Source organism: Salinibacterium sp. TMP30, assembly GCF_038397785.1.
Taxonomy (GTDB): domain Bacteria; phylum Actinomycetota; class Actinomycetes; order Actinomycetales; family Microbacteriaceae; genus Rhodoglobus.
Genome location: NZ_CP151642.1, coordinates 747,589 through 862,269 on the forward strand (window position 1 = coordinate 747,589; position 114,681 = coordinate 862,269).

The window sequence follows — 114,681 nt, forward strand, 5'->3', positions numbered from 1 at the left end:
ACTGGCAGCGCACTCTTGCACCGCTCATCAACTTCGTTGCGCATCCGCACCATGCTGCCGATCATGAGGCAACTCGTCGCCGTGGCGTCATGCTGGGCCGAAAAGTGCGCAAACCGTACGGTCTTCGGCACGACCTGCGCATGGCATGGCACCACCTTCGGCACACTGGTGTGAAGGCGACAGTAGACAAAGCGTTCGCCCGGTTACGTCGCTAGGGCGTGCTCACAGGCTTTTATGGGATTGCTCGCGTTAGCTTTGTCTCATGTTGACTGGCGTGCGCTCCGTGTTGTCACGCTCAGACCGTCGAATCGGTCTGGTTGTGGCGCCCTTTCTGGTGTTCGCTGCGCTTGCAGCGTGGGCGCTCTCGTCGCCCGTCGGCTCAAGCCCCGATGATGACTTTCACCTGACTAGCATCTGGTGTGCGACCGGCGATTCTGACTATTGTGCGCCCAGTGGCGACCCCGGCACGAGGCTCGTCCCGCCAGCGGTTGCCGACCCTGCTTGCTTCGCCTACGACGCCGAAAAGAGCGCCGAATGCCAAGATCAACTCGATTTCACCGCACCCCCCACAGAAGAGACCGAACGAGGCAACTTCGCGGGAGGCTATCCCGTCGTCTACTACGGGACCATGAGCGTGTTTGTTGGACCTGATGTCCACGCCTCCGTTCTCGTGATGCGCCTCGTTAACATCGCCCTGTTTGTGGGGCTGGGCGTTGCTCTCTACCTCCTGCTTCCTGTTAACCGTCGCCAGATCCTTGTTTGGCAGTGGGCACTCACTACGGTGCCGCTCGGGCTGTTCGTGCTCTCATCGAACAACCCCAGCGCATGGGCTCTTATGGGCGTCGGCTACGGCTGGCTTGCCCTGCTCGGCTTTTATGAGGCGCGCGGTCGAAAGCGTGTCGCGCTTGGCGCACTTTTCTTACTGAGCGCAGTGATGGCATCCGGCTCTCGCAGCGATGCAACGATTCTGTTTGTGGTCGCAGTCTTTGCCGCCGTAGTGCTGTCAGCACGCCGCACGCGGCGCTTCTGGCTTTCGTCGCTCTTGCCGGTGGCAGGCTTTGTCATTTGTGCATTGCTGTTCCGCGCTTCGCGCTCTGCGGAGACCGTCGCGGGGGGCGTAGATGATCAGCTCGGCTTGGGCGTCATCATTTCTCGAGTCGCCTACAACCTCACCGAAGTACCGTCGATTTGGACGGGAATCTTCGGCCAGTCGTGGGGCCTCGGCTGGCTAGATACTTCGATGCCTGCCATCGTATGGGTGAGCGGCCTTGCTGCGCTTATCGGCGGAGGGTTCGTTGCTGCGCGTGCAGGCTCTGCCAGAAAAACACTCGTTGTGGTTTTGGGAGCTACGGCGCTTGCGGCGATTCCGGTGACACTTCTGGTGCTCGCCGGAAAAGATGTCGGCGACGACTTTCAGCCGCGATACTTGCTACCGCTAATCGTTGTCTTTGTCGGCGCGGTGTTCTTCACAGCGAGCGGCCAGCGCGTGCGCTTCGCGCGCGCGCAAGTGTGGCTGATCGTTGTTGCGCTATCCGGAGCTCACTTTGTTGCCCTGCATCTCAACATCCGGCGGTACGTCACCGGAATTGATGCCCTGAGTCCCAACCTTGATGCGGGTCGAGAGTGGTGGTGGGCGCTAATCGCCACACCTAACGTTGCGTGGTTGGTCGGCTCGCTGTGTTTCACGGCGGCGCTGGCGCTTCTGCTTCCCGCACACCGGGCTACGGCTCTGGCCAAATCTGAGGAGGACCCAATAGACCTCTCCACACAGCCGCACGGCGCTCGTGGTCTCTGAGATAGCCTGTACGAATGGTACCCGGCCGCTCTGGACATGTTTCTGCGTCCGCGCGCACCCGTTTTCTCGGACGATTCCGGCTGATCTATCTGGCGCCGGTGCTTGCTTTGCTCGCCCTCTCGGCCTGGGCGCTGGCTTCACCGATGGGTGCCGCACCCGATGATGACTACCATTTGGTAAGCATTTGGTGCTCGACAGGGGATTCCGATCTGTGTCAGCCCGGAGAGTCGCCCAAAACTCGGATGGTTCCTCAAACCGTCCTGCAGTCACCTTGCTATGCATTCTTCAGTGATGAGAGCGCCGCATGCCAGTCACGACTCGACTACGACAGCGACAAGCTTGTCGAGACAAACCGTGGCAATTTTGTGGGCGCCTATCCACCCCTCTACTACTCGGTGATGAGCAACTTTGTCGGAGAAGACATCCTCGCGTCGGTCATGGCTATGAGGCTGTTCAATGTTGCACTGTTCGTCGCAATCACGGCGGCACTGTATCTGCTCTTGCCCACGGGTAGGCGGCCGGCACTTGTGTGGGGGTGGCTCATCTCCACGGTCCCGCTCGGCATGTTCTTGCTGGCATCGAACAATCCGAGCGGTTGGGCGGTCGCCGGCGTCGGCACAGCTTGGCTTGCGCTATTGGGCTATTTCGAAACGCCAACGTCTGCGAAGAGGATCGCGTTAGGCGGACTATTTGTTGTCGCGGTATTTATGGCAGCAGGGTCCCGGGGAGATTCGGCGCTTTACGTCGTGGGGGGCATTGGCGTCGCCGCGATCATTGCCTTCGAGAATTCTCGACGTTTCTGGAGTTTGGCGGTACTGCCTGTGCTGATGATCGTGGTTTCAGCGGCTTTCTTCCTCACGTCGCGCCAAACCGCGAGTGGGATCAGTGGGTTCAGTAGTCAAGACACTGTTGTCGCTGGAACCGAACAAGCTGCGGGCGCTGCGGCAAACCTGGCAGGTTTTGGGCTCCTCGCCTACAACTTCCTTAACGTGCCCTCGCTTTGGGCGGGAGCATTCGGAGGCTGGGCGCTGGGTTGGCTTGACACCCCCATCCCTGAATCTGTGACATTTCTCGCGCTGGCCGCATTCATCGGCGTCGGGTTTGTCGGACTCTCGGTTCTGAATGGCCGAAAAGCGATTGTCATCGCCGGTGTTGGTTTCGTGCTGTGGGCTTTACCCACCTACGTTCTCACGCAGGGAGGAGACAAAGTGGGGGAGCAAGTACAGCCCCGCTACATCCTCCCGCTCATTGTGCTACTGGGCGGGCTCTTAGTATTACAGGCGGGACGCAAGCGTTTTGCGCTCGGTCGGACGCAAACAATCGCCGTCGTTATTGCTCTGAGTGCTGCCAATCTCGTGGCGCTTCACATGAATATGCGCCGCTACGTAACGGGCAATGACGTTCCTGGCTGGAACCTTGACGCAGGGGCAGAGTGGTTTTGGTCGGGCGCGCCAGCACCCATGGTGGTGTGGGGTATAGGCTCACTCGCGTTCGCTGGCTTGGTCGCGATCTTGGCCCGCGAAATGTCTATCGCGGCAGCGCGAGCAACCGAGATAGAGACCGACCGAAAGGTTATGCTGCCGGCTTCCCGATAACGCGGTAGCTCACTCCTGGCCACTGCTCGGCGCTGCTCACACGGCGTCCGTCAACGAACGTGCGGATCCCGGGGAGTTGCTCGGTACTCAGGGTGCGGTATTCCTTGTGATCGGCCTGCACTACAGCCGCGTCGATCGGTTCGCCGTAGTGGTACGGGACGAAGCCAAGTTTGGTGAGCTCTTCGTCGGTGTACAGCGGGTCATGGACGAGCACGGTCGCTCCACGGCTGGTCAGAGCATCCACGGCGGCGAAAACGCCTGAGAACGCGGTCTCTTTGACCTCTCCGCGGTAGGCGGCGCCGAGCACGACAACGCGGGCGCCTCTGACATCGCCATGTGCGCCTTCAAGGAGTCCGATGGTGTACTCGGGCATTCCTGCGTTTGCTTCGCGGGCGGCGCGCACGATAGAGGCGTCGGGGTCGTTCCAGAGGTAGAGGCGGGGGTAGACGGGAATGCAGTGACCGCCGACTGCGATTCCGGGCTGGTGGATGTGGCTGAATGGCTGCGAGTTCGTGGCCTGAATCACCGCGTAGATGTCGATACCGTTCCTGCCGGCGAAGCGTGCGAACTGATTGGCAAGCCCGATGTTGACGTCGCGGTAGGTAGTTTCTGCCAGCTTGGCGAGTTCGGAAGCTTCTGCTGAACCGAGATCCCAGACGCCGTTGTCTCGGGCCAAGTCTGGGCGCGCGTCGAAGTCCAGCACTGCGTTGTAGAAGTCTGTTGCGAGCTTCGCGCCCTCCTCCGAGAGCCCTCCAACGAGCTTGGGGTATTTGCGAAGATCTTCGAAGACGCGGCCGGTGAGTACGCGCTCGGGAGAGAAGACGAGGTGGAAGTCTTCGCCCTCGGTGAGTCCGGAGGCTTCTTCGAGAAGTGGCTTCCAGCGGTTGCGGGTCGTGCCGACCGGCAGCGTGGTCTCGTAAGAAACGAGAGTGCCAGGGGTGAGGTGCTCGCCGAGCGACCGGGTGGCAGCATCCATCCAACCGAAATCTGGTTTGGCATCGTCGTCGACGAAAAGTGGCACAACCAGCACCACGGCGTCGGCGTTCGGAATGGCGTCAGCGTAGTCGGTGGTCGCGCGCAGGTTGCCTGCGGGCACAAGCTCGCTGAGGTGCTCCTGCAGGTGTGCTTCACCCGGGAATGGTTCAATGCCTTTGTTAATGAGGTTGACGAACTCGGCGTTGATGTCAACGCCTACAACTTCGTGCCCCTTCGAGGCGAATTGAACGGCCAGAGGGAGGCCGATCTTACCGAGGGCAACAACTGCGATTTTCACTAGAGAACGAGTCCTTTTAATTAACGGTGGTGGGCGATCAGCGAACACCGAAGTGGTCAGATAATCGACTTTAGTCGTCGGGGTGGGAACCCCGTCGAGAGATTTCATCCTGCAAGTGTGCCTCCGCGAGCGTGAGCTTGCGTGCGAGTTGCGTGTTCGCGCGACTCAGCTGAGTAGAGCGCTTGAAATCTGTGACGACATAGAGGAGAAATGCGACGATGAATCCATACAGCAGCAGGTCAGTTCCTCGGCCGATACCCACCGCATTGGCGACCGAGGTGAGCAATCCCGGTGAGAGAATAACGACGATTCCACCGATGACTGCAAGGAAAACGAGCATGCGTCGCACGGCGAGGTGGCGGGCGCTCGGCGTTGCTCGAATCAAGTAGAAGGCGATTGCCACCAGGGCGACGATAAGAATTATTTGAATGAGCATTTGCGTACCTCTTAGTTCACTACGAGATCAAAAAGAATATTGATCGAGTTGAGCAGCGATTGGCCCTTTGCTTTCGAGTAGTCGGTGTAGAGCACTTCTACAGGACTTTCACCCCAAGGAAGCCCGGTGCGGCCAAGCTGCAAGACAATCTCAGTCGCGTGGGCCATGCGGTCTTGTTGAAGATTTAGTCGTGATGCTGCCTGCACACTCAGAACTCTGAGACCATTGTGCGCATCGGTTAGTTTCAAGCCGGTCGTGAGATTGGTTACGCCGACCGCTGTCTTTAACACGATGCGCTTGAGCACTCCGGGGTTGGTGCGATCATCCAGAAAACGAGAACCGAAGACGATGTCTAGTTTCTCGGTGCGAGCTCGCTCGAGCATGTGGATGGCATCGATGATTCTGTGTTGTCCATCGGCGTCGAAGGTAATGACGTACTCGCAGCCAGGCTGAGCTACTGCGTAGGAGATTGCCGTTTGCAGCGCCGCGCCCTGCCCAAGATTGAGCGGATGAGTGAGAACCCTTGCACCGGCGTCGAGGGCTGCTTGTGCTGAACCATCTGTACTGCCGTCGTCTACGCACACCACATTCGCGAACTGACCTAGCAGCTCCGAAACAACACCCGAGATGACGGAAGCTTCGTTATAGAGGGGAATAACGATCCAAGTCGAATAGTCGAGTCCTGGCGCCGCGGCCTCGCTGCTTGGTTCGGTATGCATAGCGTCCATTCTGTCAGAACGCGATAACCTTGCAGTTCGGCATTCCTGCCGCAATTTTTGGAGTCACATTTCCTGTGGATGAATTGTCAGATGCGAGGGTTGAGCCCTCGGCAGATGTAGCAGCGAGTGCACAAATCGGTAAGGGTAGCTCCGTGTGGCATCTCGCACAAGTGCGCGAAAACGCCGTTCTCGGCACGCAGTGCATCGTCGGCAGGGGCGCTTACATCGGTTCTGGTGTTGTCCTCGGCAATAACTGCAAAGTGCAGAACTACGCTCTTGTTTATGAACCCGCAGTTCTGGAAGCGGGTGTATTCATCGGCCCCGCTGTTATTCTGACCAACGACACATATCCGCGCGCTATATCCTCTGATGGCTCAGTGAAGAGCGCAGATGATTGGACTCCTGTGGGTGTCACCATCAAGACAGGCGCTTCTATTGGTGCTCGCGCTGTATGTGTAGCTCCCGTCGAAGTTGGGCGGTGGGCAACCGTTGCTGCCGGGGCCGTCGTGACCAGAGACGTTCCGGACTTTGCACTTGTTGCTGGTGTGCCCGCTCGAAGAATCGGGTGGGTCGGTAAGTCGGGAATGCGTCTCGTCCAATCAGAGAGCGCCTGGGTGTGCCCGCAGTCTGGTGACAAGTACATCGAGATCGATGGATTTTTGAGAGAGGAAGTGACCGCATGAGCCTGGAACTCATCCCCGCAGCGCGACCAATCATTGGCGACGACGAGCGAGCAGCCGTCGACAGAGTTCTGCGCAGCGGAATGGTAGCGCAAGGGCCAGAAGTTGCTGCTTTCGAGAAAGAGTTTGGTGAGCACTTCGTCGATGCTCGGGAGTGCGTTGCCGTGAATTCGGGAACTGCCGGACAACACCTCGGCCAGCTTGCCGCAGGTATCGGGCCAGGGGACGAAGTAATCGTTCCCTCATTCACGTTCGCGGCGACCGCGAATTCCGTCGCGCTCACGGGGGCCACCCCGGTGTTCGTGGACATCGAACCCGACTATTTCAGCATTGACCCGGCCGCAGTCGAAGCGGCGATTACTCCGCGTACCCGAGCAATCATGCCGGTTCACCTTTATGGGCATCCAGCGTTGATGACCGAACTCGTAGCCATTGCTCAGAAGCACGGTCTGATGATCTTCGAGGATGCGGCGCAAGCTCATGGTGCCTCGCTCGGCGGGCGCCAAGTAGGTACATTCGGAACGTTTGGAATGTTCAGCTTGTATCCCACTAAGAACATGACGAGTGGTGAGGGCGGAATGGTCGCGTGTGATTCAGCCGAGCTCGTTCGAGCCACCAAACTTCTGCGCAACCAGGGAATGGAACGCCAGTACGAAAACGAAGTCATCGGCTTCAACGCGCGAATGACGGACATCCACGCGGCGATCGGCCGCGTTCAGCTCACAAAGGTGGATGGATGGACGGCAACTCGTCAGTCGAATGCCACTTTCTTCAATGAGAATCTCAGCGGTGTGGTCGCGCCACCGGTCGCGGACGATGCGGTACATGTTTATCACCAGTACACGATTCGTGTAGAAGCTGACCGAGATGGTTTTGCCGCTGCGTTGCGCAATGAGTTCGCCGTGGCTTCAGGGATCTATTATCCGATTCCGAACCACCGCTTGCCCTCCCTCACTCGCTTCGCTCCTGATCTTGAACTGCCTCAGACAGAGAAAGCAGCCCAAGAGGTTCTCTCACTGCCCGTGCATCCTTCGCTCTCTCGCGCAGATCTCGAGCGAATCGTCAGCGCAGTCAATACGCTCGCTCAGGCGGGAAGCTAATGGCGGCGCTGCGGGCAGGGTTGCTCGGTGTAGGAATGATGGGCCGACATCATGCGCGTGTGCTTCGGGATATAGATGGTGTCGAACTAGTAGCAATCGCTGACCCGGGCGGCGACCCGCACGGAGTAGCAGGGGAGCTGACCGTGCTCTCCGATATCGAGTCACTCATTGCTGTCGGAATCGACATCGCCGTGGTCGCTGTGCCGACTCGGTTTCATGAGGATGCCGCGCTCAAGCTGGCCGCTGCTGGTGTTCACACTCTGGTGGAGAAGCCTATCGCTGAGACCGTCCACGCCGGTCAACGCATGGTGGATGCTTTTGAGTCCGCGGGACTCATTGGCGCTGTAGGGCACATTGAACGGTTCAATCCAGCGCTCCAGCAGCTGCGGCAACGAATTGCCGCAGGGGACTTGGGTGAAGTCTTCCAGATCGCTACCCGGAGACAGGGCCCCTTCCCCTCCCGCATCGCTGATGTCGGCGTGGGCAAAGATCTAGGTTCTCACGATATCGACCTTACGGCGTGGGTAGCACAGAGCACCTATTCGACTGTTTTTGCTCAGACCGCACTCAAGAGTGGGCGCGAGTACGAGGACATGATTATTGCGTCTGGTCGACTGGCAAACGGAATTATCGTCAACCATGTTGTTAACTGGTTGAGTCCTATGAAGGAACGAGTCACTATCGTGACTGGCGAGACTGGAACATTCGTTGCAGATACTTCGACTGGCGACTTGACGCTTTATGCCAACGGTACTTTCCCATTGGAATGGGAATCTGTCACGGCGTTTCGAGGTGTCAGCGAGGGAGATGTCACGCGCTTCGCGTTCCCGAAGCGCGAGCCGCTTCGCGTCGAACATGAGGCGTTCCGCGACGCAGTGCTCGGCCTTCCGAGCGAGATCGTGACGATGCAACAGGGGCAGCTCACGCTCGTTGTAGTTGAGGGCGTGATTGAGTCCGCTCGAACAGGACAGTCCGTGAGTTTTTGAGTCATGAGCGTGAACCCCACCGTGCGCTCTGACACCCCTGAGCCGAGCTTCATGGGTACCGTGGCAATCGTTTCACGGATATTCGCACCAGAGCCGGCGGCGGCGTCGTTCCGTCTCGCTGCCTTAGCCACTGCACTAGCGCGCTCCGGAGCGCGCACGGTCGTCGTTACCTCCACGTTTACGCCAGACGTGGGAGGCGCTAACGAGGCTGTTGACGACGACGTTATCGTTCGACGGTTCCCTGTACTACGCAATAAAGATGGTTACGTGCGCGGGTACCTGCAATATTTGAGTTTTGATGTGCCACTTGCCGCTCGCCTCCTTTTCGCGCGCGGGATCAAAGCGGTTGTCGTCGAGCCGCCCCCGACGACGGCAGCAGTCGTTCGCGGGGTGTGCGCAATTCGCCGCATCCCGTACTTCTACTACGCCGCCGATATCTGGTCAGATGCATCGACAACCGTGGCGAATAGCGTCGTCGTGAGGGCAGTTCGTGCGGTCGAGTTATGGGCCCTCCGAGGGGCTTCGGGAGTGCTTTCAGTCTCATCGACAGTAACTCAGCGGCTTGCCGAGCTGGGAATCTCTGAGCGAGTGCTGGAAGTTGGCAACGGAGTCGACACTGATCTTTTTGCTGAGCACGGCATCCAGCATCCACACGATTCGCCATACTTTTTGTACGCGGGAACTGCCTCTGAAGTGCATGGTGCAACAATTTTTGTGGATGCTTTGACTCTAGTGCGCGAGACCCATCCCAACGCCCGCATCATTTTTGTTGGGCAGGGCGCCGATCGTTCCGAGTTGGAGCGCCGTGGCAAAGAGCTTGGAGAGGGCGCGGTCGAGTTTTTGCCCCGTGTACCTCCCACCAAGGTCGCCGAAATGCTGCGCTCGGCGGTGGCCTCACTCGCGAGCGTGAAGCCCGGCGTGGGCTACGATCTTGCGTTCCCGACAAAACTCTACGCATCCGTGGCATGCGGGACACCAGCAGTTTTTGCGGGTGCAGGCCCTGGGGCAAAATTTGTCTCCGACCTCCATGCGGGATGGGTCGCTGACTACAGCCCCGACCATGTCGCTGAGGCGATGATTGCTGCGCTCAGTAGTGATCGTGACTCTGTGCAGCGCGGAGCGTTGGCTGAACGTGCGGCTCAGGTAGTTTCAATTACCGCAATCGCAAATGCAGGCGCGCAGTTCATCATTGACACTACGTTTGTCTCAGGCGCGAATGTGCGAGATGAGCCTCCAGCTAGGGACGAGAAACGATGAAATTGATACTGAGGACACTGCGGGAACTCGTCCCGTTACTTCCGGAACGCGCGCAGCGGTTCTTGTGGGGTTATATCGCGGCATCGACATCTCTGGCGATTCTCGATATTGCGGCGCTTGGACTTCTTGCGGTCTCGCTGAGCTCTATGGTCGCGAATCTCCCGGTGAAGCTTCCGATTGTCGGTGCAGTGCCCACGGAGAACTATGTATGGATCGTGCTGACGGTCTCTCTGCTGATCATCACTAAGTCGATTCTGAGCATCAGCCTTCAGTGGGTCGCGACTCGACGATTCGCCTCCTACGAGCTAGAGATTGGGGACAAGCTTTTCAATGCGTACATCAGGGCGCCCTGGTCCGACCGACTCAAGCGCAGCACAGCACAGCTTGTGCGTTTGGCTGACGTCGGAATCGCTAACACCATCTCTTCGTTCCTCTTGCCGGCGATGACAATGCCCACACTCGTGATCACTGCGGTGTCGATTTTCGCAGTCCTCGTGATTGCACAACCCGCAACCGCGCTGATCACCGTGCTCTACCTGGGGGCAATGGCAGTACTTCTCGCGGTGGTTGTATCTCGCAAGTCGGTCCAAGCAGGACGGGCTAACCGTGATTACTCGTTTGCGGTAGCTACTCTCATGACCGACATGGTCTCTGCTCTCAAAGAGATCACGCTCCGAAACAAGGCATCAGAAGTAGCAGAAGTTGTGCACGCCAACCGCATCTATACCACGCGAGCGCGGGCGAACATCAACTTCCTCTCGGCCGTCCCAAAATTCGTTTTGGATGCCGCACTCATCGGTGGATTCTTGTTGGTAGGTGGTTTCGCGTACGTCGAAGGCGGCCTCGCCGATGCACTCGCCGCTATCGCAATCTTCGGAGTTGCGGGTTTCCGGCTGGTCCCAGCGCTCACAGGTTTCCAGTCGGTTCTCACTGTCACACACGCGAGTTCGCCCCACGTGCAAGCTGTTATTGATGACATCTACCAGTCGCGCGTATACATCGAGCGGGCAGAGACCATTGGTCATGATCCCATCGGCGAGGCGCCGCGGTCGCTCGAGCTCGAGAATGTCAGCTTTACTTACGAGGGATCGTCGATGCCCGCAATCGACGACGTCAACTTGTCCATTCCTTTGGGAAGCACCCTGGGCCTTGTCGGATCGTCGGGGGCGGGAAAGAGCACTCTTGTTGACATCCTTCTCGGGCTTTTGGTTCCATCGGACGGCTCGATCGAACTCGATGGCGAGCCACTGGAGAACGTTCTCGCGTCGTGGAGAGCCCGCGTCGGTTACGTTCCTCAGGACGTGGCGATTTTTGAGGGATCGATCGCACAAAACGTCGCGCTCGTGTGGAACACAGACTTTGATGCGGAGCGAGTAGAGAGTGCGCTTCGACGTGCACAACTTTGGACGACTGTTGAGTCGCGCCCTGAGGGCATGAACTCGGCTGTGGGCGAGCGAGGAATGTCCCTCTCGGGTGGGCAACGTCAGCGGCTCGGAATTGCGCGCGCTCTCTATTCGGACCCCCTGATTCTCGTGCTCGATGAAGCAACGAGTGCGCTCGACACGAAGACCGAATCAGATGTCGCGGCAGCGATCCGCTCACTCCGTGGCGAGATCACGATCGTCTCGGTAGCTCACCGGCTCTCGACGATTCGCGATAATGATCAAGTGTGTTTCATGCAGGATGGTCGCGTTGTTGCTGTCGGTACCTTCGAAGAGTTGGTTGCGCAAGTCCCGGAATTCGCTGAGCAGGCTGCGCTCGCGGGGATTAGTTAGCGCGCGTAGTAGCGTCTAGTTGCTCTCGCGGAGGGTGGCAATGGCTGCCGCTTCCCCGAAGAACGCTGCCGTGGCCCTGTGGCGTCTGTTCAGTAGCCATGCTGTTCTGATCGCAGCAGTGTCGGAGGCAATCACTAGGTCGAAATGCCCGGCTAATTTTGCCGGTTTTCTGCTGTAGGCCCGTGCAAAAGTGCGGGAGGGGTCCGTTGCACTGAGGGAATTGATCAGTCGACCGACTGGGGACTTTGCTAGTGTGGGGCGCAATTTCTGCGCACCCACCGCCAACAGAAGTCGGTCGACGAGAGGCGCAGGATTTGCTAGCAGGGAGTGGATAATTGCGTTGCGGGCGTAAGTTTTCTCGGCGTGCTTCACGGGGTCGAGCGTCGCGATTGTGAGCACGACGTCGCATTCGGCGGCAGCGGCGATTACTTCGGCAAGGCCCGCGGTTGCGAACTGTGACTCGAGTCGCTCAACTGCCTCAGCATCATTGGCCACTAAGAGGAGAGCATTCAGAGTTGTCATTGACGGCCGCTCTCTGACATTGTCTGACGAGTCCATTCTGATATCCGTGGTTCGAGTTGTCTCAGTCGCTCGAAGCGAGCCGCTGACTTTCGTGCCTGAGCCTGCGCGTCTGCGTCTGAGTCGAGTGCCATCATGCCTAATGCAACGATCGACTCCGCGAAACTTTCTGCGGAAACCTCCGCCGCGGCGACCCATCGTGGATAGTCCTGCAGGACTGTTGTAGAGGCTGTCTCCGGGTGATGCAGCGAGGCAATGGGGAGTCCAGTTCCCGCATACTCGTAGACTTTCCCGCTTGAAATATATTCGCTCTGCCCAAGGACGAGAAGCAGCGCATCGAAACGGGAATAGACCTCGGCGACTTGTGTCTTGCTGACGATTCCCATGTAGCGCACGCCATCGACGGCGTAGCTCTCGATGAGTTCAAGCATCTGGGCGTTGGGCGCTGAGTAGTGTCCAAGACGACCATGGATTTCGAAAACTGCATTTGCCAAGACAGGGGAGTGCTTGCGCGCTTGCCGCCATCCTTCGAGGGTTTCGTGAACAGGCATCGGGCCATAAATCGTGCCGAGGTACCCGAATATGAGGCCGTCCCGCGAAGACACGCGATCGACTTGTCCCTGCAGGAATTCTGGATCAAAACCGTTGGTGACAACATGGAACTTGGGTGCGTCAGTGGGGAACTCCCGGGCGTGCCACTGGAGAATGGGCTTGTTGACGAACCAGACTTCGCTCGCGCTCTTGAGCAGCCTTTTCTCCCAGCGAGCTGACCGGGACGATCGCGATCCGATGCGCGAGCCGCGATACATGTCGAGATGCCATGTGTCGCGGTAGTCCATTACATAGGGGATGCCGTGGCTCTTATTGAGGTAGTAGCCGGGCAGGAAGTCGATGTTCGGGTTTGCCGTGCCAATGACGAGGTCGACTGGTGTGTTGCGGTGAACCTCGCGAGCGGCGGCAACCAACGGGCGACGCCAGGCACCGTATCGCGGCTCCGGAAATGCAGAGCTTTCGCCCAGCGACTTGAGAAAGCTCCACAGCAGGGGCGACGCGACGCGAAGGCGTGTCCACTGCGACAGATTGGTCTCTCCTCGTGAGAGGTCGAAGGGAACTCTCACAACCGTGATCGAGGACTGAATCTGCTGTTCAGCGAGTTCGTCCGTGCCGGTGAGCGAGGCGAACGTTTCCCGAGTGGCGGTAAGCACAGTAACGCGCCATCCTGCTTCAGCATAGGCATTTGCGCTAGCCAATGCTCGGTACATTCCTGCGCCGCGAGCGGGGGGATAGCCCCAGGCGACGTAGAGCAGGTGAGGTTTACGCATTGGAGTACTCAGTGAATTCCGGTCTGTAAAGTCTGCGAGCAACTGCTGCTGCAGTGTGCTGCGGATCATGGGCAGGCACTCATGAACCCTACTATTGAACTATGGCGCCGCTCCGGATTCTCTGCATTTCGTTTTCTCCAATTGAACGCGACGCGCGTGTCCTTCGACAGTTGGGAATTCTCGCGGAATTTGGTCACGTCACAACGGTTGGCTATGGTTCGCGACCGGCGCACGCTGCGGCGCACGTCGAGGTGCCGTCGAATCTCCCATCGCTGCCGCAAACGCTGGGTGGCGTAGCGCTGTTAGCTCTTCGTCAGTGGTCGCGCGCCGAACTCGCCGCGCCTGCGGTGCAGTTTGCGCTCACAGCGCTCGACGGTGAACGATTTGACCTAGTAGTTGCGAACGATGCGCGCGCGATTCCGGCCGCTCATGCGCTGGCTCACGGGGCCCCGGTGTGGTCAGATCTCCATGAGTGGGCACCCGAGGAGCGCACTCACGTGCTTTCTTGGCGACTATTGGTGGCGCCATTGATGCGACATATTTGCGCGAGATACCTTTCCCGATCCGCTGCGTCATCAACGGTGTGTGACTCAATCGCTGGGCTCTACGAGCGCGGCTACGGAGTTAGGCCGACCGTCGTGCGCAACTCAACACATTGGCGCCAATTAGAGCCGTCTACTGCGGACCCGTCAACAATAAGAATGGTGCATAGTGGTGCCGCTATACATGGCCGCAATCTTGAAGCGATGATCGATGCCACCCGAGAGTTGGGCGAGGGCTATTCGCTGGATCTTTTTCTTGTCGAAGGTGGTGATGGGGGCGCCTATCTTCGAAAGTTGAAGGCGCGAGCTGGCGAATTAGGCTCAATCCGATTTAACCCTCCTGTAACTCCGGCTGAGCTGCCCGGGGTGCTTAATCAGTTCGACATTGGCGTATTTTGGATACCGCCAACGCACACTAATGCGCGGTATACCCTCCCGAATAAGTTCTTTGATTATGTACAAGCGCGGCTTGCGATTGCGGTCGGGCCGAGCATCGAGATGCAGCAGCTCGTCGAGAGCAAGCAGCTCGGAGTCGTCAGCGATGGCTTCAGCGTTACCGAGTGCGTAGCCTCGATTCGGTCACTCACCCCCGCTGCGATCGCTCGCACAAAGTTGCGCGTTGACGCGGCGTCGCGAGAGCTTAGTTTCGAACGTGATGGCGAAGTAATGCGCTCCATTGTTCGGGGCGCGACCCTGGCAAACGCGGCGTCCGAATGAGCGCGGTCAAGCACTGGATGCTTCGAGTGGTTGTCCGAATCAAGAACGGCGTGAAGCGCCTTATCATTGGCCTCATTCTGTCGTTGCCGACTCAAGTTCAACTGCGCGTTTTACCGTCTTCGCAGTGGTACGACTCCTCGTTAGTTCCGGTGCCCGAAAACCTCAGCTCTCATTCACGGTCACGATTAATGATCGCGCCGGCAAACTCAGCAGGGCAAGGTTGGGCTTGGGCGCAAGCAGTGAATAGGTATTTCTCTGGCGCAACCGCAACGAATATGGCGGTCGTGGGCCCCCAAGACTTTGGATTCGGCTGCGGCGAGCCGGTTCCGCTCGGCGTGTATCGATGGTCAAGACGCTGGCACGAGGCGCAACGTGAAGCAGTGACGAGTCGATTCACTCATGTGCTCGTCGAGTCAGATCGGCCGCTGTTTGGCGATGCGCAGTTACGCACTGCTGAGGCAGACATCGACGAACTTGTGGCTGCAGGTCTTACTGTTGGATTGCTTTTTCATGGAAGCGACATCCGGTTGCCGAGTCGCCACGCGGAACGGATGCAGTGGTCTCCGTTCCATGGCGAACGATGGTCGTTGACACCGGCTTTAGAGCAACGTGCCGGTGAACTTCAGTCGCGGTTGGCTAACTCCGCTCTGCCGATCTTTTTTTCGACTCCCGACCTTACCCTCGACGTGCCTCAAGGCCACTGGCTGCCTGTTGTTGTTGACCCGTCGATCTGGGAGCTGGGGCCCCCTGTGTTCTCGCACGGCGGCGTTCCGGTTGTGGCGCATGCGCCGAGTAAGGCCGCGGTCAAGGGTTCGGATCTTGTCGACCCGGTGATGAAGAAGCTAGAAGATGAGGGCCTGATTCGTTACGTTCGTGTCGAGAACGTCCCGACAGGCGAGATGCCAGCGGTATATACCTCAGTCGATATCGTTCTCGACCAATTCAGTTTGGGTATCTACGGGGTTGCAGCATGTGAGGCGATGGCTGCTGGTCGCACTGTTGTCTCGTTCGTTTCTGATCAAGTTCGAGACTTCGTTTCAGAAGCGACCGGGCTCACATTGCCGATCATTGACCTGTCGCCTGACACAATCGAACAGGAGATGCGTGCTCTACTGAACGATCGTCAGCGAATGCTTGAGCACGCTTCGCGTGGACCTGAGTTCGTGCGGAGTGTCCATGACGGGAAGTTGAGTGCCGCAGTCTTATCGAAGTTTCTCGAATGTTAGCGCGGCGGGAATCTGTTGCGGGTGCGAGGCTCACGAGTAGTCTGGGCCGCAATGAAGTCGCGCGAGCCTAGTGTGCCGGGCAGCGGTGAGAACGTCGTTGAGATGGCGAAGGGAACTCGTGTGCTGCACTCCGTGAAAAGGGCCGTTGCCGCGGTGCTCGCGCGGCTGCCGGAACAGCTGAGCGCCGTACTCCGTGCGAAACGGTATCGATATCGACTGTCTGATGTTCCGGCCGCGCCTCAAGTGCGCGACACAGAAGTCCGCTTGTACATCGCGCCAGTCAACTTTGCTGGTCAAGGTTTTCGTTGGGCTCGGGCCGCAGAGCGGCTTCCCGATGTCTCTGCGGTAAGCATGCATTATGTAAAGCTGGGCGACTTTGGCTATCCAGTTGACAACTCGGTACCAGTCAACGTCACACGGTTTTCGCACGCCTGGCAGGAGCGACAATTTGAGACTGTGTGCCAAAATTTTTCACACGTCATTGTGGAAGCAAACCGCGCACTCTTCGGTACCCTCTTCGACTCAGACACCGAATCTGAGATTCGTGCTTTGCAAGCGCGTGGCTTGACAGTCGCCGCAGTGTGTCACGGCACAGAACTGCGACTGCCGAGTAGACACCAAAAGATCGACCGGTGGTCGCCGTTTAACGATTCCAGTTGGCCCTTGATTCCCGAGTTTGAGAGCAAGGCGTTGCTCACACGCCGTGTGCTCGGGGCAACTGGAGTGCCCGTGTTCGTCTCGACTCCAGAACTCCTTCTTGATTGGCCGCAGGCCCAGTGGCTTCCCATTGTCATAGACATCGAAAAGTGGTCGCGTGACGACTTGGCACTGCAGCAGCCTAGGCTTCGGGTGGTTCATGCCCCCTCAAAGGACATCGTTAAGGGAACACACCTCATTGACGAGAATATGCGGCGGCTTCACGATGAGGGCCTTATTGACTACCGTGTAGTTCGGGGCGTTCCGGCGGCCGAGATGCCGGAGGTGTACGGCAACTCGGACATCGTAATTGATCAATTTCGAATCGGAAATTACGGAACCGCAGCGATTGAGGCGATGGCTGCGGGACGCCTAGTTATCTCTCACTTGCATGATCAGGTACGGGATCACGTGCGAGAGAGTTCTTCGAAAGAGGTTCCGATAGTTGAAGCAACACCGGACACGCTTGAGCAGACGCTGAGAGAAATCGCGGCTGATCGTCAGCGTTATTCTACTTTTGCGAGTGCAGGTCCAGCGTTTGCGCGAGAGTTGCACGATGGCCGTCTCAGCTCGGAGGTACTCGCCACATTCCTTAGGTAGGTTCTCGCCTTGTCTCTTAGCCGAGCCGTTTGTTCCAGTGAGTGCTTCGCCGAAAAGTTGTCTCCTGTATCGCGGATTGCACTATTCGCTTACTCTTAACGGGATTGTAGTGTCCGAGGGGGGCGTAAATTGGTTGCGAAAATTGGCATTAGGCAGAGGGCTCTGCGTGTTCTCGGTATGGGGCTAGCGTCCGCTGTTCTCGCGGTGGGCATGGTCGCGCAGACTCCGCCGCAACCAGCCGCCGCCATCTCTGGAAGCGAGTTTGATCCAGGAACCATCATCAGCGACGCTGAGTTCTACAACGGCAACGCAATGACCGAAGCTCAGATTCAGTCATTCCTCAATTCTAAAACCGGCATCCTCAAAAGCTTGCGCCAGAACGTCGCCACTCGACCAAAAGAGGTCTCACAAACCACGGGAAATTTGATCTGCGAGCAGATCTTGGGCGGCACTAAGTTGCTCGCCTCGACGATGATCTACCGAGCTCAAGTTGCGTGCGGTATCAGCGCCAAAGTGATTTTGGTTACGCTTCAGAAGGAACAGGGCCTGATCACCAACTTCAGTCCCAGCTACCACAATATTAACTTCGCTCTCGGTTACGGCTGCCCCGACACCCCAGCGGGGTGCTCGGGCGCCTATGAGGGCTTCGGGTACCAGGTTTTCACGGGAACACGGCAATTCAAAGCCTACAAAGCGGCTAACTTCGCCAAGCAACCGGGTACTCATACGATTGCATATTTTCCCAACAACGTGGCGTGTGGAAGCAAGACAATCAAAGTCACGAACTACGCGACTGCGGCGCTCTACAACTACACTCCGTACGTTCCCAATGCGGCCGCTTTGGCTAACCTCGGTGGGCTCGGCAATAGCTGTTCATCCTACGGCAACCGCAACTTCTGGTACTACTACTACTCTTGGTTCGGCAACCCCACGGACATCAAGCCGACTGCGCCTGTCGAACGCATCGGTGGGGCGAATCGATACGAAACATCAGCAATGTTGGTCAAGAAGAGCTACCTCACGACTGGAGTCGAGCGGGTATACGTTGCGACAGGTGCAGGGTTTGCCGATGCGCTGAGTGCTTCAGGCGCCGCGGGGGCTGCCGGCGCTCCGCTTTTGCTCGTCGGGTCAAATTCAGTGCCGGCGAGCGTCAAGACTCAGCTGCAGCGGCTGGCCCCGCAGGAGATAATCGTGCTCGGTGGGCCCGCGATCGTTTCGGATGACGTTGTGAGCGTTCTTGGGACGCTGGCGGCTTCAGTTTCCCGCGTCTTTGGAGCGGATCGCTATGAGACGTCACGATTGGTAGCTGCAGCGTCGTTCCCAGCGGGCACGACGACGTCCGCCTTCATCGCGACTGGCAGCACGTTCCCTGACGCTTTGTCGGCAAGCTCCGCGGCGGCGACAGCCGGTGGACCGATGATCCTTGTTAAGGGTGGCGCCACCTCGGTTGATGCCGACACCCTCGATCTCCTAACAAACCTAGGAGTGACGAAGGTCTCGATCGCAGGCGGTACTGGCGCTGTTTCTGCCGGCATCGAGAGCCAGCTCGTGGCTGTTCTCGGCGCCGCAAACGTAGCTCGCTATGGAGGAGCCAATCGCATTGACACGTCTGTGGCGATCAACAATGCAAGCTTCGATGGAGCAGATACGGTCTATTTCGCAACAGGCAAGAACTTCCCAGATGCTCTCTCGGGCGCTGCAGTCGCTGGAGCGACAGGATCTCCCCTATATATTGTCAATTCCTCGTGCGTTCCTAAAGCAGTACTTCAAGCGGTCATAGATCTCGGGGCGACGAAAGTCGTAGTCCTTGGTGGCACCGGAGTGCTCACGTCAGACGTTGTTCACTATCGGAACTGCACGTAGGCACACGAGCTGAATGCGTCGCCCGGTTATCGCAAGGTAACGGGGTGACGCGGTTGCGCTCGTAGACTGATCGCATGAGAGTTTTGGTTACCGGCGGTGCGGGCTACATCGGAGCACACACCTCCCGACTCTTGGCAGAACGAGGCGACTACGTTCTCGTTGTCGACGACCTGGTTACGGGTTCTCGCGAACGCATCCCCGAGCTTCCCGTGGTGTCTTTCAATATTGCGAATGGCTCAGCTGCACAGCTCGAAAGTCTTCTGCGCGAGCACCGCATCGACGCGGTTATCCACTTTGCGGCTCAAAAACAGGTGGCCGAGTCTGGACAAAAGCCAGCTTGGTACTACGAGCAGAACGTGGGCAGTGTTGCCCAACTGCTGCTGGCGATGGAAGCTGCCGCGGTCCATAAGCTCGTGTTTTCTTCGTCGGCCGCCGTCTACGGCGAAGCCTCAGGGGCAATCGCCGAGGACGCACCCACCCACCCGATCAACCCCTATGGCGCCACCAAACTTGTGGGCGAGCAGCTCATCAGCGCGTCATCACTCGCGTGGCCGCTCCGAGCCGCAAGCCTCCGGTATTTCAACGTTGGCGGGGCAGGCAGCCCAGAACTCGGTGACACTCAAGCGCTCAACCTCATCCCAATCTGTTTCAAACAGATCGCAGCCAACATGCCGCCGTTGATCTACGGAGATGATTACGACACCGTCGATGGCACCTGCGTGCGCGATTACGTGCACGTTAGCGATGTAGCAGAAGCGCACTTGGCAGTGCTCAATGCGCTTCCGGAGCAGCCGGGCAATACCGTGCTCAATATCGGCACCGGTGTGGGAACGTCGGTGCGTCAGATGGTGGATGCGATCCTCCAGGTTTCTGGCAGCAACCTTACTGCTGCAGTTCTTGATCGCCGCGCGGGAGACCCCGCTGCAATTGTCGGCGTTGTGGACAGCATCCTGGAATTAACCGGCTGGAGCGCTCGCTACACCGTGAGCGACATTGTGGAGTCCGCCTGGGTGTCACGGCAGCACTTCGAATCGCTCTCCGTGCGGTCGTGGAGAGACGAACTGCGGTCGGAGTAACTCGAGCTATCCGGACGACTGAGGATTGGTGTCTAAGGCATTTCTCCAGCTGAGCTCCCGCGCAGCCTTCACGCAGCACACCACGAAGGTCAGCCATCCGAACTCGATCAATAGTGAGCTCTCACCCCAGGCGCTCACGACGAGAACGAGCAACACTAGGGCGGGCCACGCAAACACGATGCTGCGCCTGCGCGATGCCAGCAGCCACGAGCGCACAAATGCCAGCCCGAGAAGGCCAACAAAAATTAGGAAACCGACGAGACCCAGCTGAAACCAGACGTCGAGATACGCGTTGTGTGCAGAATCGGGAACCCGACCACCAAAGTTGCCGAACGCGGTAAACGGCGCAAGATCCGCATTCCACGGGCCGATCCAACCCCAGCCCTCAAGGCGGTGAGTTTCACCCAACGACCAGAGTTGGCGCCACACGCGAAGCCGGTAGGCCAAATCACCGCTTGCATCAAACGACGCCACGACTGCCGCACGCGAAAACCAAGAGATAACCCCCACCGCGGCAACGAACCCAATGAGCACGACCTGCCAATACCGGCGCCGACCTGACGGAACGCGCCGCAAGGCATAGAGCGCTGCGCTCGCAGCGAGAACCACAAGCGCAGTACCGAATGCGAGTGGAGACTGCGAGAGAACCAGCACAACGCCAGCGAGCACGAGCGACCCGATTGCGTAGCCCCGCTGAAGAGACTTGGTGCGGAGCTCGGTAGCAAAAGTGATGAGTGCAATCACCGCGACGATACCTAGTTGATTGCGGGCCCCGAAAAGGCCTTGAATGGGGTCGGTAGTGCCGAAGTTTCCTGCAATTGAGAGGGCCTTGAGCGAGGTGTCGAAGACGAGCCCCGTGAGAATCTCGAGGCCGATCGACACCACCAGCACAAATCGCATGACGTCGCCAAACGCTCGAACAATTTGGATGGTGTCGCGAACGAGCGCGATATAGATCCCCAGCACGGTGAAAACGAGCAGGTAGCTCAGCGCTGCGAGCGAAGCCCACTGGTACTGGCTCCAGAAGATTGTGAGCCACGCCCACAGGGTGAATGCCATCAGCGAGATAGGCACGAGAGCACGCCACCCAATGTTGCCCCACTGGGCAGCAAGCGATGCGGAAACCAGTACGACGAGCGCAATCAGAATTGCCAGTAGGCCAGGAGCACCGATTGTGTGGCGGAGAGCGAACGCACAAAGCGCAGTCGCGATCGTCACCGTCGACAGCACCGAAGATACCCGCGCGGAACCGAGAATTGTGGCACCCGTGTCGATCACGACACGGAAGCGGGGTGGAGGCTGAATCATGGGGTGCGCACCATCCAGTCCGGCCGTTTCGTCTTAACAGCAATAATGACCAGCATCGCGAGTGCGTACTCACCGAGCAGCCGGCTTTCGGGGATGCTCTGCACAATCAGTGCCACCATAACCAAGATCGGCAAAAACGTCAGCGGCGAGTACGCATCTGTCACACCGGGCGCTGAGCGCGGGCGATCTGCGGCAGCCAGCCATGCTCGCACCAGAGTAGAGGCCACGAGCGCGCCAAACACCACAACCCCGACGATGCCCAGTTGTAGCCAGAGATCGAGCCAGGTGTCGTGTGCCTGAACCTGCACAACACCGTTACGGATAACGAGTCCCTTGAATGGCTCGGCCCAAGGCATCCAGAAACTGATCCACCCCCACCCGAACGTCGGTCTCTGCTGGGCAAGCTCGATGACCGTATGCCAAATATCCCCGCGTCCCGTGAGATCACTGCTCTTGCCGAGCAACTCAAAAATGGTGCTGCGCAGTGCAAAGCTAATAGCGATACCGGCAGCGGCCAGAGCCACAAAGCCCGCGGCACTCCAACGGCGTGCAGCATCTGTGCGACGGCTTCGGATGACGAGTAATCCCACCGCAGTGAGAGCGACAGCCGCGAGCGCCACCGTCACCGTCGCGGAACGCGTGAAGAACAGCGTCAATGCAGCCAGCGCGATCCATGTAATCGACCACCTCCGGCTAACACTGCCTGTCGCCCACTGGATGGAGAAGGCGATCAGGGCAAGCAGTGCGAGAAATCCGAGGTGGTTTGCGTTGCCGACGATGCCTTGAATGCGTCCGTCGTCGAAGGTCTCGAATAGTTCGTTGCGCGACCAATAGAGCATCTTGGGGATGGTGTCGTAGCCGGGCACGGCAACTTCAGGCTGGGCTGTCCACGGCAGAATCGGGCCGCGAACAATGGTGGCAACGATGAGTTCGAAGAGTAGCGAGGCGGCAAGGAGGATGCGTAACACTCGCGCAAGCCCGTTGAACAACTCCTGCCACGTGAAGCTAATGGCGAGAGCGAGCGCGCCGAGCACGGTCAACCAAGTGGTCAGCAGCCCCAGTGCGCTTGCGGTTGGATACTGTGACCACGCCAGGGACACCGTCGCCAGCACCATGAACACCACGAACGGGTACGGTAGCCCGCCGATGCTCCAGCGCTGTCGAGACTGAACAAGAATTACCGAGGATGCTGCCGCGAGAGCAGCGGCAACAACGCCCCAGCCGACCCAACCAATCGAATACCGCCAGGCATCTCCACCAAACAGAATCAGTAGCGAGAGAACGAGAAACCAGGCGCGCGTCCTCGGGTGCTCAATCAGTCGCATTACGCAAGATTAGACGAATGCTGCCTTGCCTGTGATTGCGCGACCCACGATGAGGGTGTTCATTTCGCGTGTTCCCTCATACGAGTAGATCGCCTCAGCATCGGCAAAGTGTCGCATCACGCCGTAGTCGAGCACGATGCCGTTGCCGCCGAGCACTTCACGGCACCAGGCCACGGTCTCGCGCATGCGGCTGGACGCGTATTCTTTGGCGAGCGCTGCGTGTTCATCCTTTTGGGTGCCCTCATCGAGCATTTCGGAGACCCGAGTCACCATGCCGATCGATGCGGTGATGTTGCCGAGGCTCTTGGCGAGGTGTTCTTGAACGAGCTGGTGGCTGCTGATGGTCTTGCCGAATTGGATGCGCTCGCCCGTGTATTTGACAGCAGCTTCGTAGGCGCCGATAGAGTTTCCGACCGCGGCCCACGCGACTTCGGCGCGGGTGAGTCGCAGTACAGCGGCGGTGTCGCGGAACGACTGCGACTTCTGCAGGCGGTTGGTTTCCGGTACGACGACGTTCTCCAGAACGATATCGGCATTCTGCACGATGCGCAGCGCTTGTTTGTTTTCGATCCGCGTTGCTGAATAGCCGGGGGTGCTGGTGGGAACGATGAAACCCTTCACCTGGTTGTCGGCTTCGTCACGCGCCCAAATGATGGTGACGTCGCTGATGGAACCGTTACCGATCCAACGCTTCTCACCGTTGATGATCCAATTGTCGCCATCGCGCTTGGCGACGGTCTGCAGGCCCTGAGCGGTGTCGGAGCCCGAGAGCGGTTCTGTCAGACCGAAGGCACCGAGCAGTTCCCCCGAAGCAAATTTGGGCAGCCACTCATCGCGCTGCTCTTGTGAACCCGCAACGCCGATCGAGCCCATCACGAGACCGTTTTGCATGCCAACGAGGGTTGCGACGCTGGCGTCAACGCGAGCAAGCTCAAGCGCAACCCAGCCACGGAAGACGGCAGAGTTCTTATACTCTTGGGTCTCGGCCCAGGGGAGTCCGAAGAGTCCGAGGTCAGCGAGACCCTTGACGACAACATCGCGGTTGAAAAACTCGGCTTTGGCCCACAGATCGTTGGCGATCGGGCGAACTTCTTTATCGAGGAAGGCACGCAACTTCACGATCGTTTCTTTTTCTTGATCCGTGAGGGCGTTCTCGTAGCCATAGAAGTCGCTGCTGAGGGTCTCAAATGACATAGTCGTTGCTCCATTACTTGTCGAAATCATTGCGAGCTTAAAGCGTGCGTGCGTGTCGCTTCTAGACGGTTGGTACTTTGGTCTAACGCTTCGAGAAGAGTGGACTGAATGTTTGTAGGCATCACTAATTCCCCCCGCGATTATGCGTGGGGTTCTGCGGGGGAAATCTCGGCACTGTTGGGAACAGAGCCAACGGGGAAACCTGAGGCGGAACTCTGGCTTGGCGCGCATCCCGGCTGCCCGAGTGTGATCGCCGATCCGTTTCAGACGGGTGGCGCCGGTGACCTCAACGAGTGGATTCAGCGCTCCGGCGCGAAAATTTTGGGGGACGGCGTCACCCAGCTTCCCTTCTTGCTCAAGATTCTTGCGGCGGGGGCGCCGCTCTCACTTCAGGCTCACCCGACAACCAAACAGGCGGTTGAGGGCTATGCGCGCGAGAACGCGGCAGGCGTGCCGCTGACGGCATCGAATCGTAACTACAAGGACCCGTCGGCAAAGCCCGAACTCATCGTTGCGGTAAGTGAGACGTTTGAGGCGTTGTGCGGCTTTCGGGCGATGGCGGATACCCGGGAATCCATCGAACGACTTGCTGAGTTGGATGCCGCTAGCACCCGCCCTCAGCCGGCACTCTTCGCCGAGTGGTTGGGTTTCGCGCGCGACGACTCCAGTCTGCGGTCGATGTTCGAATGGCTGATTTCTGCCGAGCACCCGGTGCCAGAGCTTGTGGAACGAGTCACCGCGCTCGCCGAAGCTGCGGGCGACGAGTTTGCTCTCGTGCGCACCCTTGCTGGTCACTACGCGGGCGACCCCGGTGTGCTGATTGCACTCATGCTCAACCATGTGACGCTGGCCAAGGGGCAGGCGCTGTTCTTGCCGGCAGGCAACATCCACGCCTACCTTCGGGGTCTCGGGATTGAGCTCATGGCGGCCTCCGATAATGTGCTGCGCGGGGGGCTTACCCCGAAGCATGTCGACGTGCACGAACTGTTGAGTGTGCTCGATTTCTCGGCGAGCCCGGTGCCGTACCTGCGCCCAGTAGCGTTGGGAGTGGCAGTGCAAGTCTTTCGGCCCCCGGTGCGCGACTTTCAGCTCATGGTGGTGGAGGGTGACGGCTCGGTTGACATCTCGAGTGCCGCGATCGTGCTCTGCATTTCGGGCGAGTTCGCAGTGGAGGGCGCCGGTGGTTCTGCAACACTGGCGCGTGGTGGCTCGGTATTTGTTTCAGCCGATGAGCGCCACCTAGAGATTCGCGGAGCCGGTCAGCTGTTTGTGGCGGCAACGCAATAGTGTTGGCATCATGACCGCGCGAGGAAGCTTCGCCAAACGCATCCTCGGCTTTGCGGGGCTGCCGTTTTTGTCGCTCATCACCCCGTTTCTCTTCTTGCCGATTCTGGCACGAGTCGCCGGAGCTGATGCCTGGCTTGCTATTGCTGTGGGTCAATCCAGTGGTGGATTCTTTGCGCTCATCGTTGCGCTCGGCTTCAACACGGTCGGGCCTCCGCTGATCGCATTGGCTGAGCCGAGCATCCGTCCCCGCTTGCTGGCAACAAGCGTGCAGGCTCGACTTCTGGTGTGGCTACCGAGCGCAGTGCTTGCTGGTGCGATCGCCGCCGCAGTGTCGCCGAGCGACTATCGAGTGGATGCCGCAGTAATGGCGGTCGCGATGAGCCTGACCGGCCTATCGAGTGCCTGGTTCATGATCGGGCTCGGACGCGCCAGTCTGATCGCGATCTATGAGATATCTCCCCGAATTGTGGCAACCGTCATCGCCGCGGTGATCGTGTTGAACGCCGGTGACGTGCTCTGGTACCCCGTGCTATTAGTGGCAGCCTCGCTGCTGAGCGTTAGCCTGTTTGCGATTCGAACCGCCGGGGTTCGAGAACTGATGCGCCGTGACAGGTCCGCGATTCGTGAAGTCTTTCGGGCAAACCGCTCTGCCGTGACTACCGAGGTCGCTGGTGGTGCCTACAACTCCTTGGCGGTCACCTTCGTTGGGGCGACCGCAGCGACCGCGCAGGCCGCCGCCTACGTTTCGGGCGACAAGCTGTACCGCATCGGCCAGTACTCCGTGTCGGCACTGGGAAACGCCCTCCAGGGATGGGTCGTGGAGGCAGGGGATGCAGAGTTTGGTCACCGCATCCGTCGCTCCTTCATCGTGCACGCGGGCCTCGGCCTCGCCGGGCTCACCGCTTTCGCCGTGCTGGGTCCATGGCTCTCTGAAGTGCTCTTCGGCGCTGAAGTCGCCATCGATGAGGCCACCGCGTTGGGTCTCGGCGTCGCAACCTTGGGCATTGCGCTCGGCACTTCGCTGGGGCGCATCACCCTCGTCGGTATGGGCGCTCGCCGCCAGTTCATGCTGAGCGTCTTGCTCGCCGCCGCCGTCGGAGTACCCGCCATCCTGCTGCTCAGCGCAACCTATGGCGCTGCAGGCGGGGCGTGGGGGCTAGCAATTGGCGAAACCGTATCGGTGTGCACTCAAGCCTTGTTCGTGTGGCGCCTCCGGGCGAAAGCCGGCGCATTCATTGTCGCGACCACGAGAACGCATGAGGCCCCGACCGAAAACTAGTCGGCTGTGTCGCTGCGACCCTGCATGGCAGCGCAACTTCCAGTAGCGTGGCATCCGCCGAAGTATCGGTTCAGACCCGGGGAACAGCCGGCCGCAAGCAAGCAAGAAAGACGACTATGAAGCGCGCATTCATTACTGGTATCACCGGCCAAGACGGCCTCTACCTTGCAGAGTTGCTGCTGTCGAAGGGCTACAAGGTCTTCGGCCTCATGCGCGGGCAGAACAACCCGAAGCGTGAATTGCTCGAGCGGGAGCTTCCGGATGTCGAAATTCTGACCGGCGACCTCACCGACCTGTCGAGCCTGATGCGCGCCTTGAGCGTTGCGAAGCCCGACGAGTTCTACAACCTGGGGGCAATCTCCTTTGTGGCCTACTCCTGGGAGAACGCACACCTCACCAGTGAAGTCACCGGCATGGGAGTGCTCAACGCGCTCGAAGCCGTGCGCCTTCACATGGCAGCGACCGGCCAAGAGGTGCGGTTCTACCAAGCGTCAAGTTCGGAAATGTTTGGCAAGGTACAACAAGTACCGCAGAACGAAGACACTCTGCTGTGGCCCCGCTCGCCCTACGGTGTTGCCAAGGTCTATGGCCACTACATGACGATCAACTATCGAGAGTCGTACGGCATGCACGCCTCCTCGGGTGTGCTGTTCAACCACGAATCTCCGCGCCGCGGCCCCGAGTTCGTCACCCGCAAGGTCAGCCGGGCTGTTGCGCGCATTTCACTCGGCTTGCAAGACAAGATCACGCTCGGCAACCTTGACGCTCAGCGTGACTGGGGCTTCGCCGGCGACTATGTCGAAGCAATGTGGTTGATGTTGCAACAGGACGAGCCAGACGACTACGTCATTTCGACCGGCGAGACGCAGAGCATCCGCGTACTCCTGGATCATGCTTTCGCTGCGGTCGGCATTGACGACTGGACCGATTACGTCGAACTTGATGAACGATTCATGCGCCCCGCAGAAGTCGACCTCCTCGTTGGCGACTCGGCGAAGGCCAAGGCACGCCTCGGGTGGGAGCCGACCGTCAGATTCCCCGAACTGATCGCCATGATGGTCGAAGCTGACCTCGCCGAGCAGAAAGAGCTCGCCGGCATCAAATGAAGCGTGCACTGATTACCGGAGTTACCGGTCAAGATGGCTCGTACCTTGCCGAGCTCTTGCTTGCCAGGGGGTACGAAATCCACGGCGTGACACGCGATGCGGATGAGGTGGTCACCGACGGTGTGATCGCGCACGAACTTAACCTCGCCACCGATAGCGCGATCGCCGAGCTCATCTCCGAAGTTGAGCCGCACGAAATCTATAACCTTGCCGCGCTGAGCTCCGTCTACCAGTCGTGGCAAAATCCGGGCCTCACCGCGCGACTCAACGGTGCGGTGGTTGCGGAGATGTTGGCAGCGGTGAAAGTGATCCACGATCGGGGCACCACCGACATCCGTTTCATTCAGGCCTCAAGCGCTGAGATTTTTGGTGCACCGACCCAATCGCCACAAAACGAGCAGACCACTGTGCGCCCGACGAGCCCGTATGGTGCGGCGAAAGCGTACGCTCACGGTCTCGTGGGCGCCTACCGCACCGCAGGCGTTGCTGCCTCCTCGGTGATTCTGTACAACCATGAGTCGCCGCGACGCCCCGAGACTTTTGTGACCCGCAAGATTACGGCCGCCGCTGCCCGCATTTCTGCCGGCAAACAAGACACGCTTGAACTCGGAAACTTGGAAGCGCAACGCGATTGGGGTTGGGCTCCCGACTATGTTGATGCGCTCTTTAGAGCAGCGCAGCATTCCGAGCCCGACGACTTTGTGATTGCGACCGGTGTTTCGCACTCGGTCCGTGACTTTGTGGCGGCGGCATTTGCGCGAGCAGGCGTTGATGACTGGCCCGATCGCGTGCGCGTCTCCGAGACGCTCCTGCGCTCAGGGGATGCCCCTCTGCAGTTGGGCGATGCGAGCAAGGCCCGGCAGCTCCTCGGCTGGTCGCCAACCGTCGAGTTTGATGAAATTGTGTCGGCGATGGTCGACAACGATCTCGCTTTGCTGAGTTAACCGAAGACACGGCGCGCCATAACCCTTAAGTGTTGGTCGAGGCAATTATCATCTGCGACTTGACGTGGGGTAACTACAACGGTGTAATTATGTAACGCGATTTGATGCGAAGCATTGAAAGCGGAGGGGAGAGAGACCAGATGGGCAACAGCGGATACCGCTCAGGAGTTCCGGATGACTGGTTTGTTGATCCCGTACGACTCGGGGTCCCCGGTGTGCGGCAACCGCTCGCCGACGAAGACGGCAATGCGCTCTCGTGGCAGACAGACTCACTCTGTGCCCAAACTGATCCTGAAGCGTTCTTCCCCGAAAAGGGTGGGTCGACTCGGGATGCGAAGAAGATCTGTTCTTCGTGCGAAGTGCGCAGCCAGTGCCTTGAATACGCGCTGCACAACGATGAACGATTCGGCATTTGGGGCGGACTGTCAGAGCGCGAACGCCGCAAGCTACGCAAGCGCGCGAGCTAACCTTTCTGGCCTCGCGTTGAGGGCAACTCCCAGACTCGCCCGACCGCAGCGAGTCGAGTTCTCATGAGTGCCCGCGACGCTTAGTCTCAAACAAATGCAGCCGAGAGTCACAGCAGTCCTTGTTGCCCGAAATGGCGCCAAATATCTGCCACGCACGCTAGCCGCGATTGCGGCACAAACTCGGCGACCCGATTCAGTGATCGCCGTTGACGCAGACTCGAGCGACGAGTCGTTGGCGATCATGGTCGAGTCGGCACCAGCCCAAGTTGCAGAAGCTCACGGTCATCGAACCTTTGGCGGCGCAATTGCGCAAGCTGTGCAGTCGGCAGCCCCGCAAGCGACCGAGAACGAGTGGTTGTGGCTCTTGAGTCACGACAGCGCTCCGGATCCGAATGCACTTCGCGCCCTCCTCGGTGCGGTAGAAATCGCCCCTTCGGTAGCTGTTGCTGGCCCGAAACTTGTGCGGTGGGATGATCCCACTGTCATCTCGAACTTTGGCGAATCGCTGACACCGCTCGGGCGCTCGCTTGGACTCGTCAGTGACGAACTCGACCAGGCTCAGCACGATGTGCAGACAGACACTCTGGGTGTCACCGGTGCTGGCATGCTTGTGCGGCGGCAGGTGTGGGCCGCGCTGGGAGGGTTTGATCCCCAACTGACATCAGTGGATGCGGCACTCGACTTCTGCGTTCGGGTTCGACTGGCCGGTCACCGGGTTGTTGCCGTCGCCGATGCTCGCGTCGCAAGCGCCGGAGGCCCCGAACTATTCGGCAAGCGCTCCGTGTCGGCAGCAGCACACAACCGCCTTCAGCGGTTTGCTCAGCTGCACCGGCGTTTGGTTTATGCGCCGGCCTTTGCTGTGCCCCTGCATTGGCTCACGATTCTGCCACTGGCGATTGTTCGTTCTCTCGGCCATTTGGTTGCCAAACGACCCACGGCGGTTGCTGGCGAATTCGCCGCGGCTATCGCGGCGATTTTTGATGGCGGTGTGGTTGCCGCACGACGCAACCTCAAACGCAACAAGCGACTAGGTTTTGGTGCGGTCGATCCGCTTCGCGTGACCTGGGCGGAGCTTCGCGAGTTGCGTGCCCATGAACGCAGTGGTGATGCACCTGATGCGGTATTCGATGTTGCCCGTCCTCGTTTCTTCGGCAACGGCGGTGCATGGCTTGTGCTTCTCGCCGCGGTTGTCGGAGTGGTCAGTTTTTCCCGGTTTGGGGAAGCACGAGCGCTGACGGGGGGAGCGCTGCTACCCCTGTCGTCGAGTGTTTCTGAATTGTGGGCTCACGTTGGCTACGGCTGGAACGATTTGGCACAACAGGTGGTCGCGGCAGATCCCTTTGCTGTGGTGCTCGCTGTCATGGGTTCGGTGACCTTCTGGAATCCCTCTTTCAGCGTGGTCGTGTTGTATCTGGTGGCACTCCCCCTTGCGGCGCTGGCAGCGTGGCTCTGTGCGGCCTCCATCTCAGAGCGCACTTGGGCACCGACTCTGGCAGCGGCAGCGTGGACGCTGGCCCCCAGTTTCTTGGTTTCGCTCGGCGAGGGTCAATTGGGTGCGGTTCTCGTTCACATTCTGCTTCCCTGGCTTATTCTCACCGTGCTGCGGGCTGCTCACAATTGGGCGATGTCAGCGATCGCCGCGCTGCTCTTTGCCGCGATCGCGGCGTCAGCACCCAGCCTGATTCCCGCGCTGCTTATTGCGCTGGTGGCGTGGATCATTGCGCGACCCAAGGCTTCGCACCGCCTGCTGTGGATCGTTATCCCCGCTGCGGCGCTCTTTGCCCCCCTAGTCGTTCAGCAGGTAGCGCGTGGCACTGTCTGGGGAATTTTTGCTGATCCCGGACTGCCGGTCGCTCGCGTGGCATCCACGGGGTGGCAGCTGGCGATTGGCAGCGTTGTTCCCGGGTCAAACGGCTGGAGTGAGCTGCTGGCTACGCTCGATCTTAACGACCAGTACGGTTCCCTTCTGGTCGCACTCCTTCTCGCTCCCTTCGCTGCACTCGCACTAATGAGTCTCTTCGTTCCGGGCACTCGCCGAGCGATTCCTTCACTTTCGCTCGCTCTGCTGGGGTTTGTGACCGCCGTCGCCGCCACCCACCTGTCAGTGAGCTCCGCAGGAGAAACCTCGGTAGTGATCTGGGCGGGCGCTGCGCTGAGCCTGTACTGGTTGGGTCTTTGCGGTGCCGTTGTTGTGGCGGTCGAGAGTCTTGAACGCCACGCGGCACTACCGGCATTGGTTGCGCTTGTCGGGGTGCTGGTACTCGCCGCGGCTCCGTTGTGGTCGCTAGCATCCGGGGCATCCTCAGTGTCCGCCAGCAACGGCAGACTTCTTCCGGCGTTCGTCTCGGCCGAATCAACGCAGCGGAATGGCCTCGGAACGCTGCAACTCACTGTTACCTCAGACTCCACGATTGCTGTCGATGTGCATCGTGGTCGGGGCTCAGGGCTTGACGAGCAGTCGACGATTGCGGCGACGAGCACTGAACTTTTGGCCGCGGAGAAGCGCAACGCAACTCTTGCAGGAAACATCGCCTCACGCAGCGGCTTTGATGTCGCGAGCGAGCTCAAGGATCTCCAGATTGCCTTCATTGTGTTGACTCCAGAAGCTGAGCAGGATGCCGGGGAGACACGTCAACGGATTATTGAAGCGCTCGATGGCAACAGTTCGCTTAACCCGATTGGGGATACCGCCCAGGGATACCTCTGGCACTATCCCGACGTGAGTGAGACGACGACGCAGATCGGCCCGAGCAATACCGATACTCGGCTCGGACAGGCGATTCTTCTTGGCCAGGCAGTGGTTCTGGGGCTCACACTGTTGCTGGCGATCCCCACGACACGTCGTCGACGTCTGCGTGCGGCAAAGGCAGAAAGTGCCGTGACCGTAATTGAGGCGAGCGAATGACCGGTAGCGACCCAACACACGACGAGGCTGCGGCGCTGCCCGACGAGCCCTCGGGAACCGAATTCGATGATGATTCGGAGCTGACAGGTGCTGCCGAACCAACATCGAGCACTCGGCGCCCCGTGTCTGCGAAAGCGGCCGCACTCGTTGGTGCGCGAGTTATCGTCGGCGTTGTCGGGATCGGCACGGCAGCTGCGGCCGTATTGGGTGCGACTTTTGTCGACCTGCCATCGATTAGCGCGCGGCCGCCAAGCGCGATGGTTGTTCCGGTTCCCACGGCGCAGCAGTTGACGTGCCCGGGCCCCCTCCTGCGTTTGTCGGATGAGTCTGGCGCGGAAGCATCCTCGGTATTTACGCTCGGTGAAGCGATCACACGATTCTCGTCGAGCTCTGGTGCGGTCGAGCAATCACGCATTACTGCGTCGGATGCCGAAACTGGGGAAGCGGTTGCCGCACCCCTCGTGCTCAGCGCCGCCCCAGATGCTGCGTCACCAGAGGGTTTGGTGAGACTGAGTGGCGCCCAATCGCAGTCGGTCAGTCTGGGCGATTACGTCGGTTTCGCAGCAGCGGGGTGTCGTGCTGTCGGAGGAGATAGTTGGCTTGTCGGTGGGGCCACGACGACAGGCCGTACGACGCTGATTTCTTTGACTAACCCCACCGAGGTGGCCTCGATGGTCACCCTAGACATCTTTGATGAGCAGGGTGTGGTGTCTGCCGCTGGCACTGCGGGCATCGTCGTGCCGTCCAATGGTCAGCGAGTGTTGTCGCTGGCCGGTTTTGCTCCGGGTGTCACGTCACCCGTAGTTCATGTCACGAGCACGGGCGGGCAGATTACCACTGAACTGCAGCAGTCGATTGTGCGCGGTCTCGACCCGGGGGGAGTTGAGATTGTGGGGCCATCACAGCCGCCTTCTCGATCGGTAGTGATTCCAGGGATGGTCGTGACCAGCCTTGAGGCGGTGCAGGCGCTGCGGGGCACGGTCACGCAGACCGATGATCTGATCGCCGCACTGCGGGTGTTTGTTCCTGGTGAGAAAACAGCGACGATTTCGGTCACGCTGACACCGGCAGATGTTGCGCGCGATTCCATCACCTTCACGCTCGATATGAGCGCGGGCGTTGTTACAGACATTCCTGTGGAAGAACTGGACAGCGGCACGTACACGGTGCAGATCGAGTCTGATGTGCCGATTGTTGCTTCAGCACGAACAACTTCTGCCGTGCTTGCTGCTGGCACGGTGACCGCAACAGACTTCGCGTGGTTCGCGTCTAGTTCGGTACTGGATGACGATACGCAATTCACGGTTGCGGACGGTCTGAATGCGACGCTGAATGTGGTGAACGCCGACGATGCTGCGGTGGATGTCGTGCTGACTACCGCGGCGGGCGTTGTGGAGGAATTCACGATTGAGCCGGATGCAACGCTGCGAGCTCCGGTAGCGAATGGAACGACTTATACGCTCGCGCACGACAACCCCGTGTACGTCAGCGTCACGCACGCACAAGATGGTTTTATCGCGGCCTACGCTATCGACCCGCAAACTCCCGGGTCGTCGCCGCTGAAAGTCTTTCCTTAGCCCTTGTCGCTAGAAGTGTCGAAAACGATCCGGCGCTAGTTCCCAGGGATCTTTGCCGAGGTATTCGGCAACAGCACGGAAGACGCAACTTTCTATGAGCATCCGCCGGTGTAATTCGTCGTCGCGGTGGAGTCTAGCCATGCGTTCAATAGGCAGACGGAAGAGAATGATGCGGTGCTCGTCGGCAACAACTTTCCATCGCGCCACTTTTGTGCCTTCCGGGCTGCTGCCCGGCATGAGTCCAACTTCAAAACGCGCTTTGGCGAGTTCCTCTGGCCACATCTCTTTCAAGAATTGGGCGGCAGAGGCGACAGTGATTTCAAAGTTTCCGTGTCGGCTTCGCAAAAGCGGCAAGTGTGGTCCGGTAACGGCAGCACGAATGCCGCGGCCGTGACGATCCCGCCAGTTGCCGCGCACAGAGCGCGTCTGCACTCGCTTCGATGATCTCGCCACGAGACCATTCTACGGGCCGTAGTCGCCCGCCTGTGGGTGCACAGCCGTAGGCTAGGGATCACGATGAATCAACGCCCGTGTAGCAAGGTCTCCTGCAACGAAGAAGCCGAGTCCACTCTCACGTATGTCTACGCTGATTCGATGGCTGTTCTCGGCCCGCTGAGCTACACGGCAGAGCCCCACAGCTATGACCTGTGTGCCCGTCACGCTGAGCGACTCTCTGTGCCTCAAGGATGGCAGGTCGTTCGCCATGTAGTTTTGGGGCATGAGCAAAGCTAACCCCATCGATCTCACCCCGTTCATTAAGGCATACGACGTTCGCGGCCTTGTCGGTTCACAGCTCACTGACGACGTGGTCGAGGCGCTCGGCGCCGCGTTTGTCGACGAAGTGGATGCCGCGGGCCACGAAATTATTGTCGGTCACGACATGCGTGATTCGTCACCGGGTTTCGCCGCGGCGTTCTCGGCGGGTGCTCGCGCGCGTGGCGGCAACGTTGTACTGATTGGGCTTTGCTCGACCGATGAGACGTATTTTGCGTCCGGATCGATGAATGCGCCTGCAGCCATGTTTACAGCGAGCCACAACCCGGCGACGTATAACGGCATCAAATTCAGTCGCGCGGGTGCCCAGGGCATCAGTTTCAACACGGGTTTGAAAGCGATCCGTGACCGCGCGCAGACCTATCTCGAGTCGGGCGTTGAGGCTGTCGCGCAGCCTGGTTCGCAGCGGGAGGTTGATGTTCTTGCCGACTACGCCGGGTACTTGCGCAAACTCGTCGATCTCAGCGGCATCCGCCCCATGCGGGTCGTCGTAGATGCCGGTAACGGCATGGGTGGCATGACCGTGCCTGCCGTGCTCTCTACAGCGGCAGGGCTCCCGAAGCTGCCGATCGAGATCATCCCCCTGTATTTCGAGCTCGATGGTACGTTCCCCAATCACGAAGCGAACCCCCTCGAGCCGGCAAACATTGTTGACCTTCAAAAAGCGGTGATTGAACACGGTGCAGATGTCGGGCTTGCCTTCGATGGCGATGCTGACCGGTGTTTCGTGGTCGACGAGCGCGGAAACCCGATGACTCCCAGCGCAGTGGCTGCGGTCGTGGCGCTGCGAGAAATTCAGCGAGTGCGTGCGTTGCAGCCGGAGGGCGACATCCACGTCATCCACAACCTCATCACGTCGCGCATTGTTGAAGAAACGATTAAGAATGCGGGGGCGATTCCGGTGCGTACCCATGTAGGCCACTCGCTCATCAAAGATCAGATGGCGGCAACCGGTGCGATCTTTGGTGGCGAACACTCCGCGCACTACTACTTCCGCGATTTCTGGGGTGCCGACAATGGGATGCTTGCCGCGATGCACTTGCTGGCCGAGTTTGGTTCGCAGGCGGAACCGCTGTCGGTGATCTCGGAGCGCTATTCGCCCTACGCCAGTAGTGGGGAGATTAACTCCGTGGTCGAGGATGTCCCCGCGGCGACGGCTCGCATCCGCGAAGCTTTTGCGGACGAGGCAGAATTCGACGAACTTGACGGTCTCACGGTCACAGGAATCACGAGCGATGCGGAGCCGTTCTGGTGGTTCAACGTGCGACCGTCCAACACGGAGCCGTTGTTGCGATTGAACGCTGAAGCAGGTTCCGTTGATCAGCTTGAAAAGATTCGCGACCGCGTGCTTGCACTCATCCGCCGCTAACAAAGTCGGTTGGTAAGAGCGCCCGGCCCCGGAGCAGTGCGCCTAGCCGCGATCGCTCGGAAACCCGCGTGGAACGCTAGTAAGGGCAGGCTCCAGAGCGCCTCTCCGGCGTTTTTCACCCGTAAGTGCAACGGTCTCACGCTCTCGCCGCACAGCGCTGACCGCAGAAAGAAAGATCTCGGGCTCAACATGCGGTAGCGGTGACACGTAGGTGGAGGCCTCGTTGGCGAGGCTGGCCGCGTGCTGTCGACGCGTGACCGCGGTGTAGCCGGGTGCCGCAACTAAGAAATGTGAGATGCGCCGCGCTAGGGCATCCGGCATCTTGGCAACGTCAGCAGTGCGCGCCCATTCGGCCAACTGGCCGGGGAGTTGCACAACAGGGTTGGCAAACTTGGTGACGCGCTCGTACTGGCTGTAAGTTCCGGCAACGAGATCACCGAGGCGCTGAGCGCGAGTGTTGAGCAGTCCAACGATCGCCGCGAAACCGCCGACGGTCATGAAGATTTCGAGCACACCAAGAAGCGCGCGGATGAAGGCGTGACGAAATCCGATCGCGCCACCATCGTTGCGAACGATGCGCGCACCGATCGCGAGTTTGCCGAGCGATTTTCCCCGACTCAGCGTTTCAACAGCAGTGGGGATCACGACGAGGCAGATCACGAGAGAACTCACCGTCAGAGCCTGACCAATGGCGGTATCGAGGCCGGCATTGGTCGCGAATGCAAACGACCCGATGAGAAGCCCGACGAGAGCCGCACCGTAGACCAGAAAGTCGATGATCGAACCGGCCGCACGCAACACAAAACTTGCCGAACGAAGCTCCAACGCGACCGCTTCGCCGGTCACCAACTCGTCAGGTTCATCGTCGTACGTGAGAGTGTTGCTCAATTGTGGGCTCGGCATGACATCATTTAAGCAGATGGATCTCGACTCGTACTCAGCCGCGCACCGCGAAGACTGGGATCGCCTTGCCCAATTGGGGTCGCAACGCCGACTTTCCGGGGGTGAAGTCGATGAACTTATCGACCTCTATCAGTCGGGGGCAACCAATCTTTCGGCCATGAAAACCAGCGCCGGACAGTCAGCACAGGCTGATCGGTTGTCGTTGACACTCAGTCGTGCACGCTTGCGTTTCACTGGTGCATCCGCAAACGTGTTGAGCCAATTGCCGCAGTTCTTTGTGGCCCAGCTGCCAGCCGCGCTCTATCGGGTGCGATGGATGTCGTTGGTGCTGGCCGCCGTCACTTTCTTTGTTGGGTTCCTTTTTGCGTGGTGGGCGATCTCTAATCCGCAAGTGCTCGCCAATTTTGGTACCCCGGCTGAGCGCGAGGCTCTTGCCCGGGATGACTTCGTCGGCTACTACTCCGAGTTCTCGGGTGGGTCATTCACCGGTTTCGTCTGGACCAATAACGCGTGGATAGCAACTCAGTCGATCGCGTTCGGAATTGTCGGCGTCTACGTGCCCTACCTGCTGTTCAACACCGCTCAGCAACTCGGATTCACCGCGGCGATCATGAACGAATTTGATCGCCTCGATGTCTTTTTTCTCTACATCGCGCCACACGGTCAACTAGAGCTTTACGCGATTTTCGTCGCAGGTGCCGCCGGAATGATGATTTTCTGGTCGTGGGTCGCTCCCGGCGCTCGAACCCGCGCACAGGCGCTCGCCCAAGACGGTCGCGCGCTGTTTACGATCGTCGTGGGGTTGATTCTCGCACTGCTTGTTTCTGGCATCATCGAGGGCTACGTGACACGTCAAGATTGGCCGTGGCCCCTCAAGATCGGCATCGGCACTATCGCCCTCGCCGGCTTCTTGGGGTACCAGTGGATTCTGGGCGGGCGCAGTGCTCGCGCCGGTAATACGGGCGATCTCAGCGAATTTGATGCGGGCGCAATCCACATCGTCGCCGACTAGCTGAACTGAGTCATTACGCTGGCGACGCCCAGCTGACCGGGATGCCCGCGGAACTCCAGCGCGCCCAACTAGAGCTTGCCTGCTGCTTTCAGCGCGATGTAGTGGTCGGCGAGGGCGAGCGGCAACTCGGTGGGGCGCTTCGACACGACGGATGCTCCGAGCTGGTTGATTGCGGTAGCCACTCGAGACTGATCGAGCAGCGCGCGCTCGGCAGCGCCGGCGTGGTAAACCGCGTCACGGTTCGAACGGTCGTGGGTCGCATCCACAATCGATGGGTCAGCGACCGACGCCACCACAACAGTGTGTTTGGCAGTCAGTTGAGGAAGCATGGCGAGCAGGCCGCGACTCGCGCCCGGCGATTCCGCTGTGGTGGCGAGCACAACGAGCGCACGCTGTGAGGTGGCTTGGCGCACAAGGCCAGGCACTGAGTTCCAGTCCATCTCGATGAGTTCTGGTTGCACCGGTGCCATACTATTGACCATTTTTGAGAGCAAATCGGGGCCGCTGGCTCCTTGCACACGGGCCCGAACGCGGCGGTCATAGATGAGGAAGTCCACGTGGTCGCCGGCGCTGGAGGCAAGCGCAGCTAGCAGCAGCGCCGACTCGAACGCCGTATCGATGCGCGGCTCGTCGTCGATGCGGGCGGCAGAAGTACGGCCGCTGTCGACAACAATTACTACCCGTCGGTCGCGTTCAGGGCGCCAGGTGCGAACGACAAGTTCCGAACGTCGTGCCGTTGCCCGCCAGTCGATGGACCGCACATCGTCGCCTCGAACGTAATCACGCAGGCTGTCGAATTCTGTTCCTTGACCGCGAATCATGACGCTGGTGGCGCCATCCAGTTCACGCAGCCTAGCCAGGCGAGAGGGGAGATGTTTGCGCGAATTGAACGGCGGGAGCACGGTGAACGACCCGGGAACGACGACGGTGGTCTGTCGAGCGATGAGCCGGAGCGGCCCATAGGAACGCACGGTGATATGTGCGGCCTCACGTGTTCCTCGACGGAGCGGGGTGAGCACTGTGGTGAGCTCACGCCGTTCCCGCGCGGGCACAGTCAGTGGTGCCCGGTTGGTGTGTGCACCCGCGGAGGGTTGCCATCCATCGCGCACGATTGCGCGCAAACGCCGACCCGAGGGGTTGGTAATGCGCAACTGTGCGCTCGTTGTTTCGCCGAGGCGCAGACGATCGGGGGAGGTGCGCTCGAAGCGCAGCGAACGCACTGACACCGCGAATGCCATGTCGATGAGCCCCAGCGCGACCGCAAAAAGGATCCACAAGACCAGCACTACGGGTTCGCCTGTGATGACGATCGGAACAACACCGATCGCCACAAGAGCTACGAACCATCCGGAAAGCGCCATTGTTAGATCGGTACCTGCACTTGCTGCACAATCGACCGCAGGATGACATCCGAAGAGACACCTTCAAGTTCGGCTTCTGGCCGAAGCTGGATGCGGTGGCGAAGCACCGGCAACACCATGCTCTGAATGTGGTCGGGAGTGATTGCGTCTGCACCGGTGAGCCAGGCCCACGCCTTTGCGGCCGAAATGAGTGCAATCGCACCACGGGGACTCACGCCAAGTTTGACCGACGGGCTCTGGCGGGTGGCGCGCGCGAGGTCGACCGCGTAGGCGATGACATCCGGACTCGAGCCGACACGGGCGACCGCGGCCTGTGCCTGGGCGAGCATTGCCGCATCAAGCACCGGAGTGACACCTGCTGCCGCCAAATCGCGGGGGTTGAAGCCCGCAGCGTGGCGAGTGAGAACTTCAATCTCGGCATCGCGTTCGGGCAGATCGAGCACGAGCTTGAGAAGAAAACGGTCGAGTTGAGCCTCGGGCAGCGTGTAGGTGCCTTCGTATTCGATGGGGTTCATTGTTGCGGCGACCATGAACGGTGCCGGCAACTTCAGAGACTTGCCATCGACTGAGACTTGCCGTTCTTCCATTGCCTCGAGCAGCGACGATTGTGTCTTGGGCGGTGTGCGGTTGATCTCGTCGGCGAGCAAAATATTGGTGAACACTGGCCCGTTGCGAAACTCAAATTCGCCAGCCTGGGAATCGTAGACAAGTGAACCAGTGACATCGCCGGGCATGAGATCGGGCGTGAACTGTATGCGCTTGGTGTCGAGCTGCAGTGCTCGGCTGAGGGTGCGAACCAGTAGCGTTTTAGCGACACCGGGAACGCCTTCAAGAAGCACGTGCCCACCGGTCAGTAGGGCGATCGTGAGTCCGGTGACCGCAGCATCCTGACCGACAACGGCCTTGCCTACTTCGGTGCGGAGTTGAGTGAATGCGTGCCGCAGTTGCTCGTCAGTCATATCTCGATTCTTCTCTATCTCTGGCTTGGTGGTGCTCTGAATGGGGATGGCGCTGAGTGTTTAGGTGGGGCGGATTGCAGACGCTACTCGTTGCTCTAGCGCGAGCAGTTCATCCGAAAGAGAAAGCAGCTCGCTGTCGTTGGCAGGGTCCGCGTCAACGAGCAGTATCCGCAGCTGCACGACGGGCTGGTCGATGAGCGTGGCGATTCGGTTAATGACGTCATCAACGGATGCTGTGCTCGCCATGCCACACAGCACGGCCAGTCGCCGGATTGATCCAATCCGCAGCGCGTCTAGGGTGTGAAGTCGCGCTGCGGTCTTTTCGTACAGTCGCGCGCGGCCCTGCATTGTTTCACTCGAGTGCACAGTCACTGGCAGTTTTTCGATGACGAGAGGCCCGAATCTGCGGCCACGCCAGAGTGCGGCGGTCACCAACGTAAGCGCAGTCAGCCAGACAACGGGCAGCACCCAGTCGGGAGCGAGCTCATCGTAGGTTTTTACTCCACCGTTGTCTGCCACATCCGCAAAGCTGGGGGTATACCAGACGACGGTGTCATGTTGGCCAAGCAATTGCAGGGAAAAGGCAGCGTTGTCTGCGGAGATGATGTCGCCGTTGGTGAGGGCATCGGTTGCGCCGAGCAGCAGTAGTTCGGTGTCGCCTCGGTCGAGAGAGATGAAGCCATAGCCGTCGTCCTCGTTTCCGTAGCACTCGGTGGCACCAGCATCACTGTCGATTACTCGCAGGCTGGAAGGGCCAGCAGTGATTTCGGGTGCTGTCGCTGCCAGGGTTGCCGTGCATGACGCGGGCACGGTGCCACTGCCCGCGCCAGCCTGAGCAACTTCGGGGGCAATAGCGAGAAGTGCAGCGAGGTTGGGCTGAGCGAAGATAACGGTGCGGGCAAGAGCCGAAGCTTCTCTGGTCTGATCGTCAGTGAGATAGCCGTCAAAGTTGGTGAAGAAGAGAGTGCTGTTGCCTGCCGCTGTCAGCTCGTCACGAGTATCACTGAGGCTAGTTGTGACAACCACGTCGACACCCTGTTGCCGCAGAACCTCAGCGAGCGCGAGTGTTCCCGATTCGCGAGGGCTTGTGGGGTCGAGGGGAGGCCCTTCGACCGCAGTTCCTGCGAGGTTCAGGCTGGCAAGTGCCACGCCCAAGAGGAAGGCTGCGGCGATGACCCAGAACAGTGTCCGCTTGAGAGTCGTGCGGATGCGCGGGGTGACTACCGTTGGCGCGCTCACAGTGGAACCTCTGCGAGGTTGGGCTTGGCTGCTCGAATACGAGACTCCAGGGCCCGAAGCTGCTCATATTGAGCGCGGGTAGCAGGCTTGCGCATATAGCGGACGAGGTCGAAGATGTCGGCGCTGTGGGTAAGTTCGTCGCCACACTCCGGGAGAACGCGAGCTGCGCGCACAGCAAAGCCGCGGGCGGTAGTGCCGGGAGTCGTGGTGACCAGGGTGCGTTCGGAGAGCCCGCGAGCGATTGCGCGGAACATATCGGCAACGGCACTGTCACAATCGTCGCGGGCTGCGGCCTGTTCTGCGGCATCCCGCAGCTGGGCGGAAGTTCGGGCATCAGCCTCACCGAACAGAATCGCATCGTGGCGACTCTTACGGTTGAGGCGGGGGATGCCGTAAAGGACGACGGCGGCGATGATCGCGATCGCCACAAGCGCGATGAGAACGACGAGCACAATGGTGGGGATGGCGTTTCCATCGCCAATGGTCAGCGACGCAAGCCAGTCGCTGAATGCTTTTGACACGCGGTCGAACAGTGTCGGTTTGGCTGCCTGATAGGGGGCTTTCGACAGCTCGTTGATGAGCCACTCGGTCGCTTGACCGGAGTCTGGCTCAACAGGCACCTCGCGAGTTGCCGCGTGCGCAAACCAGGGGTGCACAGTTGCGGGCGCGGTTGACGTAAGAGTCACTAGGGTCATGAAGCTGCGTACGGTGATGGCTCGCTTGAGTGCGTAGCGGTGCTCCCACCTGTGAGGTAGGGATCAGCTACGGAGTTGTCGCCAGCGTTACGGGCTTCAACAAATCGCGTGAGTTCGAGGTCGAAGCCTTCTGTGCGCATCCGCAGATCGATGTACAACAGCGCGGGTGCTGCTGACTGAATGATGATGGTGACTGCGCCGATCGCTACCGAAAGAATCACCGTGAGAATGTAGAGCCCGATGAACGCAGCTACAGCGGTGTCTTCGTTGCCGGTGGGGTTGAGTAAACCTACGCCGAGACCGCCAATGAAGCTCAGGGGCGCCGTCACAACGCTTGACACTGTTTGCACGATCACGATGATCAGGGCGAGGATGCCGAAGGTGCGCCAGAAGCTTCCAGAAACGAGTGACCATGAGCGGCGGATGGCGCGGCCCAGGGTTAGCCGTTCGATCATGAGTGCACTGGGAACGAGAGCGAGGAACGTGCCGAGCCAGGCCATGAGCGCGATCCCGATGACGATGCCGGCGAGAACAGCGAGCACGCCGAATACGGTTCCCGCGGTTCCGCCGATGGCAAAGAAGAGTGCCACGACAAAGCTGAAAACAACAATTCCGATGAACGTAGCAATTGCGACGAGGGCAGACCAGCCGATGAGGGCCCACAGCCGGCCCTTTGCCGCGTTCCAGAGGCCGCGCAAGCGCAACTTTTCGCCGACAGCTCCCCGTGCAACCTCGAGGGAGACAATTCCTTGAAGAATTGAGCCGCCGACAAGTGAGAGCGTTACGGCGAAGAGTGCGGCAAGAATGACGCCTGCCGTTGCACCGGCTTCGATGGTTGCGGCATCTGCTTCGCTTGCGCTGAGGGTGCGGTCGATCCCGGAGACGGTGATGATGCCGACCAATACGAGCGACAAAACAGTAATAATGCCCATGATGATCAGCGAGAGCCCAAAGATGGGGCGCGGATTGCGGCGTAGCACCATCAGCGACGCTGAGAGGATCGTGCCGAGAGTCATGGGTCGAAGAGGAATGAGTCCTGGCTTGGGTGGGGGAGTCCAGCTCGGCGCCGGTGCAGCGAACTGCGGAGATTCTTGGGGAGCATACGGCTGTGGCTCACCGGTTACACCGGCACTATCTGGCGACTGCCACGGACTGTTATTGCTCACGTTTCACCTTTGATTTTTTTGCCTAATCCTATTCAATCGCAATCATGCTTTCACACTCGACTACTCTTATGCGAAAGCTTCTCACTCTGTTAGCCCGAGAGCTAGAAAGTATCGAGGACACGTGAACCCGCGAATTCTTGTAGTCGATGACGACACTGCCCTGGCAGAGATGATCGGAATCGTTCTACGCACTGAAGGTTACGAACCATTTTTTTGCCAAGACGGCGCGCTGGCGTACGACGCGTTCAAGTCGGCAGCTCCCGATCTTGTGCTGCTCGATCTGATGCTGCCCGGTGTCGACGGCATCGAGGTGTGTGCCCGCATCCGCGAAGAGTCGGGTGTTCCTATCATCATGCTGACCGCGAAGAGCGATACCGCGGATGTCGTGAAGGGTCTCGAAAGCGGCGCTGACGACTACGTTGTCAAGCCCTTCAACCCGAAAGAACTTGTCGCCCGCGTGCGCACTCGTTTGCGGCCGGCTAGTGATGCCGCTACTGGCACACTCACTGTTGGCGACCTTGAATTGGATGTCACGGGGCATGAGGTTCGGCGTGGTGAGACCAAGATCAACCTGACTCCGCTCGAATTTGAGTTGCTCTTGGCGCTCGCGATGAAGCCTGAGCAGGTCTTCACACGCGAAATGCTCCTTGAGCAGGTGTGGGGCTACCACTACAAGGCAGATACCCGCCTCGTGAACGTTCATGTGCAACGGCTCCGCGCCAAGGTTGAAGAAGATCCAGACAACCCCAAGATTGTGATGACGGTTCGCGGCGTTGGTTACCGCGCTGGCAGCAGCGCGTAGCAGGAATGCGCGATTTCGACTGGCGCGAGTGGGTGCAGCGACTCGCTGCACTGTGGCGCTCGTCGCTTCAGTTGCGCACCGTGGCGATCACAGTGCTGTTGTCGTCGGTGGCAGTAACGGTCATCGCCGGCTACATGTCGCTGAGTGTTGGCGCCAACCTGTTCGATGCGAGTCGCGAGCAACTCACGCGCACATCGGCGAACGCCACACTGGCGGGGCAACGAGTTTTTGATGGAGCAGACGAAGGGCTCGGGCTCGAAGACCTTGACGTAATGATGCGCGACGCAGCGCGGGTCATCGAGAGCGTCGCGTCGAGCACCGGTGGCACGAGTTATGCCATTCTTCGCAGCCCTGGCCAAGACGGCGCTCGTGTGCCCACAAACGTTCAGTCGCAGGGGCTGGCTTCCGATGTGCTCATTACCGAGGAACTGCGGGAGACGGTCGCGAATTCAACTGAGCAGCGCACGTACTGGCAGTCGGTCGCCCTCGAACAGCCGAGCGACGGCACCGTGCATCCGGGGCTCGTTGTCGGTTCGACACTCGACATCCGTGGTTCCCAGTACGAGCTTTATCTTGTGTACGACATCCGCGACACTCAAGACACACTCGTTGTTGTTCAGCAGACTCTTGGCTTGGGCGGGTTTGCCCTGCTGGCCCTGATCGGTGTTGTGACGTACGTCGTCGTTCGCCTTGTGGTGGGGCCGGTCAAGCTGGCGGCGGAGACTAGCCAACGTCTGGCTGCGGGAGAGCTTGAAGTGCGCATCCCTGTGCAGGGTGATGACGTGATTGCTACGCTGGCGCGTTCCTTCAACGGCATGGCAACGAGCATGCAGCAGCAGATCACCCGGCTTGCTGCGCTGTCTCAAGTGCAACAACGCTTTGTGTCGGATGTTTCGCACGAATTGCGAACCCCCCTCACCACAATTCGGCTTGCCGGTGATGTGCTCTACGACCAGCGTGAGACTTTTCCGCCAGCGACAGCCCGTACGGCCGAACTGCTGCATACCCAGGTCGAACGCTTCGAGCTCTTGCTCGCAGATTTGCTCGAAATGAGTCGCTATGACGCAGGTGCGGTCGATATGGAGACCGAGCCCACGAACCTTGTACGGCTCGTCGAAGAAACGAACGAGAGTCTCACATCATTGGCAGCCAGTAAGGGCTCCGAACTGCGACTGGTGGCCCCTGGTGGCTATTTTGAAGCGGATGTTGATCCCCGTCGCATCCGTCGAATTCTTCAGAATTTGGTGAGCAACGCCATTGACCACGGTGACGGACTACCGATTGTTGTTTGGGTCGACAGCGATCAGGATGCCGTGGCTATTGCCGTGCGTGATTATGGAGTCGGGATGAGCACGCCGGCCCTGGAGCGCGTGTTTGATCGTTTCTGGCGTGCTGACCCCTCTCGGCAGCGCACGACGGGTGGTACAGGCCTCGGTCTGGCGATCGCGCTAGAGGATGCGGTGCTGCATGGTGGCTGGCTTGAAGTGTGGTCGGATGGAGAGAACGGCTCGTGCTTCAGACTGACAATTCCCCGTGTCCGGGGCACGGAACTGCGCTCGTCGCCGCTAGAACTTCCTCCTAACGACGAGGTGCCCAGTTTGGAGGCGTCGAATGACTAAAGCATCGAAGGTTGCGCACCTCGTCGTCGCGGGTCTGGTGATGGTCGCCCTCAGTGGTTGTGTTGGTGTTCCACTCTCGGGGGTGGTTGAGTCGGGGCCTCTCATCGATCAGCAACTCGATCCCAAGTTCGAAATTGTTGCGGAGGGCCCAGTCGCGGGCTCAACTCAAGAACAAATTCTTGCCGACTTCATGAACGCGGTACGAGCACCGAGCCGGGACTATTCTGTGGCGCGAGAATTCTTGACGCAAGAGATGAGCGGGTCGTGGAAGCCTGCGGCGAGCGCAACAGTTCGAGAACGAGACAAACTGCCGACTATTTCGCCAGCGCTCGAAGAGGACTCGCTCACCTATATTTTCTCTGCTCAAGCGGTGATCGATGAGCGTGGTGTGTACTCCGAGCTGCGTTCACCCGCGTCGCAAACTCTCACCTTCGATTTCGAACGCCAAGACGGTGAGTGGCGTATCGCATCAGCACCTCCAGGGGTGGTGCTCTCGAATAACGGATTCGAGGTGAGTTTTGAGCAGCAGGTGCTCTACTATTTCGACCCGAGCTTTGCCTACCTGATCCCTGACGTGCGCTGGTTCCCTGCGCGGCAATCCACACAGTCACGCGCAGTCCAGGCACTGCTCTCTGCAGATTCGCCCTGGCTGCAGCAGGGCGTTGTGCTGACCGCATTTCCGGCAGCGACGACGTTAGGAAACGCGAGCAGCCTGACCAGTGGGCGAGCCGTCGTCGACCTCAGCTCTGAAGCACTTTCCGCCGATACGGTTGCACGTGAACGCATGCGGCAGCAACTTGCAGCAACGCTGCACACACCGATTGTCGTGCTCACGGTTGATGGTCGCGAGCTTCAGAGTTCAAGCTCAGGGCAGAGCGCCGCCGTTATCGAACCCGGCTCTAGCGGCCCGCTAGTGGTGGGAACGGCAAGCGAATTCGGATTCAACACCAGTGACGGGCTCAGCGAGATCAACGAGCTCAGCGCTGCCGTCACCAAGTCGGGTGCAACCTCCGCAGTACTGTCGGCCGACCGACTTTCCGTTGCCTATCGCGCAGGCGATGGCGCAGCCTACTTTGCTTCGGTCGGACTCACCCCGCGCATCGTCGATGACCGTCCGGGGCTTGCCGCACCATCGCTCGATCCGTTCCGATTCGTGTGGTCGGCGCAGCAGTCGAGTGCCGCCACACTCTCCACATTCGAGGTGGATGGCACCGAGCATCCGGTTCAGTCGTCGTTGCCCGCAGATTCAACGATTGTGTCGCTGGATGTTTCCCGGGATGGTACGCGACTGCTCGTGTATCTCTCCACGCCGGCAGGGCCTCAGCTGCTCGTATACGGCATTGTGCGGCAACAGGGCAATGTGCCCGTTCAGTTGGTCGAGCCCACGGTGCTGCCAGCGCGTCCGGGTGCACCCATAGATGCCGCGTGGGTGGGCTCGAGCACCGTGGCGACCCTCTCGGCGAATGATGACTCTGTTGCTGCTACCGCGTTTAGCCTTGGCGGGCAATCGGAGAGCCTCGGAGACGTGGATGATGCGCGACAGCTCGTGAGCACCGGATCCAATACTGATGGCCTCAGACTTCTTGCGGACGGCGAGGTTTGGCGACCGCAGGGGAGCCAAGAATGGGCGCGCACGGGCCTTGACGCCTCCTTCATGGCCGCGCAGCAGTAGAGTCTCTCCACTGAACCCGGGCGCTGCTCCTCGGCGCTGACGACGATCGTGCACGCTCGAGGCATGACTCTCCCGACTAACAACAATGGTCGCCCGGCTTCGTGGTTCGTTGCGATCGCGCGCGACGCGCTACGGGATGCCTGGGCAGTGCTCATGCCTGTCGAGTGTGCGGGATGCCAGAGCCACGATCGCGCACTGTGTGGGGAGTGCGCTCGCAGTCTTGTCGCTGCGCCGACGATTCACTCAACTCCTCGGCACGTGCGCGTCTATGCGGCCCTCCGCTATGAAGGGCCAGCGCGCAGAGTTCTGCTGGCATTCAAAAATCATCATCGAACCGATCAAGCTCGGCCGCTGTCTGAGGCACTCCTGTCGGTGCTGCGGCGAGTGCTCGCCGAATCCCGTCGGCCGGATACTGCCGGGGGTAAAGTTCTGATCGTGGCCGTTCCGTCAAGCAAGCGCGCGTTCCGCATACGGGGATACCACCCGATGTCGTTGGTGCTTCGAGCAGCGGGCATCCGTCAGGAACGAGTGCTTCGCACCACCAAAGTAACTGCCAGCCAAAAGTTACTTGGCGCACAAGAGCGGGCCCTCAATGTGCAGGGTGCGTTCGTGGCGACACGCTGGTTGGGAGCGAGCAGCGTCATCATCGTGGATGACGTACTCACGACTGGAGCCACCATTGACGAGGCAGCGCGGGCCATTTCTGATGCCGGTGGGACGGTCATTGCAGCGGCAACCATCGGGTTCACTCCAAGAACCGGAGCGGCTCGTGACATTGCCAGCGGCGAGGGCTACGGTAAGGAAAAGGGCGCACAATAAAAGCTGCCTCACGAGGCGGCCGCGCATGATGGCTAGGAGGTCGCCGTGGAAATCACCGTCAACGGACGAAATGTAGGAGTCACGGATCGTTTCCGTGAGTATGCGATCGAGAAGTCTGAAAAGGTCGCTCACCTCGCCGAGAAGGCAATCGCCTTCGAGATCAAGGTAAGCCGCCACCACGAAACCAAAGGGTCAAGTGGAGACGATCGTGTTGAGTTGACGTTGATCGGACCAGGACCGCTTGTTCGAGCGGAGTCTGCTGGTTCGGATAAATATGTTGCGTTCGATCTGGCGATGGGCAAACTCATTGAGCGCATTCGCCAGTCTCTCGACCGCAAGAAAGTGCATCGCGGAAACCATCGGCCCACGTCTCTGCGTGAGGCTACTGCCGGTGGATTCGCTGTCGTCGATATCACCCCTGCTAGCCCCGATGTGATCGAAAGTGTCGCGACTGGGTCAGTTCCGACGCAGACCGCTGAGCCGGAACCCGGCGACGACGATTACTCGCCCGTTGTTATCCGGCGCAAAGTGTTCCCCTCCAGTCACATGACCGTTGAAGAGGCACTAGACCACATGGAATTGGTCGGCCACGACTTCTTCCTCTTTGTGGACAGTCAGACCGATCGCCCCAGTGTTGTTTACCGTCGCAAGGGCTGGGATTATGGTGTTATTAGCCTCGAAGAGATGGCTGACGAGGCCGCTGACGGTGGCCGTTCGCGTAAGCGTAAGGTCGCTACCGGCTAAGCACACCAAGTTTTGGGTGTGAACTTGATACGATTACGAACCGGTAACGCGGCTGTGAGCTGAATGCACACACCGCGTTGCCGCGACGTAAGCGTCTAAAGGCTGCGCTTCGTCGAGTAGTGCCAGCGTCGGATCCGTCCGACAGGAATGGGAGTATTCGGTGGCAAATGTTTTGGAACGCGCACTTCGTGTGGGCGAGGGTCGACTTCTTCGACGCTTGAAAGGCTACGCGAAAGCAGTCGATCACCTTGAGGAAGACTTCAAGACTCTGACCGACGATGAGCTCAAGCATGAGACCACAGAGTTGCGTGAGCGCTATGCTGCGGGAGAGTCGCTTGACGACCTGCTGCCGGAGGCATTCGCTGCCGTTCGTGAAGCAGCGGGCCGCACCCTCGGAATGCGTCACTTTGAGGTTCAACTCATGGGCGGCGCCGCGCTGCATTTGGGCAATATAGCTGAGATGAAGACCGGTGAGGGCAAGACCCTCGTGGCCACGCTTGCGGCGTACCTCAATGCGATTGCTGCACAGGGTGTGCACGTGATCACGGTCAACGACTACTTGGCCAGCTACCAATCAGAACTTATGGGGCGCATCTTCCGTGCCCTCGGAATGACTACCGGATGTATCGTCTCGGGGCAGACTCCAGCAGAACGTCGCGAGCAGTATGCCGCCGACATCACTTATGGAACCAACAACGAATTTGGGTTCGACTACCTGCGCGACAACATGGCGTGGCAGGCCAACGACATGGTTCAGCGTGGACACCACTACGCAATCGTTGACGAGGTTGACTCGATCCTGATCGACGAGGCTCGCACGCCGTTGATTATTTCGGGGCCGTCGTCAGGTGAGGCTAACCGGTGGTTTACCGAATTCTCCAATCTTGCGACGAAGCTCATTCCCGAGGTCGATTACGAGGTTGATGAGAAAAAGCGCACCGTTGGTGTGCTCGAACCGGGTATCGAGAAGGTCGAAGATTATCTCGGTATCGACAACCTGTACGAGTCGGCCAATACCCCGCTGATTTCGTTCTTGAACAACTCGATCAAGGCGCGTGCCCTTTTCAAGAAAGACAAGGACTATGTCGTCATGAACGGCGAAGTTCTGATTGTCGATGAGCACACTGGCCGTATACTTCAGGGCCGTCGCTACAACGAAGGTATCCATCAGGCGATCGAGGCCAAAGAGGGCGTCGCGGTCAAGGCAGAGAACCAGACTCTTGCGACCGTCACCCTGCAAAACTACTTCCGGCTCTATAACAAGCTTTCGGGAATGACCGGTACTGCCGAAACTGAGGCCGCCGAGTTCATGTCCACGTACAAGCTGGGTGTCGTCGCTATCCCGACTAATAAGCCGATGCAGCGCATTGACCAGTCAGATCTGATTTACAAGAACGAGCAGTCAAAGTTTGAACAGGTTGTTGCCGATATCGCTAAGCGTCACGAACTCGGTCAGCCGGTTCTTGTGGGAACAACAAGCGTTGAAAAGAGCGAACTGCTTTCGCGGATGCTTGCTAAGAAGGGCGTCAAGCACGAGGTTCTGAACGCCAAGAACCACGCTCGTGAAGCGGCCATAGTCGCGCAGGCCGGCCGCTTGGGTTCCGTCACTGTCGCCACGAACATGGCCGGTCGTGGAACTGACGTCATGCTCGGCGGTAACGCTGAGTTCCTCGCAGTAGCCGAGATGAACAACCGCGGGCTCAACCCGACCGAAACTCCCGACGACTACGAAGCCGCCTGGGATGACGTATTCGCCAACGTCAGGTCTGAGGTTGAGAAAGAGGCCAAGAAGGTCGTCGACGTTGGTGGTCTCTACGTTTTGGGCACCGAGCGTCACGAGTCCCGCCGTATCGACAACCAGTTGCGTGGTCGTTCCGGTCGTCAGGGTGACCCGGGCGAGAGCCGTTTCTACCTTTCACTTCAAGATGATCTGATGCGCCTCTTCAACAGCGGCGCGGCCGAAGCCCTGATGGGGCGCTCGACGGTTCCCGACGACTTGGCTATCGAATCTAAGGTTGTCAGCCGTGCCATCCGCAGCGCTCAGGCGCAGGTAGAATCTCGCAACGCTGAGATCCGCAAAAATGTCCTCAAGTACGACGATGTCTTGAATCGCCAGCGTGAAGCTATCTACAGCGACCGACGCCACATCCTCGAAGGCGACGACTTGAAGGACCGCGTGCAGCGCTTCCTGACGGATGTTGTGACTGAGGTCGTTGACGTACACACAGCAGAAGGACACTCTGAGGACTGGGACTTTGACGTTCTCTGGACCGAACTCAAGACTATGTATCCGATTGGGATCACGGTCGATGAGGTTCTTACCGAGGGTGGTTCACGAGGCAAGTTGACAAGTGCGTTCGTCGCTAAGGAGATTCACTCGGATGCGGCGATCGCCTATGAGCGTCGCGAGCAGCAGCTTGGTGAAACCGCGATGCGCGAGCTTGAGCGCCGCGTTGTGCTCAGTGTCATTGACCGTCGCTGGCGAGACCACCTCTATGAGATGGACTACCTCAAAGACGGAATTGGTCTGCGCGCAATGGCCCAGCGTGACCCGCTCATTGAATATCAACGCGAAGGTTTTGCTCTTTTCCAGACCATGATGGGGCAGATTCGTGAAGAGACAGTCGGCTTCCTCTTCAACCTTGATGTTCAGGTGAGCGGCGGTGGCGAGTCCACAACCGTGCAGGCACGAGGTCTAGATGCGGCAAGCTCACAATCTGCTGCACTCAGCTACTCGGCGCCCAGCGCTGATGCCGCTGGCGAGGTAGAGGTTCGCAACGAGCGCGGTCAGGTTGAACGTGCTGCCACTGCGAGTGCGCAGAAACGCAAGGCTCAGCAGGCGGCACCACAGCAGCCTCAGCAGGCGCAAAAACCTCAGGGTGGTGAGCGTGGTGCATTCGGTCAGCGTTCGGAGGGCTCAGCTGACGCTCCGCTTAACCGTTCGCAACGTCGTGCGCAGGAGAAGCGCAAGCTCTAAGGCTTCGCTTCGACGTATGCCCCCACTGCTCGGTAGCTGGGGGCAAACGTCGTTAACGGCTAGAGAACGTTAATCGCGGTCGCACGCCAGCGCTTGTCGAGGCCTTCGAGGCGCACCGCGACCGCACGGGTGCGTGCTCGACCACGCACGATCACGACAGCTTCGACGGCTCCATCTCGTGGTTCGCACAGACGAATCGAACCCATCGTGAAGCTCGGCCTCGTGATGGGCTGCCCTTTCGCGCGGCGTGCACGTGCAGACAAGACTGTGCGCTTGAGCAAGTGCCGGTAGACATCGTCGGTAACCCATCGTGCAATTTGGTCAAGGTCGCGCGCGCCAGCAAGCACCTCGATTACGCAGCGCGTGAGGTTTTCAACGAGAGGAGCTGGGTCGGGTAGCTCGGCGCTCGGGGTGGGCTGGTGGCCAAAAAACTCGTCGGGCACGAAGCGCGGTCGAATAATTTTGGAGGGAAGGGTTCCTGTGCGCTGTCGCGGCTGCTGTGGGGTCTCCACACTCGGCGAAAGCTTTCGGAGTGGCTCGGTACTCATGATCTCCCGGGTAAAAGGTCAAGACGGCGATGTATACCCCCGTTAGGGGGTAGACCATACTCAATCAGGAAGTAGACCAATTGTCTATGACTAATTTTCAACTGTGGATAACGTTGCTCCGTTGTACGCTCTCGGTACTAGCGTCACCCCATGCGCTGGGACAAACTCTTTGACGACCTCGAAAGTCAACTCGAGAACGAGATCACTGCTGACGACCTCGAAGTTGATGCCGAAGAAGAGCGATTACGCCTCGGCCGGCTGAGCATGCGCGACCGGGTTGTGTCGCTCCACACCCGCAGCCCCGAACATGCACCGCTCACCCTTTCGGTGGTGCTTGTCACAGGAACGCGGCTCGTCATCCGCCCAGCAATCATTGGTCGGGACTGGATGTCGGCAGACCTTGTTGACGACAGTGGTCGCCCAGCGCAGTGCATTGTTCCCTTCGCGGCGTTGGCAGGCATCTCGCTGGGGTCGGCGCACATCACGCCCAGCCTCGCCACGATGCCATCGAGCGGGCATCCGAGTCTCTCGCAGCGTTTGGGAGTGAGTTACGTATTGCGTGATCTGTGTCGTCGTCGCCGAGCGGTGTCGTTGCTCTTGGTTGCCGGGGAAGTGCACGGCACCATTGACCGTGTGGGGCGAGACCATCTGGATCTCGCGGTGCATGAGCGCGGGGCGGTACGTCGCGAGACTGCCGTGACGGAATACCGTTTGGTGCCGTTTGCGAGTCTTGTTCTCGTGCGGCCGTAGCCCCGCGGCTACAGTGTGGACCCAGCGCGGCTACAGCGTGGACCCAGCGCGGCTAGCGCGGGCGTAGTTCCCCGAAATTGACCTCGGTGACGGTGGCAATATCTGACTGATTCCACAGGCTCATACGACGAGTCTCTTCGTACAGAGCCTCAATGTAAGACTCAAGCACAGAGTTCTCGATGCGCCACTGGCCTTTGCTTCCCAATTTGATTGCGGGCAGTTCGCCCGAACGCACCAGTTCAAGAACATCGTGCGGAGAGACGCTGAGCACTTCGGCAGTATCGGCAAGGGTGAGAAATCGCCCTAGACCCTCCGCTGGATTGGTCGCGTTCATGGTTCGATTATGCTCTTGTGCGCCTGTGAATGGGGTTGATGTGGATAACTCTCGCGCCACATGTGAGCAGTAACGAACCATGGTCCAATGATCAACACCCGACCCGTGGGGTACGCACTGTGAGCCGTCGTTCAGGTCGCACCCAAACTCAAGCTCGCGCGCGAGCTCTCGCTCTTGATCCTCGCCTAGCGATCGGAATTGTGCTTGTCGTGGCGTCGATCCTCGGAGTCGTTTCCCTGGTGGCTACGGCAGATGACACGATTGAGGTCTATGCGGCCGCCGCCCCTGTGGCGCCGGGCGATCGTGTGGAAAGCAGCGATTTGGTGGTGCGAAGCGTGAAACTCAACGAGTCGAGTGAGTTGTATATCGCTCGCGGTGAGCTACCAGTTGAAGGGTTTATTGCGACGAGACCGATTGGTGCGGGGGAGTTGATACCGACATCGTCTTTGGGGAGCCATGAGGGGCTTTCACTGACCGCAGTTGTTGTGTCGCCGCAGGGTGGACTAGCCGAGGCTGTGTCTCCGGGAGCATCCGTCGACGTATGGGCAAGCGCCGAAACAGACGACGACGGGTATGGGGCTCCTAGCGTGATCATCTCGGGCGCGACTGTGGCGCGACTAATTGATGACGATTCCCTCGTCTCGTCCGCCCGTGGCAGCTCACTCGAATTGCTTGTGCCCCGCTCACGGGTAGCGCGCGTGCTGGAGGCGATGGCCAACGGTGATGTGCTCTCCGTGATCCCCGCGAATCTTCCGGCGAAGGGCTGAGATGGCTATGTTCGCACTGGCCATGCCGGTCAACCTTGAAGACCAGTTTGCGTTCGACGCTGTTCAGCAGGGCCACGAGATTGTTTTGCGGGCGGTGAGCGCTCCCGAGCTCGCCTCGCGGGTTGCGGGTGCACAGGCAGATATTGCCCTTGTTGCGTCTGAGGCACGTTACCTCACGGATCGTCTGATCGCCGCGTGTGATCAGGCCGCCGTCAGGCTCATCGCGGTCGCCAGCAGTGAGCGTGAACAGCGCTATGCGAGCGATCTCGGGCTCTACGACATCGTCGATGTCGCGTCCGGCTGGTCGGCGGTGGATGCCCTGCTCACCCAATCGCAGTGGAATTCAGAATCTGCAACCTCCGAGCGAAGCACGCTTGGCGAAGTTATTGCGGTCTGGGGTCCGGGAGGGGCGCCCGGCCGCACATCCGTTGCTATCTCGATTGCCGCTGAGCTGGCGGCGCTCGGTCACCGTGTGGCGCTTGTTGATGTTGACACGCATGGGGCTTCGGTAGCACCAGCTCTCGGGATGCTCGATGAGGCCCCAGGTTTTGCGGCAGCCTGCCGCCTTGCCGCAACCGACACCCTCACCACCGCTGAGCTGGCCCGCATCGGCCAGCGCTATGAGTCGCCGGTGGGTGACTTCTGGGTGCTCACCGGCATCGGCCGGCCGAGTCGGTGGCCAGAGCTCTCGGCTGAGCGAGTCGGAACCACCATTGCGCAGTGTCGCCAGTGGGTCGACTACACCGTGCTCGACACCAGCTCAAGTCTTGAGAATGACGAAGAAATTACGAGTGACCTCTTTGCGCCTCGTCGCAACGCTGCCGCCGTTACCGCGGTGCGTGCAGCCGATCATGTGATTGCGGTGGGCGCCGCCGACCCGGTGGGGCTCTCGCGGTTCTTGCGTGCACACGTCGATCTGATCGAAACAGTCAGCACGCGAAGCGTCAGCGTTGTTATGAACAAAGTGCGGGTGAGCGCGAGCGGAATGAATCCGCACGGGCAAGTGACTCAGACGTTATCGAGGTTCGGGGGAATTGAGCATCCGATTCTCGTTCCTCACGACCTCGCTGGATTCGACGGAGCGGTGTTGAGTGGCAAGACTCTGGTGGATGCAGCACCGCGATCGCCAGCACGGTTAGCAGTCCGCGGCCTCGTGACTTCCCGACTCGTGCCCGAAGTCGACGAGCAGCAGCCGAGACGTTCACTGTTCAGCAGGATGCTGGCGCGCAGGTAATCTGTAGGGGTGTCGACACTCAGTGATTTAGTCCAAGAGCAAGGCCGCTCAAGCGAGGCGGATATCGAATGGCTGCACATGCTGGTCGGCGACTGGCAGTTGCTTGCCGACCTTGCGTTTGCCGACATCGTGCTGTGGGTGCCGAGCGACGATGACCAGTTTGTTGCGGTTGCCCTTGCACGCCCGAGCAGTTCAGCGACACTGTTCTATCGCGACTTTGTCGGCCAAAAGGTGAAGCCGGAATGGCAGGCCCAAGTCACCGAGGCGTTCGAGACTGCCCGAATTATTGATATGGCAGCACCGGCTTGGTACGAAGAAACCCCCACCCGGGTGCGAGCTGTTCCGGTAATGCGCAGACTCAGTACCAGTGGCAACGCAACAACAGAAAAACCTATCGCGGTAATCACGCGTCACACAAATTTGGGGGATGCCCGCACGCCCTCCCGGCAGGAGCTCACGTTCAACGGGTGTGCAAACGATCTTTTCGCGATGATTTCGGTCGGAGATTTTCCTGATATGGGTGCTCCTGCGTCGCCGCGCCGCGCCGCGCCGCGAGCATCCGATGGCCTCATTCGGTTGGATGTCGATGGTCTCGTCACGTTTGCCAGCCCGAATGCGCTGTCGGCGTTCAATCGCATCGGTTTCTCTGGCGAGCTGGAGGCAGAATCTCTCGCCGAGGTCACGACCGCACTTATAGCCGGTCAGCCAGAAGTTGATGAGTCTCTTCCCCTTATTGTCACCGGTCGCGCACCCTGGCGTACCGACATTGAGGCGCGCGGTGTGACGGTATCGTTGCGAACGATCCCGATCCGCGATCGGGGCGAACGGGTTGGCGCGATCGTGTTGTGCCGCGATGTGACCGAGGTGCGCCATCAGGAACGCGAACTCATCACCAAGGATGCGACGATTCGCGAGATTCACCACCGTGTGAAGAACAACCTGCAGACGGTGGCTTCGCTGTTGAGGATTCAGGCCCGCCGAACCCACAGCGAGGTCGCGCGGGAAGCATTGGGGCACGCAATGCGTCGAGTTGCGGCCATCGCGGTTGTGCACGACACCCTCTCGGAGGGGCTCAATCAGAACGTTGACTTCGACGTGGTGTTCGATCGCGTACTCAAACTGATTGCAGAAGTCGCGTCGAGTCACAATACGACGGTGCACCCGACATCCGTCGGCAGTTTCGGCGATCTACCTAGCGAGTATGCGACGCCGTTGGCTCTCGCGCTGACCGAGCTTGTGACGAATGCGGTGGAGCATGGGCTCGCAGGTCGCGCGGATGGCACGGTAGAGATTGATGCTCGGCGAACGGCCGAAAAGCTCACGGTTCAGGTGCGCGATAACGGCGTAGGGCTCGGCGAAGGAAAAGTCGGCGAGGGGCTCGGTACTCAAATCGTTCGTACCCTCATTCAGGGCGAACTAGGCGGAACGATCGACTGGCACACGCTCATGGGGAGCGGCACTGAAGTCACGATCGATATTCCGTTGACTTGGTTGACCCGCTCGCGCTAGCCCTGTGTCGCTAATTCTGCGCGGCTAGTTCGGCGCGACGCGGCGCGGCGCGGTCTTAGGATGCGCTGCGTGCGCGTGCGGCGCGGTCTTAGGATGCGCGGCGTGCGCGTGCAGCGCGACGCTTGAGTGCGCGACGCTCGTCTTCGCTGAGGCCGCCCCAGACGCCGGAGTCTTGGTTGGTCTCTAGAGCGTACTGGAGGCACATTTCAGTAACCGAGCAGCGACCGCACACGGCCTTTGCTTTTTCAATTTGATCAACGGCCGGACCGGTGTTTCCTACCGGGAAGAAAAGTTCCGGGTCAGCGGTGAGGCATGCAGCGTTATCGCGCCAGTCCATGATGTTGCTCCTTACAGCGTGTTGCGTTGCTCGAGCGCGCAAAAAATACGCCCTGATTGGCGTCGAGCTTGAGAAAGAAAGTGGGTCTCGCTCGCAACACTGGGAGCCAGAAATCAACCTCAACTAGAATCGCATATCGGCCTAAGCAAAGCAATGGTTTTTCAGCGATTTAACGGGGAGCGAATGGTAGACGAACTTGTCCCAGATGAAAAACCGAGCCGGAGGCATCCATATTTGGTTGTCCTTGCTCTCGTAATCTTTCTGGAGAGTGCCCTACTTTTTGTGGCCCTCGGCTATCTGATTTTTGAGTTGGGAAGTGAGACTCCGCAGTCGTATCCGAGCGCGATCGCGTTGACGGTTCTCACGGCATTGGCGGCTATGTGGGTGGCGGTGATCGGCATTGGCGTGCTGCGACGCCAGTCGTGGATTCGTGGTGCAGCTGTGGTCTGGCAGGTGCTGCAGATCTCCGTGGCTATTGGCAGTTTTCAGGGCGTATTTGCGCGACCCGACATCGGATGGCTCTTGCTCATGCCCTCGATAGTCGTGCTCGTGTTGTTGTTTACGAAACCGGTATTGCTTCACACCGCACGGCCTCAGGGCTAAAGCCGACGGCGATCACTGACGGTCGCGCGCCGCCCGCTCAGGGATTGCAGAAGTTGCACCACTGCGGCGAAGCGCGTTTCACCGAGCGTGCAACTCGCGTGCGATACGTGCATTTTCCGCATCCATGGATGTCTGCGGCGATGATGTTGGTTGCGGTTCCGCAGCTTTCGCAGGGAACGCCGTATTCCACGTCGACCTGCCCAAAACCGGGAGTGAGACACAGTGGGCACTCTGTTGCGAGCCGGTGAGCCATTTGTTCGCACAGAGTGCGGATAACGGCCGCTCGCGAAGGACAGTGATGTGCTCGGTAGTCGGGCATTATTGACACGGAGTCGTTCGCTTCACGGAACACCTTCTCGCCGATGCTTAGCAGCGTTTCGCGGTCATCGATATTTTTGAACGACGTCGCTACACCGTTGTGCCCGGTTTGAAGGATTACCCGCTGTTCGGGGAAACCAATGGCGGTGGCGTAGTGGAGTGCGTCGTTGAGGTGTCGAACGGTGCGTCCTGCCAGCAAGGGGGAGATGATGATGCTTCCTTCGACAAGCTCCAACCCCAGGATGTCGTCTACGAATACGAGCACCTCAATATTCTCAACTATTGTTCCGAACCCAGTGCTGAAGGTGCCCTCTGATGCGAGCCCGTAGTGGGTTTGCTCTAGCTCCATCCCTCGTCGAGCTTTGGCTAGCGCTGTGCTGCGGGGACTGGCTGTGCGGGGAATTTCTCCCGAAAAGGTGCCAAACAGATCGGTGTTGAGCTGTTGGGCAGCGACGATGTTGGCGCCGAGCACATCCGCAAAGGCGTGGCGTGCCAGCACTTCCTTTCCATGCATGGTGGCAAATGTGATGGGTTGGTTCTGATATCTGCCTTGCGGCGGCGTCACTTGAAATACTCGGGTCGGCTGACGTAGGTTTCAGCAACGAACATGACGCCACTCGTCGAATCGAGCATTGCTCTGACTGCCTCAACCAATTGTTCGGCTTTGGCCTGGGGAAGCACAGTGATGATCATGGTCAAGGTGTCGTACTCGTTGAAGAGCAGATCTCCGGAGCGTTGGCCATGATGCCCGATTCCTGAAACGCCCGATACGGAGGTGTAGCCGGTCGCTCCAGCGGACGCAATGAGTTCACGCAGATCGGGTGCTTGACGCGCCGGAACGATGATTTCTATTCGAGTCATCTTGGTGAGGCCGTTCATGAGTGTGGTCCTTCCATTGTGGTTGTGTGTTTTTTCCATCCGACCGACGTGTGCCGGTACCAGGGAGCGTCTGAGTCTTCACGCGCGGTCAGCGTGATCCAATCGTTGTCCAAAAGATCGCGCAGGACTTGGTTGCGGGAAACAATCCGACCGACTTTTGTGAGGGGAGCCTGCACGAGTACGGCAAGTCGCAGCGGTTCATGGAACGCGTGTTTACCGACACCGACAGACTGCCAGGGGAGGCCGCGGCGCAGGTCACCTTCGTGGCCGGAAAGGACTCCGGTTACTCCGATCGCGTTGTGAATCGTCTTGGTTCCCGCACCCAGCGTTTCGGGGTTGAGGGTGGAGAAGTAGTACTGGTGATTGATCCATTGAGCGACGACCATCGGTGCGGTCAGGATAGTTTCCAGCGCCAAGTCGCTCTCATCCAGCTCCGGCCGATAGGAGTGCAGGAAAACTCGACGTTTGAGGTCGACGCCGCGGGTCATTTCGCGTGGGCCGATAATCATGGCGGCGTTCCCGGCCAATCCGAGCTCTGGATAGACCTCGGACCAGTCGTGCGCTCGACGCCGGATGCTCGCGGGCTTTGATCGTGTGTTGGAACCAGGGAGATCTCGAGCCCGCTCCTGAAGCAGTTGGTCGGCTGCACACCGTTGGAGCAATCGGAAGTCGCGCACCCGCTCACTGTGGCTCTCGGGAATGAGGGAACTATCGAGAACCGTGATTGCATCGGTCACCGTGTTGTGTTCGGCTGCAACGAAGACGCAGTCTTCCGGAATCGCGATTCCGCGGCGCTGAAGAAGGGTTCGAACTTCCTGATCATTGAATAGTGCAACGGCGGCACGCGCATTGGCCGCTCCCGGATTGCCCCCACAGGCACCGCAGTCGAGCGCAGACTGATACAGGTTGTTCATTGACTCGGAGGTGTGTCCGGTGATCACGATGAGCGGTGCAAAGTAGGTGAGCCCCATCATCCGGATCGCAGTTTCGGCAAGCGACACACGTTCCTCGAGCGTGAACGCATCTGCGACGGTGACTGTGCTCTCGAGCGCGGGGATCTGTTGGGAGGCGAATTCGTTGAGTCGCCCGGTGAGAGCGGGCGCGAACGTGCGCAGGATGCTCCCTGCTCCGTAGAACCATCCCGCGATCTCGGCAAGCGCGAATGGGGTTGTAGTGTTCGTGTCGGCAGCGTGCAGTGCCCTGCGCAGCGCGTTCCGCCGTCGCCGTGACCGCATATTCTTCGCAGCGTTTTCGGGAGTGAATGGCCGCTCTGTGACGTGATGGCGTGGCTCAAGCAGCGCGGGCAATGAGTTGATCGCACCCCGAGCTTGGTACTGGGAGAAGCGAATGGGGATGCCAAAAAACCCCGCGAACCCGACTGTTTCAACGGAAGTGTCTGACTCAAGGTGACGGCGCATTCCTTCAGACCTCGGATCGATGCACATCACTACCTGAACCTGAGCGCTATCGTGAGCTGGTGCACTCGGAACGAGCGACGTGATGAGTGAGTTGCGGTAGTTGAGTTCGTAGGCCTTCTGCCACGTGAACGGATGCTCACGAGTGCCGTGTGCCGCCAGTACACGAGCAACCATTGCGACATCGTGGCTGTGTGCGGTATCGCCGGTGACGCTATCCGCCACTCGACGCGCGCGAGCCCACACGCTCTCGTCACGTTGCGAGGGAGTGTTGTTCTCTTTAACAGAACGCGGCGGAAGGTCAAGGATCATACGGAGGCTCAGGCGCACGGCTAGGTAGCTGGTCAAATCGATGTCGCCATGTTTAGCTGCACGCCATTTGATGTGGGCAACCCAGCCCGGCAAGGATGTGAGCTCCCGTCGCAGCGTTGGCGTAGTCTCGTCACTTGCCACGGCGAAGTGTTTGAGGGCGTGCGCGAGAGCGCTATCTGGTTGGTCGAGAAGATCGGTGATTTTTCTGCGTGCCCGCTGCGGCAAAGATCGGTCGAACCGTGCCAGCCGCTTCCAGGACCGATAGAAACCTTCCTCACGGTGTGGCATCGGCCAGAGCGGATCCCGAATGAGGTAGGCGGCGACCCACGCTGACACGCGGGCATCGACCGGGTCGATTGTCAACTCAGTCTCCGGTGAGCTCTCGCTCGGGGGAGAGAGTTGCATGTCGAGTGCGGCGAGGCCCACTACCGGCACGTTGTATGCGCCGATTGTGGTGCGTCCTGCGAGTTCGGGGACCCTCTCCAAGAGTGCCAGCTCCACATCTTCCGGACGAATGCGTCCTCTCTCGAGGTCAGCTAAATACGCGTTGATAGTGCGGGTCGTGGTGGAGCCGGCCAGTTCGGCGGAGTCGAAGGGGATAGCTTCTTGGCCGGCCAGAGGGTTGATGGCGATGAAGGACTCGAGCGGCCACGATGGCACGACCTCATGGGCCGCTGACGCTACGTTGGCGCGGAGAATTAAGCTCATCAGATTAGTCCTTTCGACAGGGAGCTTCGCGAGATTGTTGCCGAGAGTGACCGGGTATATACCAACTCGCGAAGGGTGGAGTTTCTCGTTCGAGCTCGCGCCAGAACTTCAACGCCGATGAGTCCGACCGCGGGAATAATGAGGAGCCAGGAAGGTGCTCCGATGCCGCTGTTAGCGACGTCGAGCACTAGGCCGAACAGGTGAATGGCAACCGTGTATCCAAAAGATACCGCGGAGGTGACTACGATTCCGAGGGTGAGGCTCTGGAGCGAGAAGTGGGTCAACAATCCGGCTCCGAGCGTGACACCAAGAGTCAGCGCGACGAACACGAAGAGACCAAGTTCAGCATCCGTGATGTTGGGAGCGAACATCGTTTTAGCTGCGATGAGGGATGCGACGGGCGCCAGGACCGCCACAGCCGTTGAGGCCACAACGACTACGCGACTGGTGGGCACCGTGACGGGAAGGTTGCGGTCAATGGTGTGTTCCCGCATGCCGGTGCCAGCGCTGAGGAAGAGTGTCGATTTGAAGAGCGAGTGAGCGACGAGGTGGAAGATTGCCGCGGCGTATAGGCCCAGACCGCAGGTCATTATCATGAAACCCATCTGGGCCATGGTGGAGAACACAAGCCGGCCTTTGACATCGGGTCGCACGAGCCGTACCGCGGAGGCGTAGACCACGGTGGCTGATCCGGCAAGGAAGATCACGATCATCACGGATTGATGCAGGCTCACTGTTTCGGAGAACCGCAATAGCAGGATTGCGCCGGCGTTGACGACCCCAGCGTGCATCAACGCAGACACCGGTGTGGGTGCGGCAAGGGTAAAAGGTAGCCAGCCGTGAAAAGGGATCTGACTTGAGCGGGCGAGAGCGCTCACGACGAGCAACGCTGCCACAAGGAACTGCAGGGGCAGTGGCATCTCGATAACCTGCGAGGCTACTTCGTTGAGTGGCACGTCTCCTCCTGCGGCGACGAGCACGATTGCCAGGCCGATCAGCAGTCCCGAATCGGCAATCCCGAATCGCAGTGCTGTGCGGCGAATTCCGTCTTGTGCCTGGTTCAATTGGCGGTAGGTCGCGAGAAGTGCCACAAGGGCGGCTCCTGCTCCAATCCATGCGACGACGAAAGCTGTCACAGTCGCTGCGCACACCAGGAAAATAGTGAACCCAGTGACGATGTTGGTGCACAGGATGAACCAGGTTTGCCGCGCGTCTCCGCGAAGGTAACGGAGCGCGAAGACTTGGATGAGCATGCTGAGACCGAGCACCAGCAGCGCCATGATGAGGGCTAGGGGATCCCATTGCAGCGCGCCAAATTCGATCGTACGGGTGTCCGCGCTCGTTGTGCTGCTGAAGATACTGAGCAAAGCGACAGCGAGCAGCCCCACCCCAGTGATCGCGCTTGCCGACACTCCCACGGTGTGTGGGGTCAGCTTGGCCCGTGACAGAACTCCCGCAACAACTGCTGCTAACCACGGTGACACCATGGCGGCGCCCAGAATTACAACGTCCACTCCACACCCTCACTGTTGGCGAAAACTAATACGCGAAAAACGTAGCACACGTTATAAGTCCTGAATTGCAAGTGGTGCTAATTTTTTCGTCTGAGGTATGGTTGGGGCATGGCAAAATGGACGTTCCTCACCAACCACGCGCATGTCCTCATGTGTGTGTCGGAGAACCCCAATGCACTGCTTCGGGATGTCGCCACTCAGGTGGGAATCACTGAGCGCGCAGCGCAGCGAATCGTCACGGAGCTTGAAGAAGCTGGGTACCTTGAGCGGCAACGTGAGGGTCGCCGAAACTCGTACCGACTCAATACGTCGATGCCCTTGAGGCATCCGCTCGACACGGACTATCGCGTGGGGGAGCTGCTGGCGATGTTTGCTAAAGGTAAGGCTGAATAGTTCTGTTGTGGATCCGCCTGAGCGGAGTCGGGAGCGACGTCGTTTGCGCGAATCATCGCCCCCGCGCCATCAGCGGTTAATCGAGCCCAAGCTTTTTGCGCAGTGACGTGACATGCCCTGTGGCCTTCACCGCATACAAAGGCAGTGAAATGCTGCCGTCCTCGCCAATGACGAAGGTGGAGCGGATGACGCCAACAACCTGCTTGCCGTACAAGTTCTTTTCGCCCCACGTTCCATATGCTTCGTGCACTTCGTGGTTGGGGTCGCTGAGGAGCGGGAAAGTAAGGCCCTCTTTGTCCCGGAATTTGGACAGCTTCTCGGGAGTATCGCGAGAAACACCCAGCACGGCATAACCCTCAGACTGCAGGGCGCCAAGCTGATCTCGGAAGTCACACGCCTGTGTCGTGCATCCGGGAGTCATCGCTGCTGGGTAGAAATAGAGAATCACCTTCGTGCCAGAAAAGTCGCTTAACGACACCAGATTTCCGTCGTGATCAGGCAAAGAAAAGCCTGGTGCCGGGGTGCCTGCAGCAAGTCGAGTTGATTCCGTAGTCATTGTGCTCCTTGGTCGCTTTAACTCATGGTAACGTTGATCCTCGGTTGCCCGAGAGGTCAACCGCGCCAAGCACCTCTAGCTCAATTGGCAGAGCAACTGACTCTTAATCAGTGGGTTCCGGGTTCAAGTCCCGGGGGGTGTACAAATTCGAAAAGCCTCACAATCACAAAGATTTGGAAGCTTTTTGTGTCTTTCTCGCGCAGCGTGCCTGCTCTACCTGAGTGTGCAAGCTAGCTATCAACCCCCGCGGCGCACGATCGGCCTTGCGACGAACACCAGAGCCTTTGTGGGTCTGCGGTTAGTCTAGGCGTGACGACGTGCGTCTTCGCGAAGCTCGTTCTCTGACAGTACACATTCTCTTACGGTACCTAGAGGAGCGCTAAAAATGGATACCGCAGTTCCGCAACCGGTAATCGACGGGTCGAAGGCAAGGGTCACTAGGTGGGATCTCGCCCCAGGGGCAGAGACCGGCCATCATCGACACGAGCTTGACTACATCGTGATAGCGATCACGGACGGTGCGCTTCTTCAGAAGAGTGAAGATGCGGAGGTCTCGGTGCCGTTGTCACCGGGCAGCGCTTACTTTCGGGAAGCTGGCGTGGAGCACAACGTTTCCAATCAAGGCGACAAGACCGTGACGTTCGTCGAGGTGGAACTCCATGATGCGACATGACTGAAGTTGCAGTGATTGGTCCAATCTCGGTTTTGTGATCCGGGCCCCTCTCTGGTTCACCTGAGGCAGCTTGCGGGCACGCGATCTGCGGCGTGAACTCAGACGAGTTTGTCTACTGCCCCCTGCATGGGGGACATGCTATTTTGTGGTCAGCACTTGACCGACCCGAATCGGTTACCCCGACGGTGCTGAAGAAGGTGATGCCCGAATCTCACCCCAGCGGCGCGTTTTACCCCCGTGAATGCGCTCGCACTCCCCATCGTGCGCCAATGGTGATCACGATTCTGCAGCTGCGTGCCGATGCGCCGAAAACGCAATCCCCCTGCAGAAAGCTGCCCATCATGTTCATGAAGAAACTGCTGGCGACGGTAGCCAGTATCGCCCTCACCGGTGGCGCACTCCTCGGAGTCTCCGCCCCCGCATTCGCCGATGAGGCTAGTGCACCCCCCAGCGCTCCCAACGTGTCCGCTCCGGGCGTGTCCGCTCTCGACGCAGAGAGCGTCGCCCCCACACCCGAACCCGCACAACAATCCACTTCCAGTGTCGCGGTCGCCAACGCTCCCGCGCCGGTCGCGAAAAAGTCTGCTCCTGTCGTTGACGCGCCGGCAACTGAAGTCGAAGCACCCGCATCCCCATCTCGCTCAACCACGAACACGGAAAAGAAGGTGTGGGTGTGCAAGTTTGTCTCAAGCGATAATTCACCCTCCGGCTACCGACTCAAGGACGGCGAACAACCGATCCATGTGAGCATCAACGCCCTTGGCGACGATGTTAACGACAGCGGAGACTTCAATGACAGCCAGCCGTCATTCGTCGTTCCCGATGACGATGCGAGCCTGTGTTCGTCTACTGAAGTAACTGTTGACGAAGAAGTCGAGTGCCCGACATACCAGTATGGCGGACGGGTCTACATGACGACCGCGACGAAGTGGTTCTACGGTGCGACTCAGGTTGACTTCACGATCACGCAGGGTACTCGTGCTCTCTCAGTAGGGGAGCGTGTAGCTTGTGACCCGCCCGAGGAGGTGTTTGTGTGCCAGTTTGTGGCGAGCGAGGATCATCCCAGTGGCTGGGTACTGACGCCGGGCGACCAGCCGGTTCTCACCCTGCGGAGCGAGCTCGGCGATGATGTCAACGACACCGGCGACTACGACATCAACCAGACATCCTTTATCGTCGCAAGTGACGACAGCGATTTGTGTACCTCGAATCTGGTGGAACGTTCCACCGAGGTGATCTGTGCCACCGTGAGCGCTGACGGGCGCGCAATCGTCACTACGGTGAGCAGCGTCTTCTATGGAACGGTCAAGGTCACAGAGACTAGGGCTGAGGAAGTTCGTGGGCTGACCGAGCGCGAGCTGCGCGACTGCTCGCCGGTGGAACTAGCCAAAGCAACCGCAGAAGTGTCACTAATTGACGCATCCTGTAATGCTCCTCAGCAACTCATCCTCGGTGCCATCTCTAATGCCACGTGGGGGGCGGTGACCGACCCTGTGGGCCCTCAGGACTACCGCGTGACGGCGACAGCGAATCCTGGAGCTGAGTTCACCAGCGGTGGTCCCGCACTGATAGTCGCGGCCGGCACAACAACCCTCACGTTTGCCGGAACACTCAACCCACAACTGGATCCGGCGGATCCCGCGTGTGATCTGGAGACCCTGGGCCTTGTCATGCCCGCGGTCACCTTCAGCCAGACCAGTTGCAATGTAGCCGGAAGCTACCGGCTCGGTGTTGCTCCTGGCTATGACCCCGCACTCGTCACGTTTACGGTGAACGGTGTTGCTGGGATCGTTGCTGGCACCTACACGGTCGCGGGCCCGGGATCGGTTGAAGTAACCGTCCAGGTGGTAGATCCGAATGGACTCGAGTTTGATTGGGTTGATCCGCCAGCGTTCGCTTTCGTAGTTCCCGAGGGCACCGCGTGCGACCCTGATCTGCCGACGCTTGCTCTGGGGCTACCAACCCTTGCCCTAGGGCTGCCGACACTCGCTTTCACCGGAAGCGGGGGAGCTGGGCCTCTCTGGTGGCTAGTGCCATCGGGGATGATCTTGCTCGGTGCCGCTGCCGTCTACGTGCGACGCCGATTGGATGCCGTGAGCTAGACGTCCACTAACAAGTTGTGGCCCCGCTGCTCGCAAGCGACGGGGCCACAACTATGCGCGAGGCGTGCGGGCTAAAGCCCGCACGAGCGAAGTAATTTCACGGCAGCCAAGGCATCGGGTCGACGCGTGTTTCGAATACGTAGACCTCGAAGTGAAGGTGCGGGAACGTGGAATAGCCGGTGTTGCCAACGGAACCCAAGAACTGGCCGGCAGCAACCCACTGGCCGGCGACAACAGCCTGTGAGCCTTCGATCATGTGGGCGTACAAGGTTTTCACTCCGCCGCCGTGATCGACAATAACGTGACGACCCCAGCCGCCACCGAAGGTGACGCTCTCGACCGTGCCAGCAGAGGCCGCAACAATTGCCGAAGCTTCTGGGGCCATGATATCGATGCCGCCATGGAACTCGGTGCCGCGGTAGCCGAAGAGGTCTTTGATGGGGCCGTTAGCAGGGGTGATGTCGAGGGAGCCAGTTGGCCCCGAGGCGGTGATAATGACTTCTTGCCGAACCTGTTCGACCGCAAACGTGTCGCGAACGATGGGTGCGGGGGCGGTGGTTGCGGGCGACGCGAACGTCTGAATGTCGTCGCGGCTGCCGGTAGCAGTGGCGACGCTGGGTGTGCTTGCGGCGGAATTTTCGGGGCCCGCGAGTACAACTTGGTTCGCCGAGTTCGAGAAGGCTGCGGCGGGTACTGTGCCGCCAATGAGGATCGCCCCGATGGCGAGCATAGTTAACGAGCGTTTCAACAGCATTCCTTGGTTTGGGGCAGGGTGCGGTGCTGCGAAAGCGACAACAATCTGGTGTTGGCTCGGCGGCCACTAGGGTGAGCGCTCGAGAGCCAGATTGGTTCGCACTGCAGCACACTGGCCGAAACCGCTTCGATGCGGTTAGACAGGCGAGTAAGTAGACGAAGTTAGCGCAGATTCCTGAGAACCACTCTCAGGAAGCCACAATTCACTCACAGTTCCCTATATCCTTTGGATGCAAACGTTCTATTTGTTAACGGAGAGGAATCCGCATGGGCACCAGTTCACGGCCAGTAATCGGGCTCACCTCGTACCTCGAACAGGCTCAAACCGGTGTCTGGGATCTCCCCGCGTCGTTCTTGCCGAAAATTTACTTCGAAGCAGTGACGGATGCCGGTGGTATCGCCGTTCTGTTGCCACCACAACCCGTAGATTCCGAGATCGCATCGTCGATCATCCAGGGGCTTGACGGCTTGATCCTGACGGGCGGCAAAGACGTTGACCCGGCCCGATACGGCCAAGAAGCGCATCCGACCACCGACGTTCCCCGCAAAGATCGCGACGCTTTCGAAGATGCGCTCGTGAGGGCGGCTATTGAGCAAAACGTTCCGTTTTTAGGAATCTGCCGCGGTGCGCAGGTGCTCAACGTGGTGCTGGGCGGAACAATTATTCAGCACCTGCCCGACGTGATCGGCTCAAGTCGCTATAGCGCGGGGGGCGGCACCTTCTTAGTGAACGATGTTGCGGTTGAACGCGACACCACACTCAGCTCCCTTCTCGGCGGCGACGACAGCGTGGCAGTGAAGTCGTACCACCACCAAGCGATCGACACACTTGCCGACGGGCTCATCGTCTCCGGACGCAGCGACGACGGCGTGATTCAGGCCGTTGAACTGCCGAGCGTCGACTTTGGGGTTGCCGTGCAGTGGCATCCAGAAGAGGATGCCAAACAAGACTTGCGTCTCTTTGACGGCGTTGTTAAGGCGGCAGCCCGCTATCGCGAGAACCGCTCGCAGCGCGCCTGACTACTTTTCGAGGTCGTACGAGTCTTGAGCCTGTTTGGCGATGGTGCCGACGGCGATCGCGATGGTGAGGCCCCAACTGATCCACATAAGGATGAGACGCCAGTCTCGCGGGCCCTGTTTGGTGGTTTGGAAGACGCTCCAGCCGCCCGCGACTGCGCTGAGGAGACTGCCGTTGAACAGGTACTTGCGCATATTTCCTCCGAGGTTGATGTCGTATAACGCTAGCGTGACATCCTGATTGCTGCCAGCGTAGCTATCTAATGGCGCGGGGAATTGCGCGTTCCTATCCTCAGCCTCAGTTGCCACCCCGCTGATAATGTCTATGCATGGAAGCTCATAAGAATTCTTCTCCTTCCGAGTACGATTTCGTCGTTGTTTCCAACCGGCTGCCGGTCGATTGCATCGTCGGTGACGACGGAGCGATCAGTTGGAAGCGCTCGCCCGGTGGACTGGTTACAGCGCTCGAGCCGGTTATGAAGGCTGCAGATGGTGCCTGGGTCGGCTGGGCGGGGCGTCCCGATTTTGAGATCGAGCCGTTCCAGCACGACGGTATTCACATTGTTCCGGTGCCGCTGAATTCTCAAGATATCGAGGAGTACTACGAGGGGTTCAGTAATGACACCCTGTGGCCGCTGTATCACGACGTGATTGCGCCACCGGCCTACCACCGCGAGTGGTGGGATGATTACGTTACGGTCAATCAGCGGTTCGCGGATGCCGCAGCCGCCATCAGTGCCGAGAGTGCTGTTGTGTGGGTGCAGGATTACCAGCTGCAGCTCGTGCCGCGCATGCTGCGAGAAAAGCGTCCCGATCTCACTATCGGTTTCTTCAATCATATTCCGTTTCCGCCATACGGGATTTTTGCCCAGTTGCCGTGGCGCACGCAGATTATAGAAGGCATGCTCGGTGCTGACGTTGTTGGGTTCCAGCGTGCGTCTGACGCTTCCAACTTTTCGTCGGCGGTTCGTCGGCTCACGAATCATCCAACGAAGAACCCGGCGATTGAGGTGACCATTGCCGGGCAATCTACGCGCCGCGTGGTTGCTAAGGCGTTCCCGATTTCAATTGACTCCCACAGCTTCGAGGAGTTGGCGCGGCAGCCTGCTATTCAGCAGCGTGCTCGCGACATTCGTAAGGGTCTCGGTAACCCGAAGACGATCATGCTCGGCGTTGATCGCCTCGACTACACGAAGGGCATCCGCCACCGTCTGAAGGCATATGGCGAGTTGTTGCGTGATGGCTTGATCGAGGTCGGCGATGTTGCGCTCATCCAGGTCGCGAGTCCGAGTCGTGGCCGCGTTGAGGCCTATATGCATTTGCGTGACGAAATCGAGCTCACGGTGGGTCGGATTAACGGTGACTACAGTACGCTGAGCCATTCCCCGATCAGTTATCTGCACCAGGGTTTTCCGCGTGAAGAGATGGTTGCGTTGTATTTGGCCGCTGATGTGCTGCTGGTGACGGCACTGCGCGATGGCATGAACTTGGTTGCGAAGGAGTATGCGGCGAGCCGTTTCGATAATGACGGTGTTCTGATTTTGAGTGAGTTTACGGGCGCCTCTGAAGAGTTGCGCAAGGCACTATTGATTAACCCGCACGACATCGATGGGGTCAAGGAGTCGATGATGCGGGCCATCAACATGCCCAAGCCTGATCGCGCGACCCGTATGCGTTCCATGCGTAAACGTGTTCTCGAGCACGATGTTGCCCGTTGGTCGAATGCCTTCCTCAAGAATTTGGCTGCTACTCGATCTGACCGTCATCGTCGCATCGCGCCGCTGGAGATGGCGGAAGAGGTTGAGTGGACCGTCGAGCGAAAGCGGGTCAAGTAGTGGTGCAGTACTCCTCGGATGCGGAGATCGCGGCGGCGATTGATGCTCTTGTCGTGGTGCCTACTTTGCTGATCGCTCTCGATTTTGATGGCACGTTGGCGCCAGAGGTTGATAACCCACTTGACGCTCGTGCGCTTCCTGAAGCCCAAGAGCAATTGATGCGGATGCTCGAACTCGCTGACACTCGTATGGCCCTTATTTCGGGGCGTGCACTCGACAGTCTCGAACATGTGGCGCACCTTCCCGGCCACGTGCTGTTCGGTGGCTCGCACGGGTTGGAATACCGGCTCGATGAGGGCGACTCAGCCCTACCAATGAGCGAAGGACATACCGCAGCGCTCATGAAACTTGACGTGCTCATGCACGAACTTGCCGCCAGCGCCGAAGGCGCGTGGGTGGAGCTGAAACCGGCGGGGCGCGCGCTGCACTTTCGAATGACAACTCCCGAAGACGCCGAACGGCTTCACGCGGAAGCTGTGGCTAGGGTCGCGGCTGAAATGCCGGGGCTGACCACTCGATTCGGCAAGAACGTTGTGGAGTTTGCGGTCCATTCCGCCACCAAGGGCGATGCGATCGACCGGTTGCGCGACTACGTGGGTGCTGACGCGATTTTCTTCGCCGGTGACGACACCACCGATGAAGATGCCATCGCCGTGCTCGGCGAGAATGACCTCGGCGTTCGAGTGGGAGATGCACCGTCAGCTGCGAGACTTCGTGTGGCGGGAACACGCGAAATTGCTGCAGTTCTGAAGGTACTCGCCGATGGGCGTGCAACCGCAGTTTCGGCCCGGAAAAACTGAAGTATCGTAACGCCCTAAACTCATAGCATGTCTGAGAGCGATTCTATTGATATCAAGCCACGTTCCCGCACAGTAACTGACGGGATCGAAGCAACAACTTCGCGCGGAATGCTTCGCGCCGTCGGTATGGGTGATGCTGACTGGGAGAAACCTCAGATCGGTATTGCGAGTTCGTGGAATGAGATCACGCCCTGCAACCTCTCACTCGACCGTCTCGCCCAAGCAGCGAAAGAGGGCGTTCATGCTGGTGGTGGTTATCCGCTGCAGTTCGGCACCATCAGCGTCTCTGACGGCATCTCGATGGGTCACGAGGGAATGCACTTCTCGCTCGTTAGTCGCGAAGTCATTGCCGACTCGGTCGAGGTCGTCATGGAGGCCGAGCGCCTCGATGGTTCGGTCACGCTCGCGGGCTGCGACAAGTCGTTGCCAGGGATGCTCATGGCTGCGGCACGCCTCGACCTCGCATCCGTCTTCCTGTATGCGGGTTCGATCGCACCGGGCTGGGTCAAGCTCAGCGACGGCACCGAAAAAGACATCACGATCATTGACTCCTTTGAAGCTGTTGGCGCTGTCAAGGCCGGCCGGATGAGCGAAGCTGATGCCAAGCGCATCGAATGTGCTTTCGCTCCGGGCGAGGGAGCCTGCGGCGGCATGTATACGGCCAACACGATGGCGAGCGTTGCGGAAGCGATGGGTATGAGCCTTCCCGGCTCCGCAAGCCCCGCATCCGCCGACCGCCGCCGCGACTACTTTGCGCACCGCTCCGGCGAGGCCGTCGTCAACCTGCTGCGCAAGGGAATCACCGCGCGAGACATCATGACCAAGAAGGCGTTTGAGAACGCGATCACTATTGCGATGGCTCTCGGTGGCTCAACAAACGTTGTGCTCCATATTTTGGCAATCGCTAATGAGGCTGAGGTCGAGATCACCCTTGACGACTTCAACCGCATCGGTGACAAGGTTCCCCATTTGGGAGACCTCAAGCCTTTCGGCCAGTACGTCATGAATGATGTCGATCGTCACGGCGGGCTACCGGTGCTGATGAAGGCGCTCATGGATGAGGGGCTCATCCATGGTGATGCGCTAACAGTGACGGGCAAAACTGTTGCCGAGAACTTCGCCGAGATGGACATTGACCCGCTCGATGGCGAAGTTCTTCGAAAGTTTGACAACCCCATCCACCCCACCGGTGGTCTCACGATTCTGACCGGTTCGTTGGCGCCCGAAGGTTCTGTTGTGAAGACGGCAGGCTTTGATCGCGCCGAGTTTGAGGGCCCTGCTCGTGTGTTTGAGCGTGAGCGTGAAGCGTTGGATGCTCTTACCGCCGGCACCATCGAGGCCGGCTCTGTTGTGGTTATCCGGTTCGAGGGCCCCAAGGGTGGGCCGGGTATGCGCGAGATGCTCGCGATCACGGCGGCCATCAAGGGCGCTGGACTCGGAAAAGATGTACTACTCTTAACGGACGGACGATTCTCAGGCGGCACAACCGGACTGTGCATCGGCCACATAGCTCCCGAAGCAGTAGACGCAGGTCCTATTGCATTCGTGCGCGATGGTGATCTGATACGGGTCGATATCGCAGCTCGCTCGCTCGATTTACTTGTCGACTCCGCTGAGCTCGAAGCCCGCCGAAAAGGCTGGGCCCCCCTACCTCCGCGTTACACGCGAGGCGTTCTTGCCAAGTATTCGAAGCTTGTGCAGTCCGCTGCCCGCGGCGCGGTAACCAGTTAGCGCCACGCTCACCAGTGAAATTTAAAGGATTTGTACATGTCCTCTGACCCCGTACCGCGGCCCAAGAGCACGACGCCGGAAATTTTGACCGGTTCTGGTGCGATTCTTCGCAGTTTGGAAAAGCTGGGGGTGAAGGACGTCTTCGGCTTGCCCGGAGGCGCAATCATGCCCTTCTACGACGAACTGATGGCATCCACGGCTATTCGTCACATTTTGGTCCGCCACGAGCAGGGCGCTGGGCACGCCGCTGAGGGCTACGCTTCGTCGTCGGGAAAACTTGGCGTGTGTATTGCAACGTCCGGTCCGGGCGCGACTAACCTCGTCACAGCAATTGCGGATGCCCACATGGACTCGGTGCCGCTACTCGCGATCACCGGTCAGGTGTTTTCGACCTCGATGGGAACCGATGCATTCCAAGAGGTAGATATCTCGGGCATCACGATGCCGATCACGAAGCACTCGTTCCTCGTCACAAAGCCGGAAGACATTCCGGCGACACTGGCCGCGGCGTACCACATTGCAACGACGGGTCGCCCTGGTCCGGTGCTGGTAGACGTCACGAAAGACTGCCAGCAGGCATCCGCACCGTTCATTTGGCCACCCAAGGTTGATCTGCCCGGGTACCGCCCCATCACGAAGGCACACGGCAAGCAGGTTCAGGCTGCGGCTCACATGCTGGCCGCGGCCGAACGCCCTGTCTTCTATGTGGGCGGCGGCGTCATACGCTCAGGCGCAGCCGCGGAGCTGTTGGAGCTCGCGACTCTCGTGGGGGCGCCCATCGTGACAACGCTGATGGCTCGCGGTGCGTTCCCTGACTCGAACGATTTGAACCTGGGGATGCCGGGAATGCACGGCACGGTGCCCGCTGTTCTCGCCTTCCAAGAATCTGACCTTCTTATCGCACTCGGTGCTCGTTTCGATGACCGCGTTACGGGCAAGGCGAGCGAATTCGCGCCTCTCGCCAAGGTTGTCCACGTCGACATCGATCCCGCCGAGATTGGCAAGATTCGTGCGGCAGAGGTGCCCATCGTTGGCGATGCTAAAGACGTAATCGTCGACCTGATTGCTGCCTTCACCGACGCGAGCAAGACAACGAAGCCTGACTACAGCGCCTGGTGGGAGCGGCTCAATTCTCTGCGCAATCAGTTCCCGCTCGGGTTCACCGAACCCGATGACGGACTGCTGTCACCGCAGTATGTGATCCAACGCATCGGTGAAATCACTGGCCCGGAGGGCATCTTTGCCGCCGGCGTTGGGCAGCACCAGATGTGGGCTGCGCAGTTCATCAAGTATGAGCGCCCCAACGCGTGGCTCAACTCGGGTGGTGCCGGCACCATGGGGTACGGTCTTCCGGCGGCCATGGGCGCCAAGGTCGCAAACCCTGAGCGCGATGTGTGGGCGATTGATGGCGATGGATGCTTCCAGATGACCAATCAAGAATTGGCCACGTGCACGATCAACAAGATCCCCATCAAGGTCGCGATCATCAACAACTCGAGCCTCGGCATGGTTCGCCAGTGGCAGACCCTGTTCTATGACGGACGCCACTCGTTCACCGATCTCAACACCGGGCACGATACCGAGATGATCCCCGATTTCGTGAAGCTGGGGGAGGCCTATGGCTGCCTCGCTATCCGCGTCACAAAGAAAGAAGAGATTGATCCGGCCATTAAGCTCGCGCTTGAGACCAACGATCGCCCCGTCGTGATCGACTTCGTGGTGAGTCGAGATGCGATGGTGTGGCCGATGGTGCCCCAGGGCGTCGGAAATTCGAGCGTGCAGTACGCCCGCGACCACGCCCCAGAGTGGGAAGAGGAGTAGAGCGATGAGTCACGTACTTTCTCTGCTGGTAGAAGACAAACCAGGTCTGCTCACTCGCGTCGCAGGGTTGTTTGCGCGGCGCGGGTTCAACATCCAATCGCTGGCTGTGGGCTCAAGCGAGATCGAAGGCCTTTCGCGCATCACCGTTGTGGTGGATGTCGAAGAGCTGCCGCTCGAGCAGGTCACCAAGCAGCTCAACAAGCTCATCAACGTCATCAAGATCGTCGAGCTTGACCCCGCGCAGTCGGTTACGCGCGAACACCTTCTGATCAAGGTGCGCGTCGATAACACGACGCGTTCACAGATTCTCGAAGCGGTAAACCTGTTCCGGGCCCGCGTGGTTGATGTTGCATCTGATGCGCTCATCATCGAAACCACCGGTGACTCGGGCAAGATTCAGGCACTCCTCAGAGTGCTCGAACCCTATGGGATCAAAGAAATTGCTCAGAGTGGACTGCTGGCCATGGGCCGGGGTTCGAAGAGCATCACTGACCGAGTTTTCAAGAACTAACAGAACCAACAACTAAGGAGAATCACTACTGTGACCGAGATCTTTTACGACGATAACGCTGACCTCGCGCTCATCCAGGGCAAAAAGGTTGCTGTCATTGGTTATGGCTCGCAAGGCCACGCCCACGCACTGAACCTGCGTGACTCCGGCGTTCAGGTCAAAGTTGGCCTGAAGGAGGGTTCGAAGAGCATTGCTAAGGCGAAGGATGCTGGCTTCGAGGTGCTCACCAGCGCCGAAGCCGCCAAGTGGGCTGACGTTGTTGTGATCCTTGCTCCTGACCAGCACCAGCGCGGCCTCTATGCCGACGACATCAAAGACAACCTTGCGGCTGGCGACACCCTCGTCTTCGGGCACGGGTTCAACATCCGCTTTGGATACATCGAAGCGCCTTCTGACGTTGACGTCATCCTCGTAGCCCCTAAGGGCCCGGGCCACACGGTTCGTCGCGAATACGAAGCAGGCCGCGGCGTTCCCGTGATCGTTGCTGTCGAAAACGATGCCAGTGGTCACGCCTGGGACCTCGCCTGGTCGTACTCCAAGGCCATCGGAGGCCTGCGCGCCGGTGGAATCAAGACCACCTTCACTGAAGAGACCGAAACCGACCTGTTCGGTGAGCAGGCTGTTCTCTGTGGTGGCACCTCTCAGCTCGTTCAGTACGGCTTCGAGACCCTCATTGAGGCTGGCTACCAGCCCCAGATCGCCTACTTTGAGGTTCTTCACGAGCTCAAGCTCATCGTTGACCTCATGTGGGAGGGCGGCATCGCCAAGCAGCGGTGGAGCGTCTCTGACACCGCCGAGTACGGCGATTACGTTTCGGGCCCCCGCGTCATCGATGAGTCGGTCAAGGAAAATATGAAGGCTGTTCTCGCGGACATCCAATCGGGTGCCTTTGCAGACCGCTTCATCAAGGATCAGGATGCCGGCGGGCCAGAGTTCCTCGCCCTGCGCGAAAAGGGACAGAACCACCCCATCGAAGCAACCGGCAAGGAGCTGCGTGCTCTCTTCGCTTGGAAGCAGCAAGACTCCGACTACACCGATGGTTCAGCCGCGCGCTAACTTTCGCTAGTCGCTACCTCTGGCTAGACGCCATGACGGCCGTTCCGCTACTGCGGGGCGGCCGTTGTGCGTGGGCGCTCACTGAGTCATTGGGGTGGAAGTGTTGCGCCACGGTCGGGCCAGCGCAACGTCGGCTCTGCTTTGGGCGCAGGGCCGGGGGTTCCTGTACCCACCCAGATTGAGATCGCCAATAATTGTTCGAGGCGCGAACCAATAAATGCGGCAGCGACGAGTGGCGCATACAGGGCGCCCAAGTAGCTTGCGGCGAGAACAAGACCCATGTTCTTACCCCACGCCAGCGCAGCAATCGCGGGAACCACCCCGAGGAGAAGCCAGAGTGGATGCGCGATTATCCCCAGCACGACGGCAGCGATAATTGCAAGCACCCCAATGCTGAGTTGCGCGATGACCGCGATGGCGAGTGCCCCGGCATAACGGGCGTAGCGTTCCATACCCACTGACGCCCACATCACGCGAGCCCGCAGCTGGTGCACTCCACTGTCGATGAGCGAGACCCGAAAGTCCTCGTCAGCGGTTCGTCTCAGTTCGAGGCGCTCGTCTGCGGGGGCGAGCCGAGCATCCTGGGTGAGAGAATCGTGCAGAATCGCGGGCAAGGTTTGTTTGCCGAAGCTGGCGATCAGTCCCCAGAGGAACGGAGGTACTGAGGCGAAATCGGTGCTATTTCCTTTGCCAGGGGGCAAGGCGAGGTTGTGCGCGGGAATCGTGAGCACGCGGTCGTTGTCGCGAGGGTCACGCCAACAGAATGATTCAGCAACCTGAAAGTCTCGACCCAGTCGGTACAGGAGAGGTAAGCGTCGTAGTTCGTTTCCGTTGTGGTCGGTGAACGGCATCGTGAACTCCCTCATCAATCCGGCGTCTGCAGACTAGTCTGTCGGAGTGACGATGAACGCGCAGCGACGCTCCCCACAGCTCACATCTGCAGACGCCGCGTCCCCCGGGCCCACCTTCGACGGCGGCACCGCATTGCGCGTGTTTGGCCTGCTTCGCCTTGTGGCAGCAGCGTTGGTCTTTGCCAGCATCGCCACCCAGATTGTGGATGAGTCGATCCATAATGACTTCATCGCTGAGGAGTACTTCAGCTACTTCACAATCCAGTCGAGCCTGATCAACGTCGTAATACTTGCGCTGAGCGGGCTGGTGGCGTGGCGCCGTGAACGCGAATCGACGCTACTGGCGGTGCTGCGAGCATCCGTCGTCTCATATGCGGTAGTCACAGCGGTCGTATATAACGTGTTGCTTCGCGGGATTCCTGACGAAGGTTATGTAGGCATTCAGTGGCCCAACGAGGTCATCCACGTGTGGGTGCCACTGTTTTTGTTTATTGATTGGCTAGTGGCACCAGCACGGCCGGTGCTCCGAAAGCGCGACGTGCGCATTGTCGTCATCTACCCGCTGGCGTGGTTGGCGTTCACGTTCATTCGCGGATCGCTCGACGGGTGGTTCCCGTACCCGTTCTTGCAGCCCAACGGTCCAGACGGATGGGGCGGAGTCGCGGTCTATGTGCTCGGCATTGCGACATTCATTATCGCAATTGCGCTCGTGCTGATTGCGATCAGTCGGTCGCGATGGGCAAACACTGATCGACTGTGGGCGTCACGCAGCAACTAGCTGGTGGGCCATTCGTCAGCTGGAGTGTAGCCGCAGAGATGCCGATAGTCCGAAAGCGCTGTGATGGGGGCGGCATCCGCGGCACGCTCATAGCGTTTTTCAGTGAACTCGCCCGTCAGGCCGTCGTAGCGGGTGACGCGGTTGAGCAGTGGTGTGCCAATCTGGGCTGCGATCTTGATCGCTTCGCTCGTCACAATTGACGCGATGACCAGCACAGCGCCCGGAAAAATACCGTGGAGCACATTTGTGTCGACCGAGCCCAGTGCGGGCGGTGTCGGGAAGAGGTCACGAAAACCTGCGCCCCGAGCAGGCCACGACACACTCGCTTCAGCGTGAAACTGGCACGCCCACCCCCACACCAACGGAATGCCGGTGATCTCTGCAGCATCCGCCGCCAAGTAGTGGGTGGGATAGTTGTCGCTGCCATCCACAACAAGGTCATAGTCGGCAAAGAGAGTCAGAGCGTTCTCGGGCGTGAGCTTCTCGTCTATCGCCACAACCTGGGTTGCGGGGCTGAGATCTGCCACCCGCTCAACAACAGAAACCACCTTCTTGTGGCCAACATCCAGCAGTCGGTGAATGTGCTGGCGGTGTAGGTTGCTGAGCTCAACCCGGTCATCATCGATCACACCTACGGTTCCGACGCCGGCTGCGGCCAGCGACGGTATGACCGTGCTGCCGACGCCACCGGCGCCAATTACTAGCACGCGTGAGCGCGCCAAATTATTTTGCGCCGTCTCGCCGAAGTGGGTTAGTGCGAGCTGGCGGCTAAACCGCTGATCCATGAATTGATTGTTCCACCGGCAGATGTTGGATTCCTCAGAAAACGGGTTCGGCAGAGCGATCTGCCCGTGAACTGGGGGTTCTGCCGCCGTGCGCCCACCGTGTGATCGTCAGTGGGGTGACCGTACGGTCGACGCTTTAACATGTCGCGGGCCGATGACCGCCGTCATAATCGCGGTGGCGATGAGCGCTGTTGCGGCAATGAGTAGGGATGCGGCGGTGGCATCAACGAATGCGGCGCGAGCTGCCACGGTGAGTGCATCCGCTGCCGGTCCCAACGCTGAAATCATGGGTGACTGTGTGAACGCGATTGACTCTTGCACCCTTTCTGCGATGTCGGCGGGCAATTGGGTCGTGGCGTCAGCGACAGACGTGCGGTAGACGGAGGTCAAGACCCCGCCGAGCACGGCGATGCCGAGAGCACTTCCCAACTCACGGGCGACGTCGTTCACCGCCGATGCGACGCCCTGCTTTTCTCGAGGCAAGGATTGCGTGATGGCGGTAGTGGATGGTGTGCCCGCTAAGCCCATTCCCGCAGCGAACACGACGAGTCCAGATACGAAGTGAAGGTAGGTGAAATCCACGGTCAGTAACGACATGATTCCGAAGCCGACTGCCATGAGGGCGAGCCCTGCGGGAACCACTTTTCGATAGCCGACGCGCGCTGCAATGGTGGGCGAGAGTCGTGCCAAGGGAACCATCGCCAGTGGCATGGGGAGCATGCAGATGGCGGCCAGGAGTGGGCTGAGATCGACCACGAATTGCAGATATTGCAGCATGGTGAAGAAGAAGCCGAACGCTGCGAAGAACTGGATCAGGATTGTGAGGCTGCCGGCTGAGAAACCGCGAAGTGCGAAGAGCCGGGGGTCGAGCAGGGGATCGGGGTGGTGTCGCTCCCAGAGCACGAACAGTACAAGCGCGACGAGGCCGACGCCGAGAATGGTATAGGGCAGTGCTTCTTCGCCCGAGGTATCGGCAATCTCGATAATTCCGTAGACGAGCGCGCTGACGGTGATTAACGAGAGGAATGCGCCGAACACATCAAACCGGCCGGTGTTAGCGTCTTTGCTTGGCGGGACGACCAGCATCGAACCAATGAGACCGAGGATGGCGAGGGTCACGTTGAGCCAAAAGAACGAATGCCATTCGAAGAACTCGAGCAGTAGCCCGGTGCCGAAGAGGCCGAGTACGGCACCGCTGCCGGCGACTCCGACCCAGACGCCGATCGCCTTCGGGCGTTCCGCATCGGGAAAACTTGTGGTGATCACCGAGAGCGTGGTTGGCATGATTCCGGCGGCACCGATCCCCATCACGGCGCGCAGGACGATGAGCGAGTTTGCGTCGGTGGTGAACGCGGCACCTGCTGCTGCGGCTCCAAAGATGATGAGGCCTACGATGAGGATGCCTTTGCGGCCGAGCCGGTCGCCGATAGCGCCTGCGGCGAGGAGTAATCCGGCGAACACCACGGTGTAGGAGTCCACGATCCAGGTCAGTTCGGTTTGAGTGGCCCCGATCTCCCGAGCGAGGCTGGGTAGTGCCACGTTGAGTCCGCTGACCGCCGAGACGACGGTCATGAGCGACAACGCCATGGTGACGAGTATTAGTCGCCGGCGCCGGGGGCTCAGTTCGGCGTGAGCACCGTGGACCTGGTGGGGCGCGCTTGTTGTGGATGGTGCAGGGGTGTTGGTCATAGTATTTCCCTCTGGTGAATTAATTCCCCATGTGATGAAATACTACGGATGCGGTGACGATTCCGCAAAATCGTGAACTCTTCGACGACAAGGTGGCCCCATGGCGGCTCAAGATCCCCCCAAACGCGCAGGGCGCCGACCTGCGGCGAGTGCGGCAGGTAGCGGCGCGCGCGAAGACATTGAAGCGGTTGCACGGCAGCAGTTCGCCGAGCTTGGCTATGAGCGGGTGAGCGTGCGCGGTGTAGCGCGAGAGGCAGGCGTTGACCCGAAACTTGTTCATCACTATTTCGGCGGAAAAGAGTCACTATTTGCGGCTGTGGTTGAGCTTCCGCTCACTCCCGGAGATGTGATTGCAGAACTTCGCGAGCCGAGCGAGGAGACCCTGGGCCATCGCCTCGCGCGAATCATCGTTCGGCTGCAGAGCAATGCGCTCTCCCGAATGACAATGTTGGGCGTCATCCGTGCGGCGACAAGTCAGCCGCTTGCTGCCGAACGGATCAGGGCACTCTTGACCACTCGACTACTGCTGCCGATCGCGCGCGAACTCACCGTTGATCAGCCCGATGTGAGGGCGGCACTTGTCGGAAGTCAGGTTGTCGGTCTCATGATGGCGCGCTACGTCGTGAAGCTTCCCGCATTGGCGAGGGCGAGCGATGAGGAGATCATTGAATTGCTGGGGGCATCCCTCGATGCAGTTCTTGGTGTCGTAATTATCCCAGCGGCGGAGAGCTCGCCGGCATGAAGTTGAGGTTCACGCCGTCGCCCTGCATAACGAGACTTCCCCCGGTCGGAATGGCGGCGGTAACGAGGCCTAGGGCGCTGAAGTAGCGGGTGTCAAAGTCCATGAGCGCGTTGTCGCACGCCCGTTTTGTTGAGGAGACGGCGCCAACCCTGAGCGCGCTGGGCTCGCCTGCAAGCGTTGCGGCATAGTTATTGCAGGCGGATGCTCCCACAATGCTGCTGCCTGAGATCATCAGCGTGACGGTGACGTCTGTACTGAGCTCACCGGAACTGTCGGTGCCGTCGGCGTAGGTCCAGGACCCGTCGATGCCTTCAATGGGGATCGGGTCGCCGGGTGTTTCTTCTTCGCCAAGGCCGGGGCCGCTATCAAGCGGGGGCTCATCAGAGCCGGGAGTCAGCGCTGGGCCAGCGCACGCTGTGAGGGCGAGCAGGCTGATCGCAAACAGCGGGGCAATTTTCTTGAACATCGTGGGTGTGGGCGTTGCATCTGTGGGAATTGTGTCTGTGGGCATTGTGTCCTCCTACCTAGGTAGACGACGAGGTGCGCGATTTCGTTGTGCTGCAGTCGCAAATTTCTTAGATCGCGGCGAGCAGGCACAACGCTATGAGCACGACTTGGCCGAAGTATCGTGGCCAAAAGGGGAGTGCGGCTTTGCCGAAGCGTTTCGTATGCTCAGCCGCGTACACATTGGCGGGGAACACGGCGATCAGAAAGAGTACAAGCGCGATTCCGGTAATAAAGCGGGTTGGTTCCCACAGCAGTCCGAGGCCGCCAGCGATTTCGCAGAGCCCGGTGATGGTGACGAGGGCTCTGGGGGCGGGCATCCACTTCTGGCGTAGAGCTGGGGGGATCATGGCCGCCATCGTGCGGGCGGGGGCGGCGACGAAATGGCTGACGCCCATCGCGATGAAGGCGAGTGCGAGCGCAATGCGCAGCACCCACTGGGCGATTTCGGCGGCATCCATCATGGGGTCTATCGTCGCACCGAATCGTCACATGGCAGCGACGCCTTCCTGTCGCCGCTAAAGTTGCTGTAGTTGTGTACTCAAGCAGCCTTCGCTGTGTCAGCGCGAAGTCCCCGCGAATTGAAGGACCAGATCTGTGGCCAAGCCGATCGTTGTGATCGCCGAAGAACTTTCCCCCGCAACAGTTGATGCCCTCGGGCCCGACTTTGAGATACGAAACATTGATGGCACTGATCGTGCCGCTCTGAAGGCTGCGCTCGCTGATGCGCAGGCCGTTCTCATCCGTTCGGCAACCCACATGGATGCCGATGCTCTTGCTGCCGCGCCTGACCTGAAGGTCATTGCTCGCGCTGGTGTCGGCCTCGACAACGTTGACATTAAGGCGGCTACGGCTGCTGGTGTGATGGTTGTCAATGCCCCCACCTCCAACATCATTTCGGCGGCAGAGCTGACCGTCGGGCACATCCTGAGCTTGGCCCGTCACATTCCTGCCGCTCACGGCGCTCTTGCAGAGGGGCAGTGGAAGCGCTCGCAGTACTCGGGTACTGAGCTTTTTGAGAAGACGATCGGCATCATCGGCCTCGGCCGCATTGGTGGTTTGATCACGGAGCGCATGCAGAGCTTCGGCACGAACATCATCGCTTACGACCCCTATGTGACGTCTGCTCGCGCGCAGCAGATGGGCGTCACGCTCGTCTCGCTCGAGGAGCTGTTGGAGCGTTCAGACTTCATCACGATTCACATGCCGAAGACGCCAGAAACGACGGGAATGATTTCGACTGAGCAGTTTGCTCGCATGAAGTCGAGTGCGTACATCGTGAATGTTGCCCGTGGTGGACTCATTGATGAAGACGCTCTCTACACGGCACTTAAGTCGCGCCGCATTGCTGGTGCCGGTCTTGATGTGTTTGTGAGCGAGCCGCCCACGGGCTCGCCGCTGTTGTCGCTCGACAATGTCATCGTTACCCCGCATCTGGGGGCTTCGACTGCTGAAGCCCAGGAGAAGGCTGGCGTTTCGGTCGCTCGTTCCGTGCGTCTTGCCCTCGGTGGAGAGCTCGTGCCTGACGCGGTGAACGTTGCCGGTGGAATTATCGATCCGAGCGTGCGCCCCGGCATTCCGCTCATGGAGAAGCTTGGTCAGGTGTTCTCTGGGCTGTGTGGCAGCCCGCTCACGGCGGTAGATATTGAGGTCCGCGGCGAGATAGTGGAATTCGATGTCAACGTTCTCAAGCTCGCCGCTCTCAAGGGCATCTTCACGAATGTGGTGTCAGAGACGGTCAGCTATGTCAACGCCCCGCTGCTCGCCGACCAGCGTGGACTCACGGTTCGTTTGATTACGGATGCTGTGAGCCCTGAATACCGCAACGTTTTGACCATCCGTGGTTCGCTTTCTGATGGCTCCCAGGTTTCGGTCTCGGGAACGCTTGTGGGCAACAAGCAGCTCGAGAAGATCGTGGAAATCAACGGATACGACATTGAGGTTCCGCTCGCGGATCACCTGATCGTGATGATGTACGAAGACCGCACCGGAATCGTTGCTGTCTTCGGTAAAGAGTTTGGCGACGCCAACATCAACATCGCGGGCATGCAAATCGCGCGTGAAAGCGAAGGCGGCAACGCGCTGTCGGTGCTCACTGTGGACTCGCAGGCCTCCGCTGAGGTGCTCGCCACTGTCGCGAAGCAGATCGACGCCCGCTACGTGCACGCGATCGACATCGTCGACGCCTAGTTTGAGTTACTCGCGCTGTGATGGCGCGAGTACAACGAACGGCGCGCCCCGAATATTCGGGACGCGCCGTTCATGTTGTTGGCGGCTGCCGCACTCAGGGCGCTGGTAGCCGACGTTAGTTGTGCTGGTTATTAGATGGTTTCGTCAGGGGTGGTGCTGGTGCGGCGTTCGCTTACCGAGCCGTTTGCTCCATCGGTGCCGTTGTGCACGGTGGTGACAGAGGTGCGCTTACGCATCATGAGCACAAGGCCAATGATGAACACGACTACACCCGCAGCCATCATGATGTATCCCACGAGGTCGAGGTTTATCCCTTCCACTTGGAGGTCGAGCGCGAACGTAAGAATCGCGCCAATAACTACTAATACAATTCCGGTTCCAATACTCATGAGGCCAATTTTAGCGCACTATTTTCAGCCAGCGTTCAGGTGACTTTCAGGAACACGATATTTGGGCCTTACCGGGGTGGCGGCAGCGTGAACTCTGCGGCCAGCGCGCGGTGCGCAGCGGTACTGTATTTGTATGCCTTCTCAGATCAAGCTTGCAGTCATTCCCGGTGATGGTATTGGGCCCGAAGTTGTGGCCGAAGCACTCAAGGTGCTGAAGGCAACCGGGGTGGATGTTTCCCCCACCCAGTTCCCCTTCGGAGCGAGCCATTACCTCGAGTCGGGCACGATTCTCGAAGACTCTGACATTGATGAACTTGCTCAGCATGACGCGATCTTGCTGGGTGCAGTAGGAGGAGACCCTCGCGACCCGCGACTGAAGGGCGGCATCATCGAGCGTGGTCTGCTGCTGAAGCTGCGTTTTGCGCTCGATCATCACGTGAACCTGCGCCCGACCACGATTTTCCCCGGTGTGACGTCTCCGTTAGCTAATCCTGGCGCGGTGGACTTTGTGGTGGTCCGGGAGGGCACTGAGGGACCCTACGTGGGCAATGGTGGGCGCATCCGCACCGGCACACCCCACGAGATTGCCACCGAGGTGTCGATAAACACGGCGTTCGGTGTCGAGCGCGTTGTTCGCTTCGCTTTTGCTCACGCGATGGGGCGGGAGCGCAAGAAGGTCACCCTCGTGCACAAGACCAACGTGCTCGTTCACGCCGGCGGCCTGTGGCAGTCGACGGTTGACCGTGTCGCCACCGAGTTTCCGGAGGTTAACGTCGACTACATGCACGTTGATGCGGCCACGATCTTTATGGTCACCCAACCGAGTAGATTTGATGTCATCGTCACCGACAACCTTTTTGGTGACATCATCACTGACCTTGCAGCGGCCATCAGCGGCGGCATCGGTTTGGCCGCTTCCGGCAATCTCAACCCCAGCGGGGCATTCCCGTCGATGTTTGAGCCGGTTCATGGTTCAGCGCCCGACATTGCGGGCAAACAACTCGCTGATCCCACGGCGGCAATCCTGTCGATTGCATTGCTGCTGTCACAGTTCGGCGAATCGGATGCCGCGGCCCGTGTTACTGGGGCCATTGAGGCCGATCTCAGCACCCGTGGCACCACGGCACGGTCTACGTCGGAGATTGGCAGTGCAATTGCCGACGCTGTAGCGCAGAATTAACCCACCGCCATTGTGGCTGAACGTCATTAAGGACATCGCATGAAGAATCTGTTGGCTGATCGCCCCCTCACATTCATGGTTAAGAAGAACCAGGAGCCCCGCTCGGTCGAAGAGCGTGACGCAGTTCTCGCAAACCCCGGCTTCGGGGTGAACTTCACCGACCACATGGTCGACATTTGTTGGTCAGAGACTGGCGGATGGCACCGCCCCCGCGTTCAGCCCTACGGACCGATCAGCCTTGATCCGGCCGCAGCAGTGCTGCACTATGGCCAAGAAATCTTTGAGGGCTTGAAGGCGTTCCGTCACGAGGATGGATCGATTTGGTCGTTCCGGCCCGAAGCGAATGCTGCGCGATTGCAGCGTTCCGCCCGCCGCATGGCGCTGCCCGAGCTGCCCATTGACGCTTTCATCGATTCGCTCAAGCAGCTCGTTGCCGTTGATGGTGACTGGGTGCCCAATGCTCCCGAGACCAGCCTCTACTTGCGGCCATTCATGTTTGCCAAGGAAGCTTTCTTGGGGGTTCGCGCGGCGAAGAAGGTCAACTATTACGTGATCGCTAGCCCCGCTGGTGCCTACTTCACCGGCGGTGTTGCTCCCGTATCGATCTGGATCTCCACGAACTACACGCGTGCTGGCAAGGGCGGTACAGGAGCCGCAAAGACCGGTGGCAACTACGCGTCGTCGCTGATTGCTCAGCAGGAGGCGGCAGCTCACGGCTGCGCCCAGGTGTTGTTCTTGGATGCCGAAGAGGGCAACTACATCGAAGAGCTCGGTGGCATGAACGTGGTTCTCGTGAAGAAAGACGGAACCCTCGTTACCCCGCACTCTGAGTCGATCCTCGAGGGCATCACGCGCGACTCTGTTCTGCAGCTTGCGGAAGACCGCGGCCACAAGATCGAGCGCCGCCGCGTGACTCTCGACGAGTGGCGCGAGGGCGTCGAATCGGGCGAGATCACTGAGATGTTCGCGTGCGGCACCGCAGCAGTCATCACACCCATCGCCATGCTCAAGGGTGAGGGTGTGGAATTCGGCTCTGCGGATGCTCCAGCCGGCGAATTGACGATGTCGCTGCGCGAAGAGCTCACCGACATCCAATATGGCCGTCGCGAAGACAAGCACAGCTGGATGATGAGGCTCAACGCATGAAGGTAGCTCGTTTCAGTTCTGGCACGGGAGCCCGCTATGGCATCATCGACGGCGACGAAATTGTTGTTCTCACCGGTGACCCCATGTTCAACGGTTTCGAAACCACCGATGAGCGTCTGCCGCTGTCAGAAATCAAGATTGTGGCGCCCGTGATTCCGCGCTCCAAGGTCGTGGCGATTGGCCGCAACTATGCCGAGCACGCGAAAGAGCTCGGCAATGAGACTCCTTCTGAGCCGATGATGTTCCTCAAACCCAACACCTCGGTAGTGGGCCCCGGGGATGCCATCATGCTGCCGCCGCAGAGCGAGCTTGTGAGTTTTGAGGGCGAACTGGCCGTTGTGATCGGCAGCATCGCCAAGAATGTGGCCGAGGCCGATGCTGACAGTGTGATCTTTGGGTACACCATCGCCAACGATGTGACGGCACGCGACCTGCAGAAGAAAGACGGCCAATGGTCTCGCGCGAAAGGCTTCGATACGTTCTGCCCACTCGGGCCCGTGATTGAGACCGAGTTCGAGGTGGCGTCGCAGAGCATCCGCACGACCGTGAATGGTGACCTGAAGCAAGACGGAACCGTCGACCAGATGGTGCACTCCGTGGCATCCCTGGTGGCGTATGCGTCGAGCGTGTTCACGCTGCTGCCGGGCGATCTGATTCTCACGGGAACCCCCGCGGGGGTCGGGCCGATTGTGCACGGCGATACTGTCGAGATCACGATTGAGGGAATCGGCACGCTGAGTAACCCGGTGCGCACGGCATCGAGGTAGCGGCGACCCAGCCCGCTTCGGGCACCCTCAGCCATTCAGGCTCACCTCGCATAGAATGGGCTCAATGTCTGCGCCATTTTCTACTGCTATCGCTTCCGACGTTCGCGTTCGGTTTTGTCCGTCACCTACGGGTACGCCCCACGTTGGCTTGATCCGCACGGCCCTGTTCAACTGGGCCTACGCGCGCCACACGGGGGGCACAATGGTGTTCCGTATTGAAGATACGGATGCCGCTCGCGACAGCGAAGAGAGCTACTTGCAGCTTCTCGACGCGATGCGCTGGTTGGGTCTTGACTGGGATGAGGGCGTCGAGACGGGTGGCCCGAATGAGCCGTACCGTCAGTCGCAGCGCAGCGATATTTACCGTGAGGTCATTGAGAAGCTGAAGGCTTCCGGTCACCTCTATGAGTCGTTTGCGACGGGCGAAGAGATCGAGGCCCGCAATGTGGCGAACGGCCGGGACCCCAAGCAGGGGTATGACAACTTTGAACGCGACCTCACGGCAGATGAGATTGCTGCCTTCACAGCGGAGGGCCGCCAGCCGGCACTGCGTTTGCGGGTGCCCGACACCGATCTGAGTTTTGACGACCTGGTGCGTGGCGAGATCACGTTCCCGGCGGGCTCGTTCTCTGACTTTGTTGTGGTGCGCCCGAATGGCGCCCCGCTGTATACGTTTGTGAACCCGGTGGATGATGCGCTGATGGGTATCACGCATGTGCTGCGTGGTGAAGACCTGCTCTCGAGCACCCCACGACAGATCGCCCTCTACACGGCGCTCATCGAGGTCGGTATCACGGAGGCGATCCCGCGTTTCGGTCACTTGCCCTATGTGATGGGGGAGGGCAACAAGAAGCTGTCGAAGCGTGACCCCGAGTCGAATCTGTTCTTGCACCGCGACCGCGGGTTCATCCCTGAGGGTCTCATCAACTATCTGTCGTTGCTGGGCTGGTCGTTGGCTCCCGACCGCGACGTGTTCTCCGTCGAGGAGCTCATTGCCGCCTTCGACGTTGAGAATGTGAATCCGAACCCCGCCCGTTTTGATGTGAAGAAGGCGGAGTCGCTGAATGGTGATCACATCCGTCTGCTGTCGGCGGAGGAGTTTGCGGGCCGTTTGGTTCCGTATCTGGTTGCTGCTGGCGTGATTTCGGCGGAGCCGACGGAGGCTGAGCTGGCGACACTCGCTGCTGCTGCGCCTCTCGTGCAGGAGCGCATGCAACTTCTGGGCGATGCGCCGGGGCTATTGCAGTTCTTGTTCACTCCGGATGCGGATCTCGTTGTTGAGGCGGATGCGATGCCGAAGGCTGAAGGCCCTGAAGTTTTGGATGCCGCGATGGCGGTGTTGCCGGCGGTGGAGCCGTGGACTCATGAGGCAATCGAAGCGGCTCTCCGTGCCGAACTTATTGACGTGAAAGAGATGAAGCCGCGTGTGGCGTTTGGTCCGTTGCGCAGTGCGATCGCTGGGCGTCGCATCAGCCCCCCGCTGTTTGAGTCGATGGAGCTGTTGGGCAAAGAGTCGACCCTGACCCGCCTGGGAGCGCTGCGCGCACAGCTATGAGCGAGCAGTTCGACTGGGAGGTTGTCATTGTCGGTGGCGGACCGGCCGGGTTGAGTGCTGCGCTGAATCTGGCGCGGGCTCGTCGTCGCGTCTTGGTGCTCGACAGCAATCGTCCCCGCAATTCGGCGACGTTCCATTCGCACGGCTTTCTGAGCCGTGACGGTATTTCGCCGTTGGAGTTGCGCAAGCTGGGCCGTGTGGAACTTGAGCGGTATCCGAACGTCGCGTTCGAGCGCACGATTGTTGAGAGCATTGAGCCGCTGGGCGGTGCGGGCTTCACTGTTACCTATCGCGGGGAAGTCGCCACAACGCGCACGGTACTGATCGCGACGGGCCTGCGTGAGGTGCTGCCGGCTTTGCCGACGCTGCGTGCGTTCTATGGCACGAGCATCCACTCCTGTATGGAGTGTGACGGCTACGAGTACGCGGATCGTCCGATTGCGTTGATCGGCGCCAGCGATGACCTGGCGGAGCGGGCGCTGTTGTTGTCGCAGTGGAGCCGGGATCTGATTGTGTTCACGCAGGGCGTGGGGCAGGTGAGCGAAGCTGATGTGGCGATGCTTACTGAGCGCGGCATCCGGGTGGATCGTCGTGTGGTGGCAGATGTTGCGGGCGACCGCGATGGGCTGACCGGTGTTGTGCTCGCCGACGGTGAGACGATCCCGCGTGAGGCCGCGTTTGTGCGCCCCGGCTATGAGACGGCGCTCGACTATGCGGTGGGCTTGCAGCTCACCCTCGACTCGGAGGGTTTGATCGTCGTTGACGCTGCCGGCCGCACTAGTGCGGCCGGTGCCTATGCGATCGGTGAGGCTACCCCTCCCGGCCCCCAGCAGCTCATCGTCGCGGCGGGTGACGGGGCTGAGGTTGCCGCCACCATCAACCGCAATCTGCTCTAAACAGGAGGGTTTGTGGCGCGTTTGTGAAGCTGGCGGTGGGGTGAACCACAGCCCGCTCAGGATGCGCTAAAGTAGTAAATCGGTTCGGTTCCGGTCGAATCCTGTGGGGTATGGTGTAATTGGCAACACGGAAGATTCTGATTCTTTTGTTCTTGGTTCGAGTCCAGGTACCCCAGCAAAACTTCTAGGGAGCAACTCCCACCGCCCGACTCCGCCGGGTTTCTTGTTTGCCTTTGGATCCAATCCATTGCCCGTGCTTTGGACTTTCCCCTGATGCTAGAGAGCGCAGTTGCAATTGGCGTTTGCGTGCAGTCGCCTAGGGGATAGCACGGAAAAGCAAACTCGGACCAACCGGCGCAGTTCGAATGTGGCGGAACGCTGGTAACCGTGTGGGTTTGAGATGCCGTATTTATCGCCACTACGGAAGAGGCTGAAGCAATCGCCGCCGGCGACCGTTAACGGTGTGGAGAAATTATGTTCGCTACTTTTCGTGGCTGTCCGAATGAAGAAACAAAAGTGCTTTGGCCGCTGTGTAGCGCTGTGACCCTCGACGAAACGTCCGCAGGGATCTGCCCGCTATAGCTTCGACGGTCGCCGGAGCTCAGCCGCCGGAATTCTCCTGTTTCCGTTCGTTGTGTTGCGCGCTTACTCGCAAGCCACCCCGTCACCGTCGCGGTCGAGACGCGGTGTTTCGTAGCCCGGCTGGCCTGCGTAGAGCGGAGCCGCACCGGCGGCACGCACCGCAGTGCAGTTTTTGTAATACGCGTAGGCCGGTGCTGCGGGGGCGGGCGCAGGTGCGGGTGCCGGTGCGGGTACTGGTGTTGGTGCTGCGACGACGGGCGGCGGTGCGGGCGCCGGTGTGAACGCCGAGGTTACCGCTCGCTGGTTAGGGCAAGTATCGAGCACACGTACCATCGCGTCGTATTCAGCTGTAGTCACCCACAGCCCGTATGTGGCTTTGACAGAAATCTGAGAAGCAACGTATTCACAGCGGAAGCTCTTGTTAGATGGTAGCCAAGTCGCAGTGTCTCCTGAGCCTTTCTGGGCGTTCGACTTTCCATCGACCGCGAGAAGATTGATTGGGTCGTTGGCAAGAGAAATCCTTTGCTCTTGAGTCAATTGCTGTGCACCAGTTTGCCACGCATTGGAGAGCGACACGACGTGATCGATTTGCACTAGGGCTGACGTAGTGTTTCCCCTAATAAAATCTATCTGCGCGTTAGTGAATGGTGAGATGAGCTGCCCGGTTAGCACCTTGCACATTCCGTTCTTGGTAGTCTGAGTCAGATCACGGTTCAGGATGTCGTTGCGCGTATCGCAGCCGTTGCGGTCCACATCCATCCAAGCAGCTCCGAATTTGGTTGTTCGGACGTAGCCGGTCTTCGGGGCTTTTCCCTTCACAGGGATTTTGGTCAAGAGTGCAAGTGCTGTCGTGTCAGTAATCGAAGTATCGGAAATGCTCACTGACGCTTCAGCGGATGGAACAGTAACAGTCTCAGGATCGGCAGGCGCATCCACGGTGAATCGTGCGCTCGCAGCGGCAGTTGCTGTTGGAGTCGCAGTGGGCGAAGGAGACGGTGCGGCTTTCTCGGATATCTCCACACCGTCGGCGACTGGTTGCGCCGCGATGTTGCTGCCACCGACCGCACCACCGACAAACGTCGCGAACAGGCTCGCTGCAATAACGATTCCGCCGACCTTTCGTGACGGCACTGAGGCCCACGAGCGTCGGCCGCTGACAAGCACATAAAGTCCAGTGAATACGCCGAAGAGCGCTATGAGAATAAGCATTGAAGCAATGCCCTGGCTTACGAGCGCAACTAACGCGAATAGCGCGACACTCGCCCCTACGACCCAGGTGCTGATCGTTGGCTTAAACCATTCAGGCGAGTGACTCACTGCTGGCGTGTTTTTCGAGGCGAATTTATCACTCCACTCAAGCCCATCCCACCATCGGTTCTTCCCTGAGCCATCGTCGTACCAGCCGGCGGGTGCCAGAGGTGCATTGGGATTTCTCTTGTTTTTAGATCGTGGCCAAGCCATGTGTGCCTCCGGTATCGGTCCAACCTTCCCAGAAGCGCTGGATGCCCGTCAGCCCCACAACGGGGCTTCACGATTAGATTGACGACACTGTCTCAGCGCCATGAACTAGATCTGTTATCTAACGCCGCAAGACCTCAAGAAGGCTGGAATCGGTGGCGGTGAACTCTCAAAATCGTTGAGGGCCTCAAGCAGAGAACATCAGCACTCAACCTTTGAGCCGGATGACCGCGACCTTGCCTTTCACTCCCGCCACAACCAGCACGTTGCCGGCCTCAATACCCTCGAGGGCAGCAACGATTTCCGCGACTTCCGGCTCCCGCTGAACGGCATCCGCTCGCATGAGCACGGTCACCCGCGCGCCGGTTGAGGCGCGTACGGCATCGACGAGTTCGGCGCTGTCGTTGGAGGTTACGAGCATCACCTGGTCGATGCGGCGAACCCGTTCCTCACGGACGTCTGAGACGCGATCCCGATTCCAGATCGCGAAATGGTACGTCGCGACGAGCACCGTCGCCGTGAGGAGCCCGAGTGCCTGGCGGGAACGTTCGATGAAGCTCTCACCGCTGCCCCCATCAAGCAAGAAGGAGAATAGTTGGAACCCGATCACCAGCAACGTGATGAGTGCCACCAGAGCACTCACACCGAAAATGATCACGAGGTAGATACGCCGCCCCGGAGTCGCTACGCGTTCGGGGGTTGACGCCTCCAGTGGACGCCACGTCATCCACCACAACACACCGCCGACGAGCAGCGCGCTCAGCCCACCAAGCAGCAGGCTGCGGATGTTGCCCTCGAGGATTGAATTGCTCGACGTTGCCAGCAGCGCATTCAGCGTCACGCCGACACCGGAAGCCGCATACGCCAACGCAACACCCGCGCTGGCCAACCTAGTCGCTGCTCGAACCCCAGCGGATTGCGCAGTGACAACACGGGCGTGATACACAAGCACCAGTGCACCGACGACCGCACTGGCAATCGCCATCCCTAGCGGATCAAGCGTGACAGCGATCGGTTGGTCGAGCCCCGTCACTAACTCGAGAACTACAGAGAGAGTTAGCGTGAAACCCAACGCGAGCACGGCATACGAGGCAACCCCCGCAATGAAGACGAGGAGCACGTTAGTAAACCCGAACGACTGCGTTCGCACCCCCACCCGGAACCAATGCCACCACCACAGCAGCACGCCGCCAGCGGCCCACACGAGTGGCTGCAACACAAGCTGCCACACAGGATCGCCGACCACGACACTGCCCAAGATGCTGTCGACAGCAGAGTCGATGAGTCGCCCCAGAGCAAAAGCCAGACCGCCGGCAAGATAAATCAGCCCGATGAGGGACGCGATCGCAGGCGCGGCACCGGGCAACCTTGTTGGTCCCTTGCGGGGATGCCGCCACATCCAGTAATGCCACAGCCACACCAGCCCCCACACGATACCCACGGAGAGACCGTACGGATCCCAACCGGAGGTAATGGCATTAGCAGTCCACGAAAATAGCGCAATCGTGGAGGTAAGCAGAGCTGAAGTGGACAAAATCACCAGGTACACCGGCCAGACGACGGATGCCCGATCTCGCGCGCTCGCTGAGTCACGCCACGTCAACCACCACAACAGTGCAGCAAGCGGACCAGCGATGAGGGCGGAGGCCAACGACGTTGCCAGACCGAAGTTATCAAAACTCACCTCGACGAGGTTCACTGTGAGCAGTCGTTCTAGGAGACCGCTCAGTCCGCTCGCCGCGATGATCACCGTAGTGGCGAGCAACAGATACGTGATCACTCGCCGCACTGTTTGCACACCGCCAACCGCAGGTGTCGTGCTGGGAGGAGGTGTGGCGCTGGGGCGCGATGTCGTTGAGGTCATTCGCCCAACCCTTGGTCGTAGCACAGCGTCAGTTCGTAAGGACTAGTTTGGACCTTCCAGAGCCGGTCCTCTTGAACCAGAGAGAACGCCCCGTCGTAGCTGTAATTTGAGCCACCGAATGTTCCGCCGCCATACTCCATCGTCACCCGCACCACCGCGGTGTCGCCGTTGACCGTCGACGAAGTGACGGTCATCCGCAGGCCTTCAATTGCGTTCGGCTCAGCCCGTTCACAATTCTCGCGAACATCAGAAGCGAGAAAATCCTGGGCCGTGTTGTAATCGCTCGCGACCATCGCCCGCGAATAGGACTGCACGACACCTTCCGGTGTTGTGGGGTCTACATCCGCTGGCCCTCCGCGAGTGAACACCACCACGAGGGCGATCACCACAATGGCGGCAATGATGGAAAGGATCGCGATAAGTGTGCGATCTGGTCGAGCTGCGTGAGACTCCATGAGGACATCATCACTCATTGAAGGCACCAAGGGCTAGTGGCGGCAATCTGTGAGATCGCAGCCACCGAGATCTACGGTTGGCTGCGAATAATGGACGTGGCGCCGGTATGGTCGCTGACGGTCGTCTGTTCGTGAGATTCAGCATCCGGATTCGCACCGACGCCTGTGTCGTCGGTACCGAGCACGTTGAGGGTTTCGGTGGGTTCGTCGCGCGTGATCGTTGTCGCCAGCGGAACCTCTTTTATGAACGCCAACAGCACCGCCGAGAGAAGCACCAGTGGCACCATATAGAGGAACACCGGAGTCAGGGAGTCGTTATAGGCGCCGACGATGATCCCGCGCACAGCATCCGGAAGGTCACGCACTGCCGCCGGCGTCAACGAGTTCGTGTTGCCTGTGGCACCCGCAGCGGCAGCCGGAAGTCGTGTGTCAAGGAGTTCGGTGAGGCGAGCGACAAACAGACTGCCGACAACCGCCGTACCCACGGAGGCGCCAATCTGGCGGAAGTAGTTATTCGACGCCGTCGCGGTACCCACCTGCGAATTCGGGAACGTGTTCTGCACAATCAGCACCAGAATCTGCATGCTCATACCGAGACCCAGCCCCAGCACCGCAAGGTACGAGCAGAGAATCCAGATCGGCAAATCGGGGGTCATTGTCGAGAGCGAGGAAAGCCCAATCGCGATGAAAATCGCGCCCGTAATCGGAACCCACTTGTAGCGACCAGTGCGGCTCACCAGCTGCCCAGAACCAACCGAGCTCACCAGCAGCGCAGCCATCATCGGGATCATCAACAGCCCAGCCTGGGTAGCATTCACACCCGTCACCATCTGCAGGTAGGTCGGCATGTACGCGATAGCACCAAACATGGCGACACCCGTAATGAGACCGGATGCCGTAGTCAGCATAAAGTTGCGTTCCTTGAACATGTGCAATGGCATGATCGGCTCTGCAGCAGCGCGCTCCACCATCACGAAGGAGAAGCCAGCGACGACCGCGAGGGCGCCCAGACCGATGATGATGAGTGAATCCCAGTCATACTGCGTTCCACCCCACGTTGTGACAAGCACAATCGCCGTCGAGGTGATAGCCAACAAGACCATGCCGGCAACGTCGATAGTGGGCTTGCGCTTACTCGACTTTGGCAACTTGAGCAGGGTCACGGCAGCGAAAATCGCGAGCGCACCCAGGGGAAGGTTCATCCAGAACGCCCACCGCCATCCGATGGACTCCGTGAACCAGCCACCGAGCAGCGGGCCAGCAACACTGGCGAGAGCGAAGACACCGCCGATGGCACCCATGTAGCGGCCGCGCTCGCGAGCAGGAACCACATCGGCGATGATCGCCTGCGACAGGATCATGAGGCCACCGCCACCAAGACCCTGAACGGCGCGCCCAATTATCAGCCAGGTCATATCGGGGGCAAGGCCACCGACAACCGAACCAATCATGAAGATGCTGATGGCACCAATGAAGAGGCCTTTGCGACCAACGAGGTCACCAAGCTTTCCGTAGACCGGCATCATGATGGTCGACGCCAAAATGTACGCGGTCGTCACCCACAGCATGTGGTTTACACCATTGAGCTCGCCCACAATCGTCGGGAGTGCGGTGCTAAAAATCGTTTGGTCGAGAGCCGAAAGCAACATGGTGACCATGAGGCCAGCAAACAGGAGCAGAATGCTGCGTTTAGCTGCCGGGTCACTCGTGGTCATGACTTCGGGTTCGTTCGTAGTTGTCATTTCAGGGCTTCTAGGGTTTCTCGTGTAAGTCCGACCGCGCGCAGGTACATGGAGTTGATGTCGGCAGTAGCGCCATCAGCGATCCACTCCTTCACGGCGATTCGAACGGATGCGACGCAAGTCGCGACAGCAATCTCGGCGATATGTTCAGGGTCGCGGGGGAGCGTAGCTTCTTGCTTGGTGAGGAATTCAACAACGGCGGCAGCCATTGTGCTGTTCAGTTGCGTGAACTGGTGAACCTGTCTGCTCAGCAGACGGGGGTTCTCTTTGACGAGAAGCATCCGCTGAGCTTTGAGGTGAGTTTGTTTGGCCATGGGGCCAAAAATTTGGAACATTGTGGAGACGATCGCGGCAACCAAGTCGTCAGTTTCGGCGGCGGCGACACCAGACGCGATTGCGCGCTGCACTTCGCTCATCTCCTGGATGCCGAGAATGGCATCCTCTTTGCTTTCGAAATAGTTGAAGAACGTGCGCGGTGAGATTTTGGCGCGCTCGCTGATCATGTCAACAGTGGCGCCATCGAGACCCTCAGCGGTGACGATTTCGACAGCAGCAGTCTCAATACGCAGTCGCGTTTCGAGTCGTTTGCGGTCGCGAAGACCGAGGGGAACAGTAGCAGGCACTCAGCAATATTTGCAGAGACTGCAAAAATGCACAACTGCAAAAAGCTGTGAGGATGCTTTGAGGTTAAAGCGCGAGCGACTCGCCAGGCTGCAGCACCGTGAATTCGCCACCATAGCCAGCCATGACATCCGTAATGCGCGCCGCCGCCAGCGAGAGTCCCTTGTCAGAGAGCACAGCATCGTGGGTCTGAATCGCACGCTGCGGGGCAAGCTCGGCCACATAATCCATGACCTCACTGATCTTCAGCCACGGAGCGCCCGCAGGAATTGCCGCGCTTGCTACAGGCTTGGGCGGCACCGTGAATGAGTCGCCGCCATACCAAAACTCGCCGTTCACCAGCACCCCCAGATTGTCGATTACCGGAATCGATTCGTGGATAACGGCATGCTCGCCACCAAAGAACTCGAGTGTCCACGCACCAACGGTTTCATTCGCGCCGTCGACGACTGTCGTGACGTTCCAGTCACTGGCAGCGGCCGCGACACCGGCGGGCCCGAAGATGGGCGCATCGGGATTGTTTTCGCGAATGCGCGCAAGTTGTTCGCCAGTCCAGTGGTCGGGGTGCTGGTGGGTGATCACAATCGCGGTCACGTTCTCGAGTGACGGCAGAGGCTCAGTGAAGCCGCCGGGGTCGATAACGAGGCGTTGGTTCTCGTGTTCAAGAACGAGGCAGGCGTGCTCATACTTGGTGACGTTCATGCCACGAGCCTAGACCGGTGTCGCAGCCGGTGCATCCGGGAGCGGGGTGGTGCGACATACTGGGCACGTGGAGTCGATCAAACCCCTTCGTCTTGTTGTTGCCATTAATCCGACTGCGTCTTTTGGCAAAGGCAAGCATGTGGGCCCTCAAGTTGTTGAGGCGCTGCGTGCGCTCGGCCATGAGGTGACCGCTCTTGAGGAGCCCAACTTTGCGCTGTTGCTGAAGCGCGGCCGTAAAGCTGTTGCCAAGAAGCCGGATGCTCTGCTCGTTGTTGGCGGTGATGGCATGGTCAATCTCGGCACCAATCTGGTCGCTAAAACGAAGGTGCCCCTCGGCATTATTCCGTCGGGCACCGGCAATGATATGGCTCGCGGTTTAGGTATCCCGTTTGATGACACGGATGCCGCTATCGCCAGTATTGTGCGCGGTCTCGCTCGGCCGTCGCGAGCGATCGATGCTGGCAGTGTCGCCTACGTTGACGACGCTACCGGCACTGCCGCAACCCGCTGGTTTGCGAGCGTGCTATCCGCCGGTTTCGATGCGATTGTCAATGAGCGCGCCAACCTGATGTCCTGGCCGAAGGGCCCGAGGCGCTACACCGTCGCTCTCATCATTGAGCTGCTGCGTCTGCGCGCCATCAAGTACACGCTCACGATCGATGACAGGGTCGTCGAGACCACCGGCGCTCTCATCAGCGTTGGCAATAACGTGTCGCTCGGGGGCGGCATGAAAGTAACACCGAATGCTCTGGTGGATGACGGTCTTGCCGACGTTCTTGTTGTCGAAGCTCTCTCGCGGTTGGCTTTCTTGCGCGTCTTCCCGCGCGTATTTAGCGGTAAGCATCTTACTGATCCGCGCGTCACGGTGTACCGCGCAAAGAACATCCGCATCGAATCTGTGGGCATCACGGCCTATGCCGATGGGGAACGTTTTGCTGCGCTGCCGATCGACATCGAGATGGTGCCCGGTGTGCTGAATATTCTCGACCAGAGCCCCTAGCTACGATTCAGGCGTTGGCGCATCTGTCGCGATGCAGGCGTAGTCCGTCATCAGCACACCCTCATCGGTGCTGCGTTCGGAGATGATGAACTCTTGGTCGGGGCGAGCGCCTTCAGTAACAGTCTCTTTGAAGGCGGCAAACGTCTCAGAACAGGATGACGAGACAGCGTTTTGCACACCGCCAGCTTCGCTAATTCCTGCCTTCGTCAGTTCTCCCTTAGCAATCACGATGTGGGTGTGGTCGGCGGTGCAGGGGGTGACTTCTGCTTCACTGAGGTTGCTGCCGTCAACAAAGCTGAAGCAGTCGCCAACAAGCAGTTCGGTCGAGCCGATGACGGTCGGCTCAAGAACCTGACCGTTGTCGTCACGGGGAATCTCCGGGTAGAGAAGCGAGCACCCGGCGACGGCGGCGAGCAGGGCCGTCGCGAGGAGTGCCGCACTGGTGGCACGCGTGGTAACAGTCAAGAGTGTTCCTGTGGTTCAGAATTGGTGGTGGTGGAAAAAAATGCCCCAAAGTTGTGGCATACTTTTCTAGTTGTTGTGACGGCCCCATCGTACAGAGGCCTAGTACGCCGCCCTCTCACGGCGGTAACGCGGGTTCGAATCCCGCTGGGGTCACAGTAGCAAAGTTCCGGTCATGTTCGTGTGAACAAGGCCGGGACTTTCGTCGTTAACGGGTGACCAATTCAGGGATCTGGTTCAGCGGTCTGGGCGCAGCGCTTGGCCGGGACAATACCCGGTCGCCGCTGGTGTTCTAGCGCGTGAGCGCTGCATCGATCGCAGCGGGCAAGTCCTCGAGTCGCTCAATCGCGACAGGTTGGTCGTTGACAAAAAACGTGGGGGTACTACTTACACCCAACTCAACACCTGCGGTAAAGTCTGCTTCCTTGTGTTTCGAAGAGGTGCTGATACATGCCCTCAAATTGGCCCTGCTGGGCGGCAGCTTCTGCAGCAATTGCCGCATCCATCCCACTGCGATGAATGGGCAGCGGAAAGTAGCGCACGACATAATTGATCTCACCGTCGTACACGGCACGCAGTTCTTCAACGAAGGGGTGGAAGTAGGCACACGCTTCGCACTCGAAGTCGAGGAACTCGACCACAGTGACAGCAGCCGGCCCCACCTCGTCGATGTAGCGCGAGTCGCTGGCAACCGCGGATGCGCGGGGTTGCGCCGCCGACCCATCGCTCGGCCTCTCACCGGCTGTCACTACCACCGTCGTTGACATAGACGAAGACGAACGCTGCGACGAGGGCAAAGAGCCCAAACGCGGCAAAAATGGGGAGAAAGCACACAGCCCGCAGGAGTGCGTCGGTTATGATTGGGGACGCGAAGGGGAGTATCCCACCTCGTTGTACTCGTCAATACGACCCACTCAGTAGTGGCTCCGGGGCAACGGCATCCATAATTCTTGCGGATGCGGGAGAGACTTTCGATACTTGCAGTGCCTCGAAACCGTGATTGGATTTCCTTGACTACCCTGCCGATCTGGTTTGAAGCAGCTTCCCTATCGGTTCTGCTGCTGATTCTTGCAGCGGACCTGATCCTGGCCTACAAACGCCCGCACATTCCCAGCACTCGCGAGTCCGCACTGTGGGTGGGCTTCTACGTGAGCCTCGCGCTCATTTTCGCCCTCATGATGTTCCTGCTCGGCGACGTAGAGCAAGCCGGGCAATTCATTGCCGGTTGGGTCACCGAATACAGTCTCTCGATTGACAATCTCTTTGTGTTCGTGCTCATCATGGCTCGCTTCTCGGTGCCGCGAAAGTACCAGCAAGAGGTGCTGATGGTGGGTATCCTGATCGCGTTAGTGCTCCGCGGAATCTTTATTCTGCTCGGTGCACAACTGATCGAGAACTTCAGCTTCATCTTCTACATTTTCGGTGCGTTCCTGCTCTACACGGCGATTCGCCAAGTGTTTGAGGACCACGCCAGCATGGAAGAGACCGAAAGCGGAATCATCCTGTTCTTGCGCAAGCACATCAACATTTCGCCGGAGTTCGACGGCGGCAAAATACGCACCGTGATCGACGGTAAAAAGATCTTCACACCGATCCTTGTCGTATTTGTGGCTCTCGGCATCACTGACCTCGTTTTCGCGATTGACTCGATCCCGGCGATCTTCGGCATCACCACCGACCCGTTCATCGTATTCACGGCCAACATTTTCGCCCTCATGGGCCTGCGCCAGCTCTACTTCTTGCTCGGTGACCTCATCGACAAACTCGAATACCTGCACTACGGCATCGCCTTCGTACTCGGGTTTATCGGTGTGAAACTGTTCCTGCACGCGCTGCACGTTAACGAACTGCCGTTTATCAACGGGGGAGAGCCAGTGCTGTGGGCGCCCGAAATCAGCACGTGGGTGTCGCTCATCGTGATTCTTGTGTCGATGGCCGTCGCAGTGGTCGCGAGCCTCGCGAAGATCAGTCGCGACAAGAGGCGCACACCCGCCGACATCGACAGCAAGTAGCTGCCGTCGCGCGGTGCAGCGCCCCGAGCACTAGCTCACACTGCGAGCACCGCGCTCCCCTGAGCGTTAGACGGTGACGAGTCGCGACTGGGCGAGACGCTCGGCCGCATCCAACGTCGTGATGCCCTGAGCGGCAGCATCGCGGAAGATTGCCGCAACAGTGTCGCCGATTGCTTCAACGCGCTGAGCAATAGCATCCGCATCCGCGTCAGGGGCTGATGCCATGTCGAGGTAGATCACACCGCCACCGTTCACCACAAAGTCGGGTGCCCACAGAATGCCGCGCTCGGCGAGTGCTTCGGCACCATCATTCTGAGCGAGCTGATTGTTAGCTGCACCCACCACACCGCTGACGTTGAGTTCACGGATGACGCGGGGGCTGAGAGCGCCGCCCATTCCACACGGAACGTAGATGTCGGCAACCACGCTGTGAGCCTCATCGGCGTCAACCCAATTGGCGTCAAGCTCGGCGGCGAGCAGCTTACGGTCGAGGTTCACATCGGTAACGGTGAGCACAGCGCCCGCTGCCGTGAGCGAGCGAGCGAGTCGTCCACCGACCTGGCCGAGTCCAGAAATGACGAGGTGACGCCCGGCAACATCGCGAGTGCCGAACAAAGCTTCGCAGGTGGCAAGAATGCTTGCGTGCACCCCGGCGGCAGTAGCATCCGCAGGTTCACCGGCGCCGCCCTGATCGGCGGGCAGGCCACAGACGTGCTCGGTGCGCTCGGCGACGACAGACATCAGTTCGGCGCTCGTGCCCACATCTTCGGCGGTCATGTACGCGCCGTTGAGGCTTTCGATGGCGTCGCCGAGGTCGAGCATTGCGGCACGCTTCTGCTCGGCTGTGAGCACAACGCCCATCGGGATGTGGATGACCGACTTGCCGCCACCACGATTGAGCCCGGCGGCAGAGTTCTTGAGCGTCATCGCGGCAGAGAGTCGCAGCGAGTCTGCGACGGCATCCGTCCAGTGTGGGTAATTCCACATCCGCGCACCGCCGAGAGCCTGACCGAGGACGGTGGAATGGACAGCGACACTAATAACGAGGCCGGAACGTTTACCCGTAGAAACGAGCACGTTCTCGTGGGTGAATTCCGCATTTTCGATTGCGGATACCGGTGCTTCCAACGTCGTTGACGGTTGCATGATCATGGACTTCTCCTGCTTTTGGGCCTTGTGGGCAAAACAACAAAATGGCAAGTGGTGGTAGCGCGAGGGTGGTGCGCTGAGGTCAGCCTACCGCCGAGTCATACAGAAGTAGACTAGAGAGATTGAGCCGCGCAGTTTACGGCGCGATCATTGATCTGAAAGAGGTGCGCGATGGGCAAGACCCTGGCAGAGAAAGTGTGGGACGACCATCTCGTCGTCACGGGGGCAGACGGCACCCCAGACCTCATCTACATTGACCTTCACCTTGTGCACGAAGTCACAAGCCCTCAAGCATTTGACGGACTTCGGATGGCCGGCCGCCCTGTTCGCCGCCCCGACCTCACCATTGCAACCGAAGACCACAACACCCCAACGCTGGCTATCGACAAGCCAATCGCCGACCTCACGAGTCGCACCCAGATCGATACTCTGCGCAACAACGCGAAAGAGTTCGGCGTGCGACTGCACTCGCTCGGCGACATTGAACAGGGAATCGTTCACGTTGTTGGCCCGCAGCTGGGCCTCACCATGCCCGGCATCACCGTCGTCTGCGGCGATTCGCACACCAGTACCCACGGTGCCTTCGGTGCGATGGCCTTCGGAATCGGCACGAGCGAAGTCGAGCATGTGCTCGCCACCCAAACCCTTCCGCTCAAAGCCTTCAAGACAATGGCAATCACCGTTGATGGCGAGTTGCGCCCCGGCGTGACCGCAAAAGACATCATCCTTGCCGTCATCGCGCAGATCGGAACCGGCGGTGGCCAAGGCTACGTGCTCGAATTCCGCGGCAGCGCCATCCGCTCCCTCTCTATGGAGGGCCGCATGACGATCTGCAACATGTCGATCGAAGCTGGCGCCCGTGCGGGCATGATCGCACCCGACCAGATCACCTACGACTACCTCAAGGGGCGCCCACATGCGCCAGAAGGTGCCGACTGGGATGCCGCCATCGAGTACTGGAACACGCTCGCCACTGATGACGATGCCGTCTTCGATGCCGAAGTCTTCCTCGATGCGAACACCCTTGAACCTTTCGTCACGTGGGGCACCAACCCCGGCCAGGGCGTTTCGCTCAGTAACAACGTTCCCATCCCCGCTGAGATCGCCGACGCTAATGAACGAGCCTCCGCCGAACGGGCAATCGAATACATGGCGCTCGACGCAGGCATGCCCATGAAAGACATCCGAGTGGATGCCGTCTTCATGGGGTCGTGTACCAACAGCCGCGTTGAAGACTTGCGTGCGTTCGCCTCGATCATTCAGGGCCGCAAAAAAGCCGACCACGTTCGTGTCATGGTCGTTCCTGGCTCAGCCCGTGTGCGCCTCGAAGCAGAAGCTGAAGGCATCGACAAGATCGTCGAAGAATTTGGTGCCGAATGGCGCTTTGCCGGCTGCTCGATGTGTCTCGGAATGAACCCCGACCAGTTGGCTCCGGGGGAGCGCTGCGCATCAACAAGCAACCGCAACTTCGAGGGCCGCCAGGGCAAAGGTGGGCGCACGCATCTCGTATCTCCACTCGTTGCCGCAGCCACCGCCATCCGTGGGACCTTATCGAGCCCGTGGGATCTCGACAACAGCCCACTGCCTGAGCAAGTTGTTTCGACCAGCACTACCGCAGAGGAGTCGCGCTAATGGAGAAGGTCACCACCGTCAGCGGAATCGCTGTTCCGCTCAAGCGCAGCAATGTCGACACCGACCAGATCATTCCGGCGGAGTTTCTCAAACGAGTAACCAAAACCGGATTCGACGACGCGCTGTTCTTTGCGTGGCGCCAAGACCCCGACTTCATTCTCAACCGCGAGCCATTCACCCACGGCAAAATCTTGGTAGCCGGTTCCGACTTCGGCACCGGCTCCAGCCGCGAACACGCGGTCTGGGCGTTGCGCGACTATGGCTTTCAGGCAGTACTCAGTTCGCGCTTTGGCGACATCTTCCGCGGAAACTCCGGCAAGCAGGGCCTCCTCGCCGCCCAGCTAACAGAAGAAGAAATCGAAACAATCTGGGCGCTCATTGATGCAGAACCGGGGCTCGAAGTGACAGTCGATCTTGAGGCTCGCACTGTAACCGCAGGCACGACCCAGTTCACTTTCGAGATAGATGATTACACTAGGTGGCGTTTGCTCGAAGGGCTCGACGACATCGGCCTGACTTTAAGAAACGAAACAGATATCACGGAGTTCGAAAGCCGCCGAGAAGCATGGCGACCCACAACTTTGCCAGCGAAGTAGAGGTAATGATGAATTCTTTGGCTCAAGACGCAACATCGGCAGCCAAGCGAACCGGTTTGCTTTCTAACCAGATCGTTATTAATGGGGGAAAGCCCCTTCGTGGACGCATCAACGTTCGCGGTGCCAAGAACCTCGCGACAAAAGCGATGGTTGCCGCGCTGCTTGCAGACACCCCCAGTGTGCTCAAAGATGTACCCGCCATCAGCGACGTTCGCGTTGTTACCGGAATGCTCGAAGCTTATGGCGTAACCGTCACTGAGACCGGCGATGGTGAACTTACCCTTGACCCCAAAAACGTGCTCAAGGCCCACTTCGCCAAGATTGATGCGCTTGCCGGCTCGAGCCGCATCCCGATCCTGTTCTGTGGACCACTGCTGCACCGTCTCGGCGAAGCTCTCATCCCCGACCTCGGTGGTTGCCGCATCGGTGACCGCCCCATTGACTTCCATTTGGATGCTCTGCGTGCGTTCGGTGCTGTCGTCGACAAGAGCTACGAAGGTATTCGCCTCACCGCTCCCGATGGTCTGCACGGGGCCGACATCGACCTTCCCTACCCGAGCGTCGGAGCCACCGAACAGGTACTCCTCACAGCGGTGCTCGCCAAGGGCGTTACTGAGCTCAAGGGTGCGGCAATCGAGCCCGAGATCATGGATCTCATTGCTATCTTGCAAAAGATGGGCGCCATCATCAACGTTGAGCCCAACCGCGTCATCTTCATTGAGGGCGTAGAGAAGCTCAGCGGCTACAACCACCGCGCGCTGTTTGACCGCAACGAGGCCGCCAGTTGGGCATCCGCCGCTCTCGCAACCGGTGGCGACATCTTCGTTGAGGGTGCCAAGCAGCAAGAGCTGATGACTTTTCTGAATATCTTCCGCAAGGTCGGCGGCGCGTTCGATATTGCTGAAGACGGGATCCGTTTCTGGCACCCTGGGGGAAAACTGAAGCCCGTGGTGATCGAAACGGACGTGCACCCCGGCTTCATGACTGACTGGCAGCAGCCGCTAATCGTTGCGCTCACCCAGGCTGAGGGCCGCTCGGTTGTGCACGAAACGGTGTACGAGAACCGCTTGGGCTTCACTTCGGCGCTCATTGAAATGGGTGCAAACATCGAGGTCTTCGAGGAGGGGCTTGAATCGATCAGTCGCCGTGTTCCTCGTCGCCCCCTTGAGCAGGCAGCCGTCATCATTGGCCCGACACCCCTTCACGGTGCCGACGTCGAGATTCCTGACCTGCGTGGTGGGTTCAGCCACCTCATTGCCGCATTGACCGCTGAAGGGCAATCGACGGTGAGCAACATTGGCATCATTGCGCGAGGCTACGAGCACTTCATTGACAAGCTTGAGTCACTTGGCGCCGACTTCGTCTACGAGAGCTAAGGGCTTGTGTCGTCTATTCCGAAGCGGTCGGTGCGCGTGAAGTCTGAGAAGACGGCAGTATTTCGAGTACTCGCGTTCTTGATCTTGCCGACGATGACGCTGCTGTCGAAATATACGCTTCACGACGCGCACAACGTGCCAGCGCAGGGTGCCTTCGTACTTTCACCGAATCACTACAGCAACATTGATCCTGTCGTGATTGGTGTTGCCATGTGGAAGGTCGGGCGAATGCCGCGCTACATGGCCAAGGCTTCGGTGTTTAAAGTTCCTGTAATGGGCTGGTTGCTGACGAAGTCGGGGCAAGTGCCCGTCGAGCGGGTACCGCGTGGCCGCGAGAGCGGCGACCCCCTGAAAGCTGCCCGCCAGATTGCTGATCAGGGCCTTGCCGTTGTCGTCTATCCCGAGGGTTCGTTGACTCGTGAACCCAACCTGTGGCCAATGCGGGGCAAGTATGGTGCCGTTCGCACGGCACTGGAGGCCGGAATACCGTTAATCCCAGTGGCTAGCTGGGGTGCTCAAAAAATTCTGCCGCGATACTCAAAACGGATTAGTATTTTTCCCCGGAAGACTGTTCACATTCGTTTTGGTGAACCAATAGATCTGTCGCAGTATGCGGGCAGGCCATTGGATTCGCGGATGCTCGCTGAGGCTACGGAGAAGCTCATGACTGCAATCACTGCACTACTCGAAGAGTTGCGAGGCGAGACTGCCCCGAAGGGGCGCTACAACCCAGCCGACCACGGACAGAGCGAGATCGGCCGTTTTGAGCAACGCTAACGTCGACCCCGACCACGCTCCGGCCCGCCGTGTTGCGGTTCTCGGTGCAGGCTCCTGGGGCACAACGTTTTCGAAGATCCTTGCGGACGGCGGTAACGACGTAGCACTGTGGGCAAGACGCCCTGAGTTGGCGCGCGAAATCACGCAGTCGAAGCGCAACAGCGACTACCTGCCGGGAATCAACCTGCCGCGGTCCCTCTGGGCCAGCGACAAGCTGCATGAGGTTCTCGACGGCGCGGAGCAGGTGTACCTCTCTGTTCCTAGTCAATCGTTGCGGGAAAACCTTCGCATCGTTCGTGAGTTAATCCCCGAGGATGCGCTCATCGTCTCGCTCATGAAGGGTGTCGAAAAGGGCACCGGGGCGCGCATGAGTGAAGTCATCTTGCAAGAACTCGGCATCGACCCCAACCGTGTTGCTGTGGCATCCGGACCCAACCTCGCTCTAGAAATCGCCAAGGAGCAGCCCACCGCTGCTGTCATGAGCAGCGAAAGCCTCGAAACGGCGACCACGGTTGCTGTCACTGCGCGCAACCGCTACTTCCGCTCATTTGTGAACACGGATGTTATTGGCACCGAATTTGGTGGTGTGCTGAAGAACCTCATCGCCGTTGCGATCGGCATCGTCGATGGTGTGGGCTATGGCGAGAACACTAAAGCGTCGATTATCACCCGCGGGCTCGCCGAAATGACCGACTTCTCGGTTGCTTTTGGTGCGCGGGCCGAGACTCTTGCTGGTCTTGCGGGGCTTGGCGACCTCATCGCCACCTGCGAATCATCGCTGTCGCGCAATAATACCGCCGGCCGCCTACTCGGTCAGGGGTACAGCTTCTCTGAAGTGATCAAGCAGATGAACCAGACGGCAGAGGGGCTTTCCTCTGTCGCACCGATTCTCGAATTGGCGCTGTCTAAGGGCGTCGACATGCCCATCGTCAGCCAAGTGGCCGAAGTGTTGGCGGGTACGCTCGCCCCGCGGGATATTGCGCCGCATCTGACAACTGACGATCTTCCTCAGGGGGAGTAAATGATGACGGACCAGCCCTCCACAACGGTCACGTCCACCGTGACGTCCCAGCCCACGACCGCGGCGAAGTCCACGATCACGGTTGCTCTGCTGTTCGGTGGTCGCTCGTCGGAACACAGCATCAGCTGTGCCACCGCGGGTGGTGTGCTCTCGGCGATCGATCGAACCAAGTACACGGTCATCCCGGTGGGAATCACGCGCGACGGTGCCTTCACTCTGCAGCGCGATGATGCCGACATGTTCACGCTGAATCCGGATGCCATGCCCACGGTGGTCGACAACGGCACGCGTGTTCGCTGGCCCGAGTCTTCGCTCTCCCGAGAACTCACCGTCACAGACGCTGAGGGAGCTACCCGTAGCCTTGGCGATGTTGACGTGGTCTTCCCTATTCTTCACGGACCTTTCGGGGAGGACGGCACCATTCAGGGGCTCATTGAGCTCACCGGTCTGCCCTACGTCGGCAATGGGGTGCTCGCATCATCACTGGGCATGAACAAACACTTCACGAAGCTCGCGCTCGAAGCTGCCGGAGTTTCCGTTGCCCCCTGGGTGACGGTCTCTGCGCTCCAATGGGAACGCGAACCTGCCGTCTGGCGCCACCGAGCGTCAAGCATCGGCTATCCCGTTTTCGTGAAGCCGGCTCGGGCCGGTTCCTCGGTGGGCGTCACCAAAGTAACAACCCCTGACGAGCTCGATGCAGCCTTTGCGAGAGCCTTTGCTGAAGACTCAACGGCGCTCGTTGAACAAGCAATGACGGGGCGCGAAATCGAATGCGGTGTGCTCTCCGGTCGTGACGGCGGCGAAACTCGCGTGAGTGTCGCAGGCGAGATCGTGGTTACTGGTCGAGACTTCTACGACTTCGAAGCCAAGTACCTTGATGTTTCTGCTGCCCAGTTGATCTGCCCGGCGCCACTGCACGACGGTGAACTGTGGCAAATGCAGCGCACCGCAGCCCGCGCATTTGAGGCAATTGGTGGTGCAGGTCTCGCCCGGGTCGACTTCTTCTTCGACGGAACCGAGTTCGTGGTCAACGAAATCAACACCTTGCCCGGCTTCACACCAATCTCGATGTTCCCCAAGTGTTGGGCGGCGAGTGGAATGAGCTACCCCGAACTGATCGACGAACTCATCGAACTCGGACTCGAGACCGTTCGCTAGGCGCTAGTCACTACTCCGAGCCTTCGTCGGGCGGTGTGGTGTCTGACAGTGCCACACAGAAGCGATCTGGGGTGATCTGGCTCACCGCGGCCGCTAATTCTGTCAGAGCATCGAAACCTGATACCTCATCGCCCTCGACATCGGGATCACCATCACTGTCGATGATGACCTGCACGGCAGGATCGCGGCCGTAGGTGGTGAAGACATAGTTGGGCGCATCGCTATCGTCGCGCAGCCAATCGATGCCGTCAGTGGGCGCTGTGACACAGGCCAGCGCGGCGGTCGGCTCAGGCACTGCGACACCGCACCGCAACAGCACGTTGGCGGGTTCTCCCCACGCTCCCGTGCCCTGCGCATTGGTTTCGCGCAGATCGAGCCCAGCAACGGTATCGGGTAGTCGAACGATAACCTCGGCGCAGGTAGGATTCGCGGCATCATCGGCAGGTTCGAGAGGAACAGTTGCCGCGCATCCAGCCAGTGAAGCAAGCAACGGAACCACTGCAAGCATGGCGAAAACGGGGGTGCGGGTCGTCGATCTCATCAGCTTCAGGCTACCGTGAGAATATGACGATTGACCGCGAGAGCGACCACCGTGACACGCTCGGCGAGGTTGGCGAATTGAATGCCCTCACGCGCATCTTTCCGCGCCTGCCTTCGGCCGCGGCCGAACTTATCGGGCCGGGAGACGACGCTGCGGTACTTGCTGCCCCAGACAAGCGCATGGTAATCACCACCGACATGATGATTCACGGCCCCGACTTTCGACTTGCCTGGTCGAGCCCCTACGATCTTGGCTGGAAAGCAGCAGCCACCAACCTGTCGGATGTCGCAGCGATGGGTGCGGTTCCCACCGCTCTCGTCGTTGCTATTGCCGCCCCCGCTGACACGCCGGTCTCGTCACTCGAGGCGATCGCTGACGGGCTACGAGAAGCATGCGAGGCACTCGCTCCCGGCAGCGGAGTGATCGGTGGCGATCTTTCGGTATCGACAGTACTGACCATTGTGATCACGGCCTTCGGCGACCTTGAGGGTCGAGCACCCGTCTTGCGTTCCGGCGCTCGCGTGGGTGACGTTGTCGCCGTTTCTGGCCCCCTCGGTCGTGCTGCCGAGGGGCTTCGCCTTCTCTTCAACGAGGGAGTCGTTGACGGGGAACCGGATGCCGCTGCCGCCGCAGAGGTCGCTGCACAGCATCCCGAAGCTGTCGCCGCCCAGCTCAGGCCCGCACCACCCATCGCCGACGGAAAGACAGCATCGCTCGGGGGAGCCACGGCCATGCTCGACCTCAGCGATGGGCTTGCGATTGATGCCCGCCGCGTTGCTACCGCCAGTGGTGTCGCTCTTGATCTGTCATCCGAGGCGGTCGGTGGTCGAGCGCAACTCGATGGCGGAGAAGATCATTCGCTGCTGGCGACGTTCCCACAGTCGGTTGAGCTGCCGGTGGGCTTCCGCGCGATCGGTCGTGTCGTTGACGGCGAGGGCCTGCTCGTTGATGGTGTTGCGTACACCGAGCGCGGCGGCTGGGATCCTTACGCCGGGTGGAATGGCGCGGCAGGCTGAAGCCAGTAGAGCGCGGTGTCGCCGTAGTCTTTGCGCCGATCGAGCTCTAGTCTGGTGGGCCACACGGGTTCGGGGTCGCGAGAGCTGCGTTCGATGACAATCAGCGCATCGGGGCTGAGCTGTGTCGCAAGCAGTTCGAGAGCGACAAGCAGTTCGTCATTGCCGAGTTCGTATGGCGGGTCGATGAACACGAGATCCCACTGATCGCCGGATGTCTCCAAGAAGGTGTGAACGGCACGTGCGGCGGTCAGGATGATGGGCTTCGACCCGCGCGGAGCCTTCGCCGCGATGAGATTCGCGTTTTTACGGCAGGCGTCGGCAGCCCGAGGATTTTTTTCTACGAGGGTGACGTGTGGCGCTCCGCGGGATGCTGACTCGAGCCCTAACGCACCAGTGCCGGCGTAGAGGTCGAGAACTCGGGCGCCGGCGATCGCATCGCGCGCTTCGAGGGCGGAGAAGATGGCTTCGCGCAGGCGATCGCTCGTGGGTCGAGTGCCCGCGCTCGGTACGGCGATGGTGAGGGAGCCGGCATATCCGGCGATGATGCGAGTCATAGCGTGTCGAGCCTAGCCGGGGTGAGCGGCTCAGTGGGCTGGGCATCTCACTGCACTGAGCCTCGAACGCGGAGTGAACGCCGGTGGCCACCGGTACTCTTCTTATGTGACCTCGCCCCTCGATCAAAAACTCAGTGCCGTGCTGGGCGGGCGCACCGCTACCTCGATACAGCGCGGGCTTGGACTGCTGACGGTTGGCGACCTCATGACTCACTTTCCGCGGCGCTATGCTCGGCGGGGTGAGTTGACGGCTCTTGCCCAGTTGCCCCTCGATGAGGCGGTGACGATTGTGGCGGAAGTGCGCGAAGTGCGCAATCGCCCCATGCGCAACAAGCGTGGCTCGATTCTTGAGGTGTCGATTAGCGATGGCACGGGCATCCTGACCCTGACTTTCTTCAATCAGGCGTGGCGCGCCAATGAACTGTCGCCGGGAGTGCGCGGAATCTTTGCCGGCAAAGTGGGCCAATATCGTGGCACCCGCCAGCTTGCCCACCCCGACTACGAACTTTTCGACCGCGATGCGCTTGAGCTGAAGAAGCCCGAACAGGCAAAGGCCTGGGCCGAGCAGCCCATCCCGATTTACCCGGCGACCTCATCCGTCGCCAGTTGGCAGATCCAGAAAGCGGTCGAGGTCGTGCTCGACACTCTGGGTCCTCTAGATGACCCCGTGCCGGATGCCGTCCGTCGCGATCGTGAGTTGTTGCCGTTTGCGAAGGCGCTTGAGCTTGTTCATCGCCCCAAGGTCGACTCTGAGTGGCGTGCTGCTCGTGACTCCCTGCGTTTTCAGGAGGCCTTCGTCTTGCAGGCGGCCCTGTTGCAGCAGCGTCAGAAGCAGCGTGAGTCGGAGGCGACTGCGCGCACAGCAGGGTCGCTACTTGAGGGTTTCGATGTGGCCCTGCCGTTTGTGCTCACGGGCGACCAGCAGTCGGTTGGTGAGCAGATATTCCACGATATGGCTGAGCCGGTGCCGATGAACCGGCTCGTTCAGGGTGAGGTTGGTTCGGGCAAGACGCTGGTGGCGTTGAGGGCGATGCTCGCGGTGGCCCAGTCGGGCGGGCAGTCAGCGCTGTTGGCCCCCACGGAAGTTTTGGCCCATCAGCACTTCCGCTCGATCGTGCGCACGCTCGGCCCCGATCTGGCGGCAGAGTTGCGCCCGACGATCATCACTGGTCAGTTGCCCACGGCAGTGCGCAAGAAGGCGCTCTTGGCGACTGTTTCTGGCGCATCGCGCATTGTCATTGGCACCCATGCGTTGCTGGGCGAAAGTGTCACTTTCATAGACCTTGGTCTTGTTGTCGTGGATGAGCAGCACCGGTTTGGCGTTGACCAGCGTGAAGCACTGCGCTTGAAGGGGTCCAAGCCGCCACACGTTCTGGTGCTCACTGCTACGCCCATCCCGCGCACGGTGGCGATGACGGTGTTTGGCGACCTCGACATCTCATCAATTGCCGAATTGCCGGCGGGCCGGCAACCCATCAGCAGCCATGTTGTGCCTCTTGCCGAGAAGCCGGGCTGGGTGTCGCGAGTGTGGCAACGACTGGCAGAAGAACTCGCGATCGGCAGACAGGGTTTTGTTGTGTGCCCCGCGATTGATGCCAAGACTGAAGAGCCCGGCAGCGAGCCTGCGCTCGCCGTATCCGACGATCCAGATGCCGGACCACCTCGACCGATAGCGAACGTCACCGAGGTGCTGGCATCGCTTCGCAGCAATGAGGTTCTCGCCGGAAAGCGGATAGAGGCGCTCCATGGCAAGCTCTCGAGCGACGAGAAAGACGAGATCATGCGGGCGTTTGCCGCCGGAGATATCGATGTTCTGGTGGCGACGACCGTGATCGAAGTTGGTGTTGACGTGCCGAATGCTTCGGTGATGGTTGTGTTAGACGCCGACCGTTTCGGGGTGTCCCAATTGCACCAGCTGCGTGGTCGGGTTGGTCGTGGTGGCGTACCAGGGCTGTGCCTGTTTGTGACGGCGGCAGAGGTGGAGTCGTTGGCTCGCGAGCGAGTTGAGGCCGTGGCATCCACTCTCGACGGTTTCGAACTTGCTAACAAAGACTTGGAGTTGCGTCGCGAGGGCGACGTGCTTGGCGGGGTGCAATCTGGTGGGCGTTCGAGCCTGAAGCTGTTGCGGGTCGCAAACGATGGGCAGCTCATCACGGAAGCACGCGAAGCAGCGCAGACAGTGTTGGCTATGGATCCGTCGTTGGCTGAGCATCCAGCGCTCGCTGAAGCACTTAAGCGCCGGCTCGATGAGAGCGCCGAAGCATTTCTCGGCAAGAATTAACCGGCAGCAGTGTGCTGCGCCGAGTTTTCCTGTACAGCGAACTCTCACGTGGCGGTCAGCCCTCAACCACTATCGTTGAAGTCATGAGTCGGATCGCTGTTGTTCCTGGGTCCTTTGACCCTGTCACTTTGGGCCACCTAGATGTGATTGAGCGGGCAGCGAAAACCTTTGACGAAGTGCACGTTGTTGTCGTGCACAATCCCGGAAAGACCGCACTCTTGCCTATTGCACAGCGCGTCTCCCTCATTGAGCACGCGATCGCTGACGCTCGACTCGCCGGCAACATCCGGGTCACGAGCTGGAGCATGGGGCTGCTCGTCGATTACTGCACCGAGGTTGGTGCGAGTGTGATTGTCAAGGGCATCCGTTCGCAAGTGGATGTCGCCTATGAAACGCCCATGGCGATCGTGAACCGCGATCTTGCTGCAGTCGAGACCATTTTCATGTTGCCGAATCCGGCTCATGCCTACGTCTCGAGTTCGCTTGTGAGGCAAGTTGCAGCGCTTGGCGGCGATGTTGCCCCTTACGTTCCTCGTGCCGTTTCTGATTTCTTGCAGGCGCCTCGCGAATAACACCGGCAGAATGGGTCTATGACTCTTACTCTCGGATACAAAGCCTCAGCCGAACAGTTCGCCCCGCGTGAGCTTGTAGAGATTGCTGTCGCCGCTGAAGCCCACGGCATGGAAAGTGTCGCGGTCAGCGACCACTTTCAGCCGTGGCGTCATGAGGGTGGCCACGCACCATTCTCATTGAGCTGGATGGCGGCAGTGGGGGAACGCACGTCAACAATTCGTATTGGTACGAGTGTGATGACCCCGACCTTCCGCTACAACCCTGCCGTGTTGGCGCAGGCTTTCGCCACGATGGGGTGCCTCTACCCGGGCCGAATCATGTTGGGGGTGGGAACGGGTGAGGCGCTCAATGAGGTCGCGACCGGATTCCGTGGTGCTGGGGCACAGGACTGGCCAGACTTCAAAGAACGATTCGCTCGCCTGCGCGAATCAGTGCGCCTCATGCGTGCGTTGTGGAGCGACGACCGGGTGTCGTTCGAGGGAGACTACTACTCCACTCAGGACGCGAGCATTTATGATCGACCCGATCAGCCCATCCCGATCTACATTGCTGCAGGTGGGCCCATGGTTGCGCGGTATGCGGGGCGTGCGGGTGATGGTTTCATTTGTACCTCGGGTAAGGGCATGGCGCTCTACAACGATCAGCTCATCCCCGCAGTCAAGGAGGGGGCCGAGAAGATGGATCGAAAGTTCGAAGACATCGATCGGATGATCGAAATCAAGCTCTCCTATGACACCGATGCTGAGCTCGCGCTTGAAAACACTCGATTCTGGGCGCCGCTTGCGCTCTCCAAAGAGCAAAAGCACGACATTACTGACCCGATGGAGATGGAGCGGACGGCGGATGCGCTGCCGATCGAGCAGATTGCCTCACGATGGATTGTGGGCAACGACCCCGACAAGGTTGTTGAGGAAATTCGCCCCTATGTGGATGCAGGACTCAACCATTTGGTATTTCATGGGCCGGGTGGCGACCAGCGTCGCTTCCTCGAACTCTTCGAACGCGACATCGCGCCGCGATTGCGGGCGCTCTAGCCCATCCTCGGTGCGCTTGCCGGTGCAGAGCACAACGACCGCCGCCGGGTGTTTCGGCGACGGTCGCGTAGGGCGCTCATCGGATGATGAAGCGCGGGTAGCTCTGTTCCTCGAGTGCTCTGGCATTCGTCAGGCGTTCACGGCGGAGCTGATGTTCGGCCCGAGCGGCAACCGAGAGGGTGGAGCGTGGGTGCCGAGGGCGCCTGCTCCAGGTGATGAGGGCGACACCGAGATGTAGCGCGATTCGGTCGATTGCTCCGACTCGGCGCACACGGCGTTGCGGTTTTGGCGATCAGTTGACTGTTCAGGTGGGTGGTACCGGCGACCAGGTTTGGTCGTCATCGTGTCGTTCATGAGTTTTCTCTTTCACTAACGATGTGCGGCGTGTGGGCGCACTAAAGTGCGACCGGTGTACGCAAAAACTTGACTTCTCGGGTGTGTCGAGCC

The 114,681-nt window shown here is 59.5% G+C and carries 107 protein-coding genes and 3 tRNA genes (1 of these 110 only partly in view); 68 read left to right on the top strand and 42 right to left on the bottom strand.

Annotation, left to right across the window (positions count from 1 at the left end; all coding sequences use genetic code 11):
* The 3 genes in view from AADH44_RS03625 to AADH44_RS03635 are tightly spaced (at most 47 nt apart) and all read left to right on the top strand, a layout consistent with a single transcriptional unit that may run on beyond the window.
* Positions 1-215, top strand: the end of a protein-coding gene (locus AADH44_RS03625; RefSeq protein ID WP_341954139.1) for a glycosyltransferase family 4 protein. It extends 1,141 nt beyond the left edge of the window; the window shows 215 of its 1,356 coding nt (coding positions 1,142-1,356); its start codon lies beyond the left edge, outside the window; the stop codon is at positions 213-215.
* A gap of 47 nt (positions 216-262) precedes the next feature.
* Positions 263-1,795, top strand: a complete 1,533-nt coding sequence (locus AADH44_RS03630) for a DUF2142 domain-containing protein (RefSeq protein WP_341954140.1) — start codon at positions 263-265, stop codon at positions 1,793-1,795.
* 14 nt (positions 1,796-1,809) lie between these two features.
* Positions 1,810-3,390: a DUF2142 domain-containing protein gene (locus tag AADH44_RS03635; RefSeq protein WP_341954141.1), complete on the top strand. Its 1,581-nt coding sequence runs from the start codon at positions 1,810-1,812 to the stop codon at positions 3,388-3,390.
* On the opposite strand, the gene AADH44_RS03640 is transcribed toward AADH44_RS03635, so the two are convergent.
* The 3 genes from AADH44_RS03640 to AADH44_RS03650 form a co-directional block, all read right to left on the bottom strand.
* On the bottom strand, positions 3,368-4,663 hold the full coding sequence (locus tag AADH44_RS03640) for a nucleotide sugar dehydrogenase (RefSeq protein WP_341954142.1): 1,296 nt from the start codon (positions 4,661-4,663) through the stop codon (positions 3,368-3,370). The genes AADH44_RS03635 and AADH44_RS03640 overlap by 23 nt on opposite strands.
* Before the next feature lie 70 nt (positions 4,664-4,733).
* Entirely contained in the window at positions 4,734-5,099 is a 366-nt protein-coding gene (locus AADH44_RS03645) for a DUF2304 domain-containing protein (RefSeq protein ID WP_341954143.1), read from the bottom strand.
* Between the two features lie 11 nt (positions 5,100-5,110).
* A complete protein-coding gene (locus AADH44_RS03650; protein WP_341954144.1) occupies positions 5,111-5,818 on the bottom strand; it encodes a glycosyltransferase family 2 protein in 708 nt (235 codons plus the stop codon).
* Between the two features lie 152 nt (positions 5,819-5,970).
* On the opposite strand from AADH44_RS03650, the gene AADH44_RS03655 reads away from it, so the two are divergent.
* The 5 genes from AADH44_RS03655 to AADH44_RS03675 are packed head-to-tail and all read left to right on the top strand — an operon-like array spanning position 5,971 to position 11,616.
* Complete coding sequence (locus AADH44_RS03655; protein ID WP_341954145.1) at positions 5,971-6,501, top strand: acyltransferase; 531 nt, start codon at positions 5,971-5,973, stop codon at positions 6,499-6,501.
* Entirely contained in the window at positions 6,498-7,598 is a 1,101-nt protein-coding gene (locus AADH44_RS03660; protein ID WP_341954146.1) for a DegT/DnrJ/EryC1/StrS family aminotransferase, read from the top strand. The genes AADH44_RS03655 and AADH44_RS03660 overlap by 4 nt, the downstream gene beginning before the upstream one ends.
* Complete coding sequence (locus tag AADH44_RS03665; protein WP_341954147.1) at positions 7,598-8,584, top strand: Gfo/Idh/MocA family oxidoreductase; 987 nt, start codon at positions 7,598-7,600, stop codon at positions 8,582-8,584. Before AADH44_RS03660 ends, AADH44_RS03665 begins: the two co-directional genes overlap by 1 nt.
* 3 nt (positions 8,585-8,587) lie before the next feature.
* On the top strand, positions 8,588-9,841 hold the full coding sequence (locus AADH44_RS03670) for a glycosyltransferase family 4 protein (RefSeq protein WP_341954148.1): 1,254 nt from the start codon (positions 8,588-8,590) through the stop codon (positions 9,839-9,841).
* Positions 9,838-11,616, top strand: coding sequence for an ABC transporter ATP-binding protein (locus AADH44_RS03675; RefSeq protein WP_341954149.1), 1,779 nt, complete (start codon positions 9,838-9,840; stop codon positions 11,614-11,616). The genes AADH44_RS03670 and AADH44_RS03675 overlap by 4 nt, the downstream gene beginning before the upstream one ends.
* Positions 11,617-11,631: 15 nt before the next feature.
* Here AADH44_RS03675 and AADH44_RS03680 read toward each other — a convergent pair whose 3' ends face one another.
* Positions 11,632-12,138 (bottom strand): hypothetical protein, encoded by a 507-nt coding sequence (locus AADH44_RS03680; RefSeq protein ID WP_341954150.1) that lies wholly within the window; start codon positions 12,136-12,138, stop codon positions 11,632-11,634.
* On the bottom strand, positions 12,135-13,526 hold the full coding sequence (locus AADH44_RS03685) for a glycosyltransferase (protein WP_341954151.1): 1,392 nt from the start codon (positions 13,524-13,526) through the stop codon (positions 12,135-12,137). The genes AADH44_RS03680 and AADH44_RS03685 overlap by 4 nt, the downstream gene beginning before the upstream one ends.
* Positions 13,527-13,558: 32 nt before the next feature.
* On the opposite strand from AADH44_RS03685, the gene AADH44_RS03690 reads away from it, so the two are divergent.
* From AADH44_RS03690 to galE, 5 genes are all read left to right on the top strand, one after another.
* Positions 13,559-14,716 carry a hypothetical protein gene (locus AADH44_RS03690; RefSeq protein ID WP_341954152.1) on the top strand — a complete coding sequence of 386 codons (1,158 nt, stop codon included), beginning with the start codon at positions 13,559-13,561 and terminating at the stop codon, positions 14,714-14,716.
* On the top strand, positions 14,713-15,942 hold the full coding sequence (locus AADH44_RS03695) for a hypothetical protein (protein ID WP_341954153.1): 1,230 nt from the start codon (positions 14,713-14,715) through the stop codon (positions 15,940-15,942). Before AADH44_RS03690 ends, AADH44_RS03695 begins: the two co-directional genes overlap by 4 nt.
* Before the next feature lie 51 nt (positions 15,943-15,993).
* Complete coding sequence (locus AADH44_RS03700; protein WP_341954154.1) at positions 15,994-17,238, top strand: hypothetical protein; 1,245 nt, start codon at positions 15,994-15,996, stop codon at positions 17,236-17,238.
* 177 nt (positions 17,239-17,415) lie between these two features.
* Positions 17,416-19,101 carry a cell wall-binding repeat-containing protein gene (locus AADH44_RS03705; RefSeq protein ID WP_341954155.1) on the top strand — a complete coding sequence of 562 codons (1,686 nt, stop codon included), beginning with the start codon at positions 17,416-17,418 and terminating at the stop codon, positions 19,099-19,101.
* Between the two features lie 74 nt (positions 19,102-19,175).
* Positions 19,176-20,177, top strand: coding sequence for a UDP-glucose 4-epimerase GalE (gene galE / locus AADH44_RS03710; RefSeq protein WP_341954156.1), 1,002 nt, complete (start codon positions 19,176-19,178; stop codon positions 20,175-20,177).
* A 6-nt stretch (positions 20,178-20,183) separates the two neighbouring features.
* Here the strand turns inward: galE and AADH44_RS03715 are convergent, their stop codons facing one another.
* Genes AADH44_RS03715 through AADH44_RS03725 form a run of 3 tightly spaced genes read right to left on the bottom strand, consistent with a single transcriptional unit; the run spans position 20,184 to position 24,004 of the window.
* The gene (locus tag AADH44_RS03715) at positions 20,184-21,485 is read right to left on the bottom strand and encodes an O-antigen ligase family protein (protein ID WP_341954157.1); all 1,302 of its coding nucleotides are present in this window, start codon (positions 21,483-21,485) and stop codon (positions 20,184-20,186) included.
* Positions 21,482-22,810 carry an O-antigen ligase family protein gene (locus tag AADH44_RS03720; RefSeq protein WP_341954158.1) on the bottom strand — a complete coding sequence of 443 codons (1,329 nt, stop codon included), beginning with the start codon at positions 22,808-22,810 and terminating at the stop codon, positions 21,482-21,484. Before AADH44_RS03720 ends, AADH44_RS03715 begins: the two co-directional genes overlap by 4 nt.
* Before the next feature lie 9 nt (positions 22,811-22,819).
* Positions 22,820-24,004 (bottom strand): acyl-CoA dehydrogenase family protein, encoded by a 1,185-nt coding sequence (locus AADH44_RS03725; RefSeq protein WP_341954159.1) that lies wholly within the window; start codon positions 24,002-24,004, stop codon positions 22,820-22,822.
* Between the two features lie 108 nt (positions 24,005-24,112).
* Between AADH44_RS03725 and manA the strand changes: the two genes are divergently transcribed.
* The 7 genes from manA to AADH44_RS03760 all read left to right on the top strand — a co-directional run bounded on the left by manA (position 24,113) and on the right by AADH44_RS03760 (position 33,569).
* Positions 24,113-25,291: a mannose-6-phosphate isomerase, class I gene (gene manA, locus AADH44_RS03730; RefSeq protein WP_341954160.1), complete on the top strand. Its 1,179-nt coding sequence runs from the start codon at positions 24,113-24,115 to the stop codon at positions 25,289-25,291.
* Positions 25,292-25,301: 10 nt separating this feature from the next.
* Positions 25,302-26,570 carry a polysaccharide biosynthesis protein gene (locus tag AADH44_RS03735; RefSeq protein WP_341954161.1) on the top strand — a complete coding sequence of 423 codons (1,269 nt, stop codon included), beginning with the start codon at positions 25,302-25,304 and terminating at the stop codon, positions 26,568-26,570.
* A 116-nt stretch (positions 26,571-26,686) separates the two neighbouring features.
* Positions 26,687-27,676: a GDP-mannose 4,6-dehydratase gene (locus AADH44_RS03740; RefSeq protein WP_341954162.1), complete on the top strand. Its 990-nt coding sequence runs from the start codon at positions 26,687-26,689 to the stop codon at positions 27,674-27,676.
* On the top strand, positions 27,673-28,620 hold the full coding sequence (locus AADH44_RS03745) for a GDP-mannose 4,6-dehydratase (protein ID WP_341954163.1): 948 nt from the start codon (positions 27,673-27,675) through the stop codon (positions 28,618-28,620). The genes AADH44_RS03740 and AADH44_RS03745 overlap by 4 nt, the downstream gene beginning before the upstream one ends.
* 140 nt (positions 28,621-28,760) lie before the next feature.
* Positions 28,761-29,087, top strand: coding sequence for a WhiB family transcriptional regulator (locus AADH44_RS03750; protein ID WP_341954164.1), 327 nt, complete (start codon positions 28,761-28,763; stop codon positions 29,085-29,087).
* 94 nt (positions 29,088-29,181) lie between these two features.
* Positions 29,182-31,992 (top strand): glycosyltransferase, encoded by a 2,811-nt coding sequence (locus tag AADH44_RS03755; protein WP_341954165.1) that lies wholly within the window; start codon positions 29,182-29,184, stop codon positions 31,990-31,992.
* On the top strand, positions 31,989-33,569 hold the full coding sequence (locus tag AADH44_RS03760; protein ID WP_341954166.1) for a DUF5719 family protein: 1,581 nt from the start codon (positions 31,989-31,991) through the stop codon (positions 33,567-33,569). Before AADH44_RS03755 ends, AADH44_RS03760 begins: the two co-directional genes overlap by 4 nt.
* A gap of 9 nt (positions 33,570-33,578) precedes the next feature.
* Here AADH44_RS03760 and AADH44_RS03765 read toward each other — a convergent pair whose 3' ends face one another.
* Complete coding sequence (locus AADH44_RS03765) at positions 33,579-34,022, bottom strand: metallopeptidase family protein (protein WP_341954167.1); 444 nt, start codon at positions 34,020-34,022, stop codon at positions 33,579-33,581.
* A gap of 63 nt (positions 34,023-34,085) precedes the next feature.
* On the opposite strand from AADH44_RS03765, the gene AADH44_RS03770 reads away from it, so the two are divergent.
* A complete protein-coding gene (locus AADH44_RS03770) occupies positions 34,086-34,301 on the top strand; it encodes a DUF3499 family protein (protein WP_341954168.1) in 216 nt (71 codons plus the stop codon).
* Complete coding sequence (locus AADH44_RS03775) at positions 34,288-35,712, top strand: phosphomannomutase/phosphoglucomutase (protein ID WP_341954169.1); 1,425 nt, start codon at positions 34,288-34,290, stop codon at positions 35,710-35,712. Before AADH44_RS03770 ends, AADH44_RS03775 begins: the two co-directional genes overlap by 14 nt.
* A gap of 42 nt (positions 35,713-35,754) precedes the next feature.
* On the opposite strand, the gene AADH44_RS03780 is transcribed toward AADH44_RS03775, so the two are convergent.
* Complete coding sequence (locus AADH44_RS03780; RefSeq protein ID WP_341954170.1) at positions 35,755-36,615, bottom strand: RDD family protein; 861 nt, start codon at positions 36,613-36,615, stop codon at positions 35,755-35,757.
* A gap of 16 nt (positions 36,616-36,631) precedes the next feature.
* Here AADH44_RS03780 and AADH44_RS03785 point away from each other — a divergent pair, with 16 nt between their 5' ends.
* A complete protein-coding gene (locus tag AADH44_RS03785; RefSeq protein WP_341954908.1) occupies positions 36,632-37,627 on the top strand; it encodes a stage II sporulation protein M in 996 nt (331 codons plus the stop codon).
* A gap of 68 nt (positions 37,628-37,695) precedes the next feature.
* On the opposite strand, the gene AADH44_RS03790 is transcribed toward AADH44_RS03785, so the two are convergent.
* The 5 genes from AADH44_RS03790 to AADH44_RS03810 are packed head-to-tail and all read right to left on the bottom strand — an operon-like array spanning position 37,696 to position 43,047.
* Positions 37,696-38,988 (bottom strand): DUF58 domain-containing protein, encoded by a 1,293-nt coding sequence (locus tag AADH44_RS03790; protein WP_341954171.1) that lies wholly within the window; start codon positions 38,986-38,988, stop codon positions 37,696-37,698.
* A gap of 2 nt (positions 38,989-38,990) precedes the next feature.
* Positions 38,991-39,947: a MoxR family ATPase gene (locus tag AADH44_RS03795; RefSeq protein ID WP_341954172.1), complete on the bottom strand. Its 957-nt coding sequence runs from the start codon at positions 39,945-39,947 to the stop codon at positions 38,991-38,993.
* A gap of 60 nt (positions 39,948-40,007) precedes the next feature.
* On the bottom strand, positions 40,008-41,186 hold the full coding sequence (locus AADH44_RS03800; protein WP_341954173.1) for a DUF4350 domain-containing protein: 1,179 nt from the start codon (positions 41,184-41,186) through the stop codon (positions 40,008-40,010).
* Entirely contained in the window at positions 41,183-41,881 is a 699-nt protein-coding gene (locus AADH44_RS03805) for a DUF4129 domain-containing protein (protein WP_341954174.1), read from the bottom strand. Before AADH44_RS03805 ends, AADH44_RS03800 begins: the two co-directional genes overlap by 4 nt.
* The gene (locus AADH44_RS03810) at positions 41,878-43,047 is read right to left on the bottom strand and encodes a hypothetical protein (RefSeq protein WP_341954175.1); all 1,170 of its coding nucleotides are present in this window, start codon (positions 43,045-43,047) and stop codon (positions 41,878-41,880) included. The genes AADH44_RS03805 and AADH44_RS03810 overlap by 4 nt, the downstream gene beginning before the upstream one ends.
* A gap of 121 nt (positions 43,048-43,168) precedes the next feature.
* Here AADH44_RS03810 and mtrA point away from each other — a divergent pair, with 121 nt between their 5' ends.
* From mtrA to secA, 6 genes are all read left to right on the top strand, one after another.
* The gene (gene mtrA / locus AADH44_RS03815; protein ID WP_341954176.1) at positions 43,169-43,849 is read left to right on the top strand and encodes an MtrAB system response regulator MtrA; all 681 of its coding nucleotides are present in this window, start codon (positions 43,169-43,171) and stop codon (positions 43,847-43,849) included.
* A gap of 5 nt (positions 43,850-43,854) precedes the next feature.
* On the top strand, positions 43,855-45,468 hold the full coding sequence (gene mtrB, locus AADH44_RS03820) for an MtrAB system histidine kinase MtrB (protein ID WP_341954177.1): 1,614 nt from the start codon (positions 43,855-43,857) through the stop codon (positions 45,466-45,468).
* Positions 45,461-47,140, top strand: coding sequence for an LpqB family beta-propeller domain-containing protein (locus AADH44_RS03825; RefSeq protein ID WP_341954178.1), 1,680 nt, complete (start codon positions 45,461-45,463; stop codon positions 47,138-47,140). The genes mtrB and AADH44_RS03825 overlap by 8 nt, the downstream gene beginning before the upstream one ends.
* Before the next feature lie 63 nt (positions 47,141-47,203).
* Positions 47,204-47,959: a phosphoribosyltransferase family protein gene (locus tag AADH44_RS03830; RefSeq protein ID WP_341954179.1), complete on the top strand. Its 756-nt coding sequence runs from the start codon at positions 47,204-47,206 to the stop codon at positions 47,957-47,959.
* A gap of 45 nt (positions 47,960-48,004) precedes the next feature.
* Positions 48,005-48,703 (top strand): ribosome-associated translation inhibitor RaiA, encoded by a 699-nt coding sequence (gene raiA, locus AADH44_RS03835; protein WP_341954180.1) that lies wholly within the window; start codon positions 48,005-48,007, stop codon positions 48,701-48,703.
* A 160-nt stretch (positions 48,704-48,863) separates the two neighbouring features.
* Positions 48,864-51,680, top strand: coding sequence for a preprotein translocase subunit SecA (secA, locus tag AADH44_RS03840; RefSeq protein ID WP_341954181.1), 2,817 nt, complete (start codon positions 48,864-48,866; stop codon positions 51,678-51,680).
* A 59-nt stretch (positions 51,681-51,739) separates the two neighbouring features.
* Here secA and AADH44_RS03845 read toward each other — a convergent pair whose 3' ends face one another.
* The gene (locus AADH44_RS03845) at positions 51,740-52,228 is read right to left on the bottom strand and encodes an Rv3235 family protein (protein WP_341954182.1); all 489 of its coding nucleotides are present in this window, start codon (positions 52,226-52,228) and stop codon (positions 51,740-51,742) included.
* Positions 52,229-52,378: 150 nt separating this feature from the next.
* On the opposite strand from AADH44_RS03845, the gene AADH44_RS03850 reads away from it, so the two are divergent.
* Positions 52,379-52,978 (top strand): hypothetical protein, encoded by a 600-nt coding sequence (locus tag AADH44_RS03850; protein WP_341954183.1) that lies wholly within the window; start codon positions 52,379-52,381, stop codon positions 52,976-52,978.
* Between the two features lie 52 nt (positions 52,979-53,030).
* Here AADH44_RS03850 and AADH44_RS03855 read toward each other — a convergent pair whose 3' ends face one another.
* Positions 53,031-53,312 carry a helix-turn-helix domain-containing protein gene (locus AADH44_RS03855; RefSeq protein ID WP_341954184.1) on the bottom strand — a complete coding sequence of 94 codons (282 nt, stop codon included), beginning with the start codon at positions 53,310-53,312 and terminating at the stop codon, positions 53,031-53,033.
* Positions 53,313-53,431: 119 nt separating this feature from the next.
* Between AADH44_RS03855 and AADH44_RS03860 the strand changes: the two genes are divergently transcribed.
* Genes AADH44_RS03860 through AADH44_RS03870 form a run of 3 tightly spaced genes read left to right on the top strand, consistent with a single transcriptional unit; the run spans position 53,432 to position 56,822 of the window.
* Positions 53,432-54,079 (top strand): SAF domain-containing protein, encoded by a 648-nt coding sequence (locus AADH44_RS03860; RefSeq protein ID WP_341954185.1) that lies wholly within the window; start codon positions 53,432-53,434, stop codon positions 54,077-54,079.
* A gap of 7 nt (positions 54,080-54,086) precedes the next feature.
* The gene (locus tag AADH44_RS03865; protein WP_341954186.1) at positions 54,087-55,313 is read left to right on the top strand and encodes a P-loop NTPase; all 1,227 of its coding nucleotides are present in this window, start codon (positions 54,087-54,089) and stop codon (positions 55,311-55,313) included.
* Between the two features lie 9 nt (positions 55,314-55,322).
* Entirely contained in the window at positions 55,323-56,822 is a 1,500-nt protein-coding gene (locus AADH44_RS03870; protein WP_341954187.1) for a histidine kinase N-terminal domain-containing protein, read from the top strand.
* Positions 56,823-56,910: 88 nt separating this feature from the next.
* On the opposite strand, the gene AADH44_RS03875 is transcribed toward AADH44_RS03870, so the two are convergent.
* A complete protein-coding gene (locus AADH44_RS03875) occupies positions 56,911-57,159 on the bottom strand; it encodes a WhiB family transcriptional regulator (protein ID WP_009772809.1) in 249 nt (82 codons plus the stop codon).
* Positions 57,160-57,342: 183 nt separating this feature from the next.
* Between AADH44_RS03875 and AADH44_RS03880 the strand changes: the two genes are divergently transcribed.
* On the top strand, positions 57,343-57,762 hold the full coding sequence (locus AADH44_RS03880; protein ID WP_341954188.1) for a hypothetical protein: 420 nt from the start codon (positions 57,343-57,345) through the stop codon (positions 57,760-57,762).
* Positions 57,763-57,799: 37 nt separating this feature from the next.
* On the opposite strand, the gene AADH44_RS03885 is transcribed toward AADH44_RS03880, so the two are convergent.
* From AADH44_RS03885 to AADH44_RS03900, 4 genes are read right to left on the bottom strand one after another with little or no spacing between them, the layout of a single operon-like run.
* Positions 57,800-58,594, bottom strand: coding sequence for a DUF6671 family protein (locus AADH44_RS03885; protein ID WP_341954189.1), 795 nt, complete (start codon positions 58,592-58,594; stop codon positions 57,800-57,802).
* A 47-nt stretch (positions 58,595-58,641) separates the two neighbouring features.
* A complete protein-coding gene (locus AADH44_RS03890; RefSeq protein ID WP_341954190.1) occupies positions 58,642-58,959 on the bottom strand; it encodes a DUF190 domain-containing protein in 318 nt (105 codons plus the stop codon).
* Positions 58,956-61,394 carry a DUF2309 domain-containing protein gene (locus AADH44_RS03895; RefSeq protein ID WP_341954191.1) on the bottom strand — a complete coding sequence of 813 codons (2,439 nt, stop codon included), beginning with the start codon at positions 61,392-61,394 and terminating at the stop codon, positions 58,956-58,958. The genes AADH44_RS03890 and AADH44_RS03895 overlap by 4 nt, the downstream gene beginning before the upstream one ends.
* Complete coding sequence (locus tag AADH44_RS03900; protein WP_341954192.1) at positions 61,394-62,908, bottom strand: proton-conducting transporter membrane subunit; 1,515 nt, start codon at positions 62,906-62,908, stop codon at positions 61,394-61,396. Before AADH44_RS03900 ends, AADH44_RS03895 begins: the two co-directional genes overlap by 1 nt.
* A 108-nt stretch (positions 62,909-63,016) precedes the next feature.
* On the opposite strand from AADH44_RS03900, the gene AADH44_RS03905 reads away from it, so the two are divergent.
* Positions 63,017-63,301 carry a winged helix-turn-helix domain-containing protein gene (locus AADH44_RS03905; RefSeq protein ID WP_341954193.1) on the top strand — a complete coding sequence of 95 codons (285 nt, stop codon included), beginning with the start codon at positions 63,017-63,019 and terminating at the stop codon, positions 63,299-63,301.
* A gap of 76 nt (positions 63,302-63,377) precedes the next feature.
* On the opposite strand, the gene bcp is transcribed toward AADH44_RS03905, so the two are convergent.
* Positions 63,378-63,857, bottom strand: a complete 480-nt coding sequence (gene bcp, locus AADH44_RS03910) for a thioredoxin-dependent thiol peroxidase (RefSeq protein WP_341954194.1) — start codon at positions 63,855-63,857, stop codon at positions 63,378-63,380.
* Between the two features lie 69 nt (positions 63,858-63,926).
* Between bcp and AADH44_RS03915 the strand changes: the two genes are divergently transcribed.
* From AADH44_RS03915 to AADH44_RS03925, 3 genes are all read left to right on the top strand, one after another.
* A tRNA-Lys gene (locus tag AADH44_RS03915) sits at positions 63,927-63,999 on the top strand.
* 243 nt (positions 64,000-64,242) lie between these two features.
* A complete protein-coding gene (locus tag AADH44_RS03920; protein WP_341954195.1) occupies positions 64,243-64,530 on the top strand; it encodes a cupin domain-containing protein in 288 nt (95 codons plus the stop codon).
* 341 nt (positions 64,531-64,871) lie between these two features.
* Positions 64,872-66,632 (top strand): hypothetical protein, encoded by a 1,761-nt coding sequence (locus AADH44_RS03925; RefSeq protein WP_341954196.1) that lies wholly within the window; start codon positions 64,872-64,874, stop codon positions 66,630-66,632.
* A 97-nt stretch (positions 66,633-66,729) separates the two neighbouring features.
* Here the strand turns inward: AADH44_RS03925 and AADH44_RS03930 are convergent, their stop codons facing one another.
* On the bottom strand, positions 66,730-67,362 hold the full coding sequence (locus AADH44_RS03930; RefSeq protein WP_341954197.1) for a M23 family metallopeptidase: 633 nt from the start codon (positions 67,360-67,362) through the stop codon (positions 66,730-66,732).
* 290 nt (positions 67,363-67,652) lie between these two features.
* On the opposite strand from AADH44_RS03930, the gene AADH44_RS03935 reads away from it, so the two are divergent.
* Positions 67,653-68,405, top strand: coding sequence for a gamma-glutamyl-gamma-aminobutyrate hydrolase family protein (locus tag AADH44_RS03935; protein ID WP_341954198.1), 753 nt, complete (start codon positions 67,653-67,655; stop codon positions 68,403-68,405).
* Here the strand turns inward: AADH44_RS03935 and AADH44_RS03940 are convergent, their stop codons facing one another.
* Positions 68,406-68,711 (bottom strand): hypothetical protein, encoded by a 306-nt coding sequence (locus tag AADH44_RS03940; RefSeq protein ID WP_341954199.1) that lies wholly within the window; start codon positions 68,709-68,711, stop codon positions 68,406-68,408. It lies immediately after the preceding gene.
* 20 nt (positions 68,712-68,731) lie between these two features.
* Here AADH44_RS03940 and AADH44_RS03945 point away from each other — a divergent pair, with 20 nt between their 5' ends.
* The 6 genes from AADH44_RS03945 to ilvC are packed head-to-tail and all read left to right on the top strand — an operon-like array spanning position 68,732 to position 76,156.
* Entirely contained in the window at positions 68,732-70,237 is a 1,506-nt protein-coding gene (locus AADH44_RS03945; protein WP_341954200.1) for a trehalose-6-phosphate synthase, read from the top strand.
* Positions 70,207-71,037 carry a trehalose-phosphatase gene (gene otsB, locus AADH44_RS03950; protein WP_341954201.1) on the top strand — a complete coding sequence of 277 codons (831 nt, stop codon included), beginning with the start codon at positions 70,207-70,209 and terminating at the stop codon, positions 71,035-71,037. Before AADH44_RS03945 ends, otsB begins: the two co-directional genes overlap by 31 nt.
* Positions 71,038-71,064: 27 nt before the next feature.
* On the top strand, positions 71,065-72,768 hold the full coding sequence (ilvD, locus tag AADH44_RS03955; RefSeq protein WP_341954202.1) for a dihydroxy-acid dehydratase: 1,704 nt from the start codon (positions 71,065-71,067) through the stop codon (positions 72,766-72,768).
* A gap of 36 nt (positions 72,769-72,804) precedes the next feature.
* Positions 72,805-74,589, top strand: coding sequence for an acetolactate synthase large subunit (locus AADH44_RS03960; protein WP_341954203.1), 1,785 nt, complete (start codon positions 72,805-72,807; stop codon positions 74,587-74,589).
* A 4-nt stretch (positions 74,590-74,593) separates the two neighbouring features.
* A complete protein-coding gene (gene ilvN / locus AADH44_RS03965) occupies positions 74,594-75,100 on the top strand; it encodes an acetolactate synthase small subunit (protein WP_341954204.1) in 507 nt (168 codons plus the stop codon).
* A gap of 30 nt (positions 75,101-75,130) precedes the next feature.
* Positions 75,131-76,156: a ketol-acid reductoisomerase gene (gene ilvC, locus AADH44_RS03970; protein WP_341954205.1), complete on the top strand. Its 1,026-nt coding sequence runs from the start codon at positions 75,131-75,133 to the stop codon at positions 76,154-76,156.
* Between the two features lie 86 nt (positions 76,157-76,242).
* On the opposite strand, the gene AADH44_RS03975 is transcribed toward ilvC, so the two are convergent.
* The gene (locus tag AADH44_RS03975) at positions 76,243-77,007 is read right to left on the bottom strand and encodes a DUF1353 domain-containing protein (RefSeq protein ID WP_341954206.1); all 765 of its coding nucleotides are present in this window, start codon (positions 77,005-77,007) and stop codon (positions 76,243-76,245) included.
* A gap of 52 nt (positions 77,008-77,059) precedes the next feature.
* Here AADH44_RS03975 and AADH44_RS03980 point away from each other — a divergent pair, with 52 nt between their 5' ends.
* The gene (locus AADH44_RS03980) at positions 77,060-77,785 is read left to right on the top strand and encodes a Pr6Pr family membrane protein (RefSeq protein WP_341954910.1); all 726 of its coding nucleotides are present in this window, start codon (positions 77,060-77,062) and stop codon (positions 77,783-77,785) included.
* On the opposite strand, the gene AADH44_RS03985 is transcribed toward AADH44_RS03980, so the two are convergent.
* Positions 77,782-78,570: a HesA/MoeB/ThiF family protein gene (locus AADH44_RS03985; RefSeq protein ID WP_341954207.1), complete on the bottom strand. Its 789-nt coding sequence runs from the start codon at positions 78,568-78,570 to the stop codon at positions 77,782-77,784. The two genes, AADH44_RS03980 and AADH44_RS03985, sit on opposite strands and share 4 nt — an antisense overlap.
* 108 nt (positions 78,571-78,678) lie before the next feature.
* On the bottom strand, positions 78,679-80,259 hold the full coding sequence (locus AADH44_RS03990) for an MFS transporter (protein ID WP_341954208.1): 1,581 nt from the start codon (positions 80,257-80,259) through the stop codon (positions 78,679-78,681).
* Between the two features lie 100 nt (positions 80,260-80,359).
* Between AADH44_RS03990 and AADH44_RS03995 the strand changes: the two genes are divergently transcribed.
* Positions 80,360-81,001 (top strand): TetR family transcriptional regulator, encoded by a 642-nt coding sequence (locus AADH44_RS03995; protein WP_341954209.1) that lies wholly within the window; start codon positions 80,360-80,362, stop codon positions 80,999-81,001.
* Here the strand turns inward: AADH44_RS03995 and AADH44_RS04000 are convergent.
* Both AADH44_RS04000 and AADH44_RS04005 read right to left on the bottom strand, forming a co-directional pair.
* Positions 80,970-81,512 (bottom strand): META domain-containing protein, encoded by a 543-nt coding sequence (locus AADH44_RS04000; protein ID WP_341954210.1) that lies wholly within the window; start codon positions 81,510-81,512, stop codon positions 80,970-80,972. The two genes, AADH44_RS03995 and AADH44_RS04000, sit on opposite strands and share 32 nt — an antisense overlap.
* A 64-nt stretch (positions 81,513-81,576) precedes the next feature.
* A complete protein-coding gene (locus AADH44_RS04005) occupies positions 81,577-81,969 on the bottom strand; it encodes a hypothetical protein (protein WP_341954211.1) in 393 nt (130 codons plus the stop codon).
* 133 nt (positions 81,970-82,102) lie between these two features.
* On the opposite strand from AADH44_RS04005, the gene serA reads away from it, so the two are divergent.
* Complete coding sequence (serA, locus tag AADH44_RS04010) at positions 82,103-83,695, top strand: phosphoglycerate dehydrogenase (RefSeq protein WP_341954212.1); 1,593 nt, start codon at positions 82,103-82,105, stop codon at positions 83,693-83,695.
* Positions 83,696-83,826: 131 nt separating this feature from the next.
* Here serA and AADH44_RS04015 read toward each other — a convergent pair whose 3' ends face one another.
* Positions 83,827-84,084, bottom strand: coding sequence for a DUF6458 family protein (locus tag AADH44_RS04015; protein ID WP_341954213.1), 258 nt, complete (start codon positions 84,082-84,084; stop codon positions 83,827-83,829).
* A gap of 133 nt (positions 84,085-84,217) precedes the next feature.
* On the opposite strand from AADH44_RS04015, the gene AADH44_RS04020 reads away from it, so the two are divergent.
* From AADH44_RS04020 to AADH44_RS04045, 6 genes are all read left to right on the top strand, one after another.
* Entirely contained in the window at positions 84,218-85,264 is a 1,047-nt protein-coding gene (locus tag AADH44_RS04020) for a 3-isopropylmalate dehydrogenase (protein ID WP_341954214.1), read from the top strand.
* 39 nt (positions 85,265-85,303) lie between these two features.
* On the top strand, positions 85,304-86,410 hold the full coding sequence (locus AADH44_RS04025) for a branched-chain amino acid aminotransferase (RefSeq protein ID WP_341954215.1): 1,107 nt from the start codon (positions 85,304-85,306) through the stop codon (positions 86,408-86,410).
* Entirely contained in the window at positions 86,407-87,177 is a 771-nt protein-coding gene (locus AADH44_RS04030) for a fumarylacetoacetate hydrolase family protein (protein ID WP_341954216.1), read from the top strand. Before AADH44_RS04025 ends, AADH44_RS04030 begins: the two co-directional genes overlap by 4 nt.
* A gap of 55 nt (positions 87,178-87,232) precedes the next feature.
* Positions 87,233-88,732 carry a glutamate--tRNA ligase gene (gene gltX, locus AADH44_RS04035; RefSeq protein ID WP_341954217.1) on the top strand — a complete coding sequence of 500 codons (1,500 nt, stop codon included), beginning with the start codon at positions 87,233-87,235 and terminating at the stop codon, positions 88,730-88,732.
* Positions 88,729-89,628, top strand: a complete 900-nt coding sequence (locus AADH44_RS04040) for an NAD(P)/FAD-dependent oxidoreductase (RefSeq protein ID WP_341954218.1) — start codon at positions 88,729-88,731, stop codon at positions 89,626-89,628. Before gltX ends, AADH44_RS04040 begins: the two co-directional genes overlap by 4 nt.
* 104 nt (positions 89,629-89,732) lie before the next feature.
* A tRNA-Gln gene (locus AADH44_RS04045) sits at positions 89,733-89,804 on the top strand.
* A gap of 469 nt (positions 89,805-90,273) precedes the next feature.
* On the opposite strand, the gene AADH44_RS04050 is transcribed toward AADH44_RS04045, so the two are convergent.
* From AADH44_RS04050 to AADH44_RS04075, 6 genes are all read right to left on the bottom strand, one after another.
* Positions 90,274-91,671 carry a DUF1524 domain-containing protein gene (locus AADH44_RS04050; RefSeq protein ID WP_341954219.1) on the bottom strand — a complete coding sequence of 466 codons (1,398 nt, stop codon included), beginning with the start codon at positions 91,669-91,671 and terminating at the stop codon, positions 90,274-90,276.
* A gap of 205 nt (positions 91,672-91,876) precedes the next feature.
* Positions 91,877-93,532 (bottom strand): DUF5671 domain-containing protein, encoded by a 1,656-nt coding sequence (locus tag AADH44_RS04055; protein WP_341954220.1) that lies wholly within the window; start codon positions 93,530-93,532, stop codon positions 91,877-91,879.
* Positions 93,529-94,005 (bottom strand): hypothetical protein, encoded by a 477-nt coding sequence (locus tag AADH44_RS04060; protein WP_341954221.1) that lies wholly within the window; start codon positions 94,003-94,005, stop codon positions 93,529-93,531. Before AADH44_RS04060 ends, AADH44_RS04055 begins: the two co-directional genes overlap by 4 nt.
* Before the next feature lie 53 nt (positions 94,006-94,058).
* Positions 94,059-95,729, bottom strand: a complete 1,671-nt coding sequence (locus AADH44_RS04065) for an MDR family MFS transporter (protein WP_341954222.1) — start codon at positions 95,727-95,729, stop codon at positions 94,059-94,061.
* Positions 95,726-96,352 (bottom strand): TetR/AcrR family transcriptional regulator, encoded by a 627-nt coding sequence (locus tag AADH44_RS04070; protein WP_341954223.1) that lies wholly within the window; start codon positions 96,350-96,352, stop codon positions 95,726-95,728. The genes AADH44_RS04065 and AADH44_RS04070 overlap by 4 nt, the downstream gene beginning before the upstream one ends.
* Before the next feature lie 64 nt (positions 96,353-96,416).
* A complete protein-coding gene (locus AADH44_RS04075; protein ID WP_341954224.1) occupies positions 96,417-97,052 on the bottom strand; it encodes an MBL fold metallo-hydrolase in 636 nt (211 codons plus the stop codon).
* A gap of 67 nt (positions 97,053-97,119) precedes the next feature.
* On the opposite strand from AADH44_RS04075, the gene AADH44_RS04080 reads away from it, so the two are divergent.
* Entirely contained in the window at positions 97,120-98,052 is a 933-nt protein-coding gene (locus AADH44_RS04080) for a diacylglycerol kinase family protein (protein ID WP_341954225.1), read from the top strand.
* On the opposite strand, the gene AADH44_RS04085 is transcribed toward AADH44_RS04080, so the two are convergent.
* Entirely contained in the window at positions 98,053-98,517 is a 465-nt protein-coding gene (locus AADH44_RS04085; protein ID WP_341954226.1) for a hypothetical protein, read from the bottom strand.
* An 80-nt stretch (positions 98,518-98,597) separates the two neighbouring features.
* On the opposite strand from AADH44_RS04085, the gene AADH44_RS04090 reads away from it, so the two are divergent.
* Positions 98,598-98,670, top strand: a tRNA-Glu gene (locus tag AADH44_RS04090).
* A gap of 242 nt (positions 98,671-98,912) precedes the next feature.
* On the opposite strand, the gene AADH44_RS04095 is transcribed toward AADH44_RS04090, so the two are convergent.
* Positions 98,913-99,281 (bottom strand): thioredoxin domain-containing protein, encoded by a 369-nt coding sequence (locus AADH44_RS04095; protein WP_341954227.1) that lies wholly within the window; start codon positions 99,279-99,281, stop codon positions 98,913-98,915.
* A 243-nt stretch (positions 99,282-99,524) separates the two neighbouring features.
* Between AADH44_RS04095 and AADH44_RS04100 the strand changes: the two genes are divergently transcribed.
* Positions 99,525-100,526 carry a TerC/Alx family metal homeostasis membrane protein gene (locus AADH44_RS04100; protein ID WP_341954228.1) on the top strand — a complete coding sequence of 334 codons (1,002 nt, stop codon included), beginning with the start codon at positions 99,525-99,527 and terminating at the stop codon, positions 100,524-100,526.
* A gap of 66 nt (positions 100,527-100,592) precedes the next feature.
* Here the strand turns inward: AADH44_RS04100 and AADH44_RS04105 are convergent, their stop codons facing one another.
* Positions 100,593-101,678 (bottom strand): Glu/Leu/Phe/Val dehydrogenase dimerization domain-containing protein, encoded by a 1,086-nt coding sequence (locus AADH44_RS04105; protein WP_341954229.1) that lies wholly within the window; start codon positions 101,676-101,678, stop codon positions 100,593-100,595.
* A 168-nt stretch (positions 101,679-101,846) separates the two neighbouring features.
* On the opposite strand from AADH44_RS04105, the gene leuC reads away from it, so the two are divergent.
* Genes leuC through AADH44_RS04135 form a run of 6 tightly spaced genes read left to right on the top strand, consistent with a single transcriptional unit; the run spans position 101,847 to position 108,235 of the window.
* A complete protein-coding gene (gene leuC, locus AADH44_RS04110; protein ID WP_341954230.1) occupies positions 101,847-103,307 on the top strand; it encodes a 3-isopropylmalate dehydratase large subunit in 1,461 nt (486 codons plus the stop codon).
* A complete protein-coding gene (leuD, locus tag AADH44_RS04115) occupies positions 103,307-103,903 on the top strand; it encodes a 3-isopropylmalate dehydratase small subunit (RefSeq protein WP_341954231.1) in 597 nt (198 codons plus the stop codon). Before leuC ends, leuD begins: the two co-directional genes overlap by 1 nt.
* Before the next feature lie 8 nt (positions 103,904-103,911).
* Entirely contained in the window at positions 103,912-105,279 is a 1,368-nt protein-coding gene (murA, locus tag AADH44_RS04120) for a UDP-N-acetylglucosamine 1-carboxyvinyltransferase (protein WP_341954232.1), read from the top strand.
* Positions 105,280-105,285: 6 nt separating this feature from the next.
* Positions 105,286-106,056: a lysophospholipid acyltransferase family protein gene (locus AADH44_RS04125; RefSeq protein WP_341954233.1), complete on the top strand. Its 771-nt coding sequence runs from the start codon at positions 105,286-105,288 to the stop codon at positions 106,054-106,056.
* Positions 106,043-107,077, top strand: coding sequence for an NAD(P)H-dependent glycerol-3-phosphate dehydrogenase (locus tag AADH44_RS04130; RefSeq protein WP_341954234.1), 1,035 nt, complete (start codon positions 106,043-106,045; stop codon positions 107,075-107,077). Before AADH44_RS04125 ends, AADH44_RS04130 begins: the two co-directional genes overlap by 14 nt.
* Before the next feature lie 3 nt (positions 107,078-107,080).
* Complete coding sequence (locus tag AADH44_RS04135) at positions 107,081-108,235, top strand: D-alanine--D-alanine ligase family protein (RefSeq protein WP_341954235.1); 1,155 nt, start codon at positions 107,081-107,083, stop codon at positions 108,233-108,235.
* A 10-nt stretch (positions 108,236-108,245) separates the two neighbouring features.
* Here the strand turns inward: AADH44_RS04135 and AADH44_RS04140 are convergent, their stop codons facing one another.
* On the bottom strand, positions 108,246-108,776 hold the full coding sequence (locus AADH44_RS04140; protein ID WP_341954236.1) for a DUF3515 family protein: 531 nt from the start codon (positions 108,774-108,776) through the stop codon (positions 108,246-108,248).
* Between the two features lie 23 nt (positions 108,777-108,799).
* On the opposite strand from AADH44_RS04140, the gene thiL reads away from it, so the two are divergent.
* Entirely contained in the window at positions 108,800-109,792 is a 993-nt protein-coding gene (thiL, locus tag AADH44_RS04145) for a thiamine-phosphate kinase (RefSeq protein ID WP_341954237.1), read from the top strand.
* Here thiL and rsmD read toward each other — a convergent pair.
* Positions 109,762-110,346 carry a 16S rRNA (guanine(966)-N(2))-methyltransferase RsmD gene (rsmD, locus tag AADH44_RS04150; RefSeq protein ID WP_341954238.1) on the bottom strand — a complete coding sequence of 195 codons (585 nt, stop codon included), beginning with the start codon at positions 110,344-110,346 and terminating at the stop codon, positions 109,762-109,764. The genes thiL and rsmD overlap by 31 nt on opposite strands.
* A gap of 106 nt (positions 110,347-110,452) precedes the next feature.
* Here rsmD and AADH44_RS04155 point away from each other — a divergent pair, with 106 nt between their 5' ends.
* From AADH44_RS04155 to AADH44_RS04170, 4 genes are all read left to right on the top strand, one after another.
* Positions 110,453-112,627 carry an ATP-dependent DNA helicase RecG gene (locus tag AADH44_RS04155; protein ID WP_341954239.1) on the top strand — a complete coding sequence of 725 codons (2,175 nt, stop codon included), beginning with the start codon at positions 110,453-110,455 and terminating at the stop codon, positions 112,625-112,627.
* 83 nt (positions 112,628-112,710) lie between these two features.
* The gene (coaD, locus tag AADH44_RS04160) at positions 112,711-113,199 is read left to right on the top strand and encodes a pantetheine-phosphate adenylyltransferase (RefSeq protein WP_341954240.1); all 489 of its coding nucleotides are present in this window, start codon (positions 112,711-112,713) and stop codon (positions 113,197-113,199) included.
* Between the two features lie 18 nt (positions 113,200-113,217).
* On the top strand, positions 113,218-114,234 hold the full coding sequence (gene fgd, locus AADH44_RS04165) for a glucose-6-phosphate dehydrogenase (coenzyme-F420) (RefSeq protein WP_341954241.1): 1,017 nt from the start codon (positions 113,218-113,220) through the stop codon (positions 114,232-114,234).
* Between the two features lie 22 nt (positions 114,235-114,256).
* Positions 114,257-114,472 (top strand): hypothetical protein, encoded by a 216-nt coding sequence (locus AADH44_RS04170; RefSeq protein WP_341954242.1) that lies wholly within the window; start codon positions 114,257-114,259, stop codon positions 114,470-114,472.
* The last annotated feature ends 209 nt before the right edge of the window (positions 114,473-114,681 follow it).

Coding starts and splice junctions, on each gene's coding strand:
- AADH44_RS04030 (WP_341954216.1), top strand. CDS start 86,407: ATGAAGGTAGCTCGTTTCAGTTCTGGCACGGGAGCCCGCTATGGCATC.
- AADH44_RS03690 (WP_341954152.1), top strand. CDS start 13,559: ATGGCGCCGCTCCGGATTCTCTGCATTTCGTTTTCTCCAATTGAACGC.
- AADH44_RS03895 (WP_341954191.1), bottom strand. CDS start 61,394: ATGAGCTTAATTCTCCGCGCCAACGTAGCGTCAGCGGCCCATGAGGTC.
- AADH44_RS03675 (WP_341954149.1), top strand. CDS start 9,838: ATGAAATTGATACTGAGGACACTGCGGGAACTCGTCCCGTTACTTCCG.
- AADH44_RS03885 (WP_341954189.1), bottom strand. CDS start 58,594: ATGCATGGAAAGGAAGTGCTGGCACGCCACGCCTTTGCGGATGTGCTC.
- AADH44_RS03775 (WP_341954169.1), top strand. CDS start 34,288: ATGAGCAAAGCTAACCCCATCGATCTCACCCCGTTCATTAAGGCATAC.
- AADH44_RS04105 (WP_341954229.1), bottom strand. CDS start 101,678: ATGATCATGCAACCGTCAACGACGTTGGAAGCACCGGTATCCGCAATC.
- AADH44_RS03750 (WP_341954164.1), top strand. CDS start 28,761: ATGGGCAACAGCGGATACCGCTCAGGAGTTCCGGATGACTGGTTTGTT.
- AADH44_RS04135 (WP_341954235.1), top strand. CDS start 107,081: ATGACGGACCAGCCCTCCACAACGGTCACGTCCACCGTGACGTCCCAG.
- galE (WP_341954156.1), top strand. CDS start 19,176: ATGAGAGTTTTGGTTACCGGCGGTGCGGGCTACATCGGAGCACACACC.
- leuD (WP_341954231.1), top strand. CDS start 103,307: ATGGAGAAGGTCACCACCGTCAGCGGAATCGCTGTTCCGCTCAAGCGC.
- AADH44_RS03825 (WP_341954178.1), top strand. CDS start 45,461: ATGACTAAAGCATCGAAGGTTGCGCACCTCGTCGTCGCGGGTCTGGTG.
- AADH44_RS03680 (WP_341954150.1), bottom strand. CDS start 12,138: ATGACAACTCTGAATGCTCTCCTCTTAGTGGCCAATGATGCTGAGGCA.
- AADH44_RS03890 (WP_341954190.1), bottom strand. CDS start 58,959: ATGAACGGCCTCACCAAGATGACTCGAATAGAAATCATCGTTCCGGCG.
- bcp (WP_341954194.1), bottom strand. CDS start 63,857: ATGACTACGGAATCAACTCGACTTGCTGCAGGCACCCCGGCACCAGGC.
- AADH44_RS03985 (WP_341954207.1), bottom strand. CDS start 78,570: ATGGATCAGCGGTTTAGCCGCCAGCTCGCACTAACCCACTTCGGCGAG.
- AADH44_RS03795 (WP_341954172.1), bottom strand. CDS start 39,947: ATGACTGACGAGCAACTGCGGCACGCATTCACTCAACTCCGCACCGAA.
- mtrB (WP_341954177.1), top strand. CDS start 43,855: ATGCGCGATTTCGACTGGCGCGAGTGGGTGCAGCGACTCGCTGCACTG.
- AADH44_RS03665 (WP_341954147.1), top strand. CDS start 7,598: ATGGCGGCGCTGCGGGCAGGGTTGCTCGGTGTAGGAATGATGGGCCGA.
- rsmD (WP_341954238.1), bottom strand. CDS start 110,346: ATGACTCGCATCATCGCCGGATATGCCGGCTCCCTCACCATCGCCGTA.
- AADH44_RS03785 (WP_341954908.1), top strand. CDS start 36,632: ATGGATCTCGACTCGTACTCAGCCGCGCACCGCGAAGACTGGGATCGC.
- AADH44_RS03925 (WP_341954196.1), top strand. CDS start 64,872: ATGTTCATGAAGAAACTGCTGGCGACGGTAGCCAGTATCGCCCTCACC.
- fgd (WP_341954241.1), top strand. CDS start 113,218: ATGACTCTTACTCTCGGATACAAAGCCTCAGCCGAACAGTTCGCCCCG.
- AADH44_RS03630 (WP_341954140.1), top strand. CDS start 263: ATGTTGACTGGCGTGCGCTCCGTGTTGTCACGCTCAGACCGTCGAATC.
- AADH44_RS04050 (WP_341954219.1), bottom strand. CDS start 91,671: ATGGCTTGGCCACGATCTAAAAACAAGAGAAATCCCAATGCACCTCTG.
- AADH44_RS04020 (WP_341954214.1), top strand. CDS start 84,218: ATGCCTTCTCAGATCAAGCTTGCAGTCATTCCCGGTGATGGTATTGGG.
- AADH44_RS03990 (WP_341954208.1), bottom strand. CDS start 80,259: ATGACCAACACCCCTGCACCATCCACAACAAGCGCGCCCCACCAGGTC.
- AADH44_RS04140 (WP_341954236.1), bottom strand. CDS start 108,776: ATGAGATCGACGACCCGCACCCCCGTTTTCGCCATGCTTGCAGTGGTT.
- AADH44_RS03865 (WP_341954186.1), top strand. CDS start 54,087: ATGTTCGCACTGGCCATGCCGGTCAACCTTGAAGACCAGTTTGCGTTC.
- AADH44_RS03875 (WP_009772809.1), bottom strand. CDS start 57,159: ATGGACTGGCGCGATAACGCTGCATGCCTCACCGCTGACCCGGAACTT.
- AADH44_RS03905 (WP_341954193.1), top strand. CDS start 63,017: ATGGCAAAATGGACGTTCCTCACCAACCACGCGCATGTCCTCATGTGT.
- AADH44_RS03670 (WP_341954148.1), top strand. CDS start 8,588: ATGAGCGTGAACCCCACCGTGCGCTCTGACACCCCTGAGCCGAGCTTC.
- AADH44_RS03805 (WP_341954174.1), bottom strand. CDS start 41,881: ATGACCCTAGTGACTCTTACGTCAACCGCGCCCGCAACTGTGCACCCC.
- AADH44_RS03760 (WP_341954166.1), top strand. CDS start 31,989: ATGACCGGTAGCGACCCAACACACGACGAGGCTGCGGCGCTGCCCGAC.
- AADH44_RS03945 (WP_341954200.1), top strand. CDS start 68,732: ATGGAAGCTCATAAGAATTCTTCTCCTTCCGAGTACGATTTCGTCGTT.
- AADH44_RS03645 (WP_341954143.1), bottom strand. CDS start 5,099: ATGCTCATTCAAATAATTCTTATCGTCGCCCTGGTGGCAATCGCCTTC.
- AADH44_RS03930 (WP_341954197.1), bottom strand. CDS start 67,362: ATGCTCGCCATCGGGGCGATCCTCATTGGCGGCACAGTACCCGCCGCA.
- AADH44_RS03740 (WP_341954162.1), top strand. CDS start 26,687: ATGAAGCGCGCATTCATTACTGGTATCACCGGCCAAGACGGCCTCTAC.
- ilvD (WP_341954202.1), top strand. CDS start 71,065: ATGTCTGAGAGCGATTCTATTGATATCAAGCCACGTTCCCGCACAGTA.
- AADH44_RS04095 (WP_341954227.1), bottom strand. CDS start 99,281: ATGTCAACGACGGTGGTAGTGACAGCCGGTGAGAGGCCGAGCGATGGG.
- AADH44_RS04005 (WP_341954211.1), bottom strand. CDS start 81,969: ATGATGGATGCCGCCGAAATCGCCCAGTGGGTGCTGCGCATTGCGCTC.
- AADH44_RS03935 (WP_341954198.1), top strand. CDS start 67,653: ATGGGCACCAGTTCACGGCCAGTAATCGGGCTCACCTCGTACCTCGAA.
- AADH44_RS03995 (WP_341954209.1), top strand. CDS start 80,360: ATGGCGGCTCAAGATCCCCCCAAACGCGCAGGGCGCCGACCTGCGGCG.
- AADH44_RS04000 (WP_341954210.1), bottom strand. CDS start 81,512: ATGCCCACAGACACAATTCCCACAGATGCAACGCCCACACCCACGATG.
- AADH44_RS03700 (WP_341954154.1), top strand. CDS start 15,994: ATGAAGTCGCGCGAGCCTAGTGTGCCGGGCAGCGGTGAGAACGTCGTT.
- AADH44_RS04015 (WP_341954213.1), bottom strand. CDS start 84,084: ATGAGTATTGGAACCGGAATTGTATTAGTAGTTATTGGCGCGATTCTT.
- AADH44_RS04060 (WP_341954221.1), bottom strand. CDS start 94,005: ATGAGTGATGATGTCCTCATGGAGTCTCACGCAGCTCGACCAGATCGC.
- manA (WP_341954160.1), top strand. CDS start 24,113: ATGTTTGTAGGCATCACTAATTCCCCCCGCGATTATGCGTGGGGTTCT.
- AADH44_RS03735 (WP_341954161.1), top strand. CDS start 25,302: ATGACCGCGCGAGGAAGCTTCGCCAAACGCATCCTCGGCTTTGCGGGG.
- AADH44_RS04065 (WP_341954222.1), bottom strand. CDS start 95,729: ATGACAACTACGAACGAACCCGAAGTCATGACCACGAGTGACCCGGCA.
- AADH44_RS03855 (WP_341954184.1), bottom strand. CDS start 53,312: ATGAACGCGACCAATCCAGCGGAGGGTCTAGGGCGATTTCTCACCCTT.
- ilvN (WP_341954204.1), top strand. CDS start 74,594: ATGAGTCACGTACTTTCTCTGCTGGTAGAAGACAAACCAGGTCTGCTC.
- AADH44_RS03780 (WP_341954170.1), bottom strand. CDS start 36,615: ATGCCGAGCCCACAATTGAGCAACACTCTCACGTACGACGATGAACCT.
- thiL (WP_341954237.1), top strand. CDS start 108,800: ATGACGATTGACCGCGAGAGCGACCACCGTGACACGCTCGGCGAGGTT.
- AADH44_RS03650 (WP_341954144.1), bottom strand. CDS start 5,818: ATGCATACCGAACCAAGCAGCGAGGCCGCGGCGCCAGGACTCGACTAT.
- AADH44_RS03845 (WP_341954182.1), bottom strand. CDS start 52,228: ATGAGTACCGAGCCACTCCGAAAGCTTTCGCCGAGTGTGGAGACCCCA.
- gltX (WP_341954217.1), top strand. CDS start 87,233: ATGGGCTCAATGTCTGCGCCATTTTCTACTGCTATCGCTTCCGACGTT.
- AADH44_RS04040 (WP_341954218.1), top strand. CDS start 88,729: ATGAGCGAGCAGTTCGACTGGGAGGTTGTCATTGTCGGTGGCGGACCG.
- AADH44_RS03920 (WP_341954195.1), top strand. CDS start 64,243: ATGGATACCGCAGTTCCGCAACCGGTAATCGACGGGTCGAAGGCAAGG.
- AADH44_RS04055 (WP_341954220.1), bottom strand. CDS start 93,532: ATGACCTCAACGACATCGCGCCCCAGCGCCACACCTCCTCCCAGCACG.
- AADH44_RS03660 (WP_341954146.1), top strand. CDS start 6,498: ATGAGCCTGGAACTCATCCCCGCAGCGCGACCAATCATTGGCGACGAC.
- AADH44_RS03770 (WP_341954168.1), top strand. CDS start 34,086: ATGAATCAACGCCCGTGTAGCAAGGTCTCCTGCAACGAAGAAGCCGAG.
- AADH44_RS03975 (WP_341954206.1), bottom strand. CDS start 77,007: ATGCCGTTCACCGACCACAACGGAAACGAACTACGACGCTTACCTCTC.
- AADH44_RS03980 (WP_341954910.1), top strand. CDS start 77,060: ATGAACGCGCAGCGACGCTCCCCACAGCTCACATCTGCAGACGCCGCG.
- AADH44_RS03635 (WP_341954141.1), top strand. CDS start 1,810: ATGGTACCCGGCCGCTCTGGACATGTTTCTGCGTCCGCGCGCACCCGT.
- AADH44_RS03725 (WP_341954159.1), bottom strand. CDS start 24,004: ATGTCATTTGAGACCCTCAGCAGCGACTTCTATGGCTACGAGAACGCC.
- murA (WP_341954232.1), top strand. CDS start 103,912: ATGAATTCTTTGGCTCAAGACGCAACATCGGCAGCCAAGCGAACCGGT.
- AADH44_RS03790 (WP_341954171.1), bottom strand. CDS start 38,988: ATGGCGCTTTCCGGATGGTTCGTAGCTCTTGTGGCGATCGGTGTTGTT.
- AADH44_RS03755 (WP_341954165.1), top strand. CDS start 29,182: ATGCAGCCGAGAGTCACAGCAGTCCTTGTTGCCCGAAATGGCGCCAAA.
- AADH44_RS03695 (WP_341954153.1), top strand. CDS start 14,713: ATGAGCGCGGTCAAGCACTGGATGCTTCGAGTGGTTGTCCGAATCAAG.
- AADH44_RS03960 (WP_341954203.1), top strand. CDS start 72,805: ATGTCCTCTGACCCCGTACCGCGGCCCAAGAGCACGACGCCGGAAATT.
- AADH44_RS03830 (WP_341954179.1), top strand. CDS start 47,204: ATGACTCTCCCGACTAACAACAATGGTCGCCCGGCTTCGTGGTTCGTT.
- coaD (WP_341954240.1), top strand. CDS start 112,711: ATGAGTCGGATCGCTGTTGTTCCTGGGTCCTTTGACCCTGTCACTTTG.
- AADH44_RS04075 (WP_341954224.1), bottom strand. CDS start 97,052: ATGAACGTCACCAAGTATGAGCACGCCTGCCTCGTTCTTGAACACGAG.
- AADH44_RS03745 (WP_341954163.1), top strand. CDS start 27,673: ATGAAGCGTGCACTGATTACCGGAGTTACCGGTCAAGATGGCTCGTAC.
- AADH44_RS04025 (WP_341954215.1), top strand. CDS start 85,304: ATGAAGAATCTGTTGGCTGATCGCCCCCTCACATTCATGGTTAAGAAG.
- AADH44_RS03685 (WP_341954151.1), bottom strand. CDS start 13,526: ATGATCCGCAGCACACTGCAGCAGCAGTTGCTCGCAGACTTTACAGAC.
- AADH44_RS03715 (WP_341954157.1), bottom strand. CDS start 21,485: ATGATTCAGCCTCCACCCCGCTTCCGTGTCGTGATCGACACGGGTGCC.
- AADH44_RS03850 (WP_341954183.1), top strand. CDS start 52,379: ATGCGCTGGGACAAACTCTTTGACGACCTCGAAAGTCAACTCGAGAAC.
- AADH44_RS03705 (WP_341954155.1), top strand. CDS start 17,416: ATGGGGCTAGCGTCCGCTGTTCTCGCGGTGGGCATGGTCGCGCAGACT.
- AADH44_RS03880 (WP_341954188.1), top strand. CDS start 57,343: ATGGTAGACGAACTTGTCCCAGATGAAAAACCGAGCCGGAGGCATCCA.
- AADH44_RS03720 (WP_341954158.1), bottom strand. CDS start 22,810: ATGCGACTGATTGAGCACCCGAGGACGCGCGCCTGGTTTCTCGTTCTC.
- leuC (WP_341954230.1), top strand. CDS start 101,847: ATGGGCAAGACCCTGGCAGAGAAAGTGTGGGACGACCATCTCGTCGTC.